General features: G+C 71.9%; 108 protein-coding genes (3 of these 108 running past the window's edge). 45 read left to right on the forward strand and 63 right to left on the reverse strand.

Translation table 11 applies throughout. From position 1 onward, the window contains the following. Positions 1-11: the final stretch of a YjbQ family protein gene (locus tag ACZ7OH_RS18775; RefSeq protein ID WP_400903903.1), read on the forward strand. It extends 400 nt beyond the left edge of the window; 11 of the gene's 411 nt are visible here — the last part of the coding sequence; the start codon falls outside the window, past its left edge; the stop codon is at positions 9-11. Here the strand turns inward: ACZ7OH_RS18775 and ACZ7OH_RS18780 are convergent. Continuing rightward, a protein-coding gene (locus ACZ7OH_RS18780; protein ID WP_470281922.1) for a YhgE/Pip domain-containing protein crosses the window boundary here: on the reverse strand, positions 1-923 show its 5' portion. 52 nt of this gene lie to the left of the window's left edge; 923 of the gene's 975 nt are visible here — the first part of the coding sequence; the start codon lies at positions 921-923; its stop codon lies beyond the left edge, outside the window. The two genes, ACZ7OH_RS18775 and ACZ7OH_RS18780, sit on opposite strands and share 63 nt — an antisense overlap. Positions 924-1,027: 104 nt before the next feature. On the opposite strand from ACZ7OH_RS18780, the gene ACZ7OH_RS18785 reads away from it, so the two are divergent. Both ACZ7OH_RS18785 and ACZ7OH_RS18790 read left to right on the forward strand, forming a co-directional pair. Then, complete coding sequence (locus ACZ7OH_RS18785) at positions 1,028-1,723, forward strand: haloacid dehalogenase-like hydrolase (RefSeq protein ID WP_400903900.1); 696 nt, start codon at positions 1,028-1,030, stop codon at positions 1,721-1,723. A 136-nt stretch (positions 1,724-1,859) separates the two neighbouring features. Continuing rightward, the gene (locus ACZ7OH_RS18790; protein WP_470282240.1) at positions 1,860-3,953 is read left to right on the forward strand and encodes a bifunctional lysylphosphatidylglycerol flippase/synthetase MprF; all 2,094 of its coding nucleotides are present in this window, start codon (positions 1,860-1,862) and stop codon (positions 3,951-3,953) included. Here ACZ7OH_RS18790 and ACZ7OH_RS18795 read toward each other — a convergent pair. From ACZ7OH_RS18795 to ACZ7OH_RS18805, 3 genes are read right to left on the reverse strand one after another with little or no spacing between them, the layout of a single operon-like run. Then, complete coding sequence (locus tag ACZ7OH_RS18795; RefSeq protein WP_470281923.1) at positions 3,931-4,608, reverse strand: hypothetical protein; 678 nt, start codon at positions 4,606-4,608, stop codon at positions 3,931-3,933. The genes ACZ7OH_RS18790 and ACZ7OH_RS18795 overlap by 23 nt on opposite strands. A 28-nt stretch (positions 4,609-4,636) precedes the next feature. Continuing rightward, positions 4,637-5,503 (reverse strand): DUF8017 domain-containing protein, encoded by an 867-nt coding sequence (locus ACZ7OH_RS18800; RefSeq protein WP_470281924.1) that lies wholly within the window; start codon positions 5,501-5,503, stop codon positions 4,637-4,639. Then, the gene (locus tag ACZ7OH_RS18805; RefSeq protein ID WP_470281925.1) at positions 5,503-7,251 is read right to left on the reverse strand and encodes a proline--tRNA ligase; all 1,749 of its coding nucleotides are present in this window, start codon (positions 7,249-7,251) and stop codon (positions 5,503-5,505) included. Before ACZ7OH_RS18805 ends, ACZ7OH_RS18800 begins: the two co-directional genes overlap by 1 nt. Positions 7,252-7,374: 123 nt before the next feature. Here ACZ7OH_RS18805 and ACZ7OH_RS18810 point away from each other — a divergent pair, with 123 nt between their 5' ends. From ACZ7OH_RS18810 to ACZ7OH_RS18820, 3 genes are all read left to right on the forward strand, one after another. Beyond that, entirely contained in the window at positions 7,375-7,719 is a 345-nt protein-coding gene (locus ACZ7OH_RS18810; protein ID WP_470281926.1) for a VOC family protein, read from the forward strand. Between the two features lie 178 nt (positions 7,720-7,897). Then, on the forward strand, positions 7,898-9,898 hold the full coding sequence (locus tag ACZ7OH_RS18815; RefSeq protein ID WP_470281927.1) for an MFS transporter: 2,001 nt from the start codon (positions 7,898-7,900) through the stop codon (positions 9,896-9,898). Between the two features lie 9 nt (positions 9,899-9,907). Continuing rightward, positions 9,908-10,810: a 2-hydroxyacid dehydrogenase gene (locus tag ACZ7OH_RS18820; protein WP_470281928.1), complete on the forward strand. Its 903-nt coding sequence runs from the start codon at positions 9,908-9,910 to the stop codon at positions 10,808-10,810. Here the strand turns inward: ACZ7OH_RS18820 and ACZ7OH_RS18825 are convergent. The 3 genes from ACZ7OH_RS18825 to ACZ7OH_RS18835 are packed head-to-tail and all read right to left on the reverse strand — an operon-like array spanning position 10,791 to position 12,819. After that, a complete protein-coding gene (locus tag ACZ7OH_RS18825; RefSeq protein ID WP_470281929.1) occupies positions 10,791-10,961 on the reverse strand; it encodes a DUF397 domain-containing protein in 171 nt (56 codons plus the stop codon). The two genes, ACZ7OH_RS18820 and ACZ7OH_RS18825, sit on opposite strands and share 20 nt — an antisense overlap. A 15-nt stretch (positions 10,962-10,976) precedes the next feature. Next, on the reverse strand, positions 10,977-11,810 hold the full coding sequence (locus tag ACZ7OH_RS18830; protein WP_470281930.1) for a helix-turn-helix domain-containing protein: 834 nt from the start codon (positions 11,808-11,810) through the stop codon (positions 10,977-10,979). Positions 11,811-11,865: 55 nt separating this feature from the next. Then, the gene (locus ACZ7OH_RS18835; protein ID WP_470281931.1) at positions 11,866-12,819 is read right to left on the reverse strand and encodes a GNAT family N-acetyltransferase; all 954 of its coding nucleotides are present in this window, start codon (positions 12,817-12,819) and stop codon (positions 11,866-11,868) included. A gap of 55 nt (positions 12,820-12,874) precedes the next feature. On the opposite strand from ACZ7OH_RS18835, the gene yaaA reads away from it, so the two are divergent. Further along, positions 12,875-13,621: a peroxide stress protein YaaA gene (gene yaaA, locus ACZ7OH_RS18840; protein WP_470281932.1), complete on the forward strand. Its 747-nt coding sequence runs from the start codon at positions 12,875-12,877 to the stop codon at positions 13,619-13,621. 33 nt (positions 13,622-13,654) lie between these two features. Here the strand turns inward: yaaA and ACZ7OH_RS18845 are convergent, their stop codons facing one another. Further along, positions 13,655-14,725 carry an NAD(P)/FAD-dependent oxidoreductase gene (locus ACZ7OH_RS18845; protein ID WP_470281933.1) on the reverse strand — a complete coding sequence of 357 codons (1,071 nt, stop codon included), beginning with the start codon at positions 14,723-14,725 and terminating at the stop codon, positions 13,655-13,657. Positions 14,726-14,809: 84 nt separating this feature from the next. On the opposite strand from ACZ7OH_RS18845, the gene ACZ7OH_RS18850 reads away from it, so the two are divergent. Beyond that, positions 14,810-15,364, forward strand: coding sequence for a suppressor of fused domain protein (locus tag ACZ7OH_RS18850; protein WP_470281934.1), 555 nt, complete (start codon positions 14,810-14,812; stop codon positions 15,362-15,364). Here the strand turns inward: ACZ7OH_RS18850 and ACZ7OH_RS18855 are convergent. Continuing rightward, positions 15,334-16,200: a LysR family transcriptional regulator gene (locus ACZ7OH_RS18855; RefSeq protein ID WP_400903879.1), complete on the reverse strand. Its 867-nt coding sequence runs from the start codon at positions 16,198-16,200 to the stop codon at positions 15,334-15,336. The two genes, ACZ7OH_RS18850 and ACZ7OH_RS18855, sit on opposite strands and share 31 nt — an antisense overlap. Then, complete coding sequence (locus ACZ7OH_RS18860) at positions 16,200-16,637, reverse strand: cytidine deaminase (protein ID WP_470281935.1); 438 nt, start codon at positions 16,635-16,637, stop codon at positions 16,200-16,202. The genes ACZ7OH_RS18855 and ACZ7OH_RS18860 overlap by 1 nt, the downstream gene beginning before the upstream one ends. A gap of 99 nt (positions 16,638-16,736) precedes the next feature. Between ACZ7OH_RS18860 and ACZ7OH_RS18865 the strand changes: the two genes are divergently transcribed. Then, positions 16,737-17,642: an MBL fold metallo-hydrolase gene (locus ACZ7OH_RS18865; RefSeq protein WP_470281936.1), complete on the forward strand. Its 906-nt coding sequence runs from the start codon at positions 16,737-16,739 to the stop codon at positions 17,640-17,642. A 310-nt stretch (positions 17,643-17,952) separates the two neighbouring features. Here ACZ7OH_RS18865 and ACZ7OH_RS18870 read toward each other — a convergent pair whose 3' ends face one another. Continuing rightward, positions 17,953-19,485: a phytoene desaturase family protein gene (locus tag ACZ7OH_RS18870; protein WP_470281937.1), complete on the reverse strand. Its 1,533-nt coding sequence runs from the start codon at positions 19,483-19,485 to the stop codon at positions 17,953-17,955. A 272-nt stretch (positions 19,486-19,757) separates the two neighbouring features. Between ACZ7OH_RS18870 and ACZ7OH_RS18875 the strand changes: the two genes are divergently transcribed. The 3 genes from ACZ7OH_RS18875 (at position 19,758) to ACZ7OH_RS18885 (ending at position 23,909) form a co-directional block, all read left to right on the forward strand. Beyond that, complete coding sequence (locus ACZ7OH_RS18875; RefSeq protein WP_470281938.1) at positions 19,758-20,714, forward strand: serine protein kinase RIO; 957 nt, start codon at positions 19,758-19,760, stop codon at positions 20,712-20,714. A gap of 328 nt (positions 20,715-21,042) precedes the next feature. Continuing rightward, the gene (locus ACZ7OH_RS18880; protein WP_470281939.1) at positions 21,043-22,638 is read left to right on the forward strand and encodes a DEAD/DEAH box helicase; all 1,596 of its coding nucleotides are present in this window, start codon (positions 21,043-21,045) and stop codon (positions 22,636-22,638) included. Between the two features lie 95 nt (positions 22,639-22,733). After that, positions 22,734-23,909 (forward strand): 8-amino-7-oxononanoate synthase, encoded by a 1,176-nt coding sequence (locus tag ACZ7OH_RS18885; protein WP_400903867.1) that lies wholly within the window; start codon positions 22,734-22,736, stop codon positions 23,907-23,909. Here the strand turns inward: ACZ7OH_RS18885 and ACZ7OH_RS18890 are convergent. From ACZ7OH_RS18890 to ACZ7OH_RS18905, 4 genes are all read right to left on the reverse strand, one after another. After that, positions 23,906-24,745: an NmrA family NAD(P)-binding protein gene (locus tag ACZ7OH_RS18890; protein ID WP_470281940.1), complete on the reverse strand. Its 840-nt coding sequence runs from the start codon at positions 24,743-24,745 to the stop codon at positions 23,906-23,908. The two genes, ACZ7OH_RS18885 and ACZ7OH_RS18890, sit on opposite strands and share 4 nt — an antisense overlap. After that, positions 24,742-25,308: a TetR-like C-terminal domain-containing protein gene (locus ACZ7OH_RS18895; protein ID WP_470281941.1), complete on the reverse strand. Its 567-nt coding sequence runs from the start codon at positions 25,306-25,308 to the stop codon at positions 24,742-24,744. Before ACZ7OH_RS18895 ends, ACZ7OH_RS18890 begins: the two co-directional genes overlap by 4 nt. A gap of 76 nt (positions 25,309-25,384) precedes the next feature. Then, positions 25,385-25,819 carry a GNAT family N-acetyltransferase gene (locus ACZ7OH_RS18900; protein ID WP_470281942.1) on the reverse strand — a complete coding sequence of 145 codons (435 nt, stop codon included), beginning with the start codon at positions 25,817-25,819 and terminating at the stop codon, positions 25,385-25,387. 18 nt (positions 25,820-25,837) lie between these two features. Next, a complete protein-coding gene (locus ACZ7OH_RS18905) occupies positions 25,838-26,653 on the reverse strand; it encodes a S1 family peptidase (protein WP_470281943.1) in 816 nt (271 codons plus the stop codon). A gap of 166 nt (positions 26,654-26,819) precedes the next feature. Between ACZ7OH_RS18905 and ACZ7OH_RS18910 the strand changes: the two genes are divergently transcribed. Continuing rightward, positions 26,820-27,695, forward strand: a complete 876-nt coding sequence (locus ACZ7OH_RS18910; protein ID WP_470281944.1) for a M15 family metallopeptidase — start codon at positions 26,820-26,822, stop codon at positions 27,693-27,695. Positions 27,696-27,791: 96 nt separating this feature from the next. Beyond that, on the forward strand, positions 27,792-29,186 hold the full coding sequence (locus tag ACZ7OH_RS18915; RefSeq protein WP_470281945.1) for a mycothione reductase: 1,395 nt from the start codon (positions 27,792-27,794) through the stop codon (positions 29,184-29,186). A gap of 6 nt (positions 29,187-29,192) precedes the next feature. Here ACZ7OH_RS18915 and ACZ7OH_RS18920 read toward each other — a convergent pair whose 3' ends face one another. Genes ACZ7OH_RS18920 through ACZ7OH_RS18930 form a run of 3 tightly spaced genes read right to left on the reverse strand, consistent with a single transcriptional unit; the run spans position 29,193 to position 32,582 of the window. Next, positions 29,193-30,107: a proprotein convertase P-domain-containing protein gene (locus ACZ7OH_RS18920; protein WP_470281946.1), complete on the reverse strand. Its 915-nt coding sequence runs from the start codon at positions 30,105-30,107 to the stop codon at positions 29,193-29,195. Next, positions 30,104-31,333 (reverse strand): hypothetical protein, encoded by a 1,230-nt coding sequence (locus ACZ7OH_RS18925; RefSeq protein ID WP_470281947.1) that lies wholly within the window; start codon positions 31,331-31,333, stop codon positions 30,104-30,106. Before ACZ7OH_RS18925 ends, ACZ7OH_RS18920 begins: the two co-directional genes overlap by 4 nt. A 28-nt stretch (positions 31,334-31,361) precedes the next feature. Next, positions 31,362-32,582, reverse strand: coding sequence for a CynX/NimT family MFS transporter (locus ACZ7OH_RS18930; protein WP_470281948.1), 1,221 nt, complete (start codon positions 32,580-32,582; stop codon positions 31,362-31,364). A gap of 49 nt (positions 32,583-32,631) precedes the next feature. On the opposite strand from ACZ7OH_RS18930, the gene ACZ7OH_RS18935 reads away from it, so the two are divergent. The 5 genes from ACZ7OH_RS18935 to ACZ7OH_RS18955 all read left to right on the forward strand — a co-directional run bounded on the left by ACZ7OH_RS18935 (position 32,632) and on the right by ACZ7OH_RS18955 (position 36,607). Beyond that, complete coding sequence (locus ACZ7OH_RS18935) at positions 32,632-33,315, forward strand: FadR/GntR family transcriptional regulator (RefSeq protein WP_470282241.1); 684 nt, start codon at positions 32,632-32,634, stop codon at positions 33,313-33,315. A 92-nt stretch (positions 33,316-33,407) separates the two neighbouring features. Then, positions 33,408-33,905: a hypothetical protein gene (locus tag ACZ7OH_RS18940; protein WP_470281949.1), complete on the forward strand. Its 498-nt coding sequence runs from the start codon at positions 33,408-33,410 to the stop codon at positions 33,903-33,905. Positions 33,906-33,977: 72 nt separating this feature from the next. After that, positions 33,978-34,820 carry a DUF4097 family beta strand repeat-containing protein gene (locus ACZ7OH_RS18945; RefSeq protein ID WP_470281950.1) on the forward strand — a complete coding sequence of 281 codons (843 nt, stop codon included), beginning with the start codon at positions 33,978-33,980 and terminating at the stop codon, positions 34,818-34,820. Between the two features lie 27 nt (positions 34,821-34,847). After that, a complete protein-coding gene (locus ACZ7OH_RS18950; protein ID WP_470281951.1) occupies positions 34,848-35,804 on the forward strand; it encodes an ATP-binding cassette domain-containing protein in 957 nt (318 codons plus the stop codon). Continuing rightward, on the forward strand, positions 35,804-36,607 hold the full coding sequence (locus tag ACZ7OH_RS18955; protein ID WP_400903847.1) for an ABC transporter permease: 804 nt from the start codon (positions 35,804-35,806) through the stop codon (positions 36,605-36,607). Before ACZ7OH_RS18950 ends, ACZ7OH_RS18955 begins: the two co-directional genes overlap by 1 nt. 1 nt (position 36,608) lies before the next feature. Here the strand turns inward: ACZ7OH_RS18955 and map are convergent, their stop codons facing one another. From map to ACZ7OH_RS18980, 5 genes are all read right to left on the reverse strand, one after another. Beyond that, on the reverse strand, positions 36,609-37,466 hold the full coding sequence (gene map, locus ACZ7OH_RS18960) for a type I methionyl aminopeptidase (protein ID WP_470281952.1): 858 nt from the start codon (positions 37,464-37,466) through the stop codon (positions 36,609-36,611). A 24-nt stretch (positions 37,467-37,490) separates the two neighbouring features. Beyond that, positions 37,491-39,287 (reverse strand): penicillin-binding transpeptidase domain-containing protein, encoded by a 1,797-nt coding sequence (locus ACZ7OH_RS18965; RefSeq protein WP_470281953.1) that lies wholly within the window; start codon positions 39,285-39,287, stop codon positions 37,491-37,493. A 61-nt stretch (positions 39,288-39,348) separates the two neighbouring features. Continuing rightward, positions 39,349-40,203, reverse strand: coding sequence for a GNAT family N-acetyltransferase (locus tag ACZ7OH_RS18970; RefSeq protein ID WP_470281954.1), 855 nt, complete (start codon positions 40,201-40,203; stop codon positions 39,349-39,351). Between the two features lie 424 nt (positions 40,204-40,627). Further along, complete coding sequence (locus tag ACZ7OH_RS18975) at positions 40,628-41,020, reverse strand: VOC family protein (protein WP_470281955.1); 393 nt, start codon at positions 41,018-41,020, stop codon at positions 40,628-40,630. After that, a complete protein-coding gene (locus tag ACZ7OH_RS18980) occupies positions 41,017-41,820 on the reverse strand; it encodes a helix-turn-helix domain-containing protein (RefSeq protein ID WP_470281956.1) in 804 nt (267 codons plus the stop codon). Before ACZ7OH_RS18980 ends, ACZ7OH_RS18975 begins: the two co-directional genes overlap by 4 nt. Positions 41,821-41,903: 83 nt before the next feature. Between ACZ7OH_RS18980 and ACZ7OH_RS18985 the strand changes: the two genes are divergently transcribed. Beyond that, a complete protein-coding gene (locus ACZ7OH_RS18985; RefSeq protein WP_155545387.1) occupies positions 41,904-42,158 on the forward strand; it encodes a hypothetical protein in 255 nt (84 codons plus the stop codon). On the opposite strand, the gene ACZ7OH_RS18990 is transcribed toward ACZ7OH_RS18985, so the two are convergent. From ACZ7OH_RS18990 to dxr, 4 genes are all read right to left on the reverse strand, one after another. After that, entirely contained in the window at positions 42,147-42,737 is a 591-nt protein-coding gene (locus ACZ7OH_RS18990) for a class I SAM-dependent methyltransferase (protein WP_470281957.1), read from the reverse strand. The two genes, ACZ7OH_RS18985 and ACZ7OH_RS18990, sit on opposite strands and share 12 nt — an antisense overlap. A 37-nt stretch (positions 42,738-42,774) precedes the next feature. Further along, entirely contained in the window at positions 42,775-43,908 is a 1,134-nt protein-coding gene (gene ispG, locus ACZ7OH_RS18995; protein WP_400904047.1) for a flavodoxin-dependent (E)-4-hydroxy-3-methylbut-2-enyl-diphosphate synthase, read from the reverse strand. Positions 43,909-44,044: 136 nt separating this feature from the next. Continuing rightward, positions 44,045-45,259, reverse strand: coding sequence for a M50 family metallopeptidase (locus ACZ7OH_RS19000; RefSeq protein ID WP_470281958.1), 1,215 nt, complete (start codon positions 45,257-45,259; stop codon positions 44,045-44,047). Positions 45,260-45,262: 3 nt separating this feature from the next. Further along, positions 45,263-46,465 (reverse strand): 1-deoxy-D-xylulose-5-phosphate reductoisomerase, encoded by a 1,203-nt coding sequence (gene dxr / locus ACZ7OH_RS19005; protein ID WP_470281959.1) that lies wholly within the window; start codon positions 46,463-46,465, stop codon positions 45,263-45,265. 223 nt (positions 46,466-46,688) lie between these two features. On the opposite strand from dxr, the gene ACZ7OH_RS19010 reads away from it, so the two are divergent. Both ACZ7OH_RS19010 and ACZ7OH_RS19015 read left to right on the forward strand, forming a co-directional pair. Beyond that, positions 46,689-46,946 carry a DUF2631 domain-containing protein gene (locus ACZ7OH_RS19010; RefSeq protein ID WP_470281960.1) on the forward strand — a complete coding sequence of 86 codons (258 nt, stop codon included), beginning with the start codon at positions 46,689-46,691 and terminating at the stop codon, positions 46,944-46,946. A gap of 25 nt (positions 46,947-46,971) precedes the next feature. After that, positions 46,972-47,631 (forward strand): peptidylprolyl isomerase, encoded by a 660-nt coding sequence (locus ACZ7OH_RS19015; protein ID WP_470281961.1) that lies wholly within the window; start codon positions 46,972-46,974, stop codon positions 47,629-47,631. Positions 47,632-47,655: 24 nt separating this feature from the next. Here ACZ7OH_RS19015 and ACZ7OH_RS19020 read toward each other — a convergent pair whose 3' ends face one another. From ACZ7OH_RS19020 to pdxR, 4 genes are all read right to left on the reverse strand, one after another. Then, positions 47,656-47,922 (reverse strand): DUF6959 family protein, encoded by a 267-nt coding sequence (locus tag ACZ7OH_RS19020; protein WP_470281962.1) that lies wholly within the window; start codon positions 47,920-47,922, stop codon positions 47,656-47,658. Positions 47,923-47,928: 6 nt separating this feature from the next. Continuing rightward, entirely contained in the window at positions 47,929-48,492 is a 564-nt protein-coding gene (locus ACZ7OH_RS19025; RefSeq protein ID WP_470281963.1) for a hypothetical protein, read from the reverse strand. A 489-nt stretch (positions 48,493-48,981) separates the two neighbouring features. Further along, the gene (locus ACZ7OH_RS19030) at positions 48,982-50,751 is read right to left on the reverse strand and encodes an MFS transporter (RefSeq protein WP_470281964.1); all 1,770 of its coding nucleotides are present in this window, start codon (positions 50,749-50,751) and stop codon (positions 48,982-48,984) included. 94 nt (positions 50,752-50,845) lie between these two features. Beyond that, positions 50,846-52,318: a MocR-like pyridoxine biosynthesis transcription factor PdxR gene (gene pdxR, locus ACZ7OH_RS19035; RefSeq protein WP_470281965.1), complete on the reverse strand. Its 1,473-nt coding sequence runs from the start codon at positions 52,316-52,318 to the stop codon at positions 50,846-50,848. A 28-nt stretch (positions 52,319-52,346) separates the two neighbouring features. On the opposite strand from pdxR, the gene ACZ7OH_RS19040 reads away from it, so the two are divergent. Next, complete coding sequence (locus ACZ7OH_RS19040) at positions 52,347-53,144, forward strand: methyltransferase (RefSeq protein WP_470281966.1); 798 nt, start codon at positions 52,347-52,349, stop codon at positions 53,142-53,144. Further along, positions 53,141-53,365 (forward strand): hypothetical protein, encoded by a 225-nt coding sequence (locus tag ACZ7OH_RS19045; RefSeq protein ID WP_470281967.1) that lies wholly within the window; start codon positions 53,141-53,143, stop codon positions 53,363-53,365. Before ACZ7OH_RS19040 ends, ACZ7OH_RS19045 begins: the two co-directional genes overlap by 4 nt. Here the strand turns inward: ACZ7OH_RS19045 and ACZ7OH_RS19050 are convergent. Together ACZ7OH_RS19050 and ACZ7OH_RS19055 are read right to left on the reverse strand one after the other, a co-directional pair. Further along, positions 53,302-56,529: a tetratricopeptide repeat protein gene (locus tag ACZ7OH_RS19050; protein ID WP_470281968.1), complete on the reverse strand. Its 3,228-nt coding sequence runs from the start codon at positions 56,527-56,529 to the stop codon at positions 53,302-53,304. The two genes, ACZ7OH_RS19045 and ACZ7OH_RS19050, sit on opposite strands and share 64 nt — an antisense overlap. A 241-nt stretch (positions 56,530-56,770) precedes the next feature. Then, entirely contained in the window at positions 56,771-57,499 is a 729-nt protein-coding gene (locus tag ACZ7OH_RS19055; protein ID WP_470281969.1) for an alpha/beta fold hydrolase, read from the reverse strand. A 47-nt stretch (positions 57,500-57,546) separates the two neighbouring features. On the opposite strand from ACZ7OH_RS19055, the gene ACZ7OH_RS19060 reads away from it, so the two are divergent. From ACZ7OH_RS19060 to ACZ7OH_RS19070, 3 genes are all read left to right on the forward strand, one after another. Then, positions 57,547-58,800: a cytochrome P450 gene (locus ACZ7OH_RS19060; RefSeq protein WP_470281970.1), complete on the forward strand. Its 1,254-nt coding sequence runs from the start codon at positions 57,547-57,549 to the stop codon at positions 58,798-58,800. A 14-nt stretch (positions 58,801-58,814) separates the two neighbouring features. Further along, positions 58,815-59,687 (forward strand): LysR family transcriptional regulator, encoded by an 873-nt coding sequence (locus ACZ7OH_RS19065; RefSeq protein ID WP_470281971.1) that lies wholly within the window; start codon positions 58,815-58,817, stop codon positions 59,685-59,687. A 96-nt stretch (positions 59,688-59,783) separates the two neighbouring features. Next, on the forward strand, positions 59,784-60,530 hold the full coding sequence (locus ACZ7OH_RS19070; protein ID WP_470281972.1) for an SDR family NAD(P)-dependent oxidoreductase: 747 nt from the start codon (positions 59,784-59,786) through the stop codon (positions 60,528-60,530). 18 nt (positions 60,531-60,548) lie between these two features. Here ACZ7OH_RS19070 and ACZ7OH_RS19075 read toward each other — a convergent pair whose 3' ends face one another. Then, positions 60,549-61,361, reverse strand: coding sequence for a carbon-nitrogen hydrolase family protein (locus ACZ7OH_RS19075; protein WP_470281973.1), 813 nt, complete (start codon positions 61,359-61,361; stop codon positions 60,549-60,551). After that, positions 61,358-62,152 (reverse strand): DUF1295 domain-containing protein, encoded by a 795-nt coding sequence (locus ACZ7OH_RS19080; protein WP_470281974.1) that lies wholly within the window; start codon positions 62,150-62,152, stop codon positions 61,358-61,360. The genes ACZ7OH_RS19075 and ACZ7OH_RS19080 overlap by 4 nt, the downstream gene beginning before the upstream one ends. A gap of 30 nt (positions 62,153-62,182) precedes the next feature. Here ACZ7OH_RS19080 and ACZ7OH_RS19085 point away from each other — a divergent pair, with 30 nt between their 5' ends. Then, positions 62,183-62,674 carry an EXPERA domain-containing protein gene (locus ACZ7OH_RS19085; RefSeq protein ID WP_400903806.1) on the forward strand — a complete coding sequence of 164 codons (492 nt, stop codon included), beginning with the start codon at positions 62,183-62,185 and terminating at the stop codon, positions 62,672-62,674. An 11-nt stretch (positions 62,675-62,685) separates the two neighbouring features. Continuing rightward, positions 62,686-63,897, forward strand: coding sequence for a threonine synthase (locus tag ACZ7OH_RS19090; protein WP_470281975.1), 1,212 nt, complete (start codon positions 62,686-62,688; stop codon positions 63,895-63,897). Here ACZ7OH_RS19090 and ACZ7OH_RS19095 read toward each other — a convergent pair. Beyond that, positions 63,894-64,247, reverse strand: coding sequence for an arsenate reductase family protein (locus ACZ7OH_RS19095; RefSeq protein ID WP_470281976.1), 354 nt, complete (start codon positions 64,245-64,247; stop codon positions 63,894-63,896). The two genes, ACZ7OH_RS19090 and ACZ7OH_RS19095, sit on opposite strands and share 4 nt — an antisense overlap. Positions 64,248-64,300: 53 nt before the next feature. Between ACZ7OH_RS19095 and ACZ7OH_RS19100 the strand changes: the two genes are divergently transcribed. Then, positions 64,301-64,894 carry a TetR/AcrR family transcriptional regulator gene (locus tag ACZ7OH_RS19100; RefSeq protein WP_470281977.1) on the forward strand — a complete coding sequence of 198 codons (594 nt, stop codon included), beginning with the start codon at positions 64,301-64,303 and terminating at the stop codon, positions 64,892-64,894. Then, positions 64,891-65,508, forward strand: coding sequence for an enoyl-CoA hydratase/isomerase family protein (locus tag ACZ7OH_RS19105; protein WP_470281978.1), 618 nt, complete (start codon positions 64,891-64,893; stop codon positions 65,506-65,508). Before ACZ7OH_RS19100 ends, ACZ7OH_RS19105 begins: the two co-directional genes overlap by 4 nt. Before the next feature lie 82 nt (positions 65,509-65,590). On the opposite strand, the gene ACZ7OH_RS19110 is transcribed toward ACZ7OH_RS19105, so the two are convergent. The 5 genes from ACZ7OH_RS19110 to ACZ7OH_RS19130 all read right to left on the reverse strand — a co-directional run bounded on the left by ACZ7OH_RS19110 (position 65,591) and on the right by ACZ7OH_RS19130 (position 69,649). Then, a complete protein-coding gene (locus tag ACZ7OH_RS19110; protein ID WP_470282242.1) occupies positions 65,591-66,835 on the reverse strand; it encodes an RNA polymerase sigma factor in 1,245 nt (414 codons plus the stop codon). Positions 66,836-66,882: 47 nt separating this feature from the next. Continuing rightward, a complete protein-coding gene (locus tag ACZ7OH_RS19115; RefSeq protein WP_470281979.1) occupies positions 66,883-67,233 on the reverse strand; it encodes a YciI family protein in 351 nt (116 codons plus the stop codon). Between the two features lie 202 nt (positions 67,234-67,435). Continuing rightward, positions 67,436-68,317: a M48 family metalloprotease gene (locus ACZ7OH_RS19120; protein WP_470281980.1), complete on the reverse strand. Its 882-nt coding sequence runs from the start codon at positions 68,315-68,317 to the stop codon at positions 67,436-67,438. Positions 68,318-68,401: 84 nt separating this feature from the next. After that, on the reverse strand, positions 68,402-69,226 hold the full coding sequence (locus ACZ7OH_RS19125) for an NAD(P)H-binding protein (protein WP_470281981.1): 825 nt from the start codon (positions 69,224-69,226) through the stop codon (positions 68,402-68,404). A gap of 51 nt (positions 69,227-69,277) precedes the next feature. Further along, positions 69,278-69,649: a YciI family protein gene (locus ACZ7OH_RS19130; RefSeq protein ID WP_470281982.1), complete on the reverse strand. Its 372-nt coding sequence runs from the start codon at positions 69,647-69,649 to the stop codon at positions 69,278-69,280. Positions 69,650-69,814: 165 nt separating this feature from the next. Here ACZ7OH_RS19130 and ACZ7OH_RS19135 point away from each other — a divergent pair, with 165 nt between their 5' ends. Both ACZ7OH_RS19135 and ACZ7OH_RS19140 read left to right on the forward strand, forming a co-directional pair. Next, a complete protein-coding gene (locus ACZ7OH_RS19135) occupies positions 69,815-70,897 on the forward strand; it encodes a WD40/YVTN/BNR-like repeat-containing protein (protein ID WP_400903787.1) in 1,083 nt (360 codons plus the stop codon). Positions 70,898-70,899: 2 nt separating this feature from the next. Continuing rightward, positions 70,900-71,184, forward strand: a complete 285-nt coding sequence (locus tag ACZ7OH_RS19140; RefSeq protein WP_400903786.1) for a MoaD/ThiS family protein — start codon at positions 70,900-70,902, stop codon at positions 71,182-71,184. On the opposite strand, the gene ACZ7OH_RS19145 is transcribed toward ACZ7OH_RS19140, so the two are convergent. Beyond that, a complete protein-coding gene (locus ACZ7OH_RS19145; protein WP_470281983.1) occupies positions 71,159-72,565 on the reverse strand; it encodes an MFS transporter in 1,407 nt (468 codons plus the stop codon). The two genes, ACZ7OH_RS19140 and ACZ7OH_RS19145, sit on opposite strands and share 26 nt — an antisense overlap. A gap of 24 nt (positions 72,566-72,589) precedes the next feature. Between ACZ7OH_RS19145 and ACZ7OH_RS19150 the strand changes: the two genes are divergently transcribed. Next, entirely contained in the window at positions 72,590-73,021 is a 432-nt protein-coding gene (locus ACZ7OH_RS19150; RefSeq protein WP_470281984.1) for a MerR family transcriptional regulator, read from the forward strand. On the opposite strand, the gene ACZ7OH_RS19155 is transcribed toward ACZ7OH_RS19150, so the two are convergent. From ACZ7OH_RS19155 to ACZ7OH_RS19215, 13 genes are all read right to left on the reverse strand, one after another. Then, positions 73,022-74,065: a radical SAM protein gene (locus ACZ7OH_RS19155; protein WP_470281985.1), complete on the reverse strand. Its 1,044-nt coding sequence runs from the start codon at positions 74,063-74,065 to the stop codon at positions 73,022-73,024. Between the two features lie 57 nt (positions 74,066-74,122). Beyond that, positions 74,123-74,641, reverse strand: a complete 519-nt coding sequence (locus tag ACZ7OH_RS19160) for a flavin reductase family protein (RefSeq protein WP_470281986.1) — start codon at positions 74,639-74,641, stop codon at positions 74,123-74,125. Continuing rightward, a complete protein-coding gene (locus tag ACZ7OH_RS19165; protein ID WP_470281987.1) occupies positions 74,641-75,987 on the reverse strand; it encodes an FAD-binding oxidoreductase in 1,347 nt (448 codons plus the stop codon). The genes ACZ7OH_RS19160 and ACZ7OH_RS19165 overlap by 1 nt, the downstream gene beginning before the upstream one ends. Further along, positions 75,984-76,325, reverse strand: a complete 342-nt coding sequence (locus ACZ7OH_RS19170; protein ID WP_400903777.1) for an avidin-fold protein — start codon at positions 76,323-76,325, stop codon at positions 75,984-75,986. Before ACZ7OH_RS19170 ends, ACZ7OH_RS19165 begins: the two co-directional genes overlap by 4 nt. After that, positions 76,322-77,620: an ATP-grasp domain-containing protein gene (locus ACZ7OH_RS19175; RefSeq protein WP_470281988.1), complete on the reverse strand. Its 1,299-nt coding sequence runs from the start codon at positions 77,618-77,620 to the stop codon at positions 76,322-76,324. The genes ACZ7OH_RS19170 and ACZ7OH_RS19175 overlap by 4 nt, the downstream gene beginning before the upstream one ends. Further along, positions 77,617-79,038, reverse strand: coding sequence for an NAD(P)/FAD-dependent oxidoreductase (locus tag ACZ7OH_RS19180; RefSeq protein ID WP_470281989.1), 1,422 nt, complete (start codon positions 79,036-79,038; stop codon positions 77,617-77,619). Before ACZ7OH_RS19180 ends, ACZ7OH_RS19175 begins: the two co-directional genes overlap by 4 nt. Further along, positions 79,035-80,558 (reverse strand): class I tRNA ligase family protein, encoded by a 1,524-nt coding sequence (locus ACZ7OH_RS19185; protein ID WP_470281990.1) that lies wholly within the window; start codon positions 80,556-80,558, stop codon positions 79,035-79,037. The genes ACZ7OH_RS19180 and ACZ7OH_RS19185 overlap by 4 nt, the downstream gene beginning before the upstream one ends. After that, positions 80,555-80,926, reverse strand: a complete 372-nt coding sequence (locus ACZ7OH_RS19190) for a cupin domain-containing protein (protein ID WP_470281991.1) — start codon at positions 80,924-80,926, stop codon at positions 80,555-80,557. Before ACZ7OH_RS19190 ends, ACZ7OH_RS19185 begins: the two co-directional genes overlap by 4 nt. Then, on the reverse strand, positions 80,923-82,248 hold the full coding sequence (locus ACZ7OH_RS19195) for a SidA/IucD/PvdA family monooxygenase (RefSeq protein ID WP_470281992.1): 1,326 nt from the start codon (positions 82,246-82,248) through the stop codon (positions 80,923-80,925). Before ACZ7OH_RS19195 ends, ACZ7OH_RS19190 begins: the two co-directional genes overlap by 4 nt. Positions 82,249-82,319: 71 nt before the next feature. Continuing rightward, complete coding sequence (locus tag ACZ7OH_RS19200) at positions 82,320-83,987, reverse strand: peptide ABC transporter substrate-binding protein (RefSeq protein WP_470281993.1); 1,668 nt, start codon at positions 83,985-83,987, stop codon at positions 82,320-82,322. A gap of 31 nt (positions 83,988-84,018) precedes the next feature. Beyond that, positions 84,019-85,194: an acyl-CoA dehydrogenase family protein gene (locus ACZ7OH_RS19205; protein ID WP_470281994.1), complete on the reverse strand. Its 1,176-nt coding sequence runs from the start codon at positions 85,192-85,194 to the stop codon at positions 84,019-84,021. 162 nt (positions 85,195-85,356) lie between these two features. Next, positions 85,357-86,181, reverse strand: coding sequence for an isocitrate lyase/PEP mutase family protein (locus ACZ7OH_RS19210; protein WP_470281995.1), 825 nt, complete (start codon positions 86,179-86,181; stop codon positions 85,357-85,359). 19 nt (positions 86,182-86,200) lie between these two features. After that, positions 86,201-87,586, reverse strand: a complete 1,386-nt coding sequence (locus ACZ7OH_RS19215; RefSeq protein WP_470281996.1) for an AlkA N-terminal domain-containing protein — start codon at positions 87,584-87,586, stop codon at positions 86,201-86,203. A 177-nt stretch (positions 87,587-87,763) separates the two neighbouring features. On the opposite strand from ACZ7OH_RS19215, the gene ACZ7OH_RS19220 reads away from it, so the two are divergent. The 7 genes from ACZ7OH_RS19220 to ACZ7OH_RS19250 all read left to right on the forward strand — a co-directional run bounded on the left by ACZ7OH_RS19220 (position 87,764) and on the right by ACZ7OH_RS19250 (position 94,831). After that, entirely contained in the window at positions 87,764-88,048 is a 285-nt protein-coding gene (locus tag ACZ7OH_RS19220) for a putative quinol monooxygenase (RefSeq protein ID WP_470281997.1), read from the forward strand. 237 nt (positions 88,049-88,285) lie between these two features. Continuing rightward, positions 88,286-89,503, forward strand: a complete 1,218-nt coding sequence (locus ACZ7OH_RS19225; RefSeq protein WP_470281998.1) for an MFS transporter — start codon at positions 88,286-88,288, stop codon at positions 89,501-89,503. A gap of 202 nt (positions 89,504-89,705) precedes the next feature. Beyond that, positions 89,706-91,031, forward strand: coding sequence for a helix-turn-helix domain-containing protein (locus ACZ7OH_RS19230; RefSeq protein ID WP_400903756.1), 1,326 nt, complete (start codon positions 89,706-89,708; stop codon positions 91,029-91,031). A 300-nt stretch (positions 91,032-91,331) separates the two neighbouring features. Continuing rightward, on the forward strand, positions 91,332-91,814 hold the full coding sequence (locus ACZ7OH_RS19235) for a hypothetical protein (protein ID WP_470281999.1): 483 nt from the start codon (positions 91,332-91,334) through the stop codon (positions 91,812-91,814). A gap of 84 nt (positions 91,815-91,898) precedes the next feature. Then, positions 91,899-92,045 (forward strand): hypothetical protein, encoded by a 147-nt coding sequence (locus ACZ7OH_RS19240; protein ID WP_372670665.1) that lies wholly within the window; start codon positions 91,899-91,901, stop codon positions 92,043-92,045. Positions 92,046-92,137: 92 nt separating this feature from the next. After that, positions 92,138-92,932, forward strand: coding sequence for a dimethylarginine dimethylaminohydrolase family protein (locus ACZ7OH_RS19245; RefSeq protein ID WP_470282000.1), 795 nt, complete (start codon positions 92,138-92,140; stop codon positions 92,930-92,932). 93 nt (positions 92,933-93,025) lie between these two features. After that, positions 93,026-94,831, forward strand: a complete 1,806-nt coding sequence (locus tag ACZ7OH_RS19250; RefSeq protein ID WP_470282001.1) for a hypothetical protein — start codon at positions 93,026-93,028, stop codon at positions 94,829-94,831. A 2-nt stretch (positions 94,832-94,833) separates the two neighbouring features. On the opposite strand, the gene ACZ7OH_RS19255 is transcribed toward ACZ7OH_RS19250, so the two are convergent. After that, positions 94,834-95,136 (reverse strand): hypothetical protein, encoded by a 303-nt coding sequence (locus tag ACZ7OH_RS19255; protein ID WP_470282002.1) that lies wholly within the window; start codon positions 95,134-95,136, stop codon positions 94,834-94,836. Positions 95,137-95,242: 106 nt separating this feature from the next. Here ACZ7OH_RS19255 and ACZ7OH_RS19260 point away from each other — a divergent pair, with 106 nt between their 5' ends. Then, entirely contained in the window at positions 95,243-95,602 is a 360-nt protein-coding gene (locus ACZ7OH_RS19260; protein WP_470282003.1) for a hypothetical protein, read from the forward strand. 3 nt (positions 95,603-95,605) lie between these two features. Here the strand turns inward: ACZ7OH_RS19260 and ACZ7OH_RS19265 are convergent, their stop codons facing one another. Together ACZ7OH_RS19265 and ACZ7OH_RS19270 are read right to left on the reverse strand one after the other, a co-directional pair. Further along, positions 95,606-96,982 (reverse strand): MFS transporter, encoded by a 1,377-nt coding sequence (locus ACZ7OH_RS19265; RefSeq protein WP_470282004.1) that lies wholly within the window; start codon positions 96,980-96,982, stop codon positions 95,606-95,608. Further along, positions 96,979-97,824, reverse strand: a complete 846-nt coding sequence (locus ACZ7OH_RS19270; protein ID WP_470282005.1) for an alpha/beta fold hydrolase — start codon at positions 97,822-97,824, stop codon at positions 96,979-96,981. The genes ACZ7OH_RS19265 and ACZ7OH_RS19270 overlap by 4 nt, the downstream gene beginning before the upstream one ends. 76 nt (positions 97,825-97,900) lie before the next feature. Here ACZ7OH_RS19270 and ACZ7OH_RS19275 point away from each other — a divergent pair, with 76 nt between their 5' ends. Continuing rightward, complete coding sequence (locus ACZ7OH_RS19275) at positions 97,901-98,851, forward strand: LysR family transcriptional regulator (RefSeq protein WP_470282006.1); 951 nt, start codon at positions 97,901-97,903, stop codon at positions 98,849-98,851. 323 nt (positions 98,852-99,174) lie between these two features. Here the strand turns inward: ACZ7OH_RS19275 and ACZ7OH_RS19280 are convergent, their stop codons facing one another. From ACZ7OH_RS19280 to ACZ7OH_RS19290, 3 genes are all read right to left on the reverse strand, one after another. Further along, on the reverse strand, positions 99,175-99,543 hold the full coding sequence (locus ACZ7OH_RS19280; RefSeq protein WP_470282007.1) for a hypothetical protein: 369 nt from the start codon (positions 99,541-99,543) through the stop codon (positions 99,175-99,177). Positions 99,544-99,576: 33 nt separating this feature from the next. Then, complete coding sequence (locus tag ACZ7OH_RS19285; RefSeq protein ID WP_470282008.1) at positions 99,577-106,074, reverse strand: RHS repeat-associated core domain-containing protein; 6,498 nt, start codon at positions 106,072-106,074, stop codon at positions 99,577-99,579. A 383-nt stretch (positions 106,075-106,457) separates the two neighbouring features. After that, positions 106,458-106,733 (reverse strand): hypothetical protein, encoded by a 276-nt coding sequence (locus ACZ7OH_RS19290; protein WP_470282243.1) that lies wholly within the window; start codon positions 106,731-106,733, stop codon positions 106,458-106,460. 1,281 nt (positions 106,734-108,014) lie between these two features. Here ACZ7OH_RS19290 and ACZ7OH_RS19295 point away from each other — a divergent pair. Beyond that, on the forward strand, positions 108,015-108,344 hold the full coding sequence (locus tag ACZ7OH_RS19295; protein WP_470282009.1) for an effector-associated constant component EACC1: 330 nt from the start codon (positions 108,015-108,017) through the stop codon (positions 108,342-108,344). Continuing rightward, positions 108,337-110,952, forward strand: a complete 2,616-nt coding sequence (locus ACZ7OH_RS19300; RefSeq protein WP_470282244.1) for a caspase family protein — start codon at positions 108,337-108,339, stop codon at positions 110,950-110,952. The genes ACZ7OH_RS19295 and ACZ7OH_RS19300 overlap by 8 nt, the downstream gene beginning before the upstream one ends. A 238-nt stretch (positions 110,953-111,190) precedes the next feature. Here the strand turns inward: ACZ7OH_RS19300 and ACZ7OH_RS19305 are convergent, their stop codons facing one another. Both ACZ7OH_RS19305 and rlmN read right to left on the reverse strand, forming a co-directional pair. Continuing rightward, the gene (locus ACZ7OH_RS19305) at positions 111,191-111,457 is read right to left on the reverse strand and encodes a hypothetical protein (RefSeq protein WP_400903742.1); all 267 of its coding nucleotides are present in this window, start codon (positions 111,455-111,457) and stop codon (positions 111,191-111,193) included. Between the two features lie 32 nt (positions 111,458-111,489). Further along, on the reverse strand, positions 111,490-111,494 hold the 3' portion of the coding sequence (gene rlmN, locus ACZ7OH_RS19310) for a dual-specificity RNA methyltransferase RlmN (protein ID WP_470282010.1). The gene runs 1,102 nt beyond the window's last position; the window shows 5 of its 1,107 coding nt (coding positions 1,103-1,107); its start codon lies beyond the right edge, outside the window — the gene reads right to left on this strand; it ends in the stop codon at positions 111,490-111,492.

Consider the following 111,494-nt stretch of genomic DNA (forward strand, 5'->3'; position numbering starts at 1 on the left):
TGGCGGGCTGACCGGCCGGGCCACAGCACCACCAGCAGGCCCGCGACCAGCAGCGCGCCGAGCACCCACAGCCCGGTCGTGACGTCGGGCGCGTCCGGCACGCCCTGGAGCAGGCTGCGCAGGCCCTCCGCCGAGAAGCGGAACGGCGTCCACGACCACAGCAGCGTGCGGTAAGCCGGGTTCAGCAGCTCGGGCACCTGCCCGGCGACCGCGGGCGCGACCAGGTACAGCGGGCCGAGCACGGCCATCGCCCGCAGTCCGAGCAGGCGCAGCAGACCGGCTTGCACGGCCGCGAACGCCGTCGCGGCGAGGAAGACGAACCCGAGGACGCCGGCGTCGAGCGGCAACGCGGAGTCCCACAGCGCGAAGAACCCGGCCACAACCGCCGTCACCAGCACGCCGGCGCCGACGACCTGCAGGAATCGCGCGCCGGCACCGATCGTGCGGCCCGTGCGCTTGGCCAGCTGGGTCAGCGCGAGCCCGGCGACGAGGCCGCCGATCCAAGCCAGCGCGGACGCGGCCAGCGGCGCGGTCCGCCCGGCGGCGCTCGCCGGGTGCAGCACCTCCTGCTTCGGCGGGCCGCCCAGCGCGGCCGCCCCGGCGGTGAGCGCCTGCTGCGCGACCTGCGTGCCGGCCGGGTTGACCGCCCCCGACGTCACGACGGTCGCGGGCGAGCCGAGTTCGAGCACGCCGTAGACCTTCTTGTCCTCCAGCAGCCGCCGGGCCTCGGCCGAGGTCGTGACGGTCCAGGCGAGCTGGCCGCCGCCGTGCGCCGCGACGCGCTGGGCGAGTTCCGGCGGCCCAGCGACCGCGACCGGGACGCCGTCGGGCGCGGCGGTGGCCTGCGCGCCGAAGGTGAGGAACCCGAGCACCACGGCCACCAGCGCGCCGGCCAGGGCCGCGAGGGATACGAGACGAGTCATGCCGACTCCCGTTATTCGTCGCTTGTTGAATTACTAGCCAAGGTAGGACCGCGTCCCGAGAAAGTCAACGCGTGTTGAATAGTGTCGCCGGTAGCCTCGACACCGTGACGAAGACACGGCTGGTGCTCTGGGACATCGACCACACGCTGGTGGACTTCACCGGCCTCGGTTCCGCCTGGTACGCGGCGGCGCTCGCCGCGACGACCGGGACCGAGCTGGTCTCCTACCCCGACTTCGGCGGCCGCACCGAACGCGCGATCAGCACCGACCTGCTCACCGCCCACGGCATCGAGCCGACCGAGGAGCTGCTCCAAGCGCTCTGGCTGGCGCTGATCGCGGAGTCCGAACGCGCCGTCGAGCACCTGCCGACGTCCGGCCGCGCGCTGCCGGGCGCGGCCGAGGCGCTGAAGGCGTTCGCCGGGCACGACGGCGTCGTCCAGTCGCTCGTCACCGGCAACCTGCCGGAGATCTCGCGGCACAAGCTCGCCGCGTTCGGCCTGCACGAACACCTCGACCTCGACATCGGCGGCTACGGCACGCTGTCGGCGCACCGCCCCGACCTGGTGCCGCACGCGGTGGCGCTCGCCGCGGCCAAGCACGGCACGGAGTTCGCCGCCGCGTCGGTCGTCGTCATCGGCGACACCCCGAACGACGTCGAAGCCGCTCTGCACCACGGCGCGGTGTCGATCGCGGTGGCGACCGGGCACTACACCGCCGAGGAACTGCGGGCCGCCGGCGCGCACACCGTGCTGCCGGATCTGGCCGACACCGACGCCGTGCGGACCGCCGTTTTCGGCTGAGTGTCCTCCTTCAGAGGGGGTCAACCCTCATTCGAACGGACGACCCCTTAGGGGTCAATCTCCTTCGTTTGCCCGATGTGGGTAGGGGCGGCCACTCGCCATGCTGTCCCGCATGACTGAAGCAGCGTCGGCGGCCATGACCGCCGGAGGGGGACGCATCCGGGGCGCGGCCGCGGTGCTCAGACAGCGTCTGCCGTTCACGAGCACCGTCGTGCTCGCCATGCTCGTGCTGGCCGTCGCGACCGGGGCGTTGTGGAACGCCGCCGAAGACCGCGCGGCCTACCCGTTCATCGCCTACGGGCTGCCGTCGCTGGAGGCGGGCCGGTGGTGGACGATGCTGACCGGGCCGTTCTTCGCTGTCATCCCGTGGTTCTACCTCCCGATGGTCGGCAGCTTCGCGCTCTTCGCGGGCTTCGCCGAGTGGCAGCTGGGGACGCGGCGCGCGATGGCGGTGACCATCGGCGGCCAGTTCGCCTCGGTGCTCGTCGCGACGCAGTTCCTCGCGCTGTGCCGCAATTCCGGCTGGCTGTGGGCCGAGCGCATGGCGGGCAGCCTCGACGTCGGGTTCTCCGGCGGCGCGCTCGCCGCGGTCGCGGTCGCCAGCGCGACGCTGCGGCCGCCGTGGGCGCTGCGGTTGCGGGCCGGGCTCTGCGTGTACGCCGGGGTCGCGATCATCTACGTCGGCACGCTGGCCGACCTCGTCCACTTCTTCGCGCTGCTGCTGGCGATCCCGCTCGGCAACCGGCTCGTCGGCTCGCGACGGGTGCCGTCGGCGGGGCCGAACCCGCGGGAGTGGCGGCTGCTGACGGTCGCCGGCCTGCTGCTGCTCACCATCGCCGAAATCGTCATGTTCCTGGTGCCCGGCGACGGCCCGTTCGGTTCCGACGAAGGGGTTTCGCTGTCGGCGCCGGAGCTGGCGGTGCTCGTGCTGGTCGTGGTGCCGATGCTCAACGGGCTGCGCAAGGGCGGCCGCGTCGCGTGGCGCTGGGCGGTCGCGCTGTCGGTGTTCGTGACCCTGCAGGGTCTCGCCGCCGCCACGGTCTACGGGCTGGCCCAGGTCTTCGGGTCGGACTACGACACCACGGGCCTGCCGCTGTTCTTCGTGGACAATCTCTTGTGGACGGTCGAGCTCGGCGTCCTGATCGCCGCGCAGCACGCGTTCCGCGTCCCGTCCCGGCGCCGGCTGCGGCGCCACGCGCAGGGTCCCGGCCCGGCGCTGACCCGGACCCTGCTCGACCGGCACGGCGGCAGCACGCTGTCGTGGATGACGACCTGGCCGCGCAACACGTACTTCGTCCGCGAGGACGGGCGTTCGTACCTCGCCTACCGCAAGCACGCGGGCGTCGCGGTCGCGCTCGGCGACCCGATCGCGCCGGACGGCACGGCGGCGGCCACCGTCACCGAGTTCGCCTCGATGTGCGAGAACACCGGCCTGGTGCCGTGCGTGTTCTCCGCGACGGAGGAGACGGTCGCGGCGACGCGCGAGCTGGGCTGGCAGCACGTCCAGGTCGCCGAGGACAACGTGCTCGACCTGGAGAACCTGGAGTTCCGCGGCAAGGCGTGGCAGGACGTCCGGTCGGCGCTGAACAAGGCCGCCAAGCAGGACATCGAGTTCCGGCTGGTCCGCTTGGCCGACCAGCCCGAGCCGATCCTCGCCCAGGTCCGCGCGCTGTCGGAGGAGTGGATGTCGGAGAAGGCCATGCCGGAGATGGGCTTTACCCTCGGCGGCCTCGACGAGGCGATGGACCCGGCGACGCGGGTCGGCCTGGCGGTGGACGCGGAGGGCACGGTCCACGGCGTGACGTCGTGGCTGCCGGTGTACACGGGCGCGGGCCGGGTCGGCGGCTGGACGCTGGACGTCATGCGCCGCAGCGCCCACGGTTTCCGGCCGGTGATGGAGTTCCTGATCGCGTCGGCGTGCGTGGCGTTCCGCTCGGAAGGCGCCCGGTTCGCGTCGCTGTCCGGTGCGCCCCTGGCGCGCAGCGCTTCTCCGGCGTGCCCGCTGGACCGGGCGCTGGAGTCGCTGGGCCGGGTCATGGAGCCGTACTACGGGTTCCGTTCGCTGCACGCGTTCAAGGCGAAGTTCCAGCCGCGGCGGGTGCCGCTGTACCTGGCCTACCGCGACGAAGCCGACCTGCCGCGGATCGGGCTGGCGCTGAGCCGGGCGTACCTGCCGGACGTCCGGCTGCGGGAGCTGGCGAAGCTGGTCAGTAGCTCTCGGGCACGCTGATCCGCTGCGGGAACCGGATCTTCCGGCGACTGACGACGTCCTGGTCCTTCTCGATCAGCCTGCCGTCGGTCAGCCGGAGCCAGTGGCCGTTGCGCGAATCGGTGAAGGCGAGCATCACGCCGGGCGTCATGTCCGGGCGCTGCCACCCTTCGCGGACCGGCATCCGCCACTTCCCGGGCGGGAGGATGGCGTAGAGGTACTCGTCGTCTTCGATGACCGGTCCCCGGTGCAGCGTGGACCCGGTCATCGGCAGGTGCCGCACGAGGTCGAACGAGACGACGACGTGGTTGACCGCCTCGGCGTTCGCGTTGGAGACGATCATGTGCACGGCACCGCCGCCGGTGGTTTCGATCCACGCGGTGACTTTGGCGGCCTGCTCCTGCCGCTCCCGCCGATCCCGCTGGAGCCGGTCCGCCTGCAGCCGCCGGTTGTCCCGGATGGCGATCCACAGCGCCACGACGACGGCCCCGATCGTGCCGACGCCGCCCACCCACTGCCCACCGGCGGCCCACCAGTTCGGATCCCGCGGTCGCACGAGCCAGATCCACGCTTTCGCCAGCAGGGGCCCGAAAAGGAGCAGGAACCCGCCGACGGCCAGCACCCCGAACGCGCCGGTCCGGATCCGGGCCAGCCGTCTGTCCGCAGCACCGGTCATGGCACCACAGCCTGCCGAAGTCCGGCGGTCAGCGGTAGGTGGTCGGCGGCGGGGTGGTCGTCCCGCGGTCGGCCGCCGGCACGAACCGGTAGCTCTCCACGATCTTGACGAGGTCCTCGCGGATCTTCGGTCCGGAACGGTCGCTGTCCGCGTACGCCACCACCACGCCCGACGCGCCGGAGCCGGTCCCGAAGCCCATCGCCACCACCAAAGCGTGCTTCGCCGCGCACTCGCCCGTTGCCGACGGCACCACTTCGGCGACCACCACCCGCGCCGGGGCCTTGGTTCCGTCGGCCTTCGTGAGCTGGGCTTCCGTTCCCGGCCCAACCTGCGAAGTCCCGCCGAAGGCACCAGCCGCCAAGTCCGTTGCGGCCTTGCGCGCTGCCGCCTCGGGGTCGGGCAGGGGTTCCGTCGTGACGCCCGCGCCGCCCAGATTGTCCTTGCCGCAGAAGTTCTCGCCCAGGAACGCGCTCGTGATCAGCCGGATCGACGGCTCGTCCCAGCCGTGCAGCGTGCCCGGCTTGGGGGTCCACGCCGGCGGCACGTCGTAGGCGTACGAGCCGTCGCGAGCCGCCACCGACTGCCAGCCGCTCGTCAAAGCGGGCACAGTCACCCGCGGCGAAGGCGTCACGACCAGCGGCGCGGGTGGTGGCGTCGACGACGCCGGACGCGGCTTGCCGGCGCCCAGCGCGTTCAGCACCCCCGCGACCAACGCGATGAACACCAGCCCGAACCACGGCGCCCGGCGCCACTTCAGCGGCTTCGCGGCCGGGCGGATCCGTTTCGGCCGTGCGCGCGGCGCGTCCGCGGGTTCATAACCGCCGAACCCGCGGAGCGCCGCGTTGTCCTCGTACCCCGGCGTCTCGTCTTCGGGACGCCGGGAAAACTGGACCATCAGGAACGGACGAGTTTGACCAGGTGCTCGACGATGGCGTCGACCGCGATCTCCTCGCGCTCGCCCGACCGCCGGTCCTTGACCTCGACGACGCCGTTGGCCAGGCCGCGCCCGACCACCAGGATCGTCGGGACGCCGACCAGCTCGGCGTCGGCGAACTTGACGCCCGGCGTGGCCTTGCGGTCGTCGAGGATGACCTCGATGCCCGCCGCGTCCAGCTCGGCGGCGATCTTCTCGGCGCCCGCCGCGACGGCTTCGTCCTTGCCCGCGATGACGATGTGCACGTCGAACGGCGACACCTCGCGGGGCCAGATCAGGCCGAGGTCGTCGTGGTTCTGCTCGGCGAGCACGCCGACCAGCCGCGAGACGCCGACGCCGTACGAACCCATCGTGATCCGGATCGGCTTCGAGTCCGGCCCGAGCGCGTCGAGCTCGAACGCGTCCGCGTACTTGCGGCCGAGCTGGAAGATGTGTCCGATCTCGATGCCGCGCGCGGCGACCAGGGTGCCGTGGCCGTCCGGCGACGCGTCGCCCTCGCGGACCTCGGCGGCCTCGATCGTGCCGTCCGGGGTGAAGTCGCGGCCGGCCAGCAGGTCGACGACGTGGTGGTCGACCTTGTCGGCCCCGGTGACCCAGGCGGTGCCGGGGACGACCCGCGGGTCGGCGAGGTAGCGCACGCCGTTGTCCTGCAGCGCCTTCGGGCCGATGTAGCCCTTGACCAGGAACGGGTTCTTCGCGAAGTCGGCCTCTTCGAGCAGCGCGACCTCGGCGGGCTCCAGCGACGCTTCGAGGCGCTTCATGTCCACTTCGCGGTCGCCCGGGATCGCGACGCAGACCAGCTCCCACTCCTTCGCGCCCGGCTGACGCGTCTTGAGCATGACGTTCTTCAGCGTGTCGGCCGCGGTGAACGTGCGGCCCAGGTTCGCGTTGTTGAGGAAGTCGACCAGCGTCTCGATGGTCGGCGTGCCGGGCGTGTGGTGCACCTGCGCCTCGGGGCGGCCTTCGATCGGCTGCGCGGGCGGCGCGGGCGTGACGACGGCTTCGACGTTCGCCGCGTAGCCCGAGTCCGTGCTGCGGACGTAGGTGTCTTCGCCCGTCTCCGCGACCGCGAGGAACTCCTCGGACGCCGAGCCGCCCATCGCGCCCGACGTCGCCTTCACGACGACGTACTCGAGGCCGAGGCGGTCGAACAGCTTCGTGTAGGCGGCGCGGTGGGCCTGGTAGGAGCGCTCCAGGCCCTCGTCGTCGAGGTCGAAGGAGTACGAGTCCTTCATGACGAACTCGCGGCCGCGCAGGATGCCGGCGCGGGGACGCGCTTCGTCGCGGTACTTCGTCTGGATCTGGTACAGCGTGACCGGGTAGTCGCGGTAGGAGTTGAACTCGCCCTTGACCGTGAGCGTGAAGAGCTCTTCGTGCGTCGGGCCGAGGAGGTAGTCGGCGCCCTTGCGGTCCTTCAGGCGGAACAGGCTGTCGCCGTACTCGGTCCAGCGGCCGGTCGCCTCGTAGGGCTCCTTCGGCAGCAGCGCGGGGAACTGGATCTCCTGCGCGCCGATGGCGTTCATCTCGTCGCGCACGACGTTCTCGATCCGCCGCAGCACGCGCAGGCCCAGCGGCAGCCACGAGTACCCGCCCGGGGCGACCCGGCGGACGTAGCCGGCGCGTACCAGGAGCCGGTGGCTCGGTACCTCGGCGTCCGCCGGATCCTCGCGCAAGGTGCGAAGGAACAACGACGAAGTCCTGGTGATCACTGCGGGGCTCCCTGCTCCGGGCGGGTGTGAAAGTCCCGCTCAGGGTAGTCACTCCCCCGGCCGTGACTCCAACGGGTTACTCGGCGAGCGGTTTTGTCGGTGGTGCCCGCTAGCTTCGGGGCCATGGCGATCCACCTGGGCATGATCACGATCGACTGCGCGGACCCGCGCGGTCTGGCGGAGTTCTGGACGGCGGCGCTGGGCACGGCGGTCGCCCAGGACCACGGCGGCGAGTTCGTGGTGCTCGCGCCGCCCGAGGGCGGGATGCCGCTCGGGCTGCAACGGGTCCCGGAGCGCCGTGCGGGCAAGAACCGGGTGCACCTCGACTTCGGCGGTGACGATCGCGGGGCGGAGGTGAAACGGCTGGTCGGGCTGGGTGCGAAGGAAGTGGCGGAGCATTCGGTGCCGGGGCTGGCGTGGACGGTGCTGACCGATCCGGAGGGCAACGAGTTCTGCGTCTCCGGGTGAGGCGGCTCGGGGAAAAAGGGAATCTGGAGGTGGTGTAGCTTCCGCCGGAGGGAGTCTCGGCCGTCTGGGGGAACAGTGTGGCGAAACCTCGGGAAGAACGACGGTTCGCGGGTCTTTTCGTGAGCTTCCGTCGCGGCCCGGCCCCCGGGCCACGCCCGTGACGGCAGCCGGCTTGGCGATGCCCGAACGGATCCGCCGCGTCCTGGCGATCCGTCCGTTCCGGCGGCTCTGGGGCGTCACGTTCCTGTGCAGTACCGCGGATTGGCTGGCCTTGCTCGGGGTGGCCGACCTGGTTTCCAACGCGGCCGGCAGCTATGCGGTGAAGAACTTCGCGTTCTCCGGGGTCGTCTTCAGCAACCTGCTCCCCGGCTTGTTCTTCGCCCCGCTCGGCGGTCTCCTCGCCGACCGGTTCGACCGGCGCGTGGTGATGGCGGTCGGCGACGTGCTCCGCTGTCTCCTGCTGCTTTCGGTCATCGTGGTCGACCTGCCGTGGTGGCCGTTCGCCGGCAGCTTCCTGACCAGCAGCGTGGCGATGCTGTGGATACCGGCCAAGGACGCCGCGGCGCCGAACCTGCTGCACCGCCCGGACCAGGTGGAGACCGCGAACCAGCTGGGCCTGGCGATGACGTACGGCATCTCGGTGGTCGCGGCCGGCGGGCTGTACGCCCTCACCGGCATCGGCCCTTCGCTGCGGCTGCCCGACGACCTCCTCGGCGCGAACGGTCCCGTGAAGCTCGCCATCGCCCTCGCCGCCGCGCTGTACCTGGCCAGTGCCGTGGTCATCGCCCGCCGGATCCCGGAGCTGTCCGGACCGGCCGGACCGCGTCGGGCGGCGGCGCCCGACGAGCGGGGTTCGGGCGGTTTCCTGACCATGCTGCGCGACGCCGGCCGGTTCATCCGGACGACGCCCCTGGTCCGCGGCCTGCTCGTCGGCGCGGTCGGCGCGTTCGCCGCGGGTGGGGCGGTCGTCGGTTCGGCCCAGTCGTACGCCAAGAGCGTGCTGGCCGGGCAAGCGGGCTTCGGGCTGCTGTTCGCCGCCGTCTTCGTCGGCCTCGGCCTGGGCATCGTCTTCGCGCCCAAGCTGGCCGCCCGCCTCGCCCACGAACGGTTCTTCGGCATCTCGATCATGCTGGCCGGGGTCGCCCTCGTCCTGGTCGCGCTGTCCCCGCACCTCGCCGTCTCGATCGTCGCCGTCCTGCTCGTCGGCGCGTGCGCGGGCGCCACGTTCCTCACCGGCGTGACGGTCATCGGTTCCCGGATCGACGACGACGTCCGGGGCCGGGTCAACGCGATCTACCAGGCGCTGCTGAAGATAGTCCTCGGCTGCACAGTCGCCATCGTCCCCCTCCTGGTGGCGCTGACCGACTCGCGCACGATCTCCGTTTTCGGCGACGAGCAGCAGGTCGACGGGACCAGGCCGGTCCTGCTCGGCGCCGCACTCCTGGCCTTCCTGTCCGGGCTGCTCGCCTACCGCCGGATGAACGCCCACCGGCCGGTCCGCCTCCTCGGCGACCTGCGCGCCATCGCGCGGCGGTACCCGCGGCGCAAGACCGGGTTCGTCGTCACGGTGGAGGGCAGTTCCTCGGCCGACACGGCCGTGCACGCGGCCGCGCTCGCCGGCTGGCTCAGCCGGGCCGGCGTCCGCACGGTCGTCTTCGCCCCGGATCCCGGCGAGGACGACCCCCGGTTCCGGGCGCTGGTCTCCGGCGCGGCCCTGACCTCCGCGCGGGCCCGGGTCCTCGCGGCGGCCGCGGTCCGGGCCGACAGCGTCCACCGCGACATCCTCCCGGCGCTCGAAGGCGGTGCCGTCGTGGTCGTCGAGCGCTTGATCGACTCACCGGTGGACCGGCTGACCGAGTCCGCCGGGTTCGGCGCGGACGACCTGGCGGAAGTGGCCGACTGGGCGGCCGGCCGGCTCCGTCCGGACTTCGCCGTCCTCCTCGACAACAGCGCGCGAAGCAATGTCCCGGCGGCCGAAGCGTGGCCCGCGCGGATCCAGGAGATCATCGGCGGCCTGTCGGGCGCGACGCGCTGCGTTCTCGTCGAGGCCGCCGACCGGACGAGCAGCCAGGACCAGATCCGCGCCGCGGTCGCCGAAGCACTGTCCCGGTCGTCGCGCGAATGGGCCGACCGCCTGCGCCGAACCACTGAGCGGGTAGCCCCGGCCGGCGCGGAGTAGAAAGGCGGCATGAGCGCTCGCGTACTGCTGCCCTGGACCGACATCGAGGTGCCGGAGGGGGTCGAGGTCGCGTACTACGACGGCGTCTCGGCGCCGCCGGACGGCCTGGACGACGTCGAGTTCTACGTGCTGCCCTACGACCGCGGGCCCGAGCCGCCGAAGCTGATCAAGGAGCTGCCGGCGTTGCGCGTGGTGCAATCGCTGTCGGCCGGGGTCGAGGCGATCGTGCCGTTGCTGCCCGACGGCGTCCGGCTGGCCAACGGGCGCGGCCTGCACGACCTGAGCGTCGCGGAGCACGCGCTCGCGCTGATCCACGCGGCGCAGCGGGACCTGCCGCGGTGGTTCGCGCAGCAGACGCGCGGCGAGTGGACGCGCGAGCACACGCGCTCGCTGGCCGACAGCCGGGTGCTCCTGGTCGGGTACGGCTCGATCGGGCAGGCCATCGAACGCCAGCTCGTCGCGGCGGAGGCCGTGGTGACGCGGGTGGCGAGCCGCGCGCGTCCTGGCGAAGGCGTCCACGGCGTCGACGAGCTGACCCGCCTGCTGCCGGACGCCGACATCGTGGTGCTGGTCCTCCCGGACACCCCCGCGACGCGCGGCCTGTTCGACGCGAAGGCACTCGCGGCGCTGCCCGACGACGCGCTGGTGGTGAACGTCGGCCGCGGCACGGCCATCGACACGGACGCTCTCCTGGCCGAGACCCGGTCCGGACGCTTGCGCGCGGGCCTGGACGTCGTCGATCCGGAGCCACTGCCCGCCGACCATCCACTGTGGACGGTGCCGGGCGTGGTCATCACCCCGCACATCGCCGGTGGGTCGGCGTCGTTCTACCCGCGCGCGAAGAAGCTGGCGGCGGAGCAGGTGCGGCGGTACGTGGCGGGTGAGGAGCTGCTCAACCTCGTAGCGCGGTGAGGACGGCGGTCCACGCGGCGGGGGTGACGGTCAGTTGCCCCTGCTCGCGCGCCTTCGTGTCCCGGATGCCGATCGCGCGGTCGAGCTTCACCTCGACACAGTCCGATTGGCCACCGCTGTAGCTGGCCTTACGCCAAACCGTGTCGCTCACGCCGGGCCTCCCGGGTTATCGCGCGACCTCCCGGAGCAAGTCTCGGGTGTCGCCTTCACTCAATGCCTTGCCAGCGAGGATCTTAGCCTGTTTCCGGTACCTGCCGACGACATCATCCTCGTGGAGGAACGCGGTGGCGTGCGAGTTCTCCAGGTGCACGATCGGCGGCAAACCGGCGAACTCGTACAAGATGAACGAGCCGATCAGCCCGGGGTGATAACCGATGTTGGCAGGCACAATCCGCAGCGAAACGTTCGGCAGTGCCATCATCGCCAGCAGGTGATCGACCTGGTCCGACATGATGTCGGCGCTGCCGATCCCCTCACGGATCGCGACCTCGCCGACCAGTGCGGCGAACCGAACCGGATCGGTCCTCGTGAGAATGCGCTGCCGCTTCAGCCGCGCGATGAGCATCGCGTCGGCCTGTTCGAGGCCGATCTCCGAACTACTCAGAATCGCGCGAGCGTAGTCGGCGGTCTGCAGGAGTCCCGGCACGATCGCGTGGTACCAGTTCGAGATGTGGGTGGCGGTGCGCTCGTACTCGACGATGCCGCTCAGCGCGGGCGGCAAATCGGACGGGTTGGAATCGAGCCAGTTGTCGTCCTTGGCGCGTCTGGCCAGGCGCATCATGCGGTCGTACGTCGCGTCGTCGACTTGGAGGGCGCCCAGCAACCGGGCCACGTCCTCCGGGGACGCCACCCGCTGCCCCTTTTCCCACGCCGACAGCAACTGCGGGAGAATCCGCACCATCCGGGCCAGTTCGCGCAGTCCTTTACCCCGGGCCGTGCGCAATTCCCGCAGCGACGCGGCCAATGCTCTCGCACCCGGGGAAGCTGAAGTCGGCTTCATAGGGCGATGGTACGAACGCCGTCCATTCCCCGATCGGCGGTGGGGCGTCCCGGAATCAGGACAGCACGTATACGTGCCATTCGTCGTCGACGCGGAATCCGCACCGTTCGTAAACGCCCAGGGCACGGTGCGCGTTGTCGACGTCGACGTTCAGCGCCGACCGGTCGAATCCCGCCGCCTTCGCCGCCAAGAGCGTGTGGCCCAGCAGCCCCGACGCCACGCCGCGGCCGCGCAGCACCTCGCGCGTTCCCACCCAGGTGGCGTAGTGCTCGCGGACGCCCGTCGCCGCGGCTTCGGACTCGTAGAAGTGGCTCAGCACGAACGCCAGGACCTTGTCGTCGTCGAGGACGAGGAACGACAGGTCCGGGCGGAAGTCCTTGGACCCGGTGACCAGGTGGTGCCAGGCGTCCGGGCCGTAGACGGTGCTGCCCCAGTGGCCGGCGAAGGCGTCGTTGCGGGCGTCGAGGGCCGCGAGGTCGTGCTGGAAGTCGAACGGCTCCGCCGTGATGCCCTCCGGGAGCGGCGGCTGCGGCGGCAGGTCGGCGAGGCCGACGCGCATGTTGACCATCGTCCGCTGGTGCGCGAATCCCGCGGCGGCGAGGACGCCGGCGATCCACCGCTCGTTCTGGTGCTGGCCGTGGTGCAGCTCCATCGGCGCGCCCGGGAAGGCGCGCTCGTGGACGTCGCGGCTCGTGCGCGTCAACCACTCGACCAGGTGAGCGCCGACGGCGTCGGTCCGGTACTCCGGATGCACGACCGACTGCAGCCGGATCATGTGCACCGGGTTCGCGGCGTCGCGGCGGCGGATCAGGCCGTAGCCGGCGAGGGTGTCGCCCGCCCAGGCGCCGATGGTGGCGCGGGGCAGGTCGACGTTGGGCGCGACCAGCTCGTCGCGGAGGTCTTCGTCGCCGAAGTGGTCACCCGTCCGGTCGATCTCCTCGGCGGCGGCGTACAGGCGGGTGAGCGCGGGGACGTCGTCGAGGGTCAGCGGGCGCCAGGTCAGGTCCATGCCCGGAGGCTAGGCCGGACGGCGGCGCCCCCGCATCCCGATTTACGCTCGACAAGTGCTGGTGCTCCTCCCCCCATCCGAGACCAAGGCCGACGGCGGCCGCGGCGGCCCGCTCGACCTCGGCGCGCTGTCGTTCCCCGAGCTGAACCCGGCGCGCGCGAAGCTCGCCGACGCGCTCACCGAACTGGCCGGCGACGTCCCGGCGAGCATCGCGGCCCTGGGCATCACCGAGCGCCAGGCCGGCGAGGTGACGCGCAACGCGGAGCTGTGGACGTCACCGACGATGCCGGCGCTGCGCCGCTACACGGGAGTCCTGTACGACGCGCTCGACGTGAAGAGCTTCACGAAGGCGGGCCTGGAGAAGGCGCACCGGCGCCTGGCGGTGACGTCGTCGCTGTTCGGCGTGGTGTCGGCGACCGACCCGATCCCGGCGTACCGGCTGTCGGGCGGGAACTCGCTGCCGTCGATCGGGACGATCCGCGGGCACTGGAAGCCGGTCCTCGAGCCGGTGTTGCAGCAGGTCGAGGGCCTGGTGGTGGACTTGCGGTCGGGAACGTACTCGGCGTTCGCGAAGCTGCGCCCGGACGCGGTGACGGTCCGCGTGGTGACGGAGAACGCCCGCGGCGAGCGCGTGACGGTCAGCCATTTCAACAAGGCGTACAAGGGCCGCTTGGCACGGGCGCTGGCGGAGACGCGGGCGGAACCGTCCACAGTGGACCAGCTGGTCAAGGTGATCGTGAAGGCGGGCATGACGGTCGAGCGCACCGGCGACCACGCGCTGGAGCTGGTCACGGAGGGCTGACGGCCACCGCCCGGCTTCCGCGGCGGTACTCGCTCAAAACCGCTCCGGCGAGAACGGCGTCAGGTCGAAGCCCGGGTCCTCCCCCAGCGCGATCGCCGCCACCAGCTTTCCGGCGAAGGGCGCGTTCGTCAGCCCGCCCGGGCCGAAGCCCGTCGACACCGCCAGGCCCGGCCGGATCCGGCCCAAGATCGGCAACCCGTCCGGCGTGCCCGGGCGGAAGCCGACCCGGGTTTCCGCCAACGTCGCGTTCGCCAGGCCCGGTGCCACCGTCAGCGCGTTGTCCAGCACCTCGCGCTGGCCCGCCGCCGTCACGCGGTAGTCGAAGCCCGACTCCGCCTCGCGTGTCGCACCCGCGACCACGCGGCCGCCCGGGAACGCCAGCAAGTAGTGGCTCGTGCGGGGCAGCACCACCGGCCACGCCGCCGTCTCCGTGCCCGGCAGGTCGAAGTGGCTGATCTGGCCTCGGTGCGGCGTCACCGGCAGGTCGATCCCCAGCGGCGCCAGCAGTTCGCGGCTCCACGCGCCCGCCGCGACCACCACGCTGTCCGCCTCAAGCGGGCCGTCCGGGCTCGCGACCGTGCCGTCGGCGCGGAACGCCACTTCCCCTTCGACGAACTTCGCGCCCCGGCGTTCGGCGTCGAGCAGCAGGGCGCGGCGCAGCTGGTGACCGTCGACGCGGCCCGCGCCGGTCAGGTGCACCGCGCCCAGCCCGGGCGCCAGCGCCGGGAACAGCTCGCGCGCCTGGGCCGGGTCGAGCCGGCTGACCTCGCCGGCCTCGGGCGCGTCCGCCGCCCGCGCTGCCAGCCGCTCGTGCGCCTCGGCCAGCTCGGCGTCGTCGGCCGAGACGACCATCCCGCCGACGACCTCGAACGACGAATCCGCCAGCTCCGCCGTGAATTCGCGGTAGTACCGGCCGGCCGCCGACGCGAGCGGGTACAGCGCGTCGTCCCAGCGCGAAGTCCAGGGGCTGACGATCCCGGCGCCGGCTTCGGTGGCCGTCCCCGGGCGGGCCGCGTCCGCCACGACCACCTCCGCGCCCCGGCCCGCCAGGTGCCACGCCGTTGCCGCGCCGCCGATTCCGCTTCCGATCACGAGCACTCGCATGTCCCCCACCCTGCCCGAAAGTGCCGCGCCCGGGCCAACGGCCTTCCCCCGCCCCGCGCGGCGCCCGGTCGTATGCTGCGCGCCATGCCGAGCCGTGCCGAGCGGTATGTCGCCCATCTCGACACCCTGACCGGGGACGTCGAGCCCCGGCTGCAGCCGATCCCGTCGACCCACGCCGGGCTCGACGACGTCATCGCGTTCGTCTTCGCCGACGAACCCGAGCCGAGGTACATGACCGGCGCGACGTACGGCCTCTCGCTCGCCGACCACGCCGAGTGGCACGGCGTGCGACCGGAGCTGTGGATCAGCGTCCGGTCCGACGACCCGGTGTGGGCGCTGGCCATCGGCTACCTCGCCGAGCAGCTGCGGGGCACGTGCCCGTTCGTCTACGGCGACACCATCGACTTCGGCCAGCCGATCGCCCCGGAGTCCGCGATGACGGCGTTCGCCGTGTCGGCGCCCGCGGGCCTCGACGCGCACCAGTACACGCTGATCGACATCGGCGGCCCGCCGATCAGCATCGCCGGCTGCTACCCGGTGCACGACACCGAGCGCAAGTACATCCGCGAGCACGGCATCGACGCGTTCTGGCAGCTGGACTGGGACCTCTACGACGTCCGCCGGCCGCCCGTCGTCTGATACGCGGCCGTCGCGAGCTCGGCGAACGAGCGGACCAGCGGGCCGGCGTCCCGCCAGGCGACGACCACCGGGTTCGGCGCCAGGTCGGTGAGCGGCACGACCGTCAGGTCGCCCGGCGGCCGGTGGCCGAGCGGCATCAGGCCGACGGTCCCGTTCCACAGCACCGCCTGCAGGCACTCCTGAACGCCGCGCACCACCGGGCCGTCACGCGGTTCGCCGCCGTGCCAGTAGGCCTGCCAGACCGGGTCGGTGCCGTCCGGGAACCGGAACCACCGCCGGTCGGCCAGGTCCGCGAGCCGCAGGTGGTCCCGGCGGGCCAGCGGGTCGTCGGCGCGCAGGACCGCGCCGACCGGGTCTTCGCGCAGCCGGTGCACGGTCAGGCCGGCGTCGTCGAACGGCCCGCGGGTCAGCGCGACGTCGACGAGCCCGGCGCGCAGCCCGCACGTCGGGTCGGTCAGGTCCGTGTCGCGGACGCGGACCTCGACGCCGGGGTGCCGCCGCCGGTAGGCGTCGGCCAGCCGCGTCGCGTCCGGGTCCGCGCTGTCGGCGAGGATGCCGACGGTGATCGCCGCGGCCCCGGCCGCCGACGCCACGCGCACGCGCGCCTGGTCGGCCTGCTCGAGCAGGGCGCGCGCCTCGTCGAGCAACGCCGCGCCGGCGGGCGTGAGCGCGACGCCCGCGGCCGAGCGCACCAGCAGGACGGCGCCGACGTCGGCCTCCAGCTGCTTGACCGCGCGGCTCAGCGGCGGCTGGCTCATGTGCAGCCGCGCGGCGGCCCGGCCGAAGTGGAGTTCTTCGGCGACGGCCACGAAGTACCGCAGCGTGCGCAGCTCCATCAGCGCTCGGCTTCGTACGGCCAGACGTCGTCGGGGAAGACGCGCGCGAACCAGTGCGGCTGGACGTCCCGCAGCCGCAGGGCCCGCCACCGGCGCGGGTCCGCGGGCTCGGGGACGGCGACCTCGACGTCCGGGCCGTGGGCGAAGAGCCGTTCCTGGCAGACTCCGCAGGGCGCCAGGACCCAGTAGCCGCGGTCCTCGTCGGCCGCGGTCACGCAGACCGAGCCCGTCACGCGGCGGCCGAGCTTGAACGCCTCGCAGATCGCGCCGGTCTCGTGGCACAGGCTGACGGCCTGGTTCGGGAACTCCGGCGCGGTGCTCGTCAGCACGGTGCCGTCGTCGAGGCGCAGTGCCGCCGCCCCGGACCACGCCGTGCCGCCGAAGCGGTCCCGCGCCAGCGCGATCGCCGCGTCCACCAGTTCCTGATCGACTGCCATGCGCCGACAGTAGCGCCGACCGGCGACGATGTTCTCCTGGTATCGCCTCCTCGCAATCGGTCTTGGACAGCTCCTCTCGTTCGGCGGTGGAATCGGGTCATGACCGACCTGACCGATCCCGCGGTGCGGGTGGCCGACGCCGTCGAACTCGCGCCGGACCTGCTGGTGATTCCCAACCACGGCGTCGACCTCGTGCCCAACATCGGCGTCGTGGGCGGCACGGAGGCCGTCCTCGTCGTCGACACGGGCCTCGGCCCCGCGAACGCCGCGGAAGTGCTCGCGTTCGCGACGTCGGTGGCCGCGGGCCGCCGCCTGTTCCTGACGACGACCCACTTCCACCCCGAGCACGCGTACGGCGCGCAGGTGTTCGCCGGCGCGGCGACCTACGTGGTCAACCGCGCCCAGGCGGCCGACCTCGCCACGAAGGGCGCGGGCTACCTCGAGATGTTCCGCGGCCTCGACCCGGTGGTGGCCGCCCGGCTGGAGGACGTCCGGGTGCCCGCGCCCGACTCCGTGTACGAGGGCACGCGGGACCTCGACCTCGGCGGCCGGACCGTCCGGCTGCGGCCGACGGGCCGGGGCCACACCCCCGGCGACCAGGTCGTCGAGGTCCCGGACGCCGGCGTGCTGTTCACCGGCGACCTGGCCGAGACGGGGCAGTTCGCGATCCTCCCGTGGTTCCCGCCGCACGACACGGACGTGACGGGTGTCGGGTGGATTTCGGTCCTGGACCGGCTGGTTTCGGCCGGACCGCGGACGGTGGTGCCCGGACACGGAGAGGTCGGTGGGGTGGCGGTGCTCACCGACGTCCGTGCCTACCTGCGCGAGCTACGGGACGAGACCTGGCACCGGCTCGAGTCGGGGGTCGGGGTGGATTCGGTCGTCGCGGAGGTGCGTTCGGTGCTCGTCGAACGCCATCCGGAGTGGGCCGGGCGCGAGTGGATCGAGCCGGGGGTGGGGTGCTTGTGCGCCGAGCACGACGCGCAGGCAGCCGCCCGGGGGTGATCGCGGGCCGCGGGGCGGGTTCGCCACCCGGGGGTGGTTCGCCACCGGCGGTAGGTCCGCCCGCCCGGGGGCGGGTTCGCCACCGGCGGCGGGTTCGCCCGCCCGGGCGTGGGTTTACCCGCCCGGGGGCGGCTTCACCGCCGGCGTGGGTTCGCCACCGACGGTGGGTCCGCCGCCGGGCGTGGGGTCGCCCACCCCAGGGGCTGCCGGGGGGGGCGGGCTCACCGCCAGCGTGGGTTCGCCACCGGGGAAGGATTCGCCGCCTCCCGGGGTCGCCGCCGCCGCTTGGACTTGCCCTCCAGACCGCTTCTCACTCCGCGTCCAGAACCGCCATCGCCGCGTTGTGGCCGGGGATGCCGCTGACACCACCTCCCCGTACCGCTCCCGCGCCGCACAGCAGGACTCGCTCGTGCGCTGTCTCGACGCCCCACTTCCCTTGCTGCGCCGGGTCTTCCGCGTACGGCCATGCCAAGTCGCGGTGGAAGATGTGCCCCGCCGGCAGCCCCAGCTCGGCCTCCAGGTCGAGCGGGGTCTTCGCCTCCACGCACGGCTTGCCGTCCGGGCTTACGAGCAGGCAGTCCTCGATCGGCTCGGCCAGGACGCTGTTCAGCGAAGCCAGCGTCGCGCGCAACGCCGCTTCGCGCGCCTCTTCGTTGCGGCCCTCGAAGAGGCGTGCGGGCATGTGCAAGCCGAACAACGTCAGCGTCTGCGCTCCGGCCGCGCGTTCCGCCGGGCCGAGGATCGACGGGTCCGTCAGCGAATGGCAGTAGATCTCGCACGGCGGGAGCGTGGGGATCTGGCCCGCCGCCGCCTCGCGGTAGGCCGTCTCCAGCTGGGAGAAGGTCTCGTTGACGTGGAACGTGCCGCCGAACGCCTCGGCCGGGTCGACGTGCGGGTCGCGCAGCTTCGGCAGCCGGGACAGCACCATGTTCACCTTCAGCTGCGCGCCCTCCGGCCGGTCCGGGGGCTCCTCGCCCAGCAGCCGCGCGAGCGTCGCCGGGGCGACGTTCGCCAGAACGTGCCCACCCCGCACCTCGTGCTCGGCGTCGTCGCGGCGGTAGCGCACCTCGCCGTCCGGGTCGACGGACAGCACTTCCGCTCCCGTCACGAGACGCGCTCCCGCGGCCGCCGCCACCGTCGCCAGTGAGCCGGTGACCGCGCCCATGCCGCCGACCGGGACGTCCCAGTCGCCGGTGCCGTTGCCGATCACGTGGTAGAGCAGGCACCGGTTCTGCCGCAGGTCCTCGTCGCCCGCCGGGGCGAACGTGCCGATCAGCGCGTCGGTGAGCACGACGCCGCGGACCGTGTCGTCGCCGAACCACGACGTCAGCGTCTCGCCGATCGGCCGCTCGAACAACGCCGACCACGCTTCGGCGTCACCCACCCGCGCCCGGAAGTCCACTTCGGACAGCAGTGGCTCGGTGAGGGTGCCGAAGACGCGCTCGGCCACGCCTTCGGTCAGTTCGTAGAAGCGCCGCCACGCCGTGTAGACCGATGTGGACCCCGTGACCGCGCGGAACGACGCCGCAGTCCGGCCGTCGTCGCCCGTGTCGACAAGGAGACCCGAGTCGCCGGTCGGCGTGTAGGACGACATCCGGCGCCGCAGCAGCCGGACGTCGAGCCCGAGGTCGGCCACGATCTTCTTCGGCAGCAAGCTGACCAGGTAGGAATAGCGTGATAGCCGGACATCCACGCCGTCGAAAGCGCGGAACGACACGGCGGCGCCACCGGTCTCCCCGCGCCGTTCGAGCACGAGCACCGACCGGCCCGCCCGCGCCAGGTACGCGGCAGCCACCAGCCCGTTGTGCCCGCCGCCGACGACCACGACGTCGTAGGTATCCATCCGCCCCTCCTCGGGTGTTGCCTGCCCGTTCATCGTGGCCACCGCGGCGGACGGAATTCAAGGAAACGTCGCGAACGGTCCTTTCGCGCTATTCGGTTGCGCGGAGCGTGACCGAACCGGCAGGCTGAAGCGCAACCGGCAGGGAGCCGGGGCGAAGAGCGGGGAGGTGCCGTCGTGATGGATGTCCGGGCCCTTACGCGCCCTCGCCCACCCGCCCCCCGGAGCTGACCACGCGCCCGGTGGGGCATCCCTGACCAAGGAGAACCCCACCAGTGCGCACGCACGACTTCGAAGACTTCGACGACCAACCCACCCGACGCCGCCAGGCGCGATCGCGCCGCCAAGGGCGGTTCGAGGAACCCGAGCCCACCCGCAGCGGCCGGCTCACCGAAGGCGAACGCGTCCGGCTCGCCAAGCTGCGCGACGACGCCTACACCGAAAACCAGCTCCCGGACGGCGCCGACCGCTGGTCCACCTGGGACGACGCCGAACACGGCCCGCTGCCCCGGCCGGAGTGGGTCGTGACCGAGCTCGCCGCGGTCGACACCGACCTCGGCGTCCTCAAGACCGGCAAGGAGGCCGACGTCCACCTGCTGCGCCGCGGCCTGCCCGGCACCCCCGGCACGCTGCTCGCCGCGAAGCGCTACCGCAGCGACGAACACAAGCTCTTCCACCGCGACGCGGGCTACCTCGAAGGACGGCGGATGCGCCGGTCCCGAGAGATGCGCGCGATCGAGCACCGCACCGCGTTCGGCCGCAACCTCATCGCCGAACAGTGGGCCGTCGCGGAGTTCGCCGCGTTGAGTCGCTTGTGGACGCTCGGCGCGCCCGTGCCGTACCCGGTGCAGCGCAACGGCACCGAACTGCTGCTGGAGTTCCTCGGCGAAGACGACGGGACGGCCGCGCCGCGGCTGGCCCAGGTGCGCCCGGACCCGGACGAGCTGAAGGACCTGTGGTTCCAGGCCACGGCGGCGCTGGAGCTGCTCGCCACCGAGGGGCTCGCGCACGGCGACCTCTCGGCGTACAACCTGCTGGTGCACCGCGGCCGGCTGGTCGTGATCGACCTGCCCCAGGTCGTCGACGTCGTCGCCAACCCCGGCGGCGCCGAGTTCCTCGCCCGGGACGTGCGCAACCTCGCCGGCTGGTTCCACGGCCGCGGCCTCGGCGAGCACGTCACGAACACCGACGGCCTGCTCGCGGACCTCGTTTCCGCGGCCGGGCTCGGGTAGCGGGGGCGGCGGCGTCGCGACTGTGGTGTGGAACACGTCTGCGACGCCGCCCACAACCGGTTACCTCCATGCGGAGGACCAGCTCCCCTTCAGGTACAGTGAACACAGACCGCAACCGGCGGCGTGGATATAGTTGGTGTCCGTCGCCTCCAAAGCCACCGAATGGCTCGCGGTGATCCGTAACCCCCAAGCGGCGCGCAGTGTCGGAAAAGCGCAAGACACAGTGTGCCGGGTCCGTCCCTGTGAACGCCCACTGCACACCATCTTGCCCTGCCTGCGCGCGGGGAGCCCGGGCCTCCTTGTGACGAACCATGTCCGAGAGGCATTTGTGACCGTCACGTTCAACTCCGGCCCTTCCTCGACGTCCGCGCGCGCGGACCGTCCCGACCGCAAGCCGCGCACCCGCCCGGCCGGTGGGGACATGCTGCGCGACGACGCCGTCGAGCTCGTGGCCACCAAGACCTTCGCCGAGCTGGGCCTGCCGGAGCAGCTGCTCCGCGCGCTCGCCGACGCGGGCATCACCACCCCGTTCCCGATCCAGTCCGCGACCATCCCGGACGCCCTGAGCGGCCGCGACGTACTGGGCCGCGCCCAGACCGGCTCCGGCAAGACGCTCGCCTTCGGCCTGGCCATGCTGGCCCGGCTCAACGGCGGCAAGGCCCGTCCGAAGCGCCCCCGCGCGCTGATCCTGGTCCCGACCCGCGAGCTGGCCATGCAGGTCGCCGACTCGCTGACCCCGCTGGCCAAGTCGCTCGGCCTGTGGTGCCGCACGGCCGTCGGCGGCATGGCCTTCGCCCGCCAGGCGGACGCGCTCTCCCGTGGCGTCGACCTGCTGATCGCCACCCCGGGCCGGCTGTCGGACCACGTCCGGCAGGGCACCGCGCACCTGGGCGACTGCAACTTCATCGCCCTCGATGAGGCCGACCAGATGGCGGACATGGGCTTCATGCCGCAGGTCCGCGAGATCCTCGACCTGACCCCGCCGGGTGGGCAGCGCCTGCTGTTCTCGGCGACGCTCGACGGTGACGTCAACCGCCTGGTCCGGCAGTACCTGACCGACCCGGTGACGCACTCGGTCGCGCCGTCGACCGCGAGCGTCACGACCATGGACCACCACGTGCTCCAGGTCTCGCACCAGGACAAGCAGGACGTCATCACGCAGATCGGCGCCCGCGAGGGCCGCACGATCATGTTCGTGCGGACCAAGCACCACGTCGACCGCCTCGCGGAGCGCCTGCGCGAGCAGGGCGTCAACGCGGCGGCGCTGCACGGCGGCAAGACGCAGGGGCAGCGCAACCGTGTCCTCGCCGACTTCAAGGAAGGCCACACCCCGGTGCTGGTCGCCACGGACGTCGCGGCCCGCGGCATCCACGTCGACGACATCTCGCTGGTGCTGCACGTCGACCCGGCGGCCGACCACAAGGACTACCTGCACCGCGCCGGCCGCACGGCCCGCGCCGGGGCGTCCGGCGTGGTCGTCACGGTGGCGACGCACGACCAGCGCCGGATGGTCCGCCGGCTGACCGACCGCGCCGGCGTGCGCGCGGAGTCGACGACGGTCCGCCCGGGCGACCCGGAGCTGTCCCGCATCACCGGCGCCCGCGAGCCCAGCGGCGAGCCGGTCGTCGAGCGGCGGCGCGAAAGCCCGCGTCGCGGCGGCGGCGGTGGCTTCCGCGGTGACCGCGGAAGCTTCGGCGGCTCGAACCGTGGCGGCGAGCGCGGCGGCTACAGCCGTGGCGGCGAGCGCAGCTACGGCGACCGTGACCGTGGTGGCGAGCGCGGCGGCGACCGCGGCAGCTACGGCCAGGGATCCCGCGAAGGCCGTTCCGGCGGCTTCGCCGGCCGCGGCCGGCAGCCCCGCTCGGGCAACGGCGGTGGCTACGGCCGCCCGAGCCGTGGCCCGCGTCGCGGCTACGACAGCTGATTCCCCCTGGAAGCCCCGGACTCCGGTCCGGGGCTTCCGGCGTTTCCGGGCCCTGGTTCACGGCCAAGCGAAGGGCGAATGGGAGACTGCGGGACGTGACTACGCCGCCGACGCCCCCGCCCGATGAGGTTTTCGACTGGCTCGACGTCGAAGCGGAGAAGCGGGCGAACGCGGGGCTCGTGCGGCAGCTGCGGCCGCGTCCCGCGCAGGCGGACGAGCTCGACCTGGCCGGCAACGACTACCTCGGGCTGGCCCGCGACAAGCGCGTCGCCGGAGCCGCCGCGGCCGCCGCGCTGCGCTGGGGCGCCGGGTCGACCGGGTCCCGGCTGGTCACCGGGTCGACCGAGCTGCACACCGAGCTCGAGCTGGAGCTCGCCCGGTTCTGCGGCGCGCAGGCGGCACTCGTGTTCTCCTCCGGCTTCGCCGCGAACCTCGGCGCGGTGACCGCGCTGTCCGGGTCAGAATCGGCGATCGTCACGGACAAGTACATCCACGCTTCCTTGATCGAAGGCTGCCGGCTGTCACGCGCCGACGTCGCCGCGGTCGCGCACTCGACGCCGTCGGCGATCAAGCACGCGCTGTCGACCCGGCGGAAGCCGCGGGCGCTGGTGGTTACAGACTCGGTGTTCTCGGTCGACGGCGACCTCGCCCCGCTCGGCGAGCTGGCCGGGATCTGCCGCGAGCACGGCGCGGCGCTGCTCGTGGACGACGCGCACGGCTTCGGCGTCCTCGGCGAAGGCGGGCGGGGCGCCGTCCACGCGGCCGGGCTGTCCGGCGCGCCCGACGTCGTCACGACGTTGACGCTGTCGAAGTCGCTCGGCGCCCAGGGCGGGGCCGTCGTCGGGCCGCGGCGGGTGATCAAGCACCTCGTGGACACCGCGCGCAGCTTCATCTTCGACACCGCGCTGGCGCCCGCGAGCGCCGCGGCCGCGCTGGCCGCGTTGCACGCGCTCAAGGAAGAGCCGGGGATGGCCGAGAAGGTCGTCGAGAACGCCGGCAACCTGGCGATGTCGCTGAAGGCGGCCGGGCTGAAGGCGAGCCTGCCGGACGCGGCCGTGATCTCGGTGCAGGCGCCGTCCGCGGAGACGGCGGTCGCGTGGGCGGCGGCGTGCGCGGAGCACGGGATCCGGGTCGGGTGCTTCCGGCCGCCGTCGGTGCCGGACGGGATTTCGCGGCTGCGCCTGACCGCGCGGGCCGACCTCACCGAGGCCGACGTGGACCGCGCGGTGAAGGTGATCACGGCGACCGCGCCGCGGGGCGCGACGGTCTAAGCCAGCGCTTCCGCCACCGGCAGCGGCTCGCGTCCGAGGAGTTCGCCCAGGCGGGGACCGGTTTCCGCGAAGTCGCCCCGCCGCCCGGCGGTGAACAACGTCAGCAGCAGGCGGGCCATGGCCTCGGGCGTGCCGGCCGCGATCCGGTCGGCGACCCACTGCTCGTCGCCGACGACCACGCGTTTGACCTCGCGACCGGTGCGGTCGGAGGCGATCGCGGCGAGGTCGTCGAAGGTGACGGCGGTGGGCGCGGTGAGGGTGACGGGACCGTCCACGACGTGTCCGGCGAGGATCACCGCGGCCGCCTCGGCGACGTCCGCCCGGTGGGTCCACGAAACCGGGCCGTCTTCGGGCGCGGCGATCTCGCCGGTCTCCCGCCACGGACCGAGCAGCCAGCCGAGGCTGTGGGCGTAGAAGCCGTTGCGCAACGACGTCCAGGCGACCCCGGAACCCGCGAGGATCTCCTCGGTGGCCGCGTGGTCGCGAGCCGGGAAGAACGCGCTGCCGGGGCGCACGTTCTGGTGGCTGGTGTAGAGGATCCGCCGGACGCCCGCGGCGACGGCGGCTTCGATCGCGGCGCGGTGCAGGGCGACGCCGTCGGCGGCCGGGTCGTTGGACGACACCAGCAGCACTTGGTCCGCGCCTTCGAAGGAGGCGCGCAGAGCTGCGGGGTCTTCGTAGGAGCCGGGCCGCACCCGTACGCCGCGATCGGCGAACGACTGCGCCTTCGCGACGTCACGCACGCTCACGCCGATCTCTTCGGCCGGGACGCGGGTGAGCAAGTGCTCGACAGTGGCGCCGTTCAGGGCGCCGGTCGCGCCGGTGATCACGATCATCGCGGGGGTTCCTCTTTCAGCAGTGGCAGCAGGATGTCGTCGACGAGGTGCTCGACGAAGGGCTCGTCGCACGGCTCTCCGGCGACGACCAGCCGGTGGACGAGCATCGCCGGGACGATCTCGTTGAATAGCGCGGCGCCTCGCGCGTCGAGGAGCCCGTCTTTGCGCGGCCGCCGGGTCATCGCGGCCTGGTCGCGGTGCAGGATCCGCCGCATCGCCGCGGCGAGGTCCGGATCGCCGCGCATCCCGGCGAAGAGCGCGCCGAGGAGGCCGACTTCCTGCTCGGCGATGTCCCGCGCGAGCCAGTTCGCCGTCTCCAGAAGCGCGCCGCGCAGGTCGCCGGCCGAGGGATCGGGCGGGGTGCCGCCCGCGCGGTCGTCGACGGCCGCGGCGACCAGCGCGGCCTTGCCGGGGTAGCGGCGGTAGATCGTCGCCTTTCCCACTCCAGCCGCCGCCGCGACGGCTTCGATCGACAACCGGTCGTAGCCGACGTCGATCAGCAGCTTCAGCGTCGCGTCGAAGATGACGACGTCACGACCGGCGTCCCGTGGTCGTCCCGGCACGGCCTCTCCCCTCGATACGAAACGGTACCGTCTCGTATCGAGAGTAGGCCTGATTCCGGATCCTGTCGAGGAGGCGTCAGGACGGCAGGCGGCGCATGCGGATGTGCGGGATCCCGTCGTCGTCGGTGTACTCCGCGCCTTCCGCAACGAAGCCGTAGCGCGCGTAGAAGCCCTGGACGTACGTCTGGGCGTCCAGGACGTACTCGCCGGGAACGGTGAGGGCCGCGTCCATCAGCTGGGCCGCGAGGCCCTGGCCGCGGGCCGACGCCGCCGTCACCACGCGGCCGATGCGGCGGACGCCGTCCGGGTCGAGCAGGACCCGCAGGTAGGACGTGACGCCGTCGGCGTCCGCGAACCACAGGTGGCGGGTGTCCGGCCGGAGGTCACGGCCGTCGAGCTCCGGGTAGGCGGCTTTCTGCTCCACCACAAAGACGTCCACGCGCAGGCGGAGGATGTCGTGGAGCTGGGCGGCGGTCAGTTCGGGCCCGGTCGCGTCGTGCAGGGTCGGCATGTCCCCTGCTTAGCACGGTCAGCCGAAGATGCGGGGCTTGGCCTGGGCTTCGATGTCGGCCGTGTACGCCGAAACGCGCGTGTAGACACCCGGCTTGCCGGCCTTGCCGCAGCCGTCGCCGAAGGACACGATCCCGATCAGCGTGTCACCCACGACGAGCGGGCCGCCGGAGTCGCCCTGGCACGCGTCGATACCGCCCTGTTCGTACCCCGCGCAGACCATGGTCTTCTGGTCGTACACGGAGTAGTCGGAGCGGCAGGCGCTGTCCGAGACCACCGGGACCTGGGCGCTGCGCAGGTAGTCGGACCGGTCGCCGCCGTCGGCGACGCGGCCCCAGCCGAGCACCGTCGCCTGGGTGCCTTCGCGGTAGGCAGCCGCGTCACTGCTCTGGGGCAGCTGCGCGGGCCGGTAACCGAGCTGGCCGCGGACGGTCAGCACCGCGATGTCGTCACCCTGCGTCGGATCGCTGTAGCCCTTGCCGATCCAGACCTTCGAGACGGTCAGGACGTCACCCTCGTCCGTGCGCTTGTCCTCGCGACCCGCCACCACGCGGACGTCCTGCTTCGCGACCGCCTTGGCGCAGTGCGCCGCCGTCGCGACCGCGGTCGAACTGACGATCACCGCGCCGCAGAACTGGTTGCCGCCGGCGTCGGTCAGGTAGACCGCGTACGGGTGGTCCGAGAGCGAAGCCTTGTCGCCGCCCACGATCCGCGGCTGGTTGGCCGAAGCCGGGTCCGCGGACGCCGTGCCGACCACCACCGGGACGGCCACCGCGGCGACCGCGAGAAGCGCGCCGCTCGCGAGCAGCAGGGATCGGCGGGACTTCACGGACATGGGACTTTCCCCTCTTCGGAGCACGACAAGACAGAGCACTCGGCACCCGGATGACTCCGGTGCGTGAACAACGTGCGCTCAATACCCTAATCCGAGGGGGCCCAAAACGGTGTCACTGGAACGGGTGGACTCCGCGCGCACCGGCCGTCTCTGCCAAGCTGACCGGATGCGACGGAGAGCGGCGGCGGCACTCGGGGCGGTCCTGGCCCTGACCACGGCCGCGTGCTCGGCGGAAGTGCCCTCGACGCCGCACCCTGTGCCCCCTTCGACCACGGTGGCGGCCACTCCGGCGCCGGCCCCGGCGAGGGTCACGACGGCGCCGGCGGGGGCACCGGCCGCGCCCGTCGTCACCTGGCAGGTGGGTGCCCACCCGCTCCCCCTCCGCGCCGACGGCTTCGGCGAGATCGAGCCGACGCCACCCGAACTGGTGAACCGGGCACTTCCGACAAAAGACGTCCTTCCGCCCCCGGCCGGCGACCGGTACGCGGCCACGATCAGCGCCGTGCCCGCCGACGTCCTCGCGCGCAGCACCTGGCAGGCCGCCTGCCCGGTGCAGGCGGGTGACCTGCGCTACCTGACGATGTCGTTCTGGGGGTTCGACGGCCGCGCGCACACCGGCGAGATGCTGGTCAACGCGCAGGGCGCCGCCGGGATCACCAAGGTCTTCGGGCAGCTGTTCGCGGCGCACTTCCCGCTCGAAGAGATGCGCGTGACCAGTCCCGCCGAGCTGACCGCGCCGCCGACCGGCGACGGCAACAGCACCAGCGCGTTCGTCTGCCGCCCGGCCCGCGGCCAGACGACCTGGTCGGCGCACGCGTACGGGCTCGCGGTGGACGTCAACCCGTTCTGCAACCCCTACACCCAGGGCGCTCTCGTGCTCCCCGAGCTGGCCTCGGCCTACCTCGACCGCGCGAACCACCGTCCGGGCATGGTGCTGGCCGGCGACGCGACCGTGCGCGCGTTCGCCGCGATCGGGTGGAGCTGGGGTGGCGCCTGGACGACCCCGAAGGACCGGATGCACTTCACGGCGACCGGCCACTGACCACGTAATACGACGTTAAGCACAAGTGGGAACACGCGGTTCGCGGAGACGGTTGGCTAGGGTGAACCGACCGGACCGAGCCCCGCGGAGGATGCAGTGCCCCACTACGACCTGGTGATCGTCGGGACGGGATCGGGGAACTCCATCCTCGGGCCCGACTTCGCCGGCAAGAAGACGGCGATCGTGGAGAAGGGCACCTTCGGTGGCACCTGCCTGAACGTCGGCTGCATCCCGACGAAGATGTTCGTGTACGCCGCCGATGTCGCGTACACGCCTTCGCACAGCGCGAAGTACGGCGTCGACGAAGAGCTGAAGGGCGTCCGCTGGCGCGACATCCGCGACCGGATCTTCGGCCGGATCGACCCGATCGCCGCCGGCGGCGCGGAGTATCGCCGCAGCCACGAGGACAACGCGAACGTCGACGTCTACGAGGGCACCGGCCGCTTCACCGGGCACAAGGAGCTGCGCGTCAGCTTCGCCGACGGCCGTCCGGACGAGGTCCTGACCGCCGACGAGTTCGTGCTCGCCGCGGGCGGGCGCCCGGTGATCCCGGACATCCCGGGCCTGGACGACGTCGAGTACTACACGTCCGACACGGTGATGCGGCTCGACGAGCTGCCCGAGCGGATCGTCATCCTGGGCGGCGGGTACATCGCGGCCGAGTTCGCGCACGTCTTCGCGTCGTTCGGCGTGCACGTCACGCTGGTCAACCGGTCCGGGCGCCTGCTGCGTTCGGAGGATGAAGAGGTCAGCGCGCGCTTCACCGAGCTGGCTTCGCAACGCTTCGACGTCCGCCTGGACCGCAAGACCGTCCGGGCGCGCAAGACCGGCAACGGCGTCGCGCTCGACCTCGAAGGCCCGCAGGGCGCCGAGACCGTCGAGGCCGAGCTGCTGCTGATCGCCACCGGGCGCCGCCCGAACTCCGATCTGCTGGACGTCGCGGCCACCGGAGTGACCACAATGGACAGTGGGCACGTCGTGGTCGACGACTACCAGGAGACCGTGGTCGAGGGCATCTACGCCCTCGGCGACCTGTCCTCGCCGCACGAGCTGAAGCACGTCGCGAACCACGAAGCCCGGGTGGTGCAGCACAACCTGGCGCACCCGGACGACCGGATCACCGCCGACCACCGGTTCGTGCCGCACGCGGTGTTCACCCACCCGCAGATCGCGTCGGTCGGGCTGACCGAGCAGAAGGCGCGCGAGAACGGCGTCTCCTACGTGACCTCGAAGCAGGACTACGCCGGGATCGCGTACGGCTGGGCGATGGAGGACACGACGGGCTTCGCGAAGCTCTTGGCCGACCCGGCGACGGGCCAGTTGCTGGGCGCGCACATCATCGGGCCGCAGGCGTCGTCGGTGATCCAGCCGCTGATCCAGGCGATGAGCTTCGGCCTGGACGCGCGGTCGATGGCCCGCGGCCAGTACTGGATCCACCCGGCGATGCCCGAGCTGGTCGAGAACGCGCTGCTCAACCTGCCCCTGGACTGACCCGGATCAGAGGGTGACGGACCAGGTGTCGAGGGTGCCGGTGTCGCCGGGCCCGTAGTCGGTGACGCGCAGCTGCCACGTGCCGGCCGCCGGGGTCGCCGTCGCCGGGACGGTGAAGGTGCGCGCGCCGCTCCACGGCGTGCACGTGCTGCCGCCGCTGTACTTGAGCGCGTACGCCTTGCCCCTCGGGTCCAGCAGCGTGATGCCGAGGTCCTCGGCGCACGTGTGCCGGATGGTCAGCGAGACGCCGATCGTGGCGGCCGCGCTGCCGGTGAGCGTCGAGGTGATCGGGCTGAACACCTGCTGGTAGTCGCGGATCGCGTAGTCCGTGTCGTTGGTCAGCGTCCGGCCGCCCGGCGCCGGGCCGCTGCCGGTGACCAGGGTGAGCTGCCATTTGCCCAGGGCCTCGATGACCGGCTGGAACAGCGACATGTCTCCGTCGGACGGGTTGTCCACGCACTGCGACGGGCCGCCGTCGTGCAGGCCGGTCGCCTTGTCCCCCAGCAGCCAGCCGCCGCCCGAGTCGCCGCCGAGGGAGCAGGCCGTCGTCCAGGTCAGGTCGTCGATCACGAGGCCGCCGCCGTAGTCGACGGACTTGTGCGTGTACTTCACCTCGCCGCACTGCCAGTGCGAGGTGTTGCCGGAGTGGCAGACGCGGTCGCCGACCATCGCCTCGGCCGCGCCGGTCAGCGTGACCGCCGGCTGGCCCCACGTGTTCACCGAACCCGAGAGGGTCCAGCCCGGCTCCGTCACCGCGACGACGCCCATGTCGCCTTCGCGGGCGTTGACGCTGTGGGTGCCGCCGACGTTCGACGTCCCGATCCGGTTCTGCTGCCCCGAAGCGCCGTACGCGGCTTGGTCGCGGTCGTTCGTGCAGTGGCCCGCGGTGAGGAAGTGCTTGGCGCCACTGGAATCCGTCACGGGGAAGCCGACCGAGCAGTTGCTCTCGCTGCCGGGCCACCACGGGTTGCCGGTCTGGATCGTGCCCGACTGCAGCCGCGGCGAATCTTCTTCGTCCGGTCGACGTCGACGCCGACGTCGTTGCCGCGGACGTCGACGCCCCAGCCGTAGACGCCGGGCACACCCGCCCCGACCAGCGCCCGGACGGCCGCGTCGGTGCGGTCCAGGTCGGTCTGACTCCGCTGACCACCTGCGCCGCGGCGCCCACCACACGCGCCTGACCTGCGGCTTCGGCGGTCGTCACGGCGACGGCCAGCCGGCCGGTGGCCGCGTCGAACCACTGCCCGGCGGCGTGCGCGCGGACCGCTTCGGGCAGCGTCGCGGCCAGCCGGTGCGCCCGGTGCTGCGCCCGGGCCTGATCGGCGGACAGCCCGAACGCCGCGGCGACGCCCGCCACCTCGGCGTCGGGGTGGTCCGGCGCCGCTTCGGCGGGCGCGACACCCAGTCCCAGCGCGGCCAACGCGCCCACGGCGGCACACCGCCGGCACCGCCTCCGGCGAGAACCGGATTTCGAGCACGTATTCGCGGACCGGCAGCCGGAACTTGCGTTCGTAGTTCGTCGCGACCGGGTGCGGCGGGCGATTCACGAGCGTGTGTTCGGTGAGCACCGTTTCGCCGCGCAGCAGCGGCCTGCCGAAGAGCAGCTCGACGACGAGGAGGCCGTCTTCCGGCCGGTGGACGCTGCGGCCCGGGTGGCAGCCGCGCAGCGAGTTCAGCTCCGGCAGCGGCCGGTCGTGCTCGTCCAGGTGCAGGATCACCACCCACCGGTCCGGGCCGTCGGCCTCGGCCCGCAACACCTGCCGCGACCGGATCTCCAGCTCTTCCCGGCCCGGGCCGACGAGGACGACGTCGTGCTGGCTCAGCCGGGTCAGCCGCTCGTCCCACCGGGTGTCCACATCGGACACCGCGGCGTCGATGCGCCGGCCGTCCGGCCAGAACCGGCCGATCTCCGCGGGCGCGGCCCGGCGCACCCGAGGCGGCCCGAGCAACGCGACGAGCGAGCCGGCCGGCACCTCGAGGACGGCTTCGAGCTGACGCAGCCCGCGCACCGAATCCCGCCGTTCCGGACGGCTGCGGCCGGACTGCCAGTAGCTCAGCGTCGCCGTCGTGACCGTGACCCCGCGGAGCCGCAGGTGCTCGCGCAGCCGGTCCAGGCTCAGCCCGCGGGCGCGGATGGCCGCGCGCACCGGGGCGAACCGCGTTAACAGTTAAGAATCAGACGAACCGGCGGCGCCCGGCGAGCGCGCCGAACACCATCTGGACCACCAGCAGGCCGAGCAGCATCGCCAGCGGCACGGTCCAGCCGTGCGCGACGTCGTGCAGCAGACCGAAGAGGAACGGCCCCAGCGCGGCGAACAGGTAGCCGAAGCCCTGCGCCATCCCGGACAGCCGGGCGGTGTCGGCGCCGGTCCGCGCGCGCAGCGCGATCACGGTCAGGGCCAGCGAGAACACGCTCATGCCGAGCCCGACCAGGATGCTCCACAGCAGCGGCGACCACGACGGCGCGAGCATCAGCCCGGTCGTCCCGGCGAAGCCGAACACGCCGAGGCCGACGATCCACGGACCCTGGCCACCGCGGGCGCGGGCCGCCATCGGCGCGATGAAGAGGCTGATCGGCACGGCGATCAGCGAGACCAGGCCGAACAGCAGGCCGGCCTGGTCGCGGGACACGCCCGCGTCCATCAGCACCTGCGGGAACCAGCCCATCGCCGCGTAGGCGTAGAAGGCCTGCAGGCCGAAGAACACCGTGACGATCCAGGCGAGCCGGCTGCGCAGCAGCGAGCGGCCACCGGCGGCGCCGGCGGCGGGCCGCGGCACCCGGCCGGTGCCGCGGGCTGCGAGAATCCACGCCAGCAGCGCCACGACGGCCACCACCGCCCAGCTCCCCAGCGCCGGGCGCCAGCCGCCGAACGCGTCGCCGAGCTGCGGGGTCACCGCCGACCCGAGGGCGCCGCCGCCCTGCAGGGCCGCGGTGTAGACGCCGGTCATGACGCCGATGCGGGCCGGGAAGGAGTCCTTGATGACGACCGGGATGAGCACGTTGATCAGGGCGATCCCGGCGGTGGCGACGAGCGTCCCGCCGAGCACGACGACCGGGCCGTCGACCACGCGCAGCACCAGCCCGGCCGCGAGCGCGCCCAGCGCGATCGCGATGGCGGCGCCGATGCCGGCCCGGCGCGCGAGCAGCGGCGCGGCCAGCCCGGCGCCCGCGAAGCAGAGCGTCGGCAACGTCGTGAGCACGCCCGCCCAGACGCCGGACGTCCCCAGGTCCGCGCGCATTTCGGCGAGCATGGGCCCGACGCCGGTGATGGCCGGGCGCAGGTTGAGCGCGGTGAGCACCACCGCGACCGCGAGCAGCGCGCCGGCGGCGACCACGCCCGGCGTCCGGACCTCCACGGCGCCGTCCAGTTCGAGTTCACGGTTTTCGACGCGCATGACCGCTACTATCGCATACGTAGGATGATTGGATGAAGGGATGACTCCTGTGCCTCTGGCCACCACCCGGCGCACCGGCCTGGTCGACCAGGTCATCGAGCAGCTGCGGACCGCGGTCGCGCAGGGCGACTGGCCCCTCGGCACGCGCATCCCGACCGAGGTCGAGCTGGGCGAACAGCTCGGCGTCGGGCGCAACACCGTCCGCGAAGCCGTGCGCGCGCTCGCGCACACCGGCCTGCTCGAAGTGCGCCAGGGCGACGGCACGTACGTGCGCGCGACCAGCGAGGTGTCAGGGGCGATCCGCCGGCTCTGCGGCGACGAGCTGCGCGAGGTCCTGCAGGTCCGGCGCACCCTCGAAGCCGAAGGCGCCCGGCTCGCCGCGCTCTCGCGCACCCACGAGGACATCGCGGAGCTGCGGACGCTGCTGGCCCGCCGCGAGACCGAGCTGCGCGAACGGCGCTGGGAGGACTTCGCGCACACCGACGCCGAGTTCCACATGGCGGTCGTGCGCGCCGGGCACAACGGCCTGCTCACCGAGCTCTACCGCGGGCTGACCGAGGTCATCACGGCGAGCGTCGCGGCGACGTCGAGCATCACGCCGGGCGTGGACCACGTGCCCGAAATCGGCCACGAAGGGCTCGCCGCCGCCATCGCCGAGCGCGATCCCGACCGCGCCGCGGCCGAGGCCTGCGGGTTCCTGGACGAGCTCCTGGAGCGCGTCGAACGCGCCTGACCAGCATATTCACCCTCGTTGGCACCACTTCTGACCCTTAAGGGTGCCAATTCAGGGTTGTCGTGGTGCCATCATGGCGCCATAGTTGTGCCATGGACCTGACACCACTCGTGGACAGCCTCCGCCGCGAGTTCGCGGTAGCCGCCGAGGCGGCCGGCGAGGAAGCTGTCGCCTTGGCCGAACGGCTGGCCTCCCCGCTGGAGGCCGCCATCCGGCTGACCCTGCTCGACACCCTCTCGGCCGCGGCCGACGAGATCACCCGCGACCTCGCGCCCGGCTCCGTCGAAGTCCGCCTTCGCCGCCGGGACGCCGAGTTCGCCGTCACGCTCCCGCCGTCACCCGCCGCCGAGCCGGCGGCTCCGGAGCCCGTCGCGCCGCCGCCGGAAGCCGACGACGGCGCCGTCTCCCGGATCAACCTGCGGCTGCCCGAGCAGCTGAAGCAGCGGGTCGAGGAGGCGGCGAGCCGGGACCGGCTCTCCACCAACGCCTGGCTCGTCCGGGCCGCGACCGCCGCGCTCGGCCCCGACCGCGGCCGCCCGACCCAGCGCCGGTCGGTGTTCGGCGAGAAGTACACCGGCTGGGTTCAGTAACCCCCTTTCGCTTTTTCCCACACGTCTCCGACCTGCGGAGACACCCCACGAGCACCCCAGGAGGGCGCAGCCATGCCTGTTTTCCCCACCCCCGAGCCGATCACGGCCACGATCGACGTCAGCGTCGCGGACGTCCGGATCGTCGCCGGGGACCGGGCGGAGACGACCGTCGAGGTCACCCCGGCGGACCCGGGCGACAGCGAGGACGTCAAGGCCGTCGCGAAGACCCGCGTCGAGTTCGCCGGCGGTGAACTGCTGGTCAAGGGCCCGAAGTACGTCACCAAGCTCTGGGGCAAGGGCGGTGCGCTGCACGTCACCGTCGAGCTGCCGGCCGGGTCGCGGATCACCGGCACCGCCGCGATGGGCGACTTCCGGGTCGGCGGCCGCGTCGGCGACAGCCGCTTCAAGACGTCCGTCGGCGACATCCACCTCGACGAGGCCGCCCGGCTCGAGGCGAGCACGGCGACCGGCGACGTCAGCGTCGACCGCGCCACCGGGCACGCCGAGATCGGCACCGGCTCCGGCGAGCTGCGGATCCGCGAGATCGACGGCACCGCCGTGCTGAAGAACTCCAACGGCGAGACCCGCGTCGGCGAAGTGACGGGCGACCTGCGGGTGAACGTCGCCAACGGCGACATCCTCGTCGACCTCGCCCACGCCGGCGTGCACGCCAAGACCGCGTCGGGCGACATCCGGCTCGGCGAGGTCATCCGCGACCGGGTCGTGCTGGAGACCGCCGTCGGCGAGATCGAGGTCGGCATCCGCGAAGGCAGTGCCGCGTGGCTCGAACTCAACTCCCTGACCGGCTCCGTGCGCAACACGCTCAGCGCCGCCGACGGGCCCGGGGGCAGCACCGAGACCGTCGAGGTCAAGGCCCACACCTACACCGGCGACATCGTCGTCCGCCGCGCCTGAAGACTCACGAGACAAAGGGGAAGATCCATGCCAGACGCCATCGTGGCCGAGGGACTGGTCAAGAAGTACGGGAAGGTCGCCGCGCTCGACGGCATGACGCTCTCGGTGCCCGAAGGCACCGTGCTCGGCGTGCTCGGGCCGAACGGCGCCGGGAAAACCACCACCGTCCAGATCCTCACGACGCTGCAGAAGCCGGACGCGGGCCGGGCGACGGTCGCCGGGTTCGACGTCGTCAAGGACGCGCCCGAGCTGCGTTCGCACATCGGCGCGTCGGGGCAGTACGCCGCCGTCGACCCGGAGCTGACCGGGGCCGAGAACCTCGAAATGGTCGGCCGGCTGTACCACCTCGGCACCAAGCGGGCCAAGGCCCGCGGCCGGGAGCTGCTGGCCCGGTTCAGCCTCGCCGACGCCGCCGACCGCCCGGTCAAGGGCTACTCCGGCGGCATGCGGCGCCGGCTCGACCTGGCCGGCGCGCTGGTCGCGAACCCGCCGGTGCTGTTCCTCGACGAGCCCACCACCGGGCTCGACCCGCGGGCCCGCACCGAGCTGTGGGACGTCATCACCGAGCTGGTCGCGAACGGGACCACGCTGCTGCTCACCACCCAGTACCTGGAAGAGGCCGACCGGCTGGCCGACAGCATCGCCGTCGTCGACCACGGGCGCGTGATCGCCCGCGGCACCGCCGACGAGCTGAAGGACCTCGTCGGCGGCGAGCGGATCGAGCTCACCGTCGGCACGCACGACGACGTCGTCGTCGCGCAGCGAGCGCTGGCCCGGCTGGCCAGCGGCGAGCCGCAGGCGGAGGGCTTCCGGCTCACCGTGCCCGTGTCCCACGGCGCGAAAGCGCTTACCGAGGCGCTGGCGCTGCTGGCCGTCGACGGCGTCGACGTCCGCGACGTCGGTGTCCGCCGCCCCACCCTCGACGACGTTTTCCTCACCCTCACCGGTCACGAGGTGGCCGAAACCGCGAAGGAGGCCGTGTGATGAACGCGGTGCAGATGGCCGTGACCGACGGCGTGACGGTCGCCAAGCGCAACTCGATCAAGATCTTCCGGTCGCTGGACCTGCTCGGGTCCCTCGTCTTCACGCCGGTGATGTTCGTGCTGCTCTTCGGGTACGTGTTCGGCAGCGTGATCGACATCCCCGGCCTGTCCTACCGCGAGTTCATGCTGCCGGGGATCTTCACCCTCGCGGTGGCGATGGGCGGCATCGTCACCGGCTACGGGCTGACCGACGACCTGCAGAAGGGCATCATCGACCGGTTCCGTTCGCTGCCGATGTCCCCGGCCGCGGTGCTGATCGGGCGGACCACCGCCGACCTCATCCTCAGCACGGCGAGCCTGCTCATCATGGGCCTGGTCGGCCTGCTGGTCGGCTGGCGCATCCACACGAGCGTGCTCGAGGCGCTGGGCGGGATCGTCCTGCTGCTGGCGTTCTCCTACGCGCTGTCGTGGGTGATGGGCGCGCTCGGCCTGGCCGTGCGCAAGCCCGAGGTGTTCAACAACGTCTCGATGGTGGTCGTCTTCCCGCTGACGTTCCTGGCCAACACGTTCGTCGACAGCGGCCGGCTGCCCGGCCCGCTGCGGGCGATCGCGGACTGGAACCCGGTCTCGGCGGTCACCCAGGCGGCGCGGGAGCTGTTCGGCAACACGAGCGCCGCCCTCCCGCCGCGCGACGTCTGGCCGATGCAGCACGCGCTCCTGGCGTCGGTGCTGTGGATCGCGGTGCTGCTGGTGGTCTTCGTGCCGCTTTCGGTGCGCTGCTACAAGAAGGCCACGAGCCACTGACTCAAGGCAGTGTGAGGATCTCGCTGCCGTCGGCCGTCACCACGAGGGTGTGCTCGAACTGGGCCGTCCACTTCTTGTCCTTCGTGGTGACGGTCCAGTCGTCCGGCCAGATGTCGTAGTCGATGGTGCCCAGGGTGATCATCGGCTCGATCGTGAAGGTCATGCCCTCCTCGATGATCGTGTCGACGGAGGGCTCTTCGTAGTGCAGGACCGTCGGGGGCGTGTGGAACGCCGGGCCGACGCCGTGGCCGGTGAAGTCGCGGACCACCCCGTAGCCGAAGCGCTTCGCGTAGGACTCGATGACCCGGCCGATCACGTTGAGCTGCCGGCCCGGCCGGACCGCCTTGATCGCCCGCATCGTCGCCTCGCGGGTGCGCTCGACCAGCAGGCGGGCCTCCTCCGAGACGTCGCCGGCCAGGAACGTCGCGTTCGTGTCGCCGTGGACGCCGCCGATGTAGGCGGTGACGTCGATGTTGCAGATGTCGCCGTCCTCGATCACCGTCGAGTCCGGGATGCCGTGGCAGATCACCTCGTTGAGCGAGGTGCAGCACGACTTCGGGAACCGGCGGTAGCCCAGCGTCGAGGGGTAGGCGTGGTGGTCGAGCAGGAACTCGTGCACCACCTTGTCGATGTCGTCCGTGGTGGCGCCGGGCTTGACGGCCTTGCCGCCCTCTTCCAGCGCCTGCGCCGCGATCCGGCTCGCCACGCGCATCGCTTCGATCACCTCGGGCGTGCGCACGCCGCTGCCGGTGTCCCGCTTCGGCGCCGGCTTGTCCACGTACTCGGGGCGGGCGATGGAGGTCGGGACTTCACGGCGGGGCGTCTGGACGCCGGGAACCAGCGGGGCACGAACGGACATGCCCCCCACTTTACGACGGTCCGCTCAGCCGATCCCCGCCAGGAACCGGTGCGCGGCCTGCACCGCCGGTTTCGACGACCCGGCCTCGGTGAGCAGTACGGCGAACGCCAGGTCGCCGCGGTAGCCGACGAACCAGCCGTGCGAGCGGGAGCCGTCGCCGAACTGGGCGGTGCCGGTCTTGCCCGCGACGTCCGGGATGTCCCGCAGCCCGGTCGCGGTGCCGCTGGTGACGACCTCGCGCATCATCCCGCGCAGCGCGTCGAGGACGTCCTGCGACGGCGCGTCGCCGACGTTCTTCGTGGTCGCGGGCATGCCCCGGACGATCGACGGCGTCGGCACCTTCCCGGCCTGGACCGTGGCCGCGGCCAGCGCCAGGCCGAACGGGCTGGTCACGACCGTGCCCTGGCCGAAGCCGTTCTCCGCGCGCTGGACGGCCGAGTCGCTGGCCGGGACGGCGCCGGTGACCGTGGTCAGGCCGGGGACCACGAAGTCCGCGCCGATGCCGAACGAGCGGGCGGCGTCGGTGAGCGCCGTGGACGGCAACCCGGCGGCGAGCCGGGCGAAGGTGGTGTTGCACGAGCGCGCGAACGCCGTCTTAAGCGGGACGCGCCCGAGGTCGAACCGGCCTTCGTTCGGGATGACGCGGTTCTCGATCGTCGTCGTGCCGGGGCAGTCGACCGGGCTGCCGGACTCGACGTCACCCGCCGACAGCGCGGCCGCCGCCGTGACGATCTTGAACGTCGACCCGGGCGGGAAGCGGCCGGCCAGCGCCAGCGAGCCTTCGTCGTTCGCGGCGGCGTTCTGCGCGACGGCGAGGATGTCGCCGGTCGAGGGCTGGATCGCCACCAGCGCGGCCGGGTACTGCTCGATGTCGAGGGCCTTCTCGGCGGCGACCTGGACCTTCGTGCTCAGCGTGCTGGTGACCGCGGGCGACGGGCGCGGTGGCTCGGCCCGCAGCTCGGACACCTCGCCGCCGGTGACGTCCCGGGTGACGATCCGCCAGCCCGCCGCCCCGGCCAGCTGCTGCTCGACCAGCGCGCGGATGGCGGGGAGGACCTGCTGCCCGGAGCCGCGCGTGACCGGCAGCAGCCGTTCCTGGCTGGCGAACCGGACGCCGGGCAGATCGTAGATCACCGGCTTGACGCGCTGGTAGTCCCCGGCCCGCAGGGTGATCACCGAGTAGGCGTCGCCGGGTTTGGTCTTGCTCATGCCGTCCAGCACCGAGCGTCCGGTGACCGACGGCTCGTACCGGTGCAGCGCCCTCGCGAGCGAGCCCGCGACGGCGCTCGCGTCACCGGCCTTCTGCGGGTCGACGACCACGCCGATGACGGTCTGCGGGCGCATCAGCGGCACGCCGTCGCGGTCGAGGACCGGCGCGGTTTCGGGCAGCTGCGGCAGCAGGCCGAGGGTCTGGCCGACGGCCAGCTGCGGGTGCACGACCGTCGGCTGCCAGTGCACCTGCCAGCCGTTCTCGGCCGCGCGCAGCAGGGCGTCGGCGCGGTAGGTCCAGGTGCGGCCCTGGGCGAGGTGCCAGGTGAGCTGGTAGCTCGCCGTGACGGTGTCGCCGCTCGCCGGCTCCTTGACCTCTTCGTCGTCGACGTCGAGGGACTCGGGTTCGAGCACGCCGCGGACCTGGTTCAGCACGGTCGTGGCGGCGTCGGGCGAATCGGTGTTCGCGGCCGCGGTGGCGACGTCGCCGGCCGCGACGGCGTCGAGGAAGGCGGACAGGGCGTCCTCGGGACTGTCGCCCGAGCACCCGGCCGTGGTCGCGGCGGCGAGCAGCAGCACCGCGAGCGCACCACAGCGTCGACGTGCACTCATGGCGGGATGATGCCTGGTCAGCGCGGTGTCGCGGCCCTGAAACGCCGCCACGGAAGAGTGGCTAGAAGAGCACCGTGGCGTACTGGCCGACCTGCTTGAAGCCGATCTTGCGGTAGGCGGCGAGGGCCGGGCTGTTGAAGGCGTTGACGTACAGGCTGGCGGTGCGGCCCAGGCCGCGGACGAGCCGGTTGACGACGGCCGCCGTGCCGGCGGTGCCGAGGCCGTCGCCGCGGCGGTCCGGGTGCACCCAGACGCCCTGGATCTGCCCGACGGTCGCCGACATGGCGCCGATCTCGGCCTTGAAGACGACTTCGCCGTTTTCGAAGCGGGCGAAGGCGCGCCCGGCGCCGATGAGCTCGGTGACGCGGGCGCGGTAGCTGGCGCCGCCGTCACCGCTGCGCGGGTCGACGCCGACCTCCTCGATGAACATGGCGACGGCCGCGGGCAGGTAGCGCTCGAGCTCGTCCGGCCGGACCGCGCGGACCTGCGGGTCCGCCTTGACCAGCGGCTGGGTGTCCAGCGCCAGCAGCGGTTGGTCGTCGCGGACCTCACGGGCCGGGCCCCACTCGCCTTCGAGCTCGTCCCACAAGCCGAGGACCTGCTCGGCCGGGCCGACGAGCGAGGAGCAGGTGCGCTGACGGCGGAGGGCGCGGTCGGCGAAGGAGCGCAACGCGGGCGCGTTGCCCCGCAGCGGGATCAGGTTGGGCCCGGAAAAGCACAGCCCTTGGAGCCGCCCGGCGCGAACCGGCCGGCTGTCGGCGGCCCAGAGCTCGCCACCGAGCCGCCACGGGTCGAGGCCCGCGGCCTCGACCCGGGCGCTGACCATGCAGCTGCCCACCGGGTCGGCGGCGAGCGCGGCACGGACCGCCGGATAGTCCCGATCATCGAGCAGCCGTGCACCTGCAAGCCGCAACACGGGCTCCAGGGTGCCAGATTCGGCCGGTAAACGGAACGCGAGGTCGTCGACACGGTGAGATGAACAGCCCGGTTCGGGCTCCGGGGGCAGAATCGGCGCAGCGGAGGAGGCCGGCGCGCTGCGGGCAGGCTCGCGCTCAGCGGCGAGCCGCGCCCCGGGTCGCGCTCGCCGGAGGCCGCCCTGCTCAGCGGCGAGCCGCGCCCGTGCCGTTCGCCGTTGGCCGCGCCACCCCGCAGCGAACCGCGCCCGTGCCACCCGCCGCAAGCCACCCCACCCAGCAGCGAGCCCCGCCCGTGCCACCCGCCGCAAGCCACCCCACCCAGCAGCGAGCCGCGCCCGTGCCGCGCTCGCCGGAGGCCGCCCTGCTCAGCGGCGAGCCGCGCCCGTGCCGCTCGTCGGAAGCCGCTCCCCGCGGCCGCCGTGGTCAGGGGGCGCCGCGGTAGGTGCCGATCGTCCAGGCGTTGCCCTCCGGGTCGCGGAGGCTGAACGTGTGCGAGCCGTACTCGGTGTCCGTCAGCTCGGCCGTCACCTCCGCGCCCGCGGCCTTCACCCGCTCGTGGATCTCGTCCACCTTGTCCGACACCACGTACACCGCGCCGGTGCCGGGCTTCATCGCGTCGTGCACGCCGTCCGGGCCGCGGACGCTGCCCAGCATCACCGCGCCGCCCTCGGGCCAGCGCAGCTCGGCGTGCGCGATCAAGTCGCCTTCGGGCACCACCAGCGTCTCGGTGAAGCCCAGGACGTCGACCAGGAAACGGACCGCCGCCGGGGCGTCGTCGTAGCGGAGGGCGGGCCACACGTTCGGTTCAGGAGTCATACCCGGGAGTCTTGCCGCGCCGCGACCTCCTCGTCTTGGAGGAACGGGAGCTCCTCGGCGATCCACGTCCCCGGCGTGCACCCGGCCAGCGCGCGCCACTCGTTGGTCAGGTGCGCCTGGTCGTAGTAGCCGCACTCGACGGCCAGCCCGGCCAGGTCCGTGCGCCCGCGCCTCAGCAGCCGACCAGCCCGCTCGAACCGCAGGACCCGCGCCACCTGCTTCGGCGCCAGCCCCAGCTCCGCGCGGAACCGCTCCCCCAGGTGCCGGCGGCTCCAGCCGACCTCGCCCGCCAGGTCCGCGACGCGCACCTGGCCGTCCGCGCCCCGCATCCGCCGCCACGCCTCCCCCAGCTCGGGCGGCGGCGCCACCGGTTCGACGGCCCGCGCGGCCAGCACGTCGTCGAGCAATCGGAACCGCTCGTCCCAGGTCAGGTCGCGCAACCGGTCCGGCAGCGTCCCCAGGCCGAACTCGGCCAGGTCCACCACTTCCCCGCTCAGCTCCGCCGCCGTGACGCCGAACAGCGTCCGGACGCCCAGCGGGTCCAGCTCCAGCTGCAGCCCTTCCTGCACGCGGTCCTGCCGGATCAGCACCGCGCTCGTGTGCAGGCCGCCGACCAGCGCCTGCAGGGCGTGCCCGGCCATCCGCACCGGCCCGGCGAGGCTGATGACGAGCGTCACGTGCCGGGAGGGCAGCCCGCGGTGGACCGGCAGCGTCACCCCGCTCTGCGCGTACCCGACATAGCGCGTGACCAGGGGCCGCACCACTGGGTGCGGCTGGTGAATGGCCCAGGTCACGCTCACGAATGCCAGCGTAAACGTCACCACCGACAGTTCCCGGTCTGCTAACACGGAGAGTGCGTCCCCACCGCGGAAGGAACCACCCGATGACGATCCAGGAACAGGCGCAGCAGCTGGAGCTGCTCGCCGACCAGGTGCCCACCGGCATCGCGCTCGCCACCAAGAGCGACCTCGAAGACCTGCAGGCCCAGGTGCTCGGCCTCCTCGGGGAGACCTCGACGGCGACCGCCATCCAGGGCTCGATCCAGCTGGCGTCGCAGCAGATCGACGAGGTCGCCGCCGCGCTGGAGAACGTCCGCCTGCAGATCCGCGACGCCGCCCAGCACCACCTACAGGGCTGACTCGTAGTAGGAGTGGACCGCCGGCTGGCCCGTGTAGTTGGGGCCGGCCCGGTCGTCCGCACCGAGGTAGCGGAACGGCAGGACGCCGGTGAACGGGCCGGTGCGCCGGATCCGGCGAGCCCGTGGATCGCACCCGAAACCGGCTTCCCGCAAGGCCGGCAGGAGCCGCCGCGCGCCACCCGGCAGCCGGACGCCGGAGACGTCGAAGTTCGCCACGAACACGCCGGTTTCGCTCAGCCACGACGCCGCCCGCTGCAGCGCGCCCAGCTTGTCGCCGACGTAGTGCAGCCCGTGCACGCAGGTCACGAGGTCGAACCGGCCCGAGGGCGTCCACGTCGTGATCGACGCCGTTTCGAACCGCACGGGCCCGGCCGCCGCGAAGTAGCCGACCAGGTCGACGCCGGTGATGTCGAGGTCCGGCCGGGCCGCCGCGGCGTCGAGCAGCGCGCGCCCGCTGCCGCAGCACAGGTCCAGCCAGCGCGCGCCCGGCGGCAGGCCCAGGATGTCGAACCCGAGCACCCGCGAGTAGCCGTCTCGACCGGCCAACCGGCGCTCGCGGTTCATCGCGCGGTTGGCCACTACGGACGACGCCTCGAGGGCATCGTCCGGCAGCAGGTCAGCCGGCGGTGACGACCGGCGCGCCCTCGCCAAGGGTCTCGCCCGCCTCTTCGGCGATGCGCATGGCCTCTTCGATGAGCGTCTCGACGATCGCGTGCTCGGGCACGGTCTTGATGACCTCGCCCTTGACGAAGATCTGGCCCTTGCCGTTGCCCGACGCCACGCCGAGGTCGGCCTCGCGGGCCTCGCCCGGGCCGTTGACGACGCAGCCCATGACGGCCACGCGCAGCGGGATCTCCATGCCCTCGAGCCCGGCCGTGACCTGCTCGGCCAGCGTGTAGACGTCGACCTGCGCGCGCCCGCACGACGGGCACGACACGATCTCCAGCTTGCGCTGCTTGAGGTTCAGCGACTGCAGGATCTGGATGCCGACCTTGACCTCTTCGACCGGCGGCGCGGACAGCGAGACGCGGATCGTGTCGCCGATGCCCTGGCGCAGCAGCGCGCCGAACGCGACGGCCGACTTGATCGTGCCCTGGAACGCCGGGCCCGCCTCGGTGACACCGAGGTGCAGCGGGTAGTCGCACTGCTCGGCGAGGAGCTCGTACGCGCGCACCATGACCACCGGGTCGTTGTGCTTCACCGAGATCTTGATGTCGTGGAAGTCGTGTTCGGCGAACAGCGACGCCTCCCACAGCGCCGACTCCGCGAGCGCCTCCGGCGTCGCCTTGCCGTACTTGTCCATGATCCGCTTGTCCAGCGAGCCGGCGTTGACGCCGATCCGGATCGGCGTGCCGTGGTCCTTCGCGGCCTGCGCGATCTCCTTGACCTGGTCGTCGAACTTCCGGATGTTGCCCGGGTTCACGCGCACCGCGGCGCAGCCGGCCTCGATCGCGGCGAAGACGTACTTCGGCTGGAAGTGGATGTCGGCGATCACCGGGATCTGCGACTTGCGCGCGATCGCGGGCAGCGCCTCGGCGTCGTCGGCCGACGGGCAGGCCACGCGGACGATGTCGCAGCCCGCGGCGGTCAGCTCGGCGATCTGCTGCAGGGTCGCGTTGACGTCGGAGGTGAGCGTCGTCGTCATCGACTGGACGGAGATCGGGAAGTCGCTGCCGACGCCGACCGGGCCCACGTGGAGCTGGCGGGTCTTGCGGCGCTCGGAGAGGACGGGCGGGGGCAGGGCTGGCATACCGAGTGCGACGGTCACGGCCTCCAGCGTACCTACCCCGACCGGGCCACCTTCACCAAGTCAACCGTCACGGTGAGCAGCGTTACGGCCTGTGTGACGCACCACGGAGGGGCCGGAACCCCTCCGTGACCGGTCGCTACTGCAGGCGGATCGGGTTGACGATGTCCGCGGTCACCGTGAGTAGCGTGACCGCGCCGCCGATGAGCACCAGCACCATCGTGATCCCGGACAGCCTGGTGTAGTCGACGGGCCCGCCGGCCACCTTGCCCCGCCGGGCGCGGATCCAGTCGCGGACGCGCTCGTACCAGACCACCGCGATGTGGCCGCCGTCCAGCGGCAGCAGCGGCAGCAGGTTGAACACGCCGATGAAGAAGTTCAGGCTGGCCAGCAGGAAGAAGAACAGCACCCAGATGCCCCGCTCGACGGCCTCGCCGCCGATCCGGCTCGCGCCGACGACGCTGACCGGGGTGTTCGGGTCGCGCTCCCCGCCGAAGATCGCGGTGACGACGGCGGGGATGCGCTGGGGGAACTCGACGAGCCGCTGGGCCGTCTCGGCGAACATCGTGCCGGTGAAGCTGAAGGTGGCGCCGACCGCGGCCACCGGGCCGTACTGGGTGGTCACGGCGGGCTGCTGCGGGGAGGCGCCGATCATGCCGACCTCCTTGACGCCGGCGCTGGTCCAGCGCTGCACCTGGGGCACGTCGACGATGAGCGCGAGCCGCTGGTCACCGCGCTGGACGTCGAACTCGGTGCGCCCCTTGGTGGCCTGCACGGCCGCGAGCATCTCCGTCCAGCTCGCGACCGGCTTGCCGCCGACCGCGAGGATCTTGTCGCCGGCCCGCAGCCCGGCCGCCTCGGCCGGCCGCACGGCCCCCGGCGGGCACGTGGTGTCCTTGGCCTGCTCCTCGGTCGTCGCCGACCGCGCGCAGGACGTCGCCGACAGCACCGGCGTGGTGTCGGCGGGGGCCAGGTTCGGCAGGCCCATCGTCACGGCCATCAGGTAAAGCACGACGAAGCCGAGGATGAAGTGCGTGACCGACCCGGCGGACATCACGACCGTGCGCTTCCAGGTCTTGAACCGCCACATCGCGCGCGGCGCCTCGTCCGGCGTCACCTCGTCGAGCGCGGTCATGCCGGCGATGTCGCAGAACCCGCCGAGCGGGATCCACTTGAGGCCGTATTCGGTCTCCCCGCGGCGCCAGGAGAACACGGTGGGCCCGAAGCCCACGAAGTACCGGCGGACCTTCATGCCGAAGGCCTTGGCCGTGACCATGTGGCCGGCCTCGTGCAGTGCGACGGAGACGCAGATCCCCAGCGCGAAGAGCACCACACCGATGATGTAGGCGAGCACCCGCTACTTCCCCTCGATGATCGAACCGGCCCGCGCGCGAGCCCAGCGCTCGGCGGCGAGAACGTCCTCGACGTCGCGCGGTTCGCGACGCCACTCGTCGGCGGCTCCCACCACCTCGGAAACAGTGTCCACTATCGACGTGAAGCCGGTGTTCTGCGCCAGGAACGCCGCGACGAGCTCCTCGTTCGCGGCGTTGTACACGGCGGGCAGGCAGCCGCCCACCGTGCCGCAGTGGCGGGCCAGCTCGACGGCCGGGAAGGCCTCGTCGTCCAGCGGCTCGAAGGTCCAGGTCGCGGCCTTGTCCCAGGTGCAGGCGGGGGCGGCGTCGGGGACGCGGTCGGGCCAGTGCAGCGCGAGCGCGATCGGCAGCCGCATGTCGGGCGGGCTGGCCTGGGCGATCGTCGAGCCGTCGGTGAAGGTCACCATCGAGTGCACGATCGACTGCGGGTGCACGGTGACGTCGATCCGCTCGGGCTCGATGTCGAACAGCAGCGCCGCCTCGATCAGCTCCAGGCCCTTGTTGACCAGGGTCGAGGAGTTGATCGTGATCAGCGGGCCCATCGACCAGGTCGGATGCGCCATCGCCTGCTCGACGGTGACATCCGCCAGTTCGGCGCGCTTGCGGCCGCGGAACGGGCCACCGGAGGCGGTGAGGACGAGCCGGGCGACTTCGTTCTGGCGGCCGGCCCGCAGGGCCTGCGCGATGGCGGAGTGCTCGGAGTCGACGGGCACGAGCTGCCCGGGCTTCGCGGCGGCGAGCACGAGCGGGCCGCCGGCGATGAGGGACTCCTTGTTCGCGAGCGCGAGGGTGGCGCCGGTGGCGAGCGCCTTGAGCGTCGGCTCGAGGCCGCGGGAGCCGGGCAGGGCGTTGAGGACGGTGTCGACTTTGACGGCGTCGATCAGCTCGGTGACGGCGTCGGAGCCGGCGAAGAGCCGGGGGAGCTTGAAGTCACCCTGGGAGTAACCGCGCTTCTGGGCCTCGGCGTACAGCGCGAGCTGCACGTCTTCGGCGGCGGTGGCCTTGGTCACGGCCACGGCCTCGACCCCGTGGGCGAGCGCTTGCGCGGCGAGCGCGGCCGGATCGGCACCGCCCGCCGCGATGCCGGCCACCCGGAAGAGGTGCGGGTTGCGGGCCGCGACGTCCAGGGCCTGCACGCCGATGGACCCGGTGGAGCCGAGCACGAGAACGCTTCGCGAGGTAGTCATCGCGGGTCATTGTCGCGCGGGCCGTGTCCGCGGCGCACCCGGAGGTTCGGTGGGCGGCGGGCCGGTCCGGGGCTCGTCACGCGGGCGGGTTCGCGGCGCGGCCCGGGGGCGGCGTTTCGGGGCTCGCGGGAGTGGCCGGCGCCACGCGGGGCGTCTCCGCGGCGCACCCGGAGGTGTGGGATCATCGGCGCGTCCGTGGTTCATGGGTCTTGAGGAGTTCATCGTGGCAGGCAAGGCGGTCGAGAAGCGGCGTCCCGAGGTCGACCCGCGCGACGAGCCGTCGGCGGCCTGGGGCTGGCACGGCTCGTTCCCGAAGGCCACCCGGATCGCCGGCTGGGTCAGCGCGGTCATCCTGCTGCTGATGATCAAGGGCAACCACGAGAACAACACCGAGAACGTCTGGCTCGTCGGCCTCTCGCTGTTCCTGATCCTGCTGCTCGTGCTGGACATCCGCAAGCAGCGCACAGCCTGGCGCAAGTAGTTCGTTTCCGGCTAACGTGCCGGGCATGAAGCTGCGCTGGGGTCTGGCTCTCGTCGGTGTTCTGGGTGCGTTGCTGCTGGCTCCGGCTACGGCATCCGCCGCCCCGGTATTCACCCAGTGCTCGTTCACCCCGACGCCTTCGAACCCGGCCGCGCGGCCGGTGGTGCGTCCGCTCCCGTTCGCGTTGACGCGCGGGACGGTCGACGTGACGTTCCGGTTCAACTACGGACCGGTGACGGTGCGCCTGAACCGCGCCGGGGCGGCACCGTGCGCGGTGCACAACATGGTTTCACTGATCCTGCAGCGGTTCTACGACCATTCGCAGTGCTGGCGGCTTTCGAACTCTTCTCGGTTGGGCGTTCTCCAGTGCGGGGACATCTACGAGGTCGAGAAGGGCGGACCGGGGTACAAGTTCCCGGACGAGGTCACCGGGGCGGAGACCTACCCGCGCGGGACCGTGGCGATGGGGAACCAGGGGCCCGGGACCAATGGATCGGAGTTCTTCATCGTGCATTCGTTCGCGAACATCCCGGCGAACTACTCGGTGCTGGGGACTGTGGTGCGGGGGATGTCGGCCATCGATCGGATGGTGGCGGACGGGATCATCCCGACCGACCCGAACGGGCCGCTGGACGGGGCACCGGCCAAGCCGGTGAAGATCCAGCGGGCCACGCTCAGCCGGTAGGTCACCAGAAGTCAGGCCAACCGCTCAATAGGGCAAGTCGAGATTCGCTTCACGCATCATCGACTCGTAAGAGTCGGTGAGCGCCTTGATGACCTCGACAACCTCACGAAGGGCCTCGTCGAACTCGTCGCCCTCGCCCTGCGGGCGAAGTTCCATCAGATCATCGACGACGGACTCCACCTGCTTCAGGGAATCACCCTGCACCAGAAGACCCGGATATTTCCGGCCGTCGAGCTGGACCAAGGCGTGGTTGCCACGTCGACCGTGCACCCTCGCAAAACTCTCACTCACAGCGCATCATTCCGGATAAAAGGTGATAAATGGTCGACCCTCAACGATTCTCCCCTTGAAAATGTCAATTCTATTCCTGATCGGCCCCAGTGTAACATCGCCCGCCGGAAGGGAAGTTCGCACGCGACTGCTGTTGCGGCCGTTGATGCCGGTGATGACGTAGTCCCAGTCCGAGAGCGGCCCCGCCTCGCCAGTAGCCCTGGACCCCACCACCGATACCGGCATATTCAGCCGGTCGGCCACATTCTGGATACGAGTACGTTCATTTCCCGACAATGCCGAGATCTTCCCGCCGGAGCCGTATTCGACATTGCCCTCCCGGACCGGAACGCCGTCGCTACCAGGGACCTCGTCGCAGGAGAAGCCTGTCCTCCTTGTGCCACCGTTTCCGTCATCTCGCAGCACGCCCCCGGCGCAGTTGTCCCAGACGGGCGCCTGTGCCGGCAGCAATGGGGACGGGACCGGCGGATCCACATCACGGACCACCGGGTTCTTCGGGTCCAGGACCTGCTTGAGGAAGTCCGCGTAGATCTTCACCAGATCCTGCAGTTCTCCCAGCAGGCCCGCCACCACGCTCGCCGGCAGGTTCGGGTCCGAGGAGACCCCGCCACCGCCGTAGTACGGGTTCTTCGCGCCGTCCGGGATGGGGTCCGCGACCAGGCGGGCCTTCTCGGTCTGGTCCTCGCGAGCCTTGAGGCCCGGCGGCGGGGGCGGGGGCGGGGGTACGCATCGCCAGCAGCCACCGCGCGGCGGCAAGCACGCGGAGCAGCCGCCGCCATTCGACGGGGAGACACCCGGGGATTGGTAGGTCGGTGGTGTGCTGAGCTGGTGGCCGGTCGGCGGCTATTCCTCGAGCGCCGCACCCTCCATGCCGCGCGAAGACGAGCCCGCCCTCCCGCGAGCCGTTCGATCTTCACATCGATCTCATGGTCGGGCCGTTACCTCTTCTTTTACAATTGGTCCGTTCGGCCTAAAACCAACGGCGGGAGCAGCCCGTGAAACGGCAACGGGCCGGACGTCACCGAGTGGTGACGTCCGGCCCGTTGCCGTTCGATTGGGTCAGCGTTCGCTCGCCGGCGACACCAATTCGCTCGGGCCGCCGCTCGACTCGCCCGCCACCGCGGCCAGTTCCTCGCCCACCGACTCGCGGTCCTTCGGGCGCGCGTCCTTCGTCAGCAACGATGCCACCGCGCCGATCAAGCACACCGCGATCGCGAAACCGAACGCCACCGCCAAACCAGACTGGAACGGTCCCGAAATCAAGTTCGGGAAGAAGCTGCGGCCCGTCAGGAACGACGCCTGGTCCGGCGGTAGCGACGCCAGCTGGCCGCCCAGGAGCTGCTGGATCGGGTTGTAGCCCAGGAACGCCGCGAACAGCACCGCCACCGCCGGGAGGTTCGCCACCTGGGCCGCCGCCGCTTCGGGGACGCCGTGGGCGACCAGGCCGTCGTGCATCGTCGATGGGAGGCTGCTGGACAGGCCCGAAATGATCAGGCTGAAGAAGAAGCCGATCGACAGGACCATCGCCGCGTTCTGGAACGTCGTCATCATGCCCGCGCCGGAGCCGCGCGCGTCCGCCGGGAGGCTGTTCATCACCTCGGCGCGGTTGGGCGAGGAGAACATGCCCATGCCGATGCCGTTGATCAGCAGGATCGCCGCGAACGCCCAGTAGTCGAAGTTCACCGGCAAGATGATCAGCAGCAGGAACGTGATCGCCGTGATCAGCAGGCCGGTGGACGCGAGCAGGCGGCTGCCGATCCGGTCGGCCAGGATGCCCGACGTCGGCGCGGCCACCAGGAACCCGACCGTCATCGGGAGCATGTAGATGCCCGCCCACAGCGGCGTCTGCTCGAACGTGTAGCCGTGCTGCGGCAGCCAGATGCCCTGCAGCCAGATGATCAGGATGAACTGCAGGCCACCGCGGCCGAGCGACGCCGTCAGGTTCGCGACGTTGCCCCAGGTGAACGACCGGATCCGGAACAGCGACAGCCGGAACAGCGGGTTGTCGACCTTCGTCTCGATGATCACGAACGCAACCAGCACGGCGACGCCGCCGATCAGGCAGCTGAGCACCATCGGGCTGGTCCAGCCGGTCTGCGACGTGCCGTAGGGCTGGATGCCGTAGGTGATGCCGACCAGCACCGCGATCAGGCCGACGGCGAAGGTGATGTTGCCCCACCAGTCCATCCGCGCGTGCTTGCGGACGCCGGTGTCGTGCAGCTTGAGGTACGCCCAGATCGTGCCGATCACGCCGAAGGGCACCGACACCAGGAAGATCAGGTTCCAGTCGACCGGCGCGAGCACGCCGCCGACGACCAGGCCGAGGAACGAGCCGGCGATGGCCGCGACGCCGTTCATGCCGAGCGCGAGGCCGCGCTGGTTGGCCGGGAAGGCGTCGGTGAGGATGGCCGAGGAGTTCGCCATCAGGAAGGCACCGCCGACGCCCTGCACGATCCGCCAGCCGATCAGCCACAGCGCGGCGGCGTCACCGTCGAACCAGGTGACGGCCAGCATGATGGAAGAAACGGTGAAGACGGCGAAGCCGAGGTTGTACATCCTCGCGCGGCCGTACATGTCGCCGAGCCTGCCGAAGCTCACCACCAGCACCGCGGTGACCACGAGGAAGCCCATGATCATCCACAGCAGGTAGCTGGTGTTGGCCGGCTCGAGGGGGTTGATGCCGATGCCCTTGAAGATGTCGGGGAGCGCGATCAGCACGATCGAGGAGTTGATCGTGGCGATCAGCATGCCCAGCGTCGTGTTGGACAGCGCGATCCACTTGTACCGCGGCCCCAGTTCCGCGATCGAATACGTCCGGCGTTCCGCCACTGTGCAACCCTTCTGCTCGCAAAGTCCCTTAGCTAGGCTAAGCAAGTTGCTTGCGTATGGCAACCAAGTCCGCGAATCGCCTGCGAGAGCATGATCACACTCGCTTGACTGTCCTTTGTGGAGTCTTTACCAGCCGTCCGAGCAGCGCGACGCCCTCGACGATCTCCGTCGCCGTCCGGGCCGCGTACCCCAGGACCAGCCCCGGCGGCCCCGGGAGCTGCCGGTGCCACGACAGCGGCTGCACCTTCACGCCCTCCGCCAGCGCCGCCGCGGCCAGCGAGACGTCGTCCAGCTCGGCGTCGAACGTGATCGTCAAGTGGAGCCCCGCCGCGGCGCCGTGGACGACCGCGGACGGCAGCTCGGACGCGACCGCGCGGATCATCGCGTCCCGACGGCGGCGGTGCCGCGCCCGGACCACCCGCAGCTGACGCTCCAGCTCGCCCGTCTCCATCAGCCGGGCCAGGACCAGCTGGGCCAGCACCGGGTTGCCCAGGTCCGCGAACCGCTTCGCCGCGACCAAGTCGCCGAAGAACCGCGGCGGCGCCAGCAGCCAGCCCACCCGCAAGGCCGGCGCCAGCAGCTTCGAAACGCTGCCCGTGTAACACACCTCCGGCACCATCGACCGGACCGCGGGCACCGGCGCGCGGTCGTAGCGGTGCTCCGCGTCGTAGTCGTCCTCGACCACGATTCCGCCGTCGGCCACCCAGCGCATCAAGGCCCGGCGACGCTCGCCGCCCAGGACCACGCCCATCGGAAACTGGTGGGCCGGCGTCAACAGGACCGCCGGCGACCTCAGGGCGTCGACGCGCAAGCCGTCCTCGTCCACCGGGACCGGCGGGGTCGCCAGGCCGCAGTGGTGCAGGTGCTGGCGCGCTCCCAGCGAGCTCGGGTCCTCCACCGCGACCTCGGTGACACCGTGCTGCCGCAGCACCTCCCCCACCAGCGTCAACGCCTGCGCGACGCCCGCGACCACGATGATCTCCCCGGGGTCGGCGCGGATGCCGCGGCTGCGCGCCAGCCAGTGCGACACCGCCCGCCGCATCGCCGGGGCACCGCGCGGGTCGCCGTAGCCGAAGTGAGCCGGCTCGAGCTCGTCGAGGACCGCGCGCTCGGCCCGCAGCCACGCCGCGCGCGGGAACGCCGTCAGGTCCGGGACGCCCGGGGTGAGGTCGATCCGGGCCGGGGTCGCGCGGACCGCGTCGAAGACCTCGACCCCCGGCATCGGCGTGATCACCTTCGCCGGCGGCCGCGCGGGCGCCGGGTCCGGTGGGAGGACGGGCGCGGCCACGACGACCGTCCCGGCCCGGCCACGGCCCGCCGCGTGCCCGTCGTCGATCAGCCGCTGGTAGGCCTCGGTGACCACACCCCGCGACACGCGCAGCTCGGCCGCCAGCACCCGGGACGCGGGCAGCCGGCCGCCGACCGGGAGCCGGCCGTCGGCGATCGCGGCGCGCAGCTGCCCGGCGAGCCAGTCCGCGAGCCCGCCCGGCGGCGCCTCACGGACGTCGAGCTGGAGGAAGTCCGATCCTATGGACCCCTCCGGCCGTGGGGTTTTGGCTCTGTCCATCGAGCCATTGTCGCAGCACGCTGGACGCATGGACACCAGTTACGTGCACGGGTACGCCGCTCCCGAAGCCCGCCGCCTCGGCGACCAGGCCGACACCCTCGCCGCGCTCCTGCACGACGGCACGGCCTACCCCGCCGGGAGCCGCGTGCTGGAGGTCGGCTGCGGTGTCGGCGCCCAGACCGTCCACCTCGTGGCGCGCAGCCCGGACGCGCACCTGACCGCGGTCGACGTCTCCGCGGACTCCCTCGCCCAAGCGAGACGGAGAGCGCCCGGCGTCGAGTTCCGCCAAGCCGACCTCTTCGACCTCGACGGCGAGTGGGACCACCTCTTCGTCTGCTTCGTGCTGGAACACCTGCCGGAACCGGGAAAAGCGTTGGCACACCTGAAAACCCTCTTGCGACCGGGCGGCACGATCACCGTCATCGAGGGCGACCACGGCTCGGCGTTCTTCCACCCGCGCAGCGACCACGCCCAGGCCGCGATCGACTGCCTCGTACGGCTGCAGGCCGACGCGGGCGGCGACGGCCTCCTCGGCCGGCGGCTGTACCCGCTCCTCGTCGAAGCCGGTTTCGCCGGGACGGAAGTCGAGCCGAGAACCGTCTACGCGGACGCGTCGAAACCCGATCTCGTCACCGGGTTCACCCGCGACACCTTCACCGCGATGGTCGAAGGCGTCGGCGCAACCGCCATCGCGAAGGGGCTCATCGACGAGGCCGCGTGGGCGCGCGGAATCCACGACCTTTACCGCACCACCAGGGAATACGGGACCTTCCATTACACGTTCTTCAAAGCAACAGCCCTTCGCACTCCGGGAGGAGCGTCATGATCATCGCCGTTCTCGCCGCCGTTGTCCTGCTCGCCTGGGCGCTCGACCACGCGTACCGCCGCCGTCCGTACCCGCGCGACCGCTTGGCGGGCAGCACGGACGTCTTCGACCGGGACGCCCAGCGCCTCGAAGGCGACCTCGTCGCCGACGAGCGCCACTACTCCAGGGTCGCCAACCGGTCCCGGGCCCGCTTCGCGCCGGGCACGCACTCGCCGGCGTAACACGCCAGCGCGCGTTCCCAGTGTTCGCGCGCCGCGGCCGGATCTCCGAGTCCACTGTGGACTTCACCGAGCCCGCAGTGGGCCCGGCCCTGTTCGGGACGGCACCCCGTTTCCTTCGCCACGGCAAGGGCTTCGCGGTGGTAGCCGAGCGCGTCCGCGGCCGCGCCGCGCGCCGAAGCGAGCGCGCCGAGACTGTTGAGCACCCGGGACTCCACGCCCCGGTCGCCGCATTCACGGGCCAGGCCCAGTGCCTCTTCGAGGTGCTGGGCCGCTTCGTCGTGCCGTCCCTGGGCCAGCCGGACGTCGCCGAGGTGCTTCAGCGCGACGCTGCGGTTGGTCGGGCTGCCGGTCTCCTGGGCGATCTCCAGCGCGCGTTCGAGGTGCGCCGCGGCTTCGGCGTACCGGCCGCGGGCGTGGTCGATGTCGCCGAGGATGCCGAGCGCGTACCCCTCGCTCACCCGCACGCCCATGGCGCGGAAGTGCTCCAGTCCCTCCTCCAGCGCCCGCGCGGCTTCGTCGTGCCGGCCCAGCGCCGCCAGCGCGTCGCCCGTGTTGACCAGCGCGTAGCCCTCGCTGGTGCGGTCGGCGGTGTCGCGGGCGAGGGACCGCGCCTCTTCGAGGTAACCGATCGCCTCGCCGTAACGGCCGATGCCACGGCACGAACAGCCGAGCACGACCAGCACCAGGCCCTCGCTCGTGCGGTCGCCGTTCTTGCGCGCCAGCGACAACGCCTCGGTCGAGTAGGTGATCGCCTCGGCGAACCGGCCGAGTGCGCGGCAGACCAGGCCGAGCGTGTTGAGGACGTGGATTTCGGTGCGCCGGTCACCGGTTTCGCGGACCAAGGCAAGCGCTTCTTCGAGGTACCGCCGCGCTTCCCGGGACCGGCCGACGCGCCAGTGGCCCAGCCCGATGAGCGTCAACGGCTCGGCCTCGGCCACCGGGTCGCCGGCGTCGTGGGCCAGCACCGACGCGTGCTTGTGCAGCACCAGTGATTCCTCGTGGTAGCCGCCGACGTCCAGGTAGTGCCAGAGGATCCCGGACAGCAGCCGCAGGTGGTCGGCCCAGCCGTGCCGCGTCGCGTGCGCGGCGACGGCCAGCAGGTTGTGGCGCTCGGCCTCCAGCCACGCCGGCGCGTCGAGCACCTTGACGTCGGGGTCGGGCACCTGCGGGCGCAGGTGCCGTTCCTGCGGCAGGACGGCGTCCATGGCCTGCGCGGCCGAGCGGACGTAGAAGTCGAACAGCCGCTCCTGCGCGTCGTGGCTCTCGGCCGGGTCGTCCGCGGCGAGCTCGGCGGCGTAGACGCGCAGCAGGTCGTGCTGCTGGAAGCGGTCGGCGCCGGTCTCCTGCGCGAGGTGGGCGCGGACCAGCGCGGCCGTCAGCCGTTCCGCCTCCGGCAGGGGGACGCCGGCGAGGGCGGCGATGGCCGCCGGCGTCAGGTCGCGGCCCGGGTGCAGGCCGCAGAGCCGGAACACGCGCGCCGCGTCGGGCGCCAAGTGCCGGTAGGACCAGGAGAAGACGGCGCGGACCGCGGTCAGCGGATCCCCGCCCCCGTCCAGGAGGTCGAGCCGGCGGTGTTCGTCGGCCAGTTCCTCGGACAGGGCGGCGAGCCGCTCCCCCGGCCGGCTCAGCGCGAGCTCCGCCACCAGCCGCAGGGCCAGCGGCAGCCGGGCGGAGTACCCGATCAGCGCCTCGGCGGCGTCCGGCTCCTCGTCGACGCGCTCGCCGAGCAGCGTGCGCAGCAGGTCGAGGGCTTCGGCGTCGGTGAGCAGGTCGACGAGGACGCGGCGGGCGCCGTGCCGCGCGACCAGCCCGGGCAGCGCGTCGCGGCTGGTCACCAGCACGAGGCAGGACGGCGAGCCGGGCAGCAGCGGGCGGACCTGCCCGACCGAGCCGGCGTTGTCCAGCAGCAGCACCATCCGGCGGCCGGTGAGCGCGGTCCGGAACTTGGCCGCGCGCTCCTCCGGTTCGGCGGGGATGTCCGCGCCGTCGACGCCGAGGGCGCGCAGGAAGCCCGAGAGCGCGTCGCCCGGCTCGACCGGCCGGACGGTGCCGTAGCCGTGCAGGTCGAGGTAGAGCTGGCCGTCCGGGAACTCGGCGAGGGACCGCTGCGCCCAGTGGACGGCGAGGGCGGTCTTGCCGACACCGCCGGTGCCGGTCAGGACGGCGATGCGCGCGCCCGCGCCGTCGCCGGCCGCGACGGCGTCCAGCTCGGCCAGCTGCCCGGTGCGGCCGCGGAAGCCGGCGACGTCGGCGGGCAGCTGGGCGGGGACGCGGGCCGGGGGTTCCGGGGCGGCGAAGTCCTGGCGCAGCACCTGACGCTGGGCGGCGCGCAGCTCGGGGCCGGGTTCGATGCCCAGTTCGGCGTCCAGCCGCCGCCGGACTTCCTCGAACAGCGACAGCGCGGCCGCCTGCCGGCCGGACGCGGCCAGCACCAGCATCAGCCGGGCGTGCGCGGACTCGTTCAGCGGTTCTTCGGCGGTCAGCGCGCGCAGCCGCACCGCGGCGTCTTCGGGGTCGGCGGTCTCGGCGTACGCCATGACCGTCTGCGCGCGTTTCATCGCCAGCGCCAGCCGGAGGGGGTGCTGCCGGAGACGGCCGATGTCGGCGAGCGCGGGGCCGCGCCAGAGGTCGAGGGCCTCGCGGTGGGCGCCGGCTTTCAGAAGCGCTTCGAAGCGCAGGAGGTCGAGGTCGTCCTCACCGACGGTGAGCCGGTAGCCGCCCTTGTCGGTGGCGATCGGGTCGGCGGGCCGCAGCGCCCGCCGCAGCCGCGCGACGTAGGTGTGGAGCAGCTCCAGGCAGGACGGCGGCGGCTCGTCCCAGATGACGTCGACGAGGTCCTCGCGCCGGACCGTCCGGTTCGGCTGCAGGGCCAGCAGCGCGAGCAGCAGCCGCTGCTTCTCGGCGCCGATCTCGACCGGGCAGTCGCCGCGCCGCACGGTGAGCGGGCCCAGGACGCCGATCCGGACCGGTTCCGGCGGCGCTTCGGCAAGCGCTTTCCGCAGCCGCCGTTCGGTCTCCGGGCGGGGCCGCCGGACGCTGCCGAGCTCGGCGTTGCGCACCGCGCGCTGGCTCAGCCCGGCGCGTTCGGCCAGCTGGGCCTGGGTGAGGCCGGCGAGCACGCGCCGTTCGCGCAGCCATCCGGCGAACGACAGGCCTTCGTCCACAGGCGTCCTCTCCCCGCGCACCCCGCAGCGGAACGTACCCCTCCAGCATTCCGATCGTGCCGCTTCCGATGTACCACCGAACGGCGAAGATAACCGTTTCCGCAGGTACCGAGGGTGACGACGGCCGGTCAGCCCGGTACAGCCGTTCGTCCACCACCGTTTCCTAGGCTGGGCGGGTCCGGTGGTGACGAGGGGTTCGGAGCAGCCGTCGCATGGGGTACGACGGCTGCACCCGAGCCTTTCAGACGTCGAAGCTCGCCAGCAGCGCACGCACGGCGGCTGGGTCCTCGACGTGGGCGTTGTGCCCGAGGCCGGCGAGGGTGACCGCGTCCGGGTCCAGCGCGCGCAGCTGGTCGGGACGGCTCATGGGGTCGTGCTCGCCCGCCGCCAGCACGACCGGGCACCGCGCCGCGGCGAGCAGCGCCGGCATGTCCGGCGCGCCGACGCCGAACGCGGCCGGGTCCATCGCGAGGCGCCAACCTCCCTCGGTCTCGCGAAGCCCGGCCGGGTCCGCGGGCGCGATGCCGAGCAGCCCGGACACCTTCAGGTAGGCCTGCTCGGCGTCCACGCGCGAGTCGAAGACACGGGCCGGGCAGGCGGCGAGCGTCGCGACGCGGCCGAGGTCGTCCTGGGTCCACTCGACCTTCACCCCGAGCGCGAGCACGCCCGCGACCTCGACGTCGTACTTCCCGGAGGCCAGTTCCAGGGCCAGCACCCCGCCGAGCGAGTGGCCGGCGACGACGTAGGGCCCCTTGTCCGGCAGCGCCCGCGCGACGGCCGCGGTGAACGTCTCGAAGCTGTAGTGCGGCAGCGGCGCGGACAGGCCGTGGCCGGGCAGGTCGGGCACCAGCACGCGCCGGGCGAGCGGCGGGGCGAAGTGGTTCCACACGGCGCCGGTCGCGCCCAGGCCGTGCAGGAGGAGGACGGCCGGTTCGCCCTGGCCGCCGGTGCGCATGTTGAGCGTGTCCATCCGCGCAGCCTCCCAAACTGTCGGTGGGCGCGGCTAGGGTCGGGCTCGTGACGATCACCGATCCGGACACCTACGTGCGGGGTGTCCCGTACGACGAGCTGGCGCGGCTGCGGCGCGCCGGCCCGGTGGTGCGCGTCGACGACTTCTGGGCGGTGCTCGGCCATGCCGAGGTGCGGCGGGTGCTGCGCGACCCCGGGGTGTTCTCGTCCCAGCTGGGCGGGACGCAGATCCGCGACGCGGCCGATCTCGCCTACGTGCGCCGGATGATGCTCAACATGGACCCGCCGGAGCACGGCCGGCTGCGCGGGTTGCTCACGAAGGCGTTCACCCCGCGTGCCGTCGCGAAGCTGACTTCGCAGATCGAGAGCCGGGCGCGGGACCTCGTCGCGCGGGTCGCCTCGCAAGGCTCGTGCGACTTCGCCGTCCTGGCGGCCGACCTGCCACTGCAGACGCTGGCCGCGGTGTTCGGCGTGCCGGAACAGGACCGGCGGCTGATGTACGACTGGAGCAACCGCGTCATCGGCTACCAGGACGCCGAGTACGCGGTCAGCTCGACGGTGTCGGTCTCCGAGGTGAGCGAGCTGGCGCGCGCCGCGCTGGCGGTTCGCCCGGAGCCGGGGCCGGACGGCTCGATGCCGGACCCGCGGACGCGCGCGGGCATGCCGGATCTCTACGCGTACGCGAACGCGCTCGGCGAGTACAAGCGTTCGCACCCCGGCGACGACGTCATGAGCAACCTGATGCGGCACGTCGGCGACGACGGCGGCCGCGTCTCGCTCGCCGAGTTCGAGAACCTCTTCTGGCTGTTTTCCGTGGCGGGCAACGAAACCCTGCGCAACGGGCTGCCGGGCGGGATGCTGGCGCTGCTCTCGCACCCCGCGCAGTACCGGCGGCTGCTGGCCGATCGGTCATTGCTGCCGTCGGCGGTCGAGGAGATGCTCCGGTGGTGGACGCCGGTGATGCACTTCCGGCGCACGGCCGTGTCGGACGTCCGGCTGTCCGATGTGGACATCCGGGCCGGGGACAAGGTCGTCGTCTGGTTCTCTTCGGCCAACCGGGATCCCGCGGTGTTCGACGACCCGGACACGTTCGACATCGGCCGGACGCCGAACGACCATCTGACCTTCGGCCACGGCCCGCACTTCTGCCTCGGCGCCCACCTGGCTCGGGTGCAGATGCGGGCGATGTTCGACGCGGTGCTCGACCAGCTCGGGTTCGTCTCCTCGGCAGGTGAGCCGGTCCGGCTGCGGTCGAACTTCCAGAACGGCCTGAAGTCGCTGCCGGTCGTGTGGGGCCGCTGATGGAGATCCGCGAGATGCGGGCATTCGTGGCGGTCGTCGAGGCGGGCGCGCTGTCGAAGGCGGCGCGGCAGCTGCACGTGAGCCAGCCGGCGCTGTCGCAGACGATCACCGCGCTCGAACGCCGCCTCGGCGTCCAGCTGCTGGTCCGCACCAGCACCGGCGTCCAGGCGACCGACGCCGGGACGACGTTGCTGGGCGAGGCGCGGGCCGTGCTGGCCCGGCACGAGCAGGCGCTCGCCGCGTTGGCGCGGCACACGACGACCGACGTGCTGCGCGTCGGCGTCCCCCTGGAACTGCCGCCGGAGCTGCTGCCGTCGGCGCTCGCCCGGCTGGCCGAGGCGTACCCGGAGACGCGGGTGCAGGCCCGGCACCTGTCGTCGGTGGCGCAGGTGGCCGCGCTGCGGGCGGGCGCGCTGGACGTGGGGCTGGTGCGCGAGCGCCCGCCCGGGCCCGACCTGGACGCGGCGCTGGTGGTCACCGAGGACGTCGGTGTGCTGCTGGCCGCGGAGGTGGCGGAAAAGCTCGGCTCGCCGGTCCGGCTGGAGGACCTGGCCGGGCTGGAGTGGTTCGCGTTCCCGCGCGCGGGCAGCCCGGCGTGGTACGACGAGCTGGCGGCGATCCTGCGCAGCCACGGCCTCGACGTCGGGCCCGAGGTGCCGGAGGAGCAGCGGCTGATCGTCGAGCTGAAGATCCCGGCGGTCAGCTCCGGCGGGGCCTACGCGTTCGCTCCGCCCGAGTGGCCGTACCCGATGCCGGACACCGTGCGGTGGGTGCCGCTCGCCGGCAACCCGATCGTGCGGCGGACGTGGGCGGTGTGGCCGGCGACTTCGTACCGGCGTGACCTCGCGTCGTTCGTCGCCGCTTTGGAGGCCCATCGGCCGGACTGATCGCGGGCATAAGGAGCGCCGACGGCTTCCCCGGAAGCCCCTTTCGGTCGTCGCGCTTGTATCCGGTGCAGGGCATCGGATACGAGGAGTTGAGTGATGGGTTCGGAACTGTCGGGTTCGACGGCGCTGGTGACCGGCGGAACGAGCGGGATCGGCAAGGCGACGGCGATCGCGCTGGCCGGGCTCGGCGCGCACGTCGTGCTGTCCGGCCGGGACGCGGCCCGCGGGGAGGACGTCGTCTCGCGGATCCGGGCATCGGGCGGGAAGGCCGACTTCGTGGCGGCCGACCTGACGGACGCGGCGTCGGCGCGCGCCCTGGCGGACCGGGCGCGGGAGCTGGGCGGGCAGGTGGACGTGCTGGTGAACAACGCGGGGATCTTCCCGACCGGGCCCACGTCGTCCCTTTCGGAGGCCGACTTCGACCGCGTGTACGACATCAACGTGAAGGTGCCGTACTTCCTGGTCGCGGCCTTGGCCCCGGAGATGGCCGCGCGCGGCCACGGCGCGATCGTCAACGTGTCGACGATGGTCGCGGCGAGGGGCATGGCAGGGATGGCCCTGTACGGCTCGTCGAAGGCGGCGATCGAGCTGATGACGAAGGCGTGGGCGGCGGAGTTCGGGCCTTCGGGAGTCCGCGTGAACGCGATCAGTCCGGGCCCGACGCGCACCGAGGGCACGGCGGTGTTCGGGGAGGGCCTGGACGAGCTGGCATCGGCGGGCCCGGCGGGCCGCGTGGCGGCACCTTCGGAGATGGCTGCGGCTATTGCGTTTTTGGTGACGGAGGGATCGAGCTTCATCCAGGGAGCAATCCTGCCGGTGGACGGCGGCCGGCTGGCAGTGTGACTCCGGCGCAGGACGGCGTCACCGCAGGAAGGTGACGCCGTCCCGCGGGCGCTCGTCCACCGTCAGCGAGAACACGTCCGGCCGCGCGTAGTGCCCCGACACGTCCAGGCTCTTCCTCGCCGCCACGATCTCCTCCAGGTCGATCTCCGCCTTGAGCACGCCCTCAGCGCCATGCAACGGCCCGGCCAACACGTCGCCGAGGGGACCCACGATCACGCTCCCGCCGCGGAACGGGTCGTCGCCCTCGATCTCGTACGGACAGGCCGACACCACGAAACACCGGCCCTCGTCGGCGATGTGGCGCATCGATGCCTGCCAGACTTCGCGGTCGTCCGCCGTCGGGGCGCACCAGATCTGGACGCCCTTCGCGTACATCGCCGCGCGGAACAGCGGCATGTGGTTCTCCCAGCAGATCGCCGCTCCCGCCAGGCCCGCCGCCGTCGGGACCGCCGGGAGCGTCGACCCGTCGCCGCGGCCCCAGACCAACCTCTCGCGCTCCGTCGGGACCAGCTTGCGGTGCTTCGCCACCAGCCCGAGGTGCGGGTCGAGGAACACCGCCGTGCTGTACAACGTCGAACCGGCGCGCTCGATGACGCCGACGACCAGAGACGCCCCCGTCCGCGCCGCGAGGGCGGCCAGCTCGGAAACCTCGGGGCCCGGCACCGTCACCGCCGAGCGGAAGTACTCCGGGAACGGGCCCCCGCGCGGGTACCCGCCGAGGACCGCCTCCGGCAGCACCACCAGCGACGCACCGCGGATCTCGTCCTCGAACGCCAGGATCCGCGAAACCGGAACGCCCGTCCCGACCTGCAGGGCGGCGATGACCGTCATGAGCGGGCGGGTTCGCGACGCGGCCACCACGGGACCACCGCCGAAACCCGGCGCTGGTAGTCGGCGTACTCCGGATAGCGGCCCAGCGTGATGCTCTCGGTGAACTTCGTCGACCCGACGAACAGCAACGTCAGCAGGACCGCGCCCACGACCGTCCACTGCAGACCCGCGGCGACGACGCCGAACGCCGCGATCATCCACCACTGGGCCTGCTCGAAGAAGAAGTTCGGGTGCCGCGAGTAGCGGAACAGCCCCGTCTGGCAGAACCGCGTCGACGCGCGGCCCGCGTGCTTCTCGCGGTGGAACTCCCACTGCTGCTGGTCGGCGAGCGTCTCCCCGAGCAGGAACGCCGCGAAGACCACCGCCACCACGACGTCCCAGAGACCGAACGAGCCCTGGTGCTGCAGCGCCGCGTACGCGGGCAGCGTGATCAGCAGCAGGATCGCGTTCTGGTACAGCGAGATGAAGAAGAAGTTGAACACCTGGAACTGCCACGGCGCCATCCGCTCGTGCAGCACCGCCCACCGGTAGTCCTCGCCGCCGCGGGCGTAACCACCCTTCCGGGCGAAGTTGAACGTCAGCCGGATCCCCCACAGGGTCACCAGCGCGAACATGACGTCCAGCCGCGCGTCGGCGAAGCCGGCGGCGCCCGCGAAGATCGCCACGTACCCGACCGGGACGATCGACCAGATCCGGTCCACCCAGGAGTACTCCCTGGTCAGCACCGACATCAGCCACGTGCCGAGCGTCACCCCGGCGAAGACGTACAGGCACACCCGCAGCGCGTCCATCCCCTCACAATAGGACCTAGGATCACCTCCATGAACCTGCCGCTGCGGGACCGGAAGATCGACGTCTTCTTCGCGGTGCTGTTCTCGGCCTTCACGGTGACGTCGCTGATCAGCGACCTGCTGCCGACCGTCGGTGTCGACTTCTCGAAGCCGTCGGACAACTTCTTCGTCAACTCGAACTACTGGTACGCCCACGACGCCGACCCGCTGTTCATGCACCCGCCGGACTGGATGCGGATCGTCACCGGGCTCTCGGCGTTCGTCTACATGCCGTTCTACGTCGTGCTCGTCTTCGCGTTGCTGACCGGCCGGAACTGGATCCAGCTGCCGTCGGTGATCTACGCGACGATGATCGTCACGCTGACCGGGGTCGTCGTGTTCGGCGTCGAGTTCTTCGGCGACCCGGCCACCCGCACCGGCAACCCGGCGAAGTTCCTCGCGTTCAACCTGCCCTACGTCCTGGTGCCGCTGCTGCTGCTCGTCCGGATGCGCAAGCCACTGCCGTTCACCCGCCCGTTCTGACCGGAGGCGCCGTGCCGTACTCGTTCCTCAGCCACCTCGACTGCTCCCGGACGGGGGAAAGCGTCGACGCCGACGTCGTCCAGGGCCTGTCGCCGGCGGGCGCGCCGCTGCTCGCGCGGTACGACCTCGACGGCGTCCGCGAAGCCGTGACGCCGAAGGAGATCGCCGGCCGCGAGCCGACGCTGTGGCGTTACCACGAGGTGCTGCCGGTGCGCGCGCCCGAGCACGTCGTCAGCCTCGGCGAGGGCATGACGCCGTTGCTGCGCCTGCCGCGCTACGGCCGTGAGCTGGGGCTTTCGCGGCTGTGGATGAAGGACGAGGGCTTGGTCCCGACCGGCACGTTCAAGGCCCGGGGCGCCGCGGTCGGCGTCTCGCGGGCGGCCGAGCTGGGGGTCGGCGGGATCGCGATGCCGACCAACGGCAACGCGGGCGCCGCGTGGGCGTTGTACGCGGCCCGCGCGGGCCTGACGAGCCTGATCGCAATGCCCGACGACGCGCCCCCGATCACCATGCGCGAGTGCGTCGCCGCGGGGGCCGAGCTGTACCGGGTGGACGGTCTGATCGGCGACGCGGGGAAGCTCGTCGCGGCGGCGGTCGCGCGGCGCGACGGCGTCCAGGACGTCTCGACGTTGAAGGAGCCGTACCGCATCGAGGGCAAGAAGACGATGGGGTACGAGATCGCGGAGCAGTTCGGCTGGCGGCTGCCCGACGTCATCCTCTACCCCACCGGTGGCGGGGTCGGGATCATCGGGATCTACAAGGCACTGCTGGAAATGCGTGAGCTGGGCTGGGTTTCCGGCGCTTTGCCACGGCTGGTCGCCGTGCAGGCCACCGGGTGCGCGCCGATCGTTTCGGCGTTCGAACGGGGCGCCCGCGAGAGCGAACCGTTCCCCGACGCGCGGACCGTCGCCTTCGGCATCACCGTGCCGAAGGCGCTGGGCGACTTCCTGGTGCTCGACGCGGTGTACGCGACCGGCGGTACCGCGGTCGCCGTCACCGACGAGGAACTGCTTGCGGCGCAACGGGAACTGACCGAACGGGAAGGCACGTTCGTCTGCCCCGAAGGCGGGGCGTGCTTCGCCGCGCTTCGCCACCTTCGCGAGTCCGGCTGGCTGGGCGGCGACGAAGACGTCGTCGTGCTGAACACCGGCGCCGGGATCAAGTACCCGGAGACGGTGCCGCTCGACGTCCCGTTGCTCGCGAAGGACGGCGTGATTCCTTAAAGGACCGAGCGGACCGTTTCGGGGTCGCGGGCGACGACGGTGGTGCCGTCGTCGGCCGTGATGATCGGGCGCTGGATCAGCTTCGGGTGCGTGACCAGGGCTTCGATCCACTTCGGCCGGTCCGCGCCGGTGCGGCCCCACGTCTTGAGGTCGAGTTCCTTCGCGATCGGTTCGGCGGTGCGGGTGATGTCCCACGGCTCGAGGCCGAGGCGGCCGAGCACGGCTTCGAGCTCCGCCGCGGTCGGCGGGTCCTCGAGGTAGCGGCGCACGGTGTACTGCGCGCCGGCTTCGTCCAACAGCGACACGGCGGACCGGCACTTCGAGCACGCCGGGTTGACCCAGATCTCCACGGCGGCAGCTTACCGCCCTGGTTTTGGAGCACGCGTTCTGTTACGGTCGCGGCATGCCCCGCCCCCGTGTGCACGACCTCGACGCGCTGCTCGACGTCGCCGAGCGGCTCGTCGCCTCCTCGGCCGATGTCACCGTGCGTGGCCTGGCCGCGGCCGCGGGGGTCCCGAACGGGACGATCTACCACGCGTTCGGGTCGTTGAACGCCCTGCTGGCGCGGGTCTGGCTGCGCGCGGCGACCGAGTTCCTCGACCTGCAGACTTCGATGGTGGACGCGGCTTCCTCGCCGGTGGCGGCCGTCGTCGCGGCGGCCGACACGCCCGCGGTGTTCGCCTCCCGGCGTCCCGACGGGGCACGGATGCTGCTGAAGGTGCGCGGCGACCGGCTGTTCGGGCCCGACCTGCCCGACGACCTGGCGGAATCCCTGCACGCGGTGGACAAACGGCTGGTCGCGCTGCTCGTGCGGCTCGCGCGGCTGGTGTGGGACCGCGGCGACGGACTGGCCGTCGAGGTGATCACGACGTGCGTCGTCGACCTGCCGACCGCGTTCTTCCGGCGCGACATCACCGACCCCCTGGTGCGGGAGAGGCTGGCCGCCGCGGTGCGGGCCGTGCTGACCGTGCCCCCACGAGAGAAGGACACACCGTGACCGTGCTTCACCTGGGCGACGACGAAAACCGCTTCTCGCCGGAGTGGCTGCAGCGCGTCCATTCCACTTTGGACGATGTGGACGGCGTGCTGGTGACCACCGGCGGCGGCAAGTTCTACTCGAACGGCCTCGACCTGGAGTGGCTGACGGCCAACGGCGACAAGGCAGCGGAGTACGTCGCGGACGTGCAGGAGCTGCTCGCGCGGGTGCTGACGCTGCCGGTCCCGACGGTGGCGGCGGTCAACGGCCACGCGTTCGGCGCGGGCGCGATGCTGGCGATGGCGCACGACTTCCGCGTGATGCGCGCGGACCGGGGGTTCTTCTGCTTCCCGGAGGCGGACATCAACATCCCGTTCACGCCGGGGATGGCGGCGTTGATCCAGGGGAAGCTGACGCCGGCGGCGGCGATCGCGTCGATGACGACCGGGCGGCGGTTCGGCGGGGCGGATGCTTTGGCGGCGGGCTTGGTGGACGAGATCGCGGCCGAGGACGAGGTAGTGAAGGTGGCTTCCGAGCGGGTCGCGGCGCTGGCGGGCAAGGACCGCGGCACGCTGGGCGCGATCAAGGCGACGATGTTCGCACCGGCGGCGGCGGCGTTGCGCGCGGCGGCCTGAACGGGGTTCGGCCTCCGGCCCCCGGTTTCCAGCTTACCGGGGGCCACCGACAGTTCCGGCCGGCCGCGCCTGAGGGTGCCCTTCACGGCTTTGCGCACTCCGCGAGTCGGCGGCGCAGGTGGGCGCGCTCGGGTTCCGTGCCTGCCAAGGCCAGGGCTTCCTCGTACGCGGCCGCCGCTTCGGTGGGGCGGCCCAGGCGCGTCAACAGGTCGGCGCGGGCTGCCGGGTACGGGCTGTACCCCCGCAAGCGCGGCTCCTCCGCCAGGGCGTCCAAAAGGGACAGACCCGCAGCCGGGCCGTCCCTCATCGCCACCGCCACCGCTCGGTTCAGCTCCACCACCGGTGACGGCGCCAGCCCGCGCAGCACGTCGTACAGCCCCACGATCTGGGGCCAGTCCGTGCCCGCCACGTCCGCGGCCTCGTCGTGCAGGGCCGCGATCGCCGCCTGGACTCCGTACAGCCCCGGGGGTCCGCCCGTCAGCGCGGTCTCGACCAGCGCCGTCCCCTCCGCGATCAGCGCCCGGTCCCAACGGGTGCGGTCCTGGTCGTCCAGCAGGACCAGGGCGCCGTCCGGGCCGGTGCGCGCGTCGCGACGGGCGTGGATCAGCAGCATCAGCGCCAGCAGGCCCGCCACCTCGCGCTCGGCCGGCAGCAGCCGGCGCAGGATCCGGGCCAGCCGGATCGCTTCCTCCGCCAAGTCGAGCCGCTGCAGGTCCGGGCCCGAACTCGCCGCGTACCCCTCCGTGAAGATCGAATAGACGACCTGGAGCACGCCCGGCAGCCGCCCGGGCAGCTCGTCCGCGGACGGCACCCGGAACGGGATCCGGGCCGCGCGGATCCGGTTCTTCGCCCGCACGATCCGCTTGCCCATCGTCGCGCTGGGCACCAGGAACGCGCGCGCCACCTCCGGGGTCGTCAGGCCGGCCAAGCACCGCAGCGTCAGCGCCGTCCGGTCCTCCGCCGGCAACGCCGGGTGGGCGCACGTGAAGAACAGCTGGAGCCGCTCGTCGGGCAGGCCGCCGTCGGACGGCGGGGCGGGCGCGGCGCGGTCGGCCTCGACCTGCAGCACCGCGAGCCGGGCCGCGTAGGCCTGGTCGCGGCGCAGCCGGTCGACGGCCTTGCGCCGCGCCGTCGTCATCAGCCAGGCACCCGGCTTCGGCGGGACGCCCTCGGCGGGCCAGCGCACCAGCGCGGCCTCGATCGCCTCCGACGTCACCTCCTCGGCCAGGTCGAGGTCGCCGAACCGGCGCACGAGCGCGGCGAGCAACAGCCCGCGCTCTTCCCGGAAAACAGCTTCGACCGACGCCTCCGCCCCGGGCCGGGGAATCCGCCACCCGGAAGCCTCCTCCGACGCCTCCGCCCGCCCCACCGCCGTCAGCCTTCGTAGTCCGCGAGCGGCCGGACGACGATCGACCCCCCGTCGCGCGAGCCGGGGCAGCGCGCCGCCCAGTCGAGCGCGACGTCGAGGTCCGGGACGTCCACGACGAAGTAGCCGCCGAGCACCTCCCGGGCCTCGGCGAACGGCCCGTCGGTGATCACCCGCTCGCCGCGGTGGTCGACCCGGACCGTGGCGGCGGTCGTGAAGTCGGCGAGCGGGCTCCCGTGCAGGTGGACCCCCGCCTCCTTGATCTCCTTGTAGAACACTTCCCAGCCCTCGGGCGTGCAGCCGCCGACGACCTCGCCTTCCGCGTCGAGCGAGGCGTTGATCAGCATCAGGTACTTCACGGGATCCTCCAGTGGCTCGGTTGCCGTACGGGGGAACTACGAACGGCGGACCGTCCCTTGGACACCCTTGCCGAAGATTTTCGATGAAACCGGCCCGCGTCACGAACTCGCTCCGCGCTCTCGATCGAGCAGGGCCGGTTCCAGTATCCGGAGAAAGTCACCGTGCCGGGCGGCGGTGCTGACCCGTTCGTGCGCACCGCGCTCACGGCCGGACGCCGAGGTCCTTCAGCCGCTTGACCCGGTCGATGTGCGCGGGGTGCCCGGCCATCAGCCGGGACCACAGCCGCCGCTCGTCCCCGCGGTCGCGCAGGTTCCACGCCTTGAGCAGCAGCGCCAGCTCCCGGCCGTACCCCAGCCGCGCCGCCATCCGGTCGGCCCGGTACTCGCCGAGCCGCTTCGACCAGGCGAGCACCGGGCCGAGCAGCGGCGTCAGCAGCAGCCACGGGTCGAGGAACGCGAGCGCGGTGAGGATGCCCAGGCCGAGCAGCACGGTGACCAGCACCTCGACCGGCCGGCCGAAGGAACGGAACGCGCGCCCGACGTGCGGCACGATCCACGCGATCAGCCGGACCAGGCGGCTCAGCACCCGGGCCGGCAGCTCGAGCCAGTGCACCAGCAGGGTCGCGCGCGTGTGCCCGGAAAGGTGGTGGCCCAGCTCGTGGGCGAGGATCGCTTCCAGGCCCGGGCGCGGCAGGTCGAGGGCGGCCCGGGTCACCGCGACGGTCCGGCCGCCGGCGGCGAAGGCGTTCAGCTCGTGCGACGGCTCCACCCACAAGCGGTACCGGCCGCCGTCGACGCCGGCCGCGTCGCACACCGCCGCCCAGCACGGCGTCAGCCAGGTCAGCTCGCGTTGGCTGGGCTCGCGCATCTTGAGCAGCACGGACAGCACGAGGTGCTCGTAGAGCGGGACGAACGTGATCGCGCCGGCCAGCGCCCAGCCGGCCGGGAGCACCCAGAAGTACGCCGGCCAGACGAGCTTGCCGAGCAGGCCCAGCACCAGCAGGCTGCTGGCGACCACGGGAACGGCGAGAACCACCCCGAGGACCGCGGAAAGATCCGCCCGCGCCCGCTCCCGTTCGCTCACGCTCCCCCTCCCGGCCGACGCCGGGTCCACCTTGGCGCGGCTCCCGGCGGAGCACAACGGCCTACCGGAACTGTCCGGGAGCTGTCAGGAAAACGCGTCCGCGTGCGCCTCGGCCCAGTCGGCGAACGTCCTTGCGGGCCGGCCCGTCACCTCGGCCACCGTCGGGTACACGGTCGCCTCGTCGAGCGTTCCGCCGACGTAGAAGTCCCAGAACGCTTCGACGTACTCGCGCGGCAGGCTCGCTTCGAGCTCGGCGCGCGTCTCGGCGTCGGACAGGCCGACGAACTCCAGGTCCCGGCCGAGCACCTCGGCCAGCACCGCGACCTGGTCGGCGGGCCGCAGCGCCGCCGGCCCGGTCAGGTCGTGGATCCGTCCTTCGTGGCCGCCCGCGAGCGCGATCGCCGCCACCGCCGCGATGTCCGCCGGGTCGACGCACGCGGCCGCGACGTGCGGGAACTGCGCGCGGACGGTGTCGCCGGCGCGCAGCTGCGGCAGCCAGCGCAGCGCGTTCGCCGAGAACGCGCGCGGGCGCAGGAACGTCCAGTCCAGGCCCGAGTCCCGCACCGCGCGCTCGGCCAGCGTCATGTACGCCGAAACCGCGTTGTCCAGGTTTTCGAGCGCGGCCGAGCCGCCGGACAGCAGCACGATCCGGCGGACGCCCGCGTCGCGCGCCCGCGCCAGCATGCCGGGCATGTCCTGGTAGCCGGGCAGCAGGAACACCCCGTCGACGCCGTTCAGCGCGCCTTCGAGACTCGCGGGATCGTTCAGATCGCCGACGACGGCCTCGGCGCCGTGCGGGAGAACGGCGTCCGGCCGGCGCACCAGCGCCCGGACCGGTTCGCCGGCTTCCGCCAGTGCCGCGACCACTTCCGCGCCGACGTTGCCGGTGGCGCCGGTGACCAGGAACATCGCTCAACCCCCAGAGACGGTTCCCGGCCAGCCTAGCGCCACCGGCGGCCGTCAGTCCTGCGCCGGGAGGTCGTCGAACTCGACGACCTGGCGGATCTCCACCTCGATCTCGAGGTCGAACAGGTCCACGTACCGCTTGGCGAACTCGACCGCCTCCGCGCGGTCGGCGGCGTTGATCAGCGCGAACCCGCCGATGACCTCCTTGGCTTCGGCGAAGGGCCCGTCGGTGACGCGGATGGCCGCGCCGCGCGGCTTGCGGACCAGGGCGCCCTTGTCGGTCTGGTGCACGCCTTCCGCGGTGATCAGGGTGCCCTTCTCGGCCGCCTCCTGGATGAACCCGCCCATCTTCTGCATGAACTCCGGAGTCGGGTTCCAGGCGGCCGGGTCGTTCTCGTCGATCCGGTGCATCATGAGGAAACGCATGGTCGGTGCTCCTGGTTCTCGTCGGCCGGGGCCCGGGTCGTCCCGGGCTCGCTGACCGGCCTTCACCCCCGCGTCGATCGGCCGCGCGTGGCGCTCGACATTTTCCCCCGGGCATTTTTCCGGCGGAGTACTGTGACACCGGTCACGCTGAGGGGAAGGTGCCGGATGGCTGTCGTGCTCGCGATCGGGACGCGCAAAGGACTGTGGCTGGCGACCGGCACGGACGACCGGGCCGGCTGGGAGGTGACCGGGCCGCACCACCCGATGACCGAGGTCTACGCCGTCGGCATCGACACGCGCCGGTCGACGCCCCGGCTGCTCGCCGGGGTCACCAGCGAGCACTTCGGGCCGAGCGTGGCCACCAGCGACGACCTGGGCGCGACCTGGGACGAGCCCGACCACGCCCCCATCGCGTTCCCACCCGACACCGCCGAATCCCTCGTCCGGGCCTGGCAGCTGGTGCCCGGGCCGCCGAGCGAGCCGGACGTCGTCTACGCCGGCACCGAGCCGTCCGCGCTGTTCCGCTCGGACGACGGCGGGCGCACCTACGAGCTGGTCCGCGGCCTGTGGGACCACCCGCACCGCGAGCACTGGACGCCCGGCGGTGGTGGCAAGGCCATCCACACGGTGCTCCCGGACCCGGTCGAGCCCGGCCGCGTCACCGTGGCGATGTCGACCGGCGGCGTCTACCGCACCGAGGACGGCGGCGCGTCCTGGCGCGCGAGCAACACGGGCATCAAGGCGGTGCACGTACCCGACCCCTACCCCGAGTACGGCCACTGCGTGCACAAGGTCGCGATGCACCCGAGCGCGCCGGAGCGGCTGTTCGCGCAGGTGCACCACGGCGTCTACCGCAGCGACGACGGCGGGGCGAGCTGGCAGTCCATCGCCGACGGCCTGCCCAGCGACTTCGGCTTCCCGATGGTCGTCCACCCGCACCGGCCCGAGGTGATCTACACGTTCCCGCTGACCGCCGACGTCATGCGGTTCCCGCCCGAGGGCCGGTGCCGGGTGTACCGCAGCGAAGACGCCGGGAAGTCGTGGGAGGCGGTGGGGTCGGGCCTGCCGGACGGGTACTGGGCCGGGGTGATGCGCGACGCGATGTGCGCCGACGACGCCGACCCGGCCGGGATCTACTTCGGGTCGCGGACCGGTGACGTCTACGCGAGCCGGGACGACGGCGACAGCTGGCAGCTGGTCGTCTCGCACCTGCCGGACGTGCTGAGCGTCCGCGCAGCGACGGTGTGACCGTGCGGATCACGGTGCTGGTACCCGGGCCCCTGCGGGCGAAGACCGGCGGCGAGTCCCGGCTGGAGGTCGAGCTCGGCGAGGCGGCCACGCTCGGGGCGCTGCTCGACGAGCTCGCGCAGCGGTACCCGGCGCTGGAACGGCGGTTGCGCGACGAGCAGGCGGGCCTGCGCCGGTACGTCAACTTCTACGTCGACGGCGAGGAGTGCCGCCGGCTCGACGGCCCGTCGACGGCGTTGCGCGACCGCGGCGAGGTGCAGATCATCCCGTCGGTCGCGGGAGGCTGACTCCTTCCACCTCGGCGAACAGCTCAGCGGCGCGCCGGCCGGTGGCGGCCGCCCGCTCGCCGGTGCTGACGAGGGCGAGGACGAACACACCGGCACCGAGGGCGGCGACCAGCCACCACACGCCGGGTCCCGCGCCGACCGTCCCGGCGAGCGCGACGCCGAGGGTCGTGCCGGTCTGGCGGCCGGCCGAGGCCAGTGACCCGGCCACCCCGGCCATCGAGCCCGGCATCCCGGAGATGGCGGTGTTGGTGATCGGCGGGTTGACCGTGCCGAGGAAGACGCCGAACAGCAGGTAGACCGTCAGGACGAGGGGCAGCGGGGTGGCCGGGCCGAGCCACGCCGCCGTCGCGCCGCCGAGGGCGAGCGCGGTCCCGGCGACGATCAGCGGCAGCCGCGGGCCGCGGGAGCCGACCAGCCGGCCCGTCCGCGGGGACAGGACCAGCACCAGGACCCCGACGGGCAGCAGGCAGAGCCCCGCTGTCAGCGCCGTCAGGCCGCGGGTGTCCTGCAGGTACTGCGTGGTGACGAAGAGGAAGACGCCGAACCCGCAGAGCGCGAACAGCGCCGTGACGATCGCGCCGCTGAACGCCATGCTGCGGAAGAGGCGCAGTTCGAGCAGCGGGTCGGCGCGGCGCGGCTCGTGGCGCAGGAGCGCGGCCACGGCGAGCGCGGCGAGGGCGAGCAGGCCGAGGATCACCGGCGACGTCCAGCCCAGCGCGCGGGCTTCGATGATGGCCGCGACGACGCTGCCGAGCGCGAGGACCACGAGCACCTGGCCGACCGGGTCGAACCGGCGTGCGCGGGCCGCCCGGGAGTCGGGAACCCACTTGAGGGTGGCCGCGATGGCGACGGCGACGATCGGGACGTTGACCCAGAAGACGGCTCGCCAGCCCAGCCCTTCGACGAGCGCGCCGCCGAGGATCGGCCCGAGCGCGAGCGCCAGGCCGGACATCGACCCGAACACGCCGATCGCGCGGGCGCGCTCGGCGGGCACGGGGTAGACGGTGGCGACGATGGCGAGCGCGACGGGGTTGAGCATGGTGCCGCCGACGGCCTGGACGGCGCGGGCGGCGATGAGCCAGCCGATGCCGGGGGCGACGCTGCAGAGCAGGGAGCCGAGGCCGAAGACGGTGAGGCCGGTGAGGAAGACGCGTTTGCGTCCGAACCGGTCGGCGGTGGACCCGGCGAGCACGAGGAACCCGGCGAGCACGAGCGTGTAGGCGTCGACCGTCCACTGCAGGCCGGAGACGGACGCGCCGAGGTCGCGGCGGATCGAGGGCAGGGCGACGGTGACGATGGAGATGTCCATCACCGCGACGACGATGCTGGCGCAGCAGATGGCCAGCACGAGCGCGGGATGGCGCGAAGTCGGAACGTTCATGTCGTCGACGCTAGGATTTAGAGCGTGCTCGAAGTCAAACCGATCCCCGAGGCCGGACTGACCATCGCCGAGGCGGCCCGCCGCACGGGGGTGAGCGCGCACACGCTGCGCTACTACGAACGGGCGGGCCTGGTGGTCACGCAGGTGGACCGCACCTCCGGCGGGCGTCGCCGGTACCGGAAGCTGGACCTGGACTGGATCAAGATCTGCACCAAGCTCCGGGCGACGGGGATGCCGATCAAGTTGATCCGCCGGTACGCGGAGCTGGTTTCCGCGGGCCGGGGCAACGAGGCGGAGCGGCTGGCGTTGCTGGAGAACCACCGGGCGGACGTGCTGGCGCGGTTGGCGGAGCTGGAGGAGAACTTGAAGCTGATCGACCGGAAGATCGGCGTGTACCGGGGGCGGCTGGAGGCAGGGGACGCCGACGGCCTCTGGGCGCCGGGCGGCACCAAGTAGTCAGAACAGCGTCGCCTGGGCCGGTTCCGGGGGCTGACCACGCCGGCCGTTCAGCGCGAACTTGCCCTCGATCGCCTTGCTCGGCTCGGGAAACCCGTACTTCGCGATCAACGGCCGGATCCGCGCCCCGATCTCGTGCCGGTACCCCGTCTCCGAACCCGATGAATACAGCCTCACGTACGAGTCCACCAACGACGGATGCGCCTGCCGCAGCCAGGTGAAGAACACCTGCTTGACCCCGGACGACAAGTACAGCGGGTGGTACAGCACATCCGTCGCCCCCGCCGCGGCGACCGCCGACACCAAAGACTCCAGCTGTGCAACGGAATCCGACAAGTGCGGCAGGATCGGCGACAGGAAGACCGTGCACTCCAGCCCCGCGTCCCGGATCGCCCGGACCGTCGCCAAGCGGGCCGATGTCGTCGCCGTGCCGAACTCCACCGACTGCTGGAGCTCCTCGTCCAGCATCGACAGCGACACACCCAAGTGCACCGTCGTCACCTGGGACGCGCGCACCAGCAACGGCAGGTCCCGGCGGATCAACGGCCCCTTCGTCAAGATCGAGAACGGCACCCGGTGCCCGGACAGGGCACCGATGATCCCCGGCATCAGCTCGTAACGGCCCTCCGCGCGCTGGTACACGTCCGTGTTCGTGCCGAACGCCACCCGCGGTGGCAGCTTTCGCTTGCGCGCCAGCTCGCCCCGCAGCACCTCGACGATGTTCGTCTTGACGATCACCTCGTTGTCGAAGTCGCCGGCGACGTTCAAGCCGAGACGCGTGTGCGTCGGACGCGCGAAGCAGTACTGGCACGCGTGCGTGCACCCCCGGTACGGGTTGATCGTGTACTCGTCCGGCAGCATCCGCGCGTCCGCCGGGACGTGGTTCAGCGCGCTCTTCGCCAGTACCTCGTGGAACGTCACGCCGCGGAACTCCGGCGTCCGGACGCTGCGCACGAACCCCGTCAGCCGGGCCAGGCCCGGCAGCGTCCCCTCGTCGACCCGGTCCGTGCGCTGGCCGCTCCAGCGCAGCACGTCTTCGTTCACCGGCCGAGCATGCCCGAGCCGCCGCGGCCCGGGCTAGCCAGATTCGGACATGACCCGTCAGAGCGCCTCACCCCAGAGCCCCGGCCCCTGCCTCGGGTCGGTGATCGAGTGGTAGCCGCCGTGCACGAACACCAGCGCCGGTGCGAGCCGGTCGTGGCCCGTCGCCAGCACCTCGCCGACGACCAGGGTGTGGTCGCCCAGGTCGAACTTCTCGGCCAGCGCGCACTCCAGCCAGCTCGCGCCCTCCAGCACGAGCGCGCCCGTCCGCTCCCCCGGTTTCGCCTCCAAGCCGGCGACGACTCGAGTAGCGCGCGGGCCGGCGAACCGGCGGGCGACGTCGCGCGCGTCCGCCGGCAGGATCGACACCACCCAGCGGCCGGTCGCCAGGAGGTCCCCGAGAAACGCGGATTCGCGCCGGAACGCCAGCGAAACCAGCGGCGGGTCCAGGGAAATCGACCCGAGGGAGTTGACGGTGACGGCGTCGTGCCGCCGGCCGCCGGGGGTGTCGCGGTACGTCGTGGCGACGCACACGCCCGTCGCGAAGGTGCGCATCGCACCACGGAGATCGGGAGCCATCACAACTCCTGCGGGGACTCGAAGAACCGGCCGGGGTCGTACCGGCGCTTGACCTCGGCGAGCCGCGCGGCGTTCGGCCCGTAGTAGGCGCTGCGCCAGTCCTCGAGGTCCGGATCGGTGAAGTTGACGTAGGAGGAGTCGGGCGCGAACTCGCCCGTCTCGGCGTGCAGCGCGTGCAGCCAGTCCAGGTTCGCCGCAATGACGCCCGGAGCGTCCTGCTCGGTCCACGACGTGTCCAGGCTCAGCAGGAACTTCGTGTCCCGGTGGGGGAACGCGGTGTCCTCGACGGGAACGCGGGAGATTTCCCCGCCCCAGGCGAACAACGCGGCCCCGGCGCCGTCGGGGTTGCCGCTGCCCGGCCACTTCTCGACGGCCCGGACGAGCGCCTCCAGCCCCGCGTCGGCGAGCGCGTCCGGCGTGCACCGCGTGCGGACGGCGAACGCGCCGCCTTCGCTGCTGTGGTGCAGGAACCTCGCCGCGTCCCAGAAATCGCGGTCCTCGATGTCGGCGCGGTCCGGAGCCGCGACGGCGAAAGCGGGAGCCAGCAGCTCACGCAGTTCCGACGCCGGGCCGAGGTGGTGGCCGACCACGGAGACGACGCCGTCGTCACCCGCCGAGCGCGCGATGCCGATCCGCGCCGAGAACTCCGCCGGCGCGGCCAGCATGATCTCCTGCATCGCGGCCAAGACCTCGACCGCGTGCGGCCACGCCCAAAGCACCACACACGTCGACCCCGCCGGGGCCGGACGCGCCTGGAACGTGAAGCTCGTGTTGACGCCGAAGTGGCCGCCCCCGCCGCCGCGGCAGGCCCAGAACAGGTCCGGGTTCTCGGTGGCGGACGCCGTGACGACCTCCCCGGACGCGAGGACGACGTCGGTCGAGACCAGCGCGTCGCACGTGAGGCCGTGCGCGCGGGAGATCGTCGTGACGCCGCCGCCGAGGGTCAGGCCGCCGATGCCGACGGTGTCGGAGTTGCCGAGCGGGAACGTCAAGTCCCACGGCCGCAATCCCGCGTACAGCGCCTTCATCGGCGTCGCGCCGCCGACGGTGACCAGCCCGGTGCCGCGGTCGACGCGGATGCCGGACAGCCGCCGCAGGTCGAGCACCAGGCCGGCGCCCGTCGAATGGCCCGCGTAGCTGTGCCCGCCGCCGCGGACCGTGAGCGGCACCGACTCCGCACGGGCCCAGGCGATCGCCCGGGCGACGTCCCCGGCGCGGGAGACGGCGAGCACCGCCGCCGGGCGGGTGGCGGCGAACCGCCGGTTCACCGGCGCCACGGCCGCGAAGCCGGGGTCGCCGGGGAACCGGAGCTCGCCCAGGCCGCGCAGGGCGTCCCACCTGGTCATGACGCGCTCATCTCCAGCGAGACCTCTTCGAGGTAGGAGACGCCGGTGGCCGCGTGCTCGCCGTAGCGCTCCCAGACTTCGCGCAGCACGAGCGTGCCGCCGTGCCACTGCGGGGTGTTGGTGCTGTGCCCGGCGATCACCTCGCCGCCGCGCAGCACCATCGTGTAGGCGAGCCGCAGGACGCCGGCGGCGTCGCACGTGCCGGTCACCGTGCCGCGCAGGACATGCCCGCCTTCGAACTCGGCCCAGACCAGGTCGCCCTGCTGGCGGTACTCCGCGTACGTGCCGTCGCCGCCGCCCAGCGCGCGGAACCGGCGGCCGTCGTAGTGGATGCTCATTCGTCCACGTCCAGGAGCCCGGCCGGCATCGCCAGGGTGGTGCCGACGGGCGGCGGCTCGATCTCGACGGCCTCGACCTCGACGAGCGAGGCCGCGTGCGCCAGCCGCTGCCGGCACGTTTCGGCGTCCTTCGCCTCGCACACGACGAACGAGTGGCGCGCGATGTAGCCGCCGGGCGGCAGCCGCAGCGTGGTGCCCGGCTCGACCATCGGCGACGCCGTGATCAGGCCGGGAGCGTCCCACGGCACCTCGACCGAGTGCACGACGCAGTCGTGGTCCGGGTAGCCGAAGCGGATGCCCGCGACGCTCGCGCGCGTCGGCGTGACGTCCGGGCGCTGGCCGGTGGCGACGTCGAACAGCACGCTGCCCGGGTCGATGCCGGTGGCCGTCTTGCCGAGGAACGGGATCAGGTCGCCGCCGAGCCGGCCGTTGACCTCGATGATCACCGGGCCGCGGCCGGTCAGCCGGACCTCGGTGTGGGTGATGCCGTTCTCGATGCCGAGCACGCGGTGGGCGTCGGCCAGGACGCGCAGCAGCTCTTCGTCGCGCAGCAGCGGGTCGGCGGCGTCGACGACGTGGCCCGTCTCCTCGAAGAACGGCGGCATGCCGGTGCTCTTGCGGGCGATGAACATCGGCAGGTACTCGCCCTTGTGGACGGCGCCGTCGATGCTGATCTCCGGGCCGTCGGCGAAACCTTCGATGATGGCGCCGCCGCGGTAGGGCTCGTCGCCGACGAGGCTGGCCTCGTGGGCGACGCGGTAGGCGGCGTCGAACTCGGCCGCGTCCCGGGCGAGGGAGACGCCCATGCTGGCGCCGAGCGCGCGCGGCTTGACGACCACGGGGAAGCCGATGCGGGTGACCGCCGCGCGGGCGTCGTCGAGATCGACGGCGAGGTGGAAGCCGGGCTGCGGCAGGCCGGCGGCGGTGAGCCGGACGCGGCAGCTGTGCTTGTCGCGGCAGCCGTGCACGCCGGGGATGCTCAGGCCCGGCACGCCGAACTCGGCGGCCAGCTCGGCCGCGGGCATGACCAGCGGCTCGTCCCAGCAGAGCACACCGGCCACGGCGTAGTTCTTGGCCAGCTCGCGGGCGGTTTCGGCGAGCAGCGCGTGGTCGAAGACGTTGACGACGGTGATGTCGTCGAAGTACTCGTGCTGCCAGGTCGGCTTGAGGTTGTTGATCAGGACGAGCCGCAGGCCGGCTTCGCGGGCGCGTGCGGCGACGGATTTGACGAGGTATTCGCGGTAGAGCTTGAGGCCGCTGCCGATGACGAGCAGCGCGCCCGGGGTCGTGGTCATCGAAGATCCCTTCGGGTCGGAGAAGCGAGAGCGGCGACGACCGCGTCCGCGGCGAGCGGGGCGGTGCGGAAGCCGTCGGGGCCGCTGGCCGGCCGGGCCCACGCGGCGGGGCCGACGCGGACGAAGCCGGTGTCGCCGCCGGCGGCGGTGGCGTAGTGGCAGTGCTTGACGCGCACGACGTCGTAACCGTCCACATCGGACACGACGCCGGCGGCGAGGACGCGTGCCGCCCAGCCCGCGTCGTCGTCGGGGCCGGCCAGGGTGGTCACCTCGCGCCGGACGGCGTCGGTGCTCACCTTGAGCAGGGTCCCCGCGACCGAGGGCAGCAGCCAGGCCCGCCCGTCGGCGCCGAGGCCGCCCGCGGTGGGCGTCGCCGCCCAGGCGTGGGCGAGCGCGGCGGGCGGGCGCAGGTAGACCATGGTCTGGCGGTGCAGCGCGACCGGCCGGTCGACGAGCGCCCCGGTCCACGGCCCGGTGGCGACGAGCACGACGTCACCGGGCACGGAGGTGCCGTCGGCCAGGTGGACCTTCGCCTGGTCCGGGTCGATGGCGACGGCCTCCCGGCCGGGCCGCAGCTCGGCGTCCGGGTGGTGGCGCAGCCAGCGCGCGGCCGCGTGCAGGACGCGGTCGGCGAGCAGCGTCCCGGCGTGCGGTTCGAACACCGCGCCGCTGCCCCGCGGGAACCCGAGGAGCGGGTAGGCGGAGGGGTGCACGATCCGGATCGGCACCCCGGCGGCGCTCGCGGTGCCGACGGCGGCGGGCACCTGCCCGGGCGGCAGCGCCTGGAGGACGCCGACGCGCCGGTAGAGGCCGGCCCCGGGCAGGTGGTCGCAGAGCAGGGCGTCGAGTTCTCGCCACCGCCGGTGCAGCTCGGCGGCTTTCCGCGTGGCGACGCGGTCCCCGACGACCAGCGCCCGCAGCGCCCGGTGCTGGTCGAAGGAGGTGGCGCCGGGGTGCGGAATGGGCCCGCGTTCGAGGAGGACGACGCGGTGCCCGGCGAGGACGCTCCGGATGGCGGTGAGCAGACCGGTGATCCCGGCCCCGACGACCACGACGCGGAGGTTTCCGCGCCGGGTCCGCGGTGTCCGTCCGGCGCGGGACGCGGCGCCGAGGCTGGGCGCGGAGTGACCCGCGCCGAGCAGGACCTCGGCGCCGGGCGACGCTTGACCGGTGCCGACCGCGAGGCCCGCCGTGGGCCCGGCGAGGCTCGCCCGGGCGCGGCCGAGGTCACCCCGGCCGGCGCTGGCCCCGAGGGGCGCGGTGCCGGCCAGGGCGGTGCTCATCGCCGGAGCGGGCCCGGGGATGAGCATCGCTCGCTCCTGCCCCGGCCGGGCAGCCGGAACCGCGGTGGGCGCGGCCGGAGCGGTGCCGGTGGCGGCCGCGGCCGCCATTTCCTCCTGCCGCGTCGCGGCGGTCATCGTCCGGCCTCCGCTTCCCTCAGCCGTGGCAGCGCCGCGGGGGTGAACGACTCCGCGTCCGCCCCCGCGTCCTGCCCCAGCACCCGCTCCGCCAGATCCACCAGGATCGGCGCGGCACCGCGAACCAACCGGTCGACCTCGAAGCAGAAGTCGCCCGCGTCCGCTCCCATCACCGGGCGCGCGTCCAGCCGGGCCAGCTGCTCGGTGATCGTCTCCGCCGCGCGGTTCAAGCTGAACCCGGCCAGCTCGTACGACTCGGCGAACCGCGACGCCATCCGCGACGCCGCCCGCCGGGACCGGGGCGACACCGGCAGCGGGCCGAGCCCGACCCACCGGTTGACCTTGTCCGCCACCCGGTTCCACGGCTCGACGAGCCGCGTGGACGTCACCCGCACCAGCGCGTCGCGGCTGAAGCTCGTCCGCTGGTGCTCCGGGCTCGTCGCCGCCAGGTGGAAGCGGATCAGGTCGCGCGGCACCTCGGCCGCCAGCTCGCGGCTCCACACCACGTGCCCGCGGCTGGTCGAGAACTTGCGGTGGTCCAGCTCGTAGAACTCGTTGGTCAGGTACCGCGCCGGCAGGTCGTACCGGCCGTCCAACGCCAGCAGCATCGCCGGGCCGGCGATCGCGAACGGGTAGATGTTGTCGAACCCGAGGAAGTACACGACCTCCGAACCCGCGCCGGCCAGCCACAGCTCGTCTTCAGAGGACGAGCCCGCCGACAACGCCGTGGCGTGCATGCTCCACGCCATCGGCTCCGCGTTCGGGTTGACGCGCTGCCCCGCGACCTCCGGGAACGGCACCTCGATGCCCCACGACGTCGGGTACGTGACCGGGAAGTCCGGCAGCGGCCGCGCCAGCATCGCCGCCATCGCCTGCGCCATGTGCGGGCGCATTCCCGACGCGTGCGCCGCGAAGTGCGCCCGCAGCCCGGCCCGGTAGCGCTCGACCGGCAGCACGAGCACGTCGGCTTCGCGCAGCTCCACCGGATCCGCCGGGTCCAAAGTGGACCGGACGTCCAGCAGGTCGCCCGCGGCGACCAGCTGCCCGCAGCTCTCGCAGAGCCCCGCGCAGCAGTCGGCCAGGCACTCCGGGCAGCTACCGGACGCGAACCCGTCCACGAGGAACTGGCCCGACTTCGGCGAGTACGGGAACTTCATCGTGCGCAGTTCCAGCTTCCCCGCCGAGTACAGCCGGCCGACGAAGTCGACGACCCACTTGGTGAACCGGTCGTCGTCGCCGGTGTAGCCGTCGACGCTGATGCCCATCGCGTCCAAGCTGGCGGCGATCTGCGCCGCCGACGTGGCGACCAGCTCCTCCGGGGTGACGCCCCGACGAAAAGCGGTCGTCACCACGAACGTCGAGGTGTCCTGGAACCCCGTGCCCAGCAACACTTCCCGGCCCTGCGACCGGGCGTAGCGGGTGTGCACGTCGGCGGCCAGGAACGGGCCGGCGATGTGCCCGAGGTGCAGGTCGCCGTTCGCCGTCGGGGCGGGCGAGATGACGACCGTCCGGGCGCTCATGACACGCCTGCTTCGTGCCGGGCGGTGAACTGAGCGGACATCCCGGTGTCCCACCAGACGCCGTAGTACTCGAAGTCCTTGTCGCCTTCGTTGGTGACGCAGTGCGTCGAGCCGGGCGGCAGCCGGACGATGTCGCCGGCGGAGAACGGGTGCCGCACGCCGTCGACGACCAGCGTGGCGATACCGGAGAGCGCGATGAAGATCTCGTACTCGTGGTGGGAGTGCGCGGTGGACGTGGTGTGCGGGCGCAGGACGCACCAGGCGCCTTCGAACGGGGCGTTGAGCTCCGGCCAGGGCAGCAGCCGCTGGGAGTCGAGCCCGTACGCGCGTTCCAGGTTGGCGCGGTCGAGGGGGCGGACGTCGATCATACCGCCACCACCACGGACTCGTCGGAACGGCGGCGGTCCTCGTCGGGGCCGGTGCCGCGCCGTTCGACGATGTCGCCGGCGATCTCGGCCGAGCGCTGGGCCAGCACGCTGATCAGCGAGTCGGAGATGCCGTGCGTCGCCTCGTTGACGCCCTGCAGGTAGAGCGCGCCGTGGGCGCCGGCGCCGAGGTCGGCGCGGTACTGCCGGTTCACCGAAATCCCGTCGAGGCCGATCGCGTCGGCCAGGCCGCGGACCATCGCCGGCATCCGCGGGTCGAAGCCCGTACCGAGGAACACCGCGTCGCAGCGAATCCGCTCGATGGTGTCGTGCTTGAGGTCGCGGACGTCGAGGACGATTTCGTCACCCTCGGCCCGGGCGCCGACGACGTCGGCGGAGCCGCGGACCGTCGAAACCGGCTTCCCGAGCATCTTTTGCTTGTAGATCATGGTGTACAGCTCTTCGAGGAACGGTGCGGCCAGGCCGCCGTAGTTGGTCAGGTGCATCTCCGCGAGCACCCGTTCCCGCGCCACTTCGGACATCGTGAAGAACTCGTCCACAAAGGACGGGAAGAACAGCTCGTTGACGAACTTGCTGGTCTGGTAGTCCTTGAGGGCGATCGCGCGCAGCAGCAGCGTCGGCGACGAGCCCGGCGCTTCCTGGTGCAGCGCCATGAACATCTCGGCCGCGCTCTGGGCGCCGCCGACGACGACCGGGCGCAGCGGCTTGCCCGGGCGGGCGAGCCCTGCTGTCGAAGCGACGCGGGTGCTGAACTCGGTGCTGTGCACGACCCGCTCGGCCGGCAGCCCGCGGAACACCTCGGGCACGTGGGCGTCGCGGCCGCCACCGACGACCAGGTCGCGGCAGAGGATCGTGTCGCCGTCGGACAGCGGGACGGTGAACCCGAGCACCTGGCCCGACTCCGAGTGGATCGGCAGGACCCGCACGGCGCGGGCGTTGTAGCGGACCTGCACCCGCTCCAGCGAGTCGGCGACCCACTGCAGATACGCCGAGATCTGCCAGCGGAACGGGTTGAAGGTGCCGAGGTTGACGAACTCGTCGAGCTCGCCGCGCTCGTGCATGAAGTTGAGGAAGGAGAAGCGGCTGCGCGGGTTGCGCAGGGTCACCAGGTCCTTCACGTAGGACACCTGGCTGCGCGCCCACGGCAGCATCAGGTTCCGCTGCCACTTCACGTCTTCGTGCTGTTCGAGGATCATCGCGCCGCCGGCCACGCCGGACCGGCCGCACTCCTCGAGGGCGACGGCCAGCGCGAGGTTCGCCGGGCCGGCCCCGATCATCAGGACATCCACTTCGTGGACAGTCATCTCTGTCTTCTTTCTGGAAGATTCTGCCGGATCGACCTGCGGCGCGCCGGGTCGCGGCGCGCCGCAGGGAGCTACTTGCCGACGGTGACGCTGAAGAGGTCGAGCTCGCGGAACTGGGTGGGCTGGACGTTGTGCAACCGGGACGCCCAGGCGGCGGTGCCGGACTGCCACCAGATCGGGATGGTCGGCATGTCCTGCAGGACGAGCTTCTCGGCCTGCTGGTAGAGCGCCTGGCCCTGCTGCTGCGACGGCGCGGCGTCGGCCTGCTTGAGCAGGTCGTCGACCTTCGGGTTCGAGTACTGGCCGACGTTCGAGGCCGCCCCGGTGCGGAACAGCGGGTTGAGGAAGTTCTCGATCGACGGGTAGTCCGCGACCCACGCCGAGCGGTAGATGCCGGTGACGGTCCGGTTGTTGAGCTGCTTGCGGAAGTCGCCCAGCGTCGTCTGCGGGGTGAACTTGCAGGTGTGGCCCAGCGAAGCCTGGATCTGCTTGCAGATGACCTCCATCCACTCCTGGTTGCCGGAGTCGATGTTCGAGGTCAGCTCGATGTCACCCTGGAAACCCGAGGCGTCGAACAGCTGCTTGGCCTTCTGCGGCTGGTAGGTGCACAGCTCGCCGCACTGGTTGTCGACGTGGCCCTGGACGTTCGGGGCGACCAGGCCGTCGGCCGGGGTGCGGCCGCCGTTGAACACCTGCTGGATCAGGGCCTTCCGGTCGATGGCCATGGAGATCGCCTGGCGGAACTGCGGGCTGGCGTAGCGCTTGTCGAACAGCGGGAACGCGATCGCCTGGTAGCCGAGGTAGGTGTAGGTCTTGCGCCGGTCCTCGGGCAGGTCCTTCTTGATCTTGCCGCCCTGCGTCGACGTCCACGGCGTGAAGGAGAGGAAGTCGAGCTTGTTCTTCAGGACGTCCGCGTACGCCTGGTCGAGGTCGGTGTAGAAGCGGAAGTCGATGCCGCCGATGTTCGGCTTCTGCGCGCCGGCGAAGCCGTCGAACCGCTTGACGACGAGGTCCTTGCCCGGCGTGTAGGAGCCGAATTCGAACGGGCCGTTGCCGACGGGGTGCGCCTCGAACGCCTTGCGGTCGGCGAAGAAGCTCGCGGGCATCGGGAAGAACGCCGCGTAGCCGAGCTGGACACCGAACTCCGAGAAGGGCGCGTCGAGCGTGACGGTGAACGTCTTGTCGTCGACGACCTTCAGGCCCGACAGCTCCTTGGCGGCCGGCAGGGTCGCCGGCTGCTTGCCGTCCGCGGTCGCGTTGTTGACCTGCGCGAAGCCGACGACGTGCGAGAAGTAGCTGGCGCCGGCCATCAGGTTCGGGGAGTACGCGGTGTAGTTCCACGCGTCCACGAAGCTCTTGGCCGTGACGGCGGTGCCGTCGTGGAACGTCCAGCCGGGCTTGAGCTTGATCGTCCACACCTTGGAGTCGGTCGTGGTGACCGAGTCCGCGACGGCGTTGTGCGGGGCGGCCGTCTTGGCGTCGTACTCGATCAGGCCGCGGAAGAGCGTGCCCAGCACGCTGATCCCGCCGACCTCGGTCGTGTTGCCCGGCACCAGCGAGTTGGCCGGTTCGGTCTCGCTGTAGCTGATGACGGCGTCGCGGTCGATGTTCGCCGCGCCGGCGGGCGCGGCGGCGCCGTCCGGCGAGGGAGCGGCGGTGGTGCCGCTCGGGGTGCTGCACGCCGTGAGCGTCACGGCCAGCACGGCGGCCGCGCACACGGCGGCCCGGAGCTTGCGCATGGGTATCTTCCTTCTTCTGGGTGGGGTGGAGTCAGCGCCGGCTGGAGGTGATGCCGAGGGCCAGCGGGAACGCGGGCCGGCCGCCCAGGAGGTGGGCGCCGGCGGTCTGCAGGATCCGGTCCTGCGCCACGATGTGCTGGCACATCGTGGTGGTGTCGCGCAGCCAGCGGTCCAGCGGCGAAGGCCGGTAGATCGCGGACGTCTGCACGAGGTCGTAGAGGCGGCTGACGATCGAACGCGCGGTGCGGAACGCGTGCCGCCGCGACAGCGGGAGCGCGGCCCGCTCGCGCGGGGTCAGGTCGTCGAGGGTGCCGCCCGCGGAGAGGACTTCGTGCTGGCGCCGCAAAGCGCCGTAGACGCCTTCGCGAGCCGCGGCGAAGTCGCCTTCGCAGTCGGCGATCGTGGTCTGCGTGCGGTAGTCGTCCTCGCGCCCGGCGGCGACGGCGGTGTCCGTCGCGTGATCGAGCGCGGCGCGGGTGACGCCGAGCGCGACGCCCGGCATGTTCCGCATGTGGACCTCGGGCTGGGCCAGCGGCCCGGACCCGCCGCGGACCTCGGCGAAGGTGAGCGTGTGCTCGGCGGGCACGAACACGTTGGTGATCGCGTAGTCGCAGCTGCCGCTGCCCGCCAGGCCGGTCGTGTGCCAGGTGTCGAGCACCTCGACGTCGGCCTTCGGCACCATGAGCAGGATCGAGTCGTGCTCGGGCTCGCCGTCGCGGTACAGGAACGCTCCGGAGACGACCCAGTCGGCGTGGGTGACCCCGCTGCCGAACTGCCAGCGGCCGGTCAGGCGGTAGCCACCGGGGACGATTTCCGCGCGGCCGTTGGGGAAGAGCAGCCCCGCGGTCGCCATGTCCAGGCTGGGGAACATCTCTTCGGCGACGGCGTGGTCCAGGAAGGACGCGTAGAGACCGGTGTCCGACCCGATCATCGCGCACCACCCGGCGCCGGCGTCGCCGTAGGCGAGGGCCTCGATCACCTCGGTCTGCTCGATCGAGGTCAGCTCGGGACCGCCGTGAGCGCGGGAGAACCCCATCCGGAACACCCCGGTGCCGCGCAGGAGGTCCACGACGTCCGCGGGCAGCCGGCGGGCCCGCTCGATCTCTTCGGCGCGGTCCCGCAGCACCGGGGCGAGGGCCTGCGCCCGGGCGAGGATCTCCGCGGCGGTTTCGGGCGGCCGGACGGATAGGGGCTCGACTGCGGTCATCACATCACTTCCCTCGAGGTCTTCTTCTCGGTCGTGGAAGTGATTGAAGCCAGCGGTTTAATTGATGGAAACGGTTGTCCACCAAGGAAAATCAACGGGGTGCAAAAAGGAAGTAGACAGGGCCGCGACGGGAATCCGCCGCGGCCCTGTCCGGGGAAGGAGTCAGCCGGTCACGGCGCTGTTGACGGCCCCGAAGTCCAGGCCGCCCTCCAGCGCGGTGTACGTCCCGTGCTCCAGCAGCTCGGCCGCCGCGCGCTGGGCGACGGCGTAGGCGGACTGGGCGATCGCCGTGCCGACGCTGATCCGGCGGACGCCGACGGCTTCCAGCTCCGCGACGGTCGGGGCACCCGGCCACACCATCACGTTGACCGGCAGCGGGCTCTCCTTGACGAGCACGGTCAGCGTCTCCAGGTCGATCAGCCCCGGCACGAACAGGCTGTCCGCGCCGGCCGCCGCGTAGGCGCCCGCGCGGGTCAGGACGTCGTCCAGCCGGCCTTCGGGCTCGCCGATGCCGAAGAGGTAGACGTCGGTGCGGATGTTGATCCACAGCTCGGGCAGGCCGGCCGCGGTCGCCGCGTCCCGGGCCGCGCGGACCCGGCCGACCTGCGAGGGGACGTCGAACAGCGGGCCGCCGGGGGCGGTCGAGTCCTCCAGGTTGATCCCGACCGCGCCGGCGTCGACGATCGCGCGGACGGTCGCCGCGACGTCGTCCGCGGACGGGCCGTAGCCACCCTCGATGTCGGCGGTCACCGGCACGTCGACGACGCGCACGATCCGCGCGACCAGCTCGGCCATCTCCTCGCGCGTGAGGCCGTGCCCGTCGGGCCGGCCGGCGGACCAGGCGACCCCGCCGCTGGTGGTGGCGATGGCCGGGGCCCCGGCCCGCGCGATGAGGGCCGCGCTGGCGGCGTCCCAGGCGTTCGGCAGCACCAGCGTGCGGTCGGTGTGCAGGGCGCGCAGCCGCTCGGCGAGGCGCTTGGCAGGCATCGGTTCTCCTTTTGGGTGGTCAAGCGGCCGGCGTCGGTGTGCCGGCGGCGATCAGGTGGGTGGCGGCGAAGGCGCGCCACGGGTGCCAGGCGGCGGCCATGCGGCCGGCGACGGCGAAGACGTCGTGCTCGAGCAGCTGCGTCTCGACCGTGCGCTCGGCGGCCGGGAAGGCGTCGGCGTGCCCCAGCCGCAGCGCGATCTCCTGGGCGGTGCTCTGCTCGATGCCGGGCAACGCCGTGAGCGCGGCGGTGCAGTCGGCCAGGCTCGCGCCGGGGTCGAGCAGGGTCTCGTCCTCGGCCACGGCGGAGGCGAACCCGCGCAGCGTCCGCGCGGCCGCCGCGGACAGCCGGGCCGCGTCGAGATCGGCTCGGGCGAGGGTTTCGGCCGACGGGAACAGGTGGGTCAGGCCGTGCTCGAGACCGGGCACCGGCTGCCCCGCCGCTTCGACCAGCGCGGCCAGCTGCCGCCGCACGCGCGTCCGGACGCTGTACTGGCTGAGCACGGCTTCCACCGCGATCTCGAAGAAGCCCCAAGCTCCCGGCACGCGCAGGCCCGGCCGTTCGCGCAGGAGCGGGCCGAGGACGGGGTCGCCGGCGAGCGCGGCCTCGGCGGGTGCGGTGTCGGCGTCGACGCCGAACATCCGCCCGACGCGGTCGACGACGTGGATGAGGCCTTCCCAGAACGGCATGTGCGCGGTCAGCAGCAGGTGGTCGTCACCACCGCGCTCGACCTCGATGACGCCGGCTTCGCCGTCGAGGCTGATCGTGCGCCGGTAGACGCCGTCGCGCACCGACTCGACGCCGGGGACCGCGCGCTCGGCGAGGAACGCGGTGAGCGCGTCCCAGTGCAGCGGCGGCGCGAACGGCAGCCGCATCCGCAGGCCCCCGTCCGCGGCGATCCGGTCGGCCTTGCGGCGCCGGCTGCGCAGCTCGACCGGGGACGCGCGGAAGACCAGCTTCATGTCCCGATTGAACTGGCGCAGGCTGCCGAAGCCGGCGGCGAACGCCACGTCCGCGACCGTCAGGTCGGAGTCGTCGAGCAGGCGACGCGCGAAGTGCGCGCGCCGCGAGCGGGCGAGCTGGTCCGGGGTCACGCCGAGGTGGTCGTGGAAGAGCCGGCGCAGGTGCCGCGGGGACACCGCCAGCCGCCGGCCGAGCGCGGCTTCGGTGCCGGTGTCCAGCGCACCGGCGATGATCAGCTGGATCGCGCGGCAGACGAGCTCGGGCGCGTCGGCGGCGACCGGGCCGGCGACGCGGTAGGGACGGCAGCGCAGGCACGCCCGGAACCCGGCGGCCTCCGCCTCGGCGGCCAGCTCGAACGTCTTCACGTTCTCGGCGAGCGGCTTCGCCCCGCACCCGGGCCGGCAGTAGATGCCGGTGGTGACCACGGCCGAAAAAGTCGTCATGCCCCAGGTGTAGGGGATGGGGCCCGGCGGGCGCTAGCCGGATCCGGACATGACTGGGGAGATAAGCACCCCCCGAGAAGACGTGTCCGGATCTGGCCGGACGCGCCCGCCTGCGCTCGGCACAGTGGTCGGCGAAGCAAGCACCGCACTACCGAGAGGTTTCCCATGCTGGCGAAGGTGTTCCCCATCCCCCTCAAGCCGGGCAAGCAGGCCGAGGCGGAGGCGCTCGTCCACGAGTTCGCGCCGCTCGGGCCCGGGCAGGAGGACGGCACCCTGTCCTTCCGCGTGTACCGCGACCCCGCCAAGCCGGACTTCCTGCTGTTCGTCGAGCACTTCGCCGACCAGGCCGCCTACGACGCGCACACCGGGTCGGCTGTCTACAAGGACCTGATCGCCGGCAAGTTCGCCGACCTGATCACCGAGTTCGTCGAAATCGACCACGAACTGGTCGTCGGGCTCTGATTTCCCCGCTTACCGGCCGGATGCAGCAATCGCCGCGTCCGGCCGGGCGCGGGTAATGCGAATTCCGCGACAACGGCGTCACGCTCCGACATTTCGCGTAGCCCACATCACCCCGGAATTGATTTTCCGGCGAAAACAACTCTGCCGGTCAACCGGCCAGGCCGCTGCAATGAGGAAGCCGGCACCCCGGATCGCGGGTGCGGCACCCCCTTTCGCAAGCCACCTGGAGGCTCGGCCGTGACCACCACCGAAAGACCCGCCGGCGTGCGGGCCGTCCTGCGCCGGACGCCCACGCCGGTCCGCTACCTGCTCGGTGGCGTGCTCGTCAACCAGCTCGGCGCGTTCGTCCAGACGTTCATGGTGCTGTACCTGGTTTTCCGCGGGTTCTCCGCGGGACAGGCCGGCGTCGCCATCGCCGCCTACAGCGTCGGCTCGGTCCTCGGTGGGCTCCTCGGCGGCGAGCTGGTCCACCGCATCGGCCCGCGCGCGACGATCGCCGCCGCGATGGCGGGGTCGGCCGCGGTCCTGTCCGTCGTCCCGGTGTTCGGCCGTCCCGGCTTCTACGTCCCGCTGCTGGCCGCGCTGCTGCTCGCGGGCCTCGCGACGCAGAGCTACCGGCCCGCGGCCGCCGTCCTGCTCAGCGAGCTGATGCCCGGCGACGACCGCGTGATGGGCTTCTCGATGATGCGGATCGCGCTCAACCTCGGCGCGGCGCTCAGCCCGCTCGTCGCGGCCGGGCTCATCCTCCTCGACTGGAACCTCCTGCTGTGGTTCGACGCGGCCACCGCGCTGCTCTACGCGGGCGTGGCGCTGCGGCTGCTGCCCGACCACCGCGTCGAGCGCGAACCGGCGTCCCCGAAGGAGGGCCGGACGCGCACGGCGTACGGGATCCTGCTGCGGGACGGGCGGTTCTGGTTCTTCCTGGCCTCGGTGCTGATCGGGTCGGTCATCTACGTCCAGTACACGGTTTCGCTGCCGCTGAAGATCACCGCCGAGGGGCACTCCGCGGGTCTGTACAGCGTCGTGCTGGTGACCGCGTCGGCCGTGCTGATCCTGTGCGAGCTCAAGATCACCTCGTACGTCACGCGCTGGCCGGGCTACGTCGCCGCCACCGCGGGGACGGTCCTGATGGGCCTCGGCGTCGCCGGGTTCGGGCTCAGCGGCGGTTCCGCGGTCGCGCTCGTCGTCTGCACGGTCGTGTTCGTCTTCGGGATCATGGTCAACGGGCCGACGATGTTCGCCTACCCTTCGACGTTCCCGGCCGCCGTCAAGGCGCGCTACATCAGCGCCCACCAGGCGACTTTCGGGCTCGGCATGGCGCTCGGCCCGCTGTTCGGCGTCGCCGCGTGGGTCGCGCTGGGCAACGGCGTCTGGTGGCTGTGCGGCGCGCTCGGCCTGGTCGCGGCGCTGTGCGCGCTGCTCGGCATGACGGCGGCCCGCCCCGCGGCCGCCTGAGCCCGGCCCCCGACGGCCGTCCGCTGCGCGCGGGCGGCCGTCGAGTGTTGCCGCAATTCACCTGGACGTCGTAAAAAAGCACCCGGAAATGATCCACCAAGTGTCATCGAAATACCCGAACGGGCTAGCAAGGCCGCCAAGAAGCGGAAGAGACACCGGCTTCCACGAGCGACTCTGAGTGAACAAAGGGGAAGGGATTCACATGGGCAGACCAGAAAAACCCGTCAACACGTCCGGTGGCATCGCCACCCAGTTCGCCCGGGAATTGCGCGAACTGCGCGCGCGGGCCGGGAACCCGACCTACCGGGAAATGGCCCGGTCGGCGATGTTCTCGTCGTCGGTGCTCTCCAGCGCCGCGAGCGGCAACCGGATGCCGTCGCTGCAGGTGACGCTGGCGTTCGTGGCCGCGTGCGGCGGCGACGACGAGGCGTGGCGCCGGCACTGGCACGCAGCGACGAGCGGCTATACGCAGCCCCCGTTCGGGGGCCGCAAGAGAAGACCGACGTTATTCCAGCGCCGCGGCACCCCGCCGCACCCGGCGCAGCTACCACCGAGACCCAGGGGGTTCACCGGACGGGCGGCCGAGCTGGCCTGGCTGCGGTCCCCGCGCGACACCCCGATGGTGATCAGCGGGCCCGCCGGCGTCGGCAAGAGCGACCTGGCCCTGCACCACGCGCACGCGATCGCGGCGGAGGAGAACGACGGGCAGCTTTACGCCGACCTCGGCGGCCTGCGCCACGGCGGCGGTGCTCCCCCGGCCCCGGCGACCGCCGACGTCCTCGACGGGTTCCTGCGCGCGCTCGGCGTCGACGACGACCAGCTGGCCGGCACGTTCGACCACCGCGCCGGGCTGTACCGGACGCTGCTGGCCGAACGCCGGCTCGTCGTCGTGCTGGACAACGTCCAGGACGAGCAGCAGGTGCGCCCGCTGCTCGCCGAGACGACCACGAGCACGACGCTGCTGGTGAGCCGCAAACGCCTGCTGGGGCTGCGGGACGTCCACCGGCTGCAGCTGACGCCGTTGCCGCGCGGGGACTCGATCGCGATGATCACCGCGGCGCTGCCGCACGTCGCCGTCTCCGCCGGCCACGACTGCGACCGCCTCGCCGAGCTGTGCGGCGACCTGCCGCTCGCGCTCGACCTGGCGCTGCGCAAGATCGCGTCGCGGCCGCGGCTGACGCTGCGGCGGGTCGTCGAAGAATGGCGCCTGAACGGCAACACGGTGGACTGGCTCAGCGTCGGGGACCTGTCCCTGCGGGATTCCCTGGAGTCGGCGTACCGCACGCTCAGCCCGCCCGCGCGCGAACTGCTGGAGCAGCTGGCGCGAACTTCGCCGGGTGCACCGGATCCGTGGCCGGCGGCGCTGGACGAGCTGGCCGAGGAGATCGCCGACGCCGGCCTGCTCACGCACGCCGACCCGTACGTCGACGGCCTCGGGGTGCCGTCGCCGGTGCGGGACTTCGTGCTCGGCGCCGCCGAACGCGGCGGACACGACCTCTCCGCCCTCGCGGGACCGGTGTCCGCCTAGCCCCCGGGACGGCCCGGCAACGACGCCGGCGTCCCCGTCTTCTCCTGGAAAACCCGGGATTGATTGTCCTTTGCGGACAACGCTCCCAGCCAAGTCCGCGATGGCCTGTAATCAGCACAGCACGGGTTTCCCGCTGACGCAGGCAGGTCGGACGCACCGGTCGTTCCGGCGGAACCCGTTCTCCCACGGATTTCCCCGGAAGGACACGTCATGCTCGACAACGGCATCCCGGTACGGATCCCGCCCGCCCCGCGTCCACCGGGGCCCGGTGTCCACCGACGCTACGCGGCCTACAGCGCCATGTCTGCTTCGATCATGCTGCTCGCCGCGGCGATCTGGCTGTCGACGCGGGTGAAGCCGAACACCGCGTGGCACGACGTCGCGCTGTTCGCGCACCTCGCGTCGCTCGTGGTCGGCTTCGGCGCGGTCCTGGTCGCGGACTGGTTCTTCGCCCTGTGGGCGCTCGGGCGCGTGTCGTTCGCCGAGGCCGTCCGGAGCGCGTCGCGGCTGCACCCGCTGGTCTGGGGCGGGGTGACGGGCCTGGTCGCGAGCGGCGCGCTGCTGTCGCCCGACCTCGGGTCGGCGGCCACGGTCGTGAAGCTCTGCCTCGTCGGCGTGCTGGCCGTCAACGGCGTGCACACGACGGTGCTGGGCGGGCGGATGGCGCTGGTCGACGACCCGGTCCCGGCGCGTGTGCTCGTCCAAGGCGGGCTCACCACTGCGGTTTCGCAGCTGTGCTGGTGGGGCGCGGTCGTCATCGGCTTCCTCAACGCGACGCGGTGAACGTGTCCGGATCCGGCCAGACCTCCGGCCCCGCCGACCGGCACGCTGAGTTCTCCCCCGATTCCCCGGAGAAAGGAAAACAGGATGATCGCCAAACTGGTCCGCGCGGTGAGCGCGGCGATGCGGCCGGCGCCGTCGGCCACGACGGTGGCGCAGCGCATCGACGCGGCCCGCTCGCAGCCGGGCTACCTCATGACGATCGAGCTGTTCCGCTTGCGCGGCCTGGGCTGACCCGGCTCGCTCGCTTCGCCGGCCGTGCGCCGCCCGGGCTGGGCCACCCCCCAGCCCGACCGCCCGCCCGTCTCGACGAATCGAGTGAACCCATGACGCACCAACGGCTTCTGATGTGTTCCGCGCGGTACTTCCGCGTCGACTACGAAATCAACCCGTACATGCACGTCGCGATCCAGCCCGACGTGGACGCCGCCCTCACCGAGCACGAGAACATCGTGGAGGCGCACCTCGCCGCCGGCCGCAAGGTCGAGTTCGTCGACGCGGACCCGGCCTGCCCCGACATGACCTACACCGCCAACGCGGCGGTGGTGCAGGGCAACCGCGCGGTGCTGGCGACGCTCCCGCCGGAGCGGTCCCCGGAAACCCCGCACCACCGGGCCTGGCTGGAGTCCCACGGCTTCGAAGTGGTCTCGACGAGGTACGCGTTCAGCGGCCAGGGTGACGCGCTGGCGTGCGGCTCACTGTTGCTGGCGGCCCACGGCCAGCGCACGGACACCCGCGCGCTGCGCACGCTGGCGCGTCACCTGGACTACGACGTCGTCCCGCTCCGCACGACGAGTTCCCGGTGGTACGACCTGGATCTGGCGGTGGCGGTGATCAGTTCCGGTGTCCTGGCCTACAACCCGGAGGCGCTGGACGCACCGAGCCTGCGCACACTGCGTGGGCTGGGCGTGGAGCTGATCGAGGTCGCGCCGGCCGAGGCGGCGGCGTTCGCGTTGAACCTGATCAGCGACGGCCACACGGTGACGATGACGTCAGGGGCGCCGCGGCTCGCCGCGGACTTGAGGTCGATGGGCATGACGGTGACGGAGCTGGACACAACGGAGCTGCGCAAGGGCGGCGGCGGCATCCGCTGCACGGCGTTGACGCTGGACAACCCCTGAGGGCCGGGTGCCCGGCGGCCTCGCCGGGCACCGCGGTTCGTCAGACCTGTTCTTTTCCGGTCATGCCCTACGGTGATCAACGTGGACAACGGTATGGCGAATGCAGACGAAACCCGTCGCGACGAGCCGGGTGAGGTCGCCTACCGGGTCCTGTCGATCCGGATGATTTGGTTCGCCTCCGCCGTGATCGTTGTACTCGGCGTCGCGGTAGCAGTGTGGTTGCTGGGCGCCTTCGGCCACGGCGACGCGCAGGAGCGGAACCAGCTGGAGGCGATCAAGACGGCCGGCACCGTCGTGGTCGGGACGGGTGGGGCCGCGGCGCTGCTGCTCGCAGCACGCCGACAGCGGAGCACCGAAATCGGCCTCAAGCAGAAGGACCTGGACCAGGCGGCGGTGGCACGCACGCACGCGCTGCAGGAGCGGATGGCCGAGGACACCCGGCTGGACGCGGCGGAACGGCGGCTCACCGAGCTCTACAGCACTGCCGTGGACCAGCTGGGTTCGGAGCGGCTGGCGGTGCAGCTCGGCGGCCTCTACGCCCTGGAGCGGCTCGGCCAGAGCAGTCCTGGCCAGAGGCAGACGATCGTCAACGTCTTCTACGCATACCTGCGGATGTTCACGGACGCGGCCGCCGACGTCGTCGAGAGCCGTGAGAACCACTTCGGGCAGCAGAGTCGCGTTCGGCAGGCCGTCGGCGAGGTCCTGGCGGCACACCTGCGTCCCGGCGCGCCGGACCACCGCTTCTGGCCGGACATCGACCTCGACCTCGCCGGCGCGAGCCTGCTCGGCTTCGACCTGAGCGGCTGCCGGGTGCGGTCAGCCGGTTTCCGCTCGGCGACCTTCGTGGGCCCGGCACACTTCGGCGCCGCGACGTTCACCGACGCGGCCGGCTTCGCCTCGGCGACGTTCACGGCGGAGGCGGACTTCGCCGGAACCGTCTTCGACAGCCGTCCGGACTTCACAGCGGCGTGCTTCCGCGGCGACGCGGTGTTCACGTCGGCGCGCTTCGCCCGCGGCCTGGAGTTCGACGGCGCGGTGTTCCTGACGCGCGCCCACTTCGATTCGGCAGCGTTCACGCTCGGCGAGGCAGCCCCCATGTCGTTCGAAGAACTGCCAGGCGAGCTGGTTCGGCAGTTGACCGCGCTGCCGACGCACGTTCCCTACGCCGAGCTACCGGCTCCAGAGGCCGGTTCCCTGTCGCTCGGCGTCCGCGTCGACGGAACACCGGCTGCCTGGTCGCCGGACGCCGATCCGCACTTCGTGGCGTTCATGGGACCGGAATCGGGCAAGACGACGCTGGTGCGCACCATCCTCCGCGGCATCGTCGAGCGGCACACCCCGGCGGAGGCACTGATCCTGCTGGTGGATTACCGCCGCACCTCGCTCGGTTACGTGGCGACCGAGCACCTGCTGGCCTATGCGGTGTCCCACGTCCAGCTCAGCAGCATGCTGGAGGACGTCCGAGAATCCCTGCAGCGTCGGCTTCCCGGGCCCGATGTCACGCAGGAGCAGCTGAAGAACCGCAGCTGGTGGTCAGGACCGGAGTTGTACGTGGTCGTGGACGACGCCGAACTCGTCGCGCCCGGCGACGTCGACCCGTTCGAGCCGCTGCGCGAGTTCCTCCCCCAGGCGAAGGACGTCGGCCTCCACCTGGTGATCGCCCGCCGCACGGAGGGAGCGTCCGGTGCGCTGGAGCACGGGGTGCTGAACACGTTGGCCGCCCTGCAGACCCCGGGTATCGTCGGCGACGGCGACTTCCGCGAGGGACCGCTGGTCTTCGGAGTCTGGCCGTCGGCCCTGATGCCGGGCCGCGCGACGGCCGTCAGCAGGCGCTACGGCCAGGAACTGGTTCAGCTCGCGTGGTTCGAGCCCGACCCACTGGACTCCCCCTCCGGCTGAAGTCAGACCAGTTTCATCGACGAGACATCGGGCAGCCGATCGGGTGCTTCGTCGGTGACCCACGCGTACTCGATGGCGGAAAGACGACCGCCTTCGACCCAGACGAGCACCTCGCCCACGTACTGCCCGGCGCCGTCGCGGACTTCCGACCCGGCGGGGATCTCGCCGTCCGGAACTTGAGCCGGGGCAACGGTTTCCGGGACGGCGAGGTCGACGCTCGGCTGCCCGGCGGCCCACACCGCCACCACCCGGCAATGCGGTATCTGCGCGCGCAGCCGGTCCGCGCCGGCGAAGTCCGCCGACAACAGGAATTCGAGGACTTCGCTTTCCGCCCGCGTCAGATCGCGGGGAGCGACGGGTACCGGTGCCGTGGCGCGAAAATCGTAGCACCGGCCCCGCTAGTCTCCACTGGTGACCGTTCCCGACCGCGAACTGGTGGCGCGCACCTGGACCGAGCTGATCTCCGGTGCCATCACCAGGACCGACGCGCACTCCCGGGCAGTGCCGTGGGTCGAGGACACCCCGGAGCGTGTCACGGATCCGATGACCAGGAACGCGCTCCTGCACCTGCACGGCTTCGACCAGGCCTACACCTCCGACGGCGAAGTCGGGCACGGCGTCAGCACCGATTGGCTGCACAGCGAAGAAGACATCGCCGCCGCGTTCACCCGCTGGCAGACGGCGATCGCCGAATACGACCAGGACCCGGTGGGCTACGCCGCCAGGGCCCGCCGGCGTGCCCTCGAACAGGTGTCCAAGGAACCGCAGTAGTACTCAGCAGTTCTTCGGACCTGAGAGCGACCCTTGCCACGACACACTTTCGGGGCTTTCCGTGGCGGGCTTCCGCAAGCGGGCCGTGGCCGCGGCCGCGAGCAGGAACACGACGGCCTCGTAACCCATCGCCGCGTCCATTGCCCCGGCGGCGTAGACGACCCCCGCGAGGGCCACGCCGAGTGTGCCGCCGAGTTGCTGCGCCGTGGGCAGCAACCCCGACACGGAACTCGCCACGGGCACCGGAACCCGGTTCAGGACAAGGGAAAACGCCGATGCCGTGAAGACGCCGAACGCGAAGCCGCCGGCTCCGAGCACCGCCCACAGGAGCGGCGCCGGGCCGGCCAGCGCCGGGATGAGCAGCAGCGACACAGCGGCGAGGCCGGCGGACGCGGCGGCGAGCGCCGCGGCGCCGAACCGGCGTGCCGCGGCTTCGGCGACCGCGCTGCCCAGCAGGGCGCCGATCGCGTACGGCGCGACGGTCAACGCCGTCACCAGCGGGTCGCGGTGCAGCGCGCCCTGCAGGTGCAAGGAAAGCAGCAGGCTGAACGACGGAATCCCCGCGTTGAAGAGGAACACCGCGCCGATGCCCCACCGGGTCCTCGACGCGGTCAGCGCTTCCGGCCGCACCAACGGGTAGCGCACTCGCCGTTGGGCCGCGGCGAACGCGGCGAGCAAGCCCAGCCCGAGGGCCAGGCTCACCCACGTCCAGGCCGCCCAGCCCGCGTCCTGGCCGAGGGTCAGCGGCAGCACGAGCAGGACCAGCCCGGTCAGCGACAACGCGGCACCGAGCGGATCCACCCGGCTCGCGTCCGCCGGGCCGCGCCCGCCGGGCAGGATCCGGACCAGGACCAGCGACACGAGCCCCACCGGCACCGGCAGGGCCAGTGCCAGCCGCCAGCCCAGCCCGAACGGGTCGAAGTGCAGCAGGACGCCGCAGCACAGCGGGCCGGCCAGCGACGCCACGGCCATCGTCGCTCCGTAGCGGCCCAGAACCCCGGCCCGCCGGTCCGCGGGCACCGCGGTCTGGATCAGCGACAGGATCTGCGGCGCGACCAGGCCGCTGCCGGCGCCCTGCACCAGCCGGGCGACCACGAGGGTCCCGACGTCCGGAGCGGCGGCCGCGGCCAGCGACGCCAGCGTGAACACGGCCGTGCCGGCGACGAACACCCGCCGGTAGCCGAACCGGTCGCCGAGCCGGGCCGCGGTGATCAGCGCGCAGGCGTAGGTCAGCGTGTAGCCGACCAGCGCGAGCTGCCCCGCGCCCGAGCCGGCGGCGAGGTCGTGACGGATGCGCGGGACGGCGAGCTGCATCACGGTGACGCTCATCAGCTGGACGAACGTCCCCGACAGCAGCACGGCTTGCGCGGCGGGCCTCATGCCTGCTTCGCGATCCGGCCGAGGAGCTCGGCGAGCTCGCCGGGGCGGGTCAGGAACGGCGAGTGCCCGCCGGGCAGGGAGTGCACCGCGAACGGGTGCTCCGGAGTCAGGCGGTCCGCTTCGGCGATCATCACGTCCTGGGTGGCCGGCGGCAGCGCCAGGTCGTCGGTCAGCCGGACGTAGCTGCGCGGAACCCGGCCCCACCGCCCGGCGGTCACCGGGTACGCCCCGGCGAGCGACGCCATCGGCTCGTCGGGGTGCAGCGTCAGGCGCCAGCCCGGCCTATCCACGGGCCAGTCGGTCAGGAACGCCCGCCGGATCGCCTCGACCTCGGCGGGGTCGGGCGAGAGCGGGTTGATCCGGAAGGCGCCGAGGACATCGGGATCGCCCGTCCGGGGTGCGTGGGCGGCGCCGGCGTTGACCGGGTCGGTCACGTATTCGCCGAACCGCGGCCGTCCGGCGGGCACGAACGCCGACAGGTAGACGACGTGGTCGACCAGGTCGGGGTGCCGCTCGACCGCGGCCGAAACCGGGCCGCCGCCCGCGCTGTGCGCGACGAGGACCACGTGGGAGAAGCGGCGGCGCACCTCGGCGAGGTCGGCGATCAGGGCGTCGACGAGCACCTCGGTGGTCAGCCCGGCGAGCGCGGAGGGCTCGGTCGCCAGCCCGGGCTGGCCGGGCCGGAGGTACCCGGACGGCAGCGGCGCGGTCACGCCGTGCCCGGGGAGGTCGACGGCGACGCCGGCGATGCCTTGCGCGGCCAGTGCCCGCTGGGTGGCGGCCCAGTGCAGGGAGGAGTGCCAGGCACCGTGAACGAGCACGCAAGCGGTGGTTTCAGTCATGCCGTCCACCCCACCGCGCGACGAGCGCGCTATCCACTTTCATAGCTGGATCACCCTCGCGCGATATTCTGAACGTATGGAGTCCCGTCACCTCCGCTACGCCCTCGCGCTGGCCGAGCACCAGCACTTCGGCCGCGCGGCCGCGTCCCTCGGCATCGCCCAGCCGCCGCTGTCCACCCAGATCGCGGCGGTCGAACGCGAGGTCGGCGAGCGGCTGTTCGACCGCACGCCCCGCGGGGTGTTCCCGACCGCGGCCGGCGCCGCGTTCCTGGCCCGGGCCCGGCGGGCGCTGGGCGAGATGACGGCCGCCGCGGTCGAAGCCGGCCGCGCGGCCCGCGGCGAGACGGGGCAGCTGCGCATGGGCTTCATCGGCTCGGCCCTGCTCGACCCGCTGCCCGGCGTGCTGGGCCGGTTCCGCCGGGCCCGGCCGGACGTCCGGCTCGACCTGCGGGAGGTGAACAGCCCGGACGGGACGGCCGCGCTGGTCGCGGGCGAGCTCGACGTCGCGGTCGGCCGCGGCACCCCGCGCGGCGCGCGCGTGGACGGCCTGGTGACCGTCCCCATCGGCGCCGACCACCTGGTCGCCGTCGTCGGTACCGCCCACCCGTTCGCCGGCCGCGCGGAGATCCGGCTCGAGCAGCTCGCGGCCGAGCGCCTGATCATGTCGGCGCCCGCGCAGGAACCCGCCGTGGCCGCGCGCCTGCGCGACCTGTTCGGCGCCGGCGCGGCCGCGCTGGACGCCGCCACGGTGTCCCGGGACATCCACACGATCATCGGCCTGGCGGCGTGCGACGTCGGCGTCGGCCTCGGCCCGGCCCGGATGCGGCTGGTCACCCGCAAGGACATCTGGTTCTGCGACATAGCCCCGCACGTCCGCCTCCCGGACCTGCAGCTGTCCTTCCGCGCGGCGGACGACTCCCCGGTGCTCGCGGCGTTCCTGGACGTCGTCCGCGCGAACTGCAGCGAAGTCGGCACCCGCCTCGACGACGTCCTCGCCCGCCGCGAAGCCCGGTCGGTCAAGCAGTAGTCAGGTCGTGTGGACGCTCTCCCGGCTCTTGCCGGCGACCGGCTTTCCGGCGTCCGCGCCCCGGGTGGACGTGGCTCCCGCTCACTGCAACGACATCGAACGGGACTGCACGACTTCGGGCGAACTTCGCCGATGGCTCCGAAGGCGCGCCAAGCGGGCGAGAACCAGACAGTCCGCACATGAAAGGCCGGGGCATCGCTGATGCGCCCAACCCTGCGTGCAGCCTCTCCCCCGCATCGTGCGCGCGTCTCTCGATGCGTCTGGCTGCCCGGCGCGACCATGTCGTGATGGAGAGCAAAGGACATGCGCTCCGGTGCCTGAATTCAGACGAGTTTCATCGTGGAGACATCGGGTAGCCGGTCGGGGGGTTCGTCGGTGACCCACGCGTATTCGATGGCCGACAGATAGCCGCCGTCGACCCAGATGAGCACCTCGCCCAGGTACTGACCCGCGCGGTCGCGGACTTCCGATCCGGACGGGATCTCTCCGTCCGGCACCTGCGCCGGAGCAACGGTCTCGGGGACGACGAGGTCGACGCTCGGCTGCGCGGCCGCCCACAGCGCCACGACCCGGCAATGGGGTATCTGCGCGCGAAGCCGGTCAACGCCGTCGAAATTCGCCGACAACATGAATTCGAGAACGTCGCGTTCCGCCCGCGTCAGCTCCCGGGGAGCGATGGGTACCGGTACCATAATACGAAGATCGTAGCACCGGTACCGGTCGATTCACGGAATGAACGCGGTGCCGATTTTGAACACCCCGTTGATCATGGCGCCGCGAATGGTGACGGTGAATCCGTTGATCACCCGGATCAGCGGATTCGTCTTCCCGTAAATACCGTCGGCCGCGCCTTGGACGCTCTCGATGATCTGGTCCATCGTCGCGCCCTCGCTGCCGCACGACTGGATCAGCGCGCCGAGTTTGTGCTTCGGCACGAAGACATGATCCATCTGGGCCTGCTGGCGTCCGTAGTCCTTGGACGCCTGCAGGTTCGTGTCCGCCGCGCTTCGGGACGACCCGCTGTTGCCGCTGCTCGAGTTGCCGGACGACGTCCCACCGTGGCTGACGGAGTACATCAGTCCGACGTACGCGCCCGCCGCCGCGCCCCACGAAGCCGCAGCGCCGATGCTGATCCCGCCGGCCGCCACGGCGCCGCCGCCCGCGATCGCCAGTTCAGCGGCGCCGCACGGTTCGGCGATCAGGCAGGCCGCGGTGCCGACGATGGCCGCGCCGGCGAGCGCGCCCGCGCCGATGTTCTTCCAGGTGTCGCTCGACCAGGAGAACGGGTTCCACCAGTCGCGGCCGGACAGGTCGACGGCATTCACCGGGTTGCCGCCCGCGTAGGCGTACGGCGTTCCTGTCACGTCGACGTCCGGGTCCACGGTCAGGAACTCGGCGGTGGCCGGGTCGTAGTACCGCGCGCGCAGGAACACCAGGCCGGACTCGGCGTCGGTGTACTGCCCGGTGTACCGCAACGGCGTCGAGACCGTGCCGGTCGCGCTCACCCCGCCGTACGGCGAATACGTGAACGCCGCGACCCGCGCGCCGGACGCGTCCAGAAGGGCTGTGGTCGAGCCGATCTGGTCGTGGACGAACCAGTACGCGCCCGCCGCCGACGTCTGCTCCACCGGCAGGCCGCCCGGCCCGTACAGGTAGTCGGTGGTGCCGTCGGTGAGCAGGTTGCTCAGCGCGGCGTCGTCGTAGACGAACGACGTGGTCACGCCGCCGACGGTCTTCGCGACCCGGGTGCCCGCCCCGTCGTACCGGTAGGTGGCGGACGTGCCCGGCTGGGCGAACGACGTCAGCCGGCTGTTCTGGTCGTAGCCGTAGGTGACGTTCCCGGACTGCGCGGTCCGCTCACCGAGTGGGTCGAAGGTGAACGTCCGGGCCCCGGACGGCGCGGTCGCGCACGCCGGCGCGGGACCGGCGGACGCCGCGGTCCAGCAGAGCTGCCCGGCCGGGTCGAACGCCTGCGTGGCCGGACCGACCTGGACCGGGTTGTCCGCCTTGTCGTAGGCGAACGCGGCCGCCGAGCCGCCCGCAGTCGCGGCCAGCTGCTCGCGGTCGGTGTAGGAGTACGTGGTCGCCGCGGCGCTGTTCTCCTGGCGGGAGCCGACCTGGCCCGCGTTGTCGCGGCCGAGGGTGAGCGAGCCCGCGCCGGGCCCGGAAACCGTGGCCGACGTCAACGTGTCGGTCGTGTCGTACCCGTTCGTCACGACGTCGCCGTTGGGGAACGTCGTCTTCGCCAGGACGCCGTCGGCGCTGTATTCGAACGCGGTCTTGTTGCCGCTGGTGTCCGTCACCGAAGCGAGGCGGTTGTCGGCGTCGAACCCACGCGCCACCGGCGTCGTCCTGCCGGGGTAGGTGATGGCGGTCAGGTTCCCGCCGTCGTCGAAGCCGTAGGAGACGGGGACGCCGGCCCCCGTGGTCTTCTTGACCAGCTCGCCGAAGACGTCGTAGGCGTAGCTGGTCGTGCCGGTCGCGTCGGTCATGCCGGTCTTGCGGCCGGCCTGGTCGTACCGGAAAGAGACGGCCGTGGTCGCGGGATCGGCGTACGCCACGGACACGAGCTCGCCCGCCGCGTCGTAGGTCATGGTCGTGGTGCGGCCGCCGGCGTCGGTCGAGCCCGTGACGCGGCCCGCCGGATCGGACGTCGTGCGCACGACGTGGCCGTCCGGGTCCGTCCGGGACGTCTTGCGCCCCTGGCCGTCGTAGCCGTAGCTCGTCTTGGCGCCGAGCCCGTCGGTCGCGTCGGCGACCGTGCCGTCCGGGTTGTAGCCGGTCTTGGTGACGGTGCCGTCGGCCGCCGTCGCCTGGACCGCCTGGCCAACGGCGTCGTAGGTGACGATGCCGGTCTTGCCGTTCCCGTCGGTGGTGCTCACGACGTGCCCGTCGAGGTCGTAGGCGTCGGAAACCGAGTGCCCCAGCGCGTCGGTCGTCTTCGTGACCTGACCCCACGCGTCCCGGGTGTAGGTCGTGACGTGGCCGGACGGTGTCGTGGACGTCAGCAGCCACCCGCGCGCGGTGTCGAAAGAATTCTCGGACCGGGCGCCGGTCGCGTCGGTGACGGAGGTCTTGTCCCCGAAGGCGTCGTACGCCGTGGTCGTGGTCTTGCCCAGCGCGTCGACGACCCGGGTCGGGTCCGCCGGGTGGGCGCTGTCGTCGTAGTAGTAGTTCGTCGTCCGGACCGGCTCCGGGCCGAAGTTCCCGGTGGTGGACTCGACGACGTTGTTCGCCCGGGTGACAGTCGTGGACGTGTGGTCGAGGACGCCCGCGGCCCCGGCGGGGATGTGCCCCGCCTGGTCGAACTGCTCGACCTGGGCGACGCCGTCCGGCCCGATCGTCTCGACGACGTTCCCGTGGTCGTCGTACTGGTAGTTCGTCGTGTTGCCCAGCGCGTCGGACTGCGAGGTCCGGTTCCCGTGGTCGTCGTAGGTGTAGGTGGTGAGGTGGCCGTCGGGGTCGGTCGCGGTCGAGACGCCGAGGGTCACCGGGTCGTAGGTGTAGGACCAGGTGCCGGCGTCCGCGGTGCCGAAGCCCTTGACCTCCTTGGTCAGCAACCCGTTCGCGTAGGTGAACTGGGTCTGGTGACCGGCCGGGTCGGTGACCAGCGTCGTGCCGTCGCCGCCGTAGGCGAAGGTCGTGGCGTGGCCGTTGGCGTCGGTCTGCTTCGTGACCCGCTCGGCGTCGTCGTAGACCATCGAGGTGGCCGCCGAGGCCGGCCCGCCGTAGTTCGCGGGGCTGCGCATGGAGGTCATCAGGTGGTGCGCGTCGTACCCGTACTGGCTGTGCGCTCCGCCCGCGTCGACGACGTCGGTGAGGTTGTCGCCGGTGTCGTAGGAGTAGGTGACGACCCGGCCCACCGAGTCCGCCAGCTTGGTGATGTGCGCGCCGGTCCAAGTGAACGTGTAGACGCGCTGCGCCGGGTCGGTGACGGTCGCGAGGTGCCCGGCGGCGTCGTAGGTCAGGTTCGTTGAGTAGGGCGGCGACGCCTTGCTCCCGGCGAGGTCCTGTTCGGACAGCAGGTGTCCGGTCCCGACGTCGTAGGTGAAGGTGGCCTGTCCCTGGCGGGTGTAGATGTAGGTGCTGCCGGACTTGACGAGCGTGGCGTCGAAGCGGGGCGCGCTCGGTGTGTAGCTGCCGCCGGAGTTCACGAACGTGACCGAGGAAGCGTCTTCCTGTCTGACGGTCACGTTCCCGGTCAGCGGATCGGTGGTGGCGGTCTGGTTGTAGGTGAACGTCCAGCCCCAGCCGAGCGGGCCGTCGGCGGCGAGGGTCTTGTTCGGTCCCTGCGGGTCGGCGATCGCCTCGGCATAGGAGCGCGTCATGGTGAGCTGCGCGCCGCGGCCCGGGGTGGTCAGGTCGGTGAAGTCCTGTCCGAAGTAGCCGGTCGTGGTGTCGACCGGGTCGCCGGCGGTCCGGCGGGCGCACCCGCACTGGATGTAGGCGGGGTTGGAGCCCTTGGGTGCGTCGATCACACCGGGCGGGCCGCCGATCGGCTGACCGGGGGTCCCGCCCATGGGGACGAACGCGACGGCGTCGAAGGCGACGTCGAAGTCCGAATAGCCGAAGCCGCCGTTGTCCTGGGAGCTGCCATTGTTGTTCAGAGTGACGTTGCCGTCGTTTTCCATGGCGAACGTGCCGATGGTGACCCACTGCTCGGAGTTCCACGCCTGGTTGACGCGGATCTTCCACGGCGAGACCCCGCCGCCCGGGTTGATGTTGTAGACGACGTTGGTCGCCTCGGCGCCGAGGCCGGGCAGGTGCAGCTTCACCTTGTAGTACTGCAACGACGGCAGGTTCGGCGTCCAGACGCCGGTGTTGATCAGAGCCGGGTTCGAGCCGTCTTCGGTGTGGGTGAACAGCACCCGGCCGCCGAGGCCAGTGCCGAGCTGGTGGGTGTCGATCGCACCGATCGGGTCGCCGGCGGAGTTCGTGCCGTAGGTGTAGGTGAACGTGCCGTTGCTCGACCAGTTCGCGCCGCCGCAGCCCTGCAGGTTCAGCCGGTTCGGCTCGTCGTCGACGATGATCGACCCACTCGGCACCTTCGACGTGTCCTGACTGCACGTCGGCGGATTCTGCGTCGGGTTCGCCGGCTCACTCCCGCCGGACACGGCGTAGGGGCTCGTCGCACACGTTGTGGCGCAGCTCGGGATCCACGTCACCGGGTTGTGCCACCAGCACTGGAAGTCGTCGAGCATGCAGTGGCTCGCGCCCGGGTTGGACGTGTTGGTGTTGTTCGGGTCGCACTGATTCGCGGACAGGGAGCACATCGCGGTGAACGGCGCGGGCTGCACCCAGTGCTGCCCGCCGTTGTACGTCGGCTTGGCGTAGGCCGGGCTGCCGTATCGGATCAGCGGGCTTGCGGTCCAGCCCAGCACGCGCTCCTGGTACGGCCAGCTCGCCGGGTGCGCCGCGTCGGCGTAGGTGTCCTGCAGGTACGGGTCGCGGTTGGGCGGGTAGTCCAGGTTCGCCGGGTTGTTCGTCCAGCCCAGGCCCCACGTGCCGTGCGGGCCGGTGCAGGACGGGCCGGGCGTGCAGCCGGTGGTATTGCCGTTGGCCGCGTTCGGCTGGATACCCGAGTTGTACGCCCACGCCGCGAAGTACCAGTTCTCCAGGTACCGCGGGTCGGCGTTGTTCGCGGTGATCCCCGCGCTGTAGAGCTGGTTCCAGGTAGTCTCGAGGATCTGCAGGCCGGCGGCGATGTTCTCCTGGTAGTCGACCGCGACCTTCCACTGCCCGTGCTCGGAGAGCGAGTGGTCGCCGATGTGCATGCCGTCGGTGACCTGGCTGATCCCGTAGCCGCAGTCGGAAGCGGCGTAGTTGATCGAGACGATGTCGCCACCGGCGCCGTAGTAGCTGGCGATCAGCGGGTCGCCCGCGGTGCCCGCCGGGGCGTGCCAGGAGGCCTGGGACCAGTTGGATTCCTGGGCCATGATGCCCTCGAAGATCGACCGCGGCACGGTGTTCGTGCCCCCGGCCGGGTGCGACAGCGGGATCAGCGGGAAGTCGCTGTTCGGTGCATAGGCGACCAGGCCCATGTTCCCGAAACCGGCCGGGCGGGTGTACGCGCTGCCGGCGAGCAGGCCCTGCTCGGCCATCTGGACGGCCCAGTTGACCTGCGCCGGGTTGGGCTGCATGACCTGCCGGTTGGCGTTCAGCGGCGGGACCGCGCACTTCGGCGTCTGCGCCTGGGTGGTGTCCGGTGCGGCCTTGACGGTCGCCGCGGCCGCGTCGCCCTGCGGGCTCAGCCGGTTCTGGCGTGGGGCCTGGGCGGGCTTCGGCGCGGCTGAGTAGGTAGGCACAGCGGTGACGGCGGCCCGGGTTGCGGCCGGTACCGCGGGCGCGAGCACCTTCCCGGTGTTCGTCGCCAGCAGCGCGGGCGCGGACTTCCGGCCGTCGGCGTCCGGCCCGAGCAGCGCGTCACCGTCCAAAGAGGACGATTCGGCGCCGTGTGGGAGACCGCTGTCACGGACGCTGCGCACTCCTGCCGCGGCGAGCGCGCTTTCCGGTTCCGGAGTGGCGCCGGAAAGTACCGTGTGGCCGGCCCGGCCCTGGAAGAGCTGTACCCGGTTCAGCTCGCCGGCGCCGATGGTGGTGACCGCGCCGCCGTGTTCGTGTGCGGCGGTCGCAGTGCGCGTGCCGGGCTTGGTGTGCAGGAAAGTGACGCCGCCGTCGGCGGCCGGACGCACGTCGTAGACGTCACCGGGCAACGTGGCCAGCACGGCCGGGTTTCCCTTGGCGGGGACGGAGATCAGCCGGTTTCCCGCGACCCCGACGATGCCGGACGTGGTCGGGACCGCGGAAGTGATCTGGCCCGGTGTCGTCGTGTCCGCGTCGATCCTGCCGGTCGCCAGGTTTGCGGTGAGCAGCCGGGTCTGCCCGTCGAGGGCGACGGTGAACACCGCGGTGTCCCCCGTGCCACAGCCGGGCGAGTAGTACTTGAGACCGACGCCACCGGCCAGTGCGTGCACAGCACCGGTGCCGAGGTCGACTGAGTAGGCGAACGCACCGTGGTCACGCGCGGCCTGGGTGTTCACCGCCGACGCGGGCAGGATCGCGACCGCGGCGTACTTCCCGTCACCGGACACGCACTGGTAGCCGGTCCACGCACCGTCGTCGAACCCGGCTGGGTGGAGGAGCGCGACCTCCTGCCACGCGAACCCGCCGGCCTCCCGGCCCAGTTCGACGTGGTAACCCTGCGCGTCACCGTAGCCGTCCACCGCGAAATCGGCGGATTTCGCCGCGCCCGGACCGAAATCCGCCGATTTCGGCGCCGCTGCACCCCGCGACGGGACAGCCGGTTTCGGCACGGCGCCGGCAACCGAGGTGGTCCCAGCGGCCAACGACACGACAGCGACGATCAGAACGAAGATTCTTCGAATTCGCCGGGCATTACGAGACGGAAAAGACACGCGCCGGACCTCCCCCAAGGCGGCCCCACTCAGACCGCGCTCCGCGCAACCACCCGGAACCCCGAGGCCGCAAGCGAAATTTAGCGCGGCAGCGGGAAAGGTCCATCAACCATTGGAGTGATCTTGGTTCGAGAAAAGAAAAAGGAGCACACCGAAAGCATTACTTGTTCTTTGCCTTCAGCGGCACCGGGTCAGCGGCCGAGCCAGGGTGCCAGCAAAGCCTCGAGATCAGCGTCTGACAGCGGCCGCGGCCCGCCGTGGAACTCATGCCACCGCGAGGCATCCCGCACTGCCTTGTACTCCACCTCGAACGCCCGCATCAGCACGTACATGAACGTCACCGAGCTGAACCGCTCACCCAGCAACGTCCGCGCCTCACGCGCCACCTCGGTCGCGCCACGGCCGACCACATCCGCGAGCCAAAGCTCCTCCGCAGCCGGATCCAACAGGCTGGGGGCATACGTCACGACAAACTCGGAGACCGCACTCACCAGGTGCCGGTGTCCGCAGCCGCACACACGCAGACACCTCGTCGCCGGGCCGCTATGCCCTCAGCGTACCGTCCGACCTGACGCTCTCCTGAGCACGGCCGCGGACGCATGACTTGGGAGCTGGACCGATGATCCGCGAACCACGCGAGGTGTGGCAGGCCGAGCTGGAGGCAACGGCTGGCTACGAACGACGCCACGAGCTCGACGAACGTTGGTTTCACTCGAAAGACCCAGCGGACTTCGAGGCTTTCAAGCACTGGATGAAGTCGGTGACGTGGCCAGCCGAACTTGTGCTATGGCAGAAGGTGAACGACTGGTACGCGACTCAGCTACAGACCATGAGCCCACGACGACGCGAGTCCCTTCCCCAAGTGGCCGTGCGTTGCCGCGAGAAGGGCTGCCTACTCGGCCGGGTGTACTGTTTCGCACTTCAAGGTGGCGGCAGCCGGATATATTTCGTCGGCAGGACATCAAGCGGCAAACCTAAACATGGCGTATGTAACTGGCCGTTCGCCGACAGTTTTGACGGACTCACCCGATGGTGGCAGGTCGGATGCAAAAACACGGCCATACCAGACTCGACTCGGCCGATCTAGTGGAGCTTGTGGTTCCTCCGACTCTGCCGTTGTCGGGATTTCTCGACAAGCTTCCAGAACAGGTTCGGGCGGGGCTCACGGAGAACTTAGATCCAGAGAGCGAGACCATCCCCGACGAGCACCGCCTCGCGTGGCGCGCGAAAATCTACCTTCCGCCGCATGACCGATGGATCCCTCGTGCTGGCACACAGTGCTAAAGTCGAACGCAAGCACCCGCGCCGCATCGGTGTGAGTTGGGCACGTCCCACGCACGCGGTCGCCTGGAGATGGGTACCAGGAATGACCCGAAAGGGTGAATTCCTCATGCCCAAGTCCACACGAAGGTGCCCATCGTGCGCCGCAAGCACCACTCACGCGACATTCGACCGAAAGCACCTGCGTCGCCTCGCCAAGATGGAAGCCACGGCTGACTTCCTCGCTGCTGAGCGCGCTGACCACGAGACCCGCCTACGCTGCCTTGAGCGGTTCCGTTGGCTGGCGTCAGGGATAGCTGGACTAATCACCGCCGCAGGCTACGACGGGATTGCCCACCTCATCGGCAGGTAGCACGTCATCGCACCACGTATCCAGACGGCCATAGCCGCGAAAGCTTCCGGGCCGCCGTTACGAACCGGCTTCTCCGTGCGACTGGGGGAAGTAAAGGACTTCGAGCGGAGGCCGAGTGGAACTCACGATCAGCGCCGAGGGCGACGAACAGGTACTCGAGCAGTTCTACCACTGGCTCAGACAGGACGTCGATGTCGTGCGGACGGCGAAGATCAACACGACCGCGACATCGGACACCGGGCACATGGGCGCGGTCGAGGTCGTGTGCATGTCGATCGGCACGCTGACCGGGCTCGCCAACCTCGGCGTCGCGTGGGCAAGCTTCCTCCGCTCGAGGAAGGCCGCGCCTCCAGTGCAGTTCATCTTCAACTCGCCGCTCACCGACGAGGAGATCGCCATGGTGAAGCGCCTGAACCTGCCCGTGGCGCCGGGTGATGATGACTGACGCGGCCGGACCGCGAGCCGGGCTGCCGGATCCCCGCGCTTCACGGGCCGTCCTCGTCGGCGTGTCCGATTACACGAGCCTCGAAGCACTTCCCGCGGTCGGGAACAACATCGAGACGCTGCATCGGGTGTTCACCGACCTCGACCTGTGGGGACTGCCCGACGAACACTGCGTCACGATGCTCAACCCCGGCTCCGTCGACGACGTGCTGGAAGCCGTGCACACCGCCGCGTCCGAAGCGTCCGAAGCCCTGGTTTTCTACTTCGCCGGGCACGGCTTGCTCGATGACCGCTCCGACCTCTACCTCGCCCTGCCGGACGCGGCGGCCGACCGGCTGCACCGCTCGGTCCGCTACGACGACATCCGGCGCGAGATCGTAGGCACCGCGCGGGCTTGTTACAGCAAAGTGGCGATCCTCGACTGCTGCTACAGCGGTCGAGCGCTGCAAGGCGGCATGGGCGGTTCGGCCGAGCTGGCCGACCACGCCCGAGTGGACGGGACCTACCTCATGACCGCGTCGGCCGAGACGAGCGTGGCGCTAGCGCCACCCGACGAGCCCTACACCGCGTTCACCGGGGCGCTGGTGGACAAGCTGGTCCACGGCCTGCCGGAAGGCCCAGACCTGCTCGACATGGAGACGCTGTTCTACCACGTGCGCGTGGACCTGCAGGCCAGGCACTTCCCGGTGCCCCAGCAGCGCACCCGCAATGATGGCAAGGCGATCGCGCTGGTCCGCAACCGGCACCGCTTCGGTGTTCGCCCGGCGCGGGAGCCGGTGAGCGATCCCGCCCGCGAACTGCCCCACCCGCCGCCAGGCATGGAAGCATTGCTCCGGCGCCGGCCCGCGGACATGTACCTCGAGGTGCAGGCTATGCGCGCGCACGGACAGGATCAGCTCGGGGAACAGCTCTTGGCCGCGTCGGCCGCGCTGCGGGCGGACCAGGAAGTCGCAGCCATCGCCGCGCTGCTCCGGCGACAAGGGAACGCCGAGGATGTCCGCGTCGTTCTCGCAGGCGCGGCCCTGCGGGCACCGACGGAAGTGCTGCGAGTCGTCGATGCGCTGCACGATATGGACATTCCCGACGTGGCAATCCAGCTCGTTCGGACCGTCGGGGTTTGCCGCGCGGCGGATGCCGCGGACCTGGCTCGCCTGCTCCAGGCCGACGGGCGGGACGACGAACTTGTCGAACTTCTGAACGCCGCGTTCGGCGCCGCGCAGGCGGGCAGCGGGCTGATCGACCTGATCAATGCCCTGTGGCTCGCCGGACTGCGCGAAGAAGTGGACCGGTTGATTCTCCGCGCCGCGAGTGACCTGCCCGGCGCCGATATCATTGCCCTGGCCGACGAACTGCGCGAGGTCGGCCGTGAGGAAGTCGCTTTCGGGCTCTACGCGGCGGCGGCCGACATCGTAGCCACCCGGCCTCCCTCTGCCGTGGCCCAGTTGTGCAAGGCGATGTTCCAAGCGGGTCATGAGGCGGAAAGCGCTGAGGTCGCGCAGGGCCTGGTCCGGCGCGCGCACGATGCCGGTTCGTTGCTGGACGTCGCGAACGTCTTCTGGGAGACGGACCAGGAAGCTCACGCCGACCTCGTGGTGGCCCGGGCTGCCGAGGTGTTTTCGATCCCCGAAGTGATCGCGTTTGCCGCCGGGGCGCGGCTGCGCGACCACGAGCAGGCGGCCTACCGGATCTGTTCGCTGGCCGCCGCGGCCCGGCCCGCCGGTTCGGTCCTGGAGATCGTCGCCTCGTTGCGCGAAGAAGGACGTCCGGTCGACGCGAGGAAGGTGCTCGAGGAAAGCGCGGGCCGTGCGACGGTGATGGGTCTGCTCGAGTTACTCGTCGGAAGCGACGAGGCGGACCGCGGGCGCATTCTCGACGTGACGGTTGATCGGGGAGCGGAATTCTGCGCCGCACTTCTGGCTGCGCTCGGGTCGGCGCACCCGGACCTGGCGCGCCGGTTCGCCGACCTCATCACGAAAACCATCGCGATGCACCCCGAGCTGATCGTGATCATCGTCGACGCGCTCGACCTGGCCACAAAGGAGCGCATGTTCGCAAGCCTCGCCGAGGGCGTCGACCCCCGCGGTCTGACAGGCTTGCTCCGCGACCTGCCACCGGACGAAGCGAAGACGCTCATGTTCCTGGCGGTCCGGGCAGGAAGGCCAGCACTCGGCGAGGTCTTCACGGCGCTCACTTCGGACGATGATGCACTGCCAACTCCCTTGGCGGGGCAGCCGGTGAACCGGCTGGGCGCGCTGGTTCGCGGACTGCGCCCCGAATTCCCGGCGCATGCCGATGCGGTGGTCGCCGACGTGGCGGCCGCCAGCCGAGGTGAGGTCGCGATCGCGCACGACATCGCGTACCTCTTCGGCGTGGGCCAAGCGGACGTCGGCCGGTCGGTGCTTCACACGGCGCTGACCGGCCGCTCGAACGACGAACTCAAGCTGATCGTCGCCGAGCTCCGGGCCCGGAACCAGCCCGATTCGCTCGCCGAGACCGCGGATTGGGTCAGGACGACCTACGCGTGGATGGGCGCCGACGGCATCCTTCGCCAGCTCGGACTGCGCAAGTTCACCGGCCGCAAGATCCGGCTGCCGCACCAGACCGAATGACTGAACGGCCCGGCCAACCTCAAGATCGGCCGGGCACGTTCACCATTAGCTACCGGCCCAAACAAAGTCGAAGGGGGCAGCTTCATTGCCTCCGTCTACGCAGCGACGAGGTCGGCCACGGCCCTTTCAATGGCGTCCTCGCTCGCGTAGACCCCTGGCCACGGCGCGCAGCCTTCCAGCTGTTCAGGGTTCGAGCCGACGTAGTCGCTGCCGTCCGACGAGCCGGCTGGTCGGACGATCAGCGGTCGAGCCACGGAGCGAGCAGCGTCTCCAGATCGGCGTCCGACAGCGCCCGCGGTCCACCGTGGAACTCGTGCCAGCGCGCCGCGTCGCACGCTGCCGTGTACTCCACCTCGAACGCCCGCATCAGCACGTACATGAACGTCACCGAGCTGAACCGCTCGCCCAGCAACGTCCGGGCCTCGCGCGCGACATCGGTCGCGCCGACGAAATCCTTCAGCTTCAACGATTCCGCAGCCGGGTCCAGCAGGCTGGGGGCATACATCACAACGATTTCTCCATACTAGAAACGAAAACTCAGC

This window comes from Amycolatopsis sp. NPDC114478 (assembly GCF_055633805.1).

What these genes read in the sequence shown, in the direction of transcription:
- ACZ7OH_RS18790 (WP_470282240.1), top strand. Translation starts at nt 1,860, where the DNA reads ATGACCGCCGGAGGGGGACGCATCCGGGGCGCGGCCGCGGTGCTCAGA.
- ACZ7OH_RS18795 (WP_470281923.1), bottom strand. Translation starts at nt 4,608, where the DNA reads ATGACCGGTGCTGCGGACAGACGGCTGGCCCGGATCCGGACCGGCGCG.
- ACZ7OH_RS18800 (WP_470281924.1), bottom strand. Translation starts at nt 5,503, where the DNA reads ATGGTCCAGTTTTCCCGGCGTCCCGAAGACGAGACGCCGGGGTACGAG.
- ACZ7OH_RS18810 (WP_470281926.1), top strand. Translation starts at nt 7,375, where the DNA reads ATGGCGATCCACCTGGGCATGATCACGATCGACTGCGCGGACCCGCGC.
- ACZ7OH_RS18815 (WP_470281927.1), top strand. Translation starts at nt 7,898, where the DNA reads ATGCCCGAACGGATCCGCCGCGTCCTGGCGATCCGTCCGTTCCGGCGG.
- ACZ7OH_RS18820 (WP_470281928.1), top strand. Translation starts at nt 9,908, where the DNA reads ATGAGCGCTCGCGTACTGCTGCCCTGGACCGACATCGAGGTGCCGGAG.
- ACZ7OH_RS18830 (WP_470281930.1), bottom strand. Translation starts at nt 11,810, where the DNA reads ATGAAGCCGACTTCAGCTTCCCCGGGTGCGAGAGCATTGGCCGCGTCG.
- ACZ7OH_RS18835 (WP_470281931.1), bottom strand. Translation starts at nt 12,819, where the DNA reads ATGGACCTGACCTGGCGCCCGCTGACCCTCGACGACGTCCCCGCGCTC.
- ACZ7OH_RS18845 (WP_470281933.1), bottom strand. Translation starts at nt 14,725, where the DNA reads ATGCGAGTGCTCGTGATCGGAAGCGGAATCGGCGGCGCGGCAACGGCG.
- ACZ7OH_RS18850 (WP_470281934.1), top strand. Translation starts at nt 14,810, where the DNA reads ATGCCGAGCCGTGCCGAGCGGTATGTCGCCCATCTCGACACCCTGACC.
- ACZ7OH_RS18855 (WP_400903879.1), bottom strand. Translation starts at nt 16,200, where the DNA reads ATGGAGCTGCGCACGCTGCGGTACTTCGTGGCCGTCGCCGAAGAACTC.
- ACZ7OH_RS18860 (WP_470281935.1), bottom strand. Translation starts at nt 16,637, where the DNA reads ATGGCAGTCGATCAGGAACTGGTGGACGCGGCGATCGCGCTGGCGCGG.
- ACZ7OH_RS18865 (WP_470281936.1), top strand. Translation starts at nt 16,737, where the DNA reads ATGACCGACCTGACCGATCCCGCGGTGCGGGTGGCCGACGCCGTCGAA.
- ACZ7OH_RS18870 (WP_470281937.1), bottom strand. Translation starts at nt 19,485, where the DNA reads ATGGATACCTACGACGTCGTGGTCGTCGGCGGCGGGCACAACGGGCTG.
- ACZ7OH_RS18890 (WP_470281940.1), bottom strand. Translation starts at nt 24,745, where the DNA reads ATGATCGTGATCACCGGCGCGACCGGCGCCCTGAACGGCGCCACTGTC.
- ACZ7OH_RS18900 (WP_470281942.1), bottom strand. Translation starts at nt 25,819, where the DNA reads ATGCCGACCCTGCACGACGCGACCGGGCCCGAACTGACCGCCGCCCAG.
- ACZ7OH_RS18905 (WP_470281943.1), bottom strand. Translation starts at nt 26,653, where the DNA reads ATGTCCGTGAAGTCCCGCCGATCCCTGCTGCTCGCGAGCGGCGCGCTT.
- ACZ7OH_RS18910 (WP_470281944.1), top strand. Translation starts at nt 26,820, where the DNA reads ATGCGACGGAGAGCGGCGGCGGCACTCGGGGCGGTCCTGGCCCTGACC.
- ACZ7OH_RS18930 (WP_470281948.1), bottom strand. Translation starts at nt 32,582, where the DNA reads ATGCGCGTCGAAAACCGTGAACTCGAACTGGACGGCGCCGTGGAGGTC.
- ACZ7OH_RS18940 (WP_470281949.1), top strand. Translation starts at nt 33,408, where the DNA reads ATGGACCTGACACCACTCGTGGACAGCCTCCGCCGCGAGTTCGCGGTA.
- ACZ7OH_RS18945 (WP_470281950.1), top strand. Translation starts at nt 33,978, where the DNA reads ATGCCTGTTTTCCCCACCCCCGAGCCGATCACGGCCACGATCGACGTC.
- ACZ7OH_RS18950 (WP_470281951.1), top strand. Translation starts at nt 34,848, where the DNA reads ATGCCAGACGCCATCGTGGCCGAGGGACTGGTCAAGAAGTACGGGAAG.
- ACZ7OH_RS18955 (WP_400903847.1), top strand. Translation starts at nt 35,804, where the DNA reads ATGAACGCGGTGCAGATGGCCGTGACCGACGGCGTGACGGTCGCCAAG.
- map (WP_470281952.1), bottom strand. Translation starts at nt 37,466, where the DNA reads ATGTCCGTTCGTGCCCCGCTGGTTCCCGGCGTCCAGACGCCCCGCCGT.
- ACZ7OH_RS18965 (WP_470281953.1), bottom strand. Translation starts at nt 39,287, where the DNA reads ATGAGTGCACGTCGACGCTGTGGTGCGCTCGCGGTGCTGCTGCTCGCC.
- ACZ7OH_RS18975 (WP_470281955.1), bottom strand. Translation starts at nt 41,020, where the DNA reads ATGACTCCTGAACCGAACGTGTGGCCCGCCCTCCGCTACGACGACGCC.
- ACZ7OH_RS18985 (WP_155545387.1), top strand. Translation starts at nt 41,904, where the DNA reads ATGACGATCCAGGAACAGGCGCAGCAGCTGGAGCTGCTCGCCGACCAG.
- ispG (WP_400904047.1), bottom strand. Translation starts at nt 43,908, where the DNA reads ATGCCAGCCCTGCCCCCGCCCGTCCTCTCCGAGCGCCGCAAGACCCGC.
- dxr (WP_470281959.1), bottom strand. Translation starts at nt 46,465, where the DNA reads ATGACTACCTCGCGAAGCGTTCTCGTGCTCGGCTCCACCGGGTCCATC.
- ACZ7OH_RS19015 (WP_470281961.1), top strand. Translation starts at nt 46,972, where the DNA reads ATGAAGCTGCGCTGGGGTCTGGCTCTCGTCGGTGTTCTGGGTGCGTTG.
- pdxR (WP_470281965.1), bottom strand. Translation starts at nt 52,318, where the DNA reads ATGGACAGAGCCAAAACCCCACGGCCGGAGGGGTCCATAGGATCGGAC.
- ACZ7OH_RS19040 (WP_470281966.1), top strand. Translation starts at nt 52,347, where the DNA reads ATGGACACCAGTTACGTGCACGGGTACGCCGCTCCCGAAGCCCGCCGC.
- ACZ7OH_RS19045 (WP_470281967.1), top strand. Translation starts at nt 53,141, where the DNA reads ATGATCATCGCCGTTCTCGCCGCCGTTGTCCTGCTCGCCTGGGCGCTC.
- ACZ7OH_RS19055 (WP_470281969.1), bottom strand. Translation starts at nt 57,499, where the DNA reads ATGGACACGCTCAACATGCGCACCGGCGGCCAGGGCGAACCGGCCGTC.
- ACZ7OH_RS19065 (WP_470281971.1), top strand. Translation starts at nt 58,815, where the DNA reads ATGCGGGCATTCGTGGCGGTCGTCGAGGCGGGCGCGCTGTCGAAGGCG.
- ACZ7OH_RS19070 (WP_470281972.1), top strand. Translation starts at nt 59,784, where the DNA reads ATGGGTTCGGAACTGTCGGGTTCGACGGCGCTGGTGACCGGCGGAACG.
- ACZ7OH_RS19075 (WP_470281973.1), bottom strand. Translation starts at nt 61,361, where the DNA reads ATGACGGTCATCGCCGCCCTGCAGGTCGGGACGGGCGTTCCGGTTTCG.
- ACZ7OH_RS19080 (WP_470281974.1), bottom strand. Translation starts at nt 62,152, where the DNA reads ATGGACGCGCTGCGGGTGTGCCTGTACGTCTTCGCCGGGGTGACGCTC.
- ACZ7OH_RS19085 (WP_400903806.1), top strand. Translation starts at nt 62,183, where the DNA reads ATGAACCTGCCGCTGCGGGACCGGAAGATCGACGTCTTCTTCGCGGTG.
- ACZ7OH_RS19100 (WP_470281977.1), top strand. Translation starts at nt 64,301, where the DNA reads ATGCCCCGCCCCCGTGTGCACGACCTCGACGCGCTGCTCGACGTCGCC.
- ACZ7OH_RS19125 (WP_470281981.1), bottom strand. Translation starts at nt 69,226, where the DNA reads ATGTTCCTGGTCACCGGCGCCACCGGCAACGTCGGCGCGGAAGTGGTC.
- ACZ7OH_RS19130 (WP_470281982.1), bottom strand. Translation starts at nt 69,649, where the DNA reads ATGCGTTTCCTCATGATGCACCGGATCGACGAGAACGACCCGGCCGCC.
- ACZ7OH_RS19135 (WP_400903787.1), top strand. Translation starts at nt 69,815, where the DNA reads ATGGCTGTCGTGCTCGCGATCGGGACGCGCAAAGGACTGTGGCTGGCG.
- ACZ7OH_RS19145 (WP_470281983.1), bottom strand. Translation starts at nt 72,565, where the DNA reads ATGAACGTTCCGACTTCGCGCCATCCCGCGCTCGTGCTGGCCATCTGC.
- ACZ7OH_RS19160 (WP_470281986.1), bottom strand. Translation starts at nt 74,641, where the DNA reads ATGGCTCCCGATCTCCGTGGTGCGATGCGCACCTTCGCGACGGGCGTG.
- ACZ7OH_RS19165 (WP_470281987.1), bottom strand. Translation starts at nt 75,987, where the DNA reads ATGACCAGGTGGGACGCCCTGCGCGGCCTGGGCGAGCTCCGGTTCCCC.
- ACZ7OH_RS19170 (WP_400903777.1), bottom strand. Translation starts at nt 76,325, where the DNA reads ATGAGCATCCACTACGACGGCCGCCGGTTCCGCGCGCTGGGCGGCGGC.
- ACZ7OH_RS19175 (WP_470281988.1), bottom strand. Translation starts at nt 77,620, where the DNA reads ATGACCACGACCCCGGGCGCGCTGCTCGTCATCGGCAGCGGCCTCAAG.
- ACZ7OH_RS19180 (WP_470281989.1), bottom strand. Translation starts at nt 79,038, where the DNA reads ATGACCGCCGCGACGCGGCAGGAGGAAATGGCGGCCGCGGCCGCCACC.
- ACZ7OH_RS19185 (WP_470281990.1), bottom strand. Translation starts at nt 80,558, where the DNA reads ATGAGCGCCCGGACGGTCGTCATCTCGCCCGCCCCGACGGCGAACGGC.
- ACZ7OH_RS19190 (WP_470281991.1), bottom strand. Translation starts at nt 80,926, where the DNA reads ATGATCGACGTCCGCCCCCTCGACCGCGCCAACCTGGAACGCGCGTAC.
- ACZ7OH_RS19195 (WP_470281992.1), bottom strand. Translation starts at nt 82,248, where the DNA reads ATGACTGTCCACGAAGTGGATGTCCTGATGATCGGGGCCGGCCCGGCG.
- ACZ7OH_RS19200 (WP_470281993.1), bottom strand. Translation starts at nt 83,987, where the DNA reads ATGCGCAAGCTCCGGGCCGCCGTGTGCGCGGCCGCCGTGCTGGCCGTG.
- ACZ7OH_RS19205 (WP_470281994.1), bottom strand. Translation starts at nt 85,194, where the DNA reads ATGACCGCAGTCGAGCCCCTATCCGTCCGGCCGCCCGAAACCGCCGCG.
- ACZ7OH_RS19210 (WP_470281995.1), bottom strand. Translation starts at nt 86,181, where the DNA reads ATGCCTGCCAAGCGCCTCGCCGAGCGGCTGCGCGCCCTGCACACCGAC.
- ACZ7OH_RS19215 (WP_470281996.1), bottom strand. Translation starts at nt 87,586, where the DNA reads ATGACGACTTTTTCGGCCGTGGTCACCACCGGCATCTACTGCCGGCCC.
- ACZ7OH_RS19230 (WP_400903756.1), top strand. Translation starts at nt 89,706, where the DNA reads ATGGGCAGACCAGAAAAACCCGTCAACACGTCCGGTGGCATCGCCACC.
- ACZ7OH_RS19235 (WP_470281999.1), top strand. Translation starts at nt 91,332, where the DNA reads ATGTCTGCTTCGATCATGCTGCTCGCCGCGGCGATCTGGCTGTCGACG.
- ACZ7OH_RS19240 (WP_372670665.1), top strand. Translation starts at nt 91,899, where the DNA reads ATGATCGCCAAACTGGTCCGCGCGGTGAGCGCGGCGATGCGGCCGGCG.
- ACZ7OH_RS19245 (WP_470282000.1), top strand. Translation starts at nt 92,138, where the DNA reads ATGACGCACCAACGGCTTCTGATGTGTTCCGCGCGGTACTTCCGCGTC.
- ACZ7OH_RS19250 (WP_470282001.1), top strand. Translation starts at nt 93,026, where the DNA reads ATGGCGAATGCAGACGAAACCCGTCGCGACGAGCCGGGTGAGGTCGCC.
- ACZ7OH_RS19265 (WP_470282004.1), bottom strand. Translation starts at nt 96,982, where the DNA reads ATGAGGCCCGCCGCGCAAGCCGTGCTGCTGTCGGGGACGTTCGTCCAG.
- ACZ7OH_RS19270 (WP_470282005.1), bottom strand. Translation starts at nt 97,824, where the DNA reads ATGACTGAAACCACCGCTTGCGTGCTCGTTCACGGTGCCTGGCACTCC.
- ACZ7OH_RS19275 (WP_470282006.1), top strand. Translation starts at nt 97,901, where the DNA reads ATGGAGTCCCGTCACCTCCGCTACGCCCTCGCGCTGGCCGAGCACCAG.
- ACZ7OH_RS19280 (WP_470282007.1), bottom strand. Translation starts at nt 99,543, where the DNA reads ATGGTACCGGTACCCATCGCTCCCCGGGAGCTGACGCGGGCGGAACGC.
- ACZ7OH_RS19300 (WP_470282244.1), top strand. Translation starts at nt 108,337, where the DNA reads ATGACTGACGCGGCCGGACCGCGAGCCGGGCTGCCGGATCCCCGCGCT.
- ACZ7OH_RS19305 (WP_400903742.1), bottom strand. Translation starts at nt 111,457, where the DNA reads ATGTATGCCCCCAGCCTGCTGGACCCGGCTGCGGAATCGTTGAAGCTG.